This is a genomic window from Marivita sp., from assembly GCF_048006345.1.
Classification (GTDB): Bacteria; Pseudomonadota; Alphaproteobacteria; order Rhodobacterales; family Rhodobacteraceae; genus Marivita.
This window is the reverse complement of the sequence record NZ_CP180351.1, coordinates 1,357,312-1,469,856: the sequence shown is the minus strand read 5'-3', so window position 1 is coordinate 1,469,856 and position 112,545 is coordinate 1,357,312. Positions and strand designations below refer to the sequence as shown.

The 112,545-nt window shown below is 60.6% G+C and carries 106 protein-coding genes, 2 tRNA genes and 3 pseudogenes (2 of these 111 cut by a window edge); 65 read left to right on the top strand and 46 right to left on the bottom strand.

Going from position 1 to position 112,545, the window contains the following annotated elements:
* The 7 genes in view from sufC to ACMVPR_RS07235 are tightly spaced (at most 14 nt apart) and all read left to right on the top strand, a layout consistent with a single transcriptional unit that may run on beyond the window.
* Positions 1 to 70, top strand: partial view of a Fe-S cluster assembly ATPase SufC gene (gene sufC, locus ACMVPR_RS07265; protein ID WP_300589062.1) — the end only. Its footprint begins 686 nt before the window's first position; 70 of the gene's 756 nt are visible here — the last part of the coding sequence; the start codon falls outside the window, past its left edge; its stop codon occupies positions 68 to 70.
* Complete coding sequence (locus ACMVPR_RS07260; RefSeq protein ID WP_416882295.1) at positions 70 to 1,347, top strand: SufB/SufD family protein; 1,278 nt, start codon at positions 70 to 72, stop codon at positions 1,345 to 1,347. The genes sufC and ACMVPR_RS07260 overlap by 1 nt, the downstream gene beginning before the upstream one ends.
* A 6-nt stretch (positions 1,348 to 1,353) precedes the next feature.
* Positions 1,354 to 1,842 carry a YIP1 family protein gene (locus ACMVPR_RS07255; protein ID WP_300589058.1) on the top strand — a complete coding sequence of 163 codons (489 nt, stop codon included), beginning with the start codon at positions 1,354 to 1,356 and terminating at the stop codon, positions 1,840 to 1,842.
* Positions 1,839 to 2,429, top strand: coding sequence for a YIP1 family protein (locus ACMVPR_RS07250; protein ID WP_416882294.1), 591 nt, complete (start codon positions 1,839 to 1,841; stop codon positions 2,427 to 2,429). Before ACMVPR_RS07255 ends, ACMVPR_RS07250 begins: the two co-directional genes overlap by 4 nt.
* Entirely contained in the window at positions 2,422 to 3,642 is a 1,221-nt protein-coding gene (locus ACMVPR_RS07245) for a cysteine desulfurase (RefSeq protein WP_416882293.1), read from the top strand. Before ACMVPR_RS07250 ends, ACMVPR_RS07245 begins: the two co-directional genes overlap by 8 nt.
* Positions 3,643 to 3,656: 14 nt before the next feature.
* On the top strand, positions 3,657 to 4,085 hold the full coding sequence (locus tag ACMVPR_RS07240; RefSeq protein WP_300589053.1) for a GlcG/HbpS family heme-binding protein: 429 nt from the start codon (positions 3,657 to 3,659) through the stop codon (positions 4,083 to 4,085).
* 11 nt (positions 4,086 to 4,096) lie between these two features.
* The gene (locus ACMVPR_RS07235) at positions 4,097 to 4,879 is read left to right on the top strand and encodes a gamma-glutamyl-gamma-aminobutyrate hydrolase family protein (protein ID WP_416882292.1); all 783 of its coding nucleotides are present in this window, start codon (positions 4,097 to 4,099) and stop codon (positions 4,877 to 4,879) included.
* Positions 4,880 to 4,906: 27 nt separating this feature from the next.
* On the opposite strand, the gene kynU is transcribed toward ACMVPR_RS07235, so the two are convergent.
* The 3 genes from kynU to ACMVPR_RS07220 are packed head-to-tail and all read right to left on the bottom strand — an operon-like array spanning position 4,907 to position 7,705.
* Complete coding sequence (gene kynU, locus ACMVPR_RS07230) at positions 4,907 to 6,100, bottom strand: kynureninase (protein ID WP_416882291.1); 1,194 nt, start codon at positions 6,098 to 6,100, stop codon at positions 4,907 to 4,909.
* Between the two features lie 19 nt (positions 6,101 to 6,119).
* Positions 6,120 to 6,953: a tryptophan 2,3-dioxygenase gene (gene kynA / locus ACMVPR_RS07225; RefSeq protein ID WP_416882290.1), complete on the bottom strand. Its 834-nt coding sequence runs from the start codon at positions 6,951 to 6,953 to the stop codon at positions 6,120 to 6,122.
* Positions 6,950 to 7,705, bottom strand: a complete 756-nt coding sequence (locus tag ACMVPR_RS07220; RefSeq protein ID WP_416882289.1) for an SDR family NAD(P)-dependent oxidoreductase — start codon at positions 7,703 to 7,705, stop codon at positions 6,950 to 6,952. Before ACMVPR_RS07220 ends, kynA begins: the two co-directional genes overlap by 4 nt.
* A 127-nt stretch (positions 7,706 to 7,832) precedes the next feature.
* Here ACMVPR_RS07220 and ACMVPR_RS07215 point away from each other — a divergent pair, with 127 nt between their 5' ends.
* From ACMVPR_RS07215 to ACMVPR_RS07200, 4 genes are all read left to right on the top strand, one after another.
* Positions 7,833 to 8,780 carry an MBL fold metallo-hydrolase gene (locus ACMVPR_RS07215; protein WP_416882288.1) on the top strand — a complete coding sequence of 316 codons (948 nt, stop codon included), beginning with the start codon at positions 7,833 to 7,835 and terminating at the stop codon, positions 8,778 to 8,780.
* A gap of 175 nt (positions 8,781 to 8,955) precedes the next feature.
* On the top strand, positions 8,956 to 10,464 hold the full coding sequence (gene betC, locus ACMVPR_RS07210; protein WP_416884630.1) for a choline-sulfatase: 1,509 nt from the start codon (positions 8,956 to 8,958) through the stop codon (positions 10,462 to 10,464).
* Positions 10,465 to 10,522: 58 nt separating this feature from the next.
* Positions 10,523 to 11,263 carry a thermonuclease family protein gene (locus tag ACMVPR_RS07205; RefSeq protein ID WP_416882287.1) on the top strand — a complete coding sequence of 247 codons (741 nt, stop codon included), beginning with the start codon at positions 10,523 to 10,525 and terminating at the stop codon, positions 11,261 to 11,263.
* 81 nt (positions 11,264 to 11,344) lie between these two features.
* Positions 11,345 to 11,581: a YdcH family protein gene (locus tag ACMVPR_RS07200; RefSeq protein ID WP_292266880.1), complete on the top strand. Its 237-nt coding sequence runs from the start codon at positions 11,345 to 11,347 to the stop codon at positions 11,579 to 11,581.
* Here the strand turns inward: ACMVPR_RS07200 and ACMVPR_RS07195 are convergent, their stop codons facing one another.
* Complete coding sequence (locus ACMVPR_RS07195) at positions 11,582 to 12,100, bottom strand: glutathione peroxidase (protein ID WP_416882286.1); 519 nt, start codon at positions 12,098 to 12,100, stop codon at positions 11,582 to 11,584.
* 51 nt (positions 12,101 to 12,151) lie between these two features.
* Entirely contained in the window at positions 12,152 to 12,772 is a 621-nt protein-coding gene (locus ACMVPR_RS07190) for a class I SAM-dependent DNA methyltransferase (RefSeq protein ID WP_416882285.1), read from the bottom strand.
* 119 nt (positions 12,773 to 12,891) lie between these two features.
* Between ACMVPR_RS07190 and ACMVPR_RS07185 the strand changes: the two genes are divergently transcribed.
* Positions 12,892 to 13,161: a DksA/TraR family C4-type zinc finger protein gene (locus ACMVPR_RS07185; protein WP_292266876.1), complete on the top strand. Its 270-nt coding sequence runs from the start codon at positions 12,892 to 12,894 to the stop codon at positions 13,159 to 13,161.
* Positions 13,162 to 13,375: 214 nt separating this feature from the next.
* Here the strand turns inward: ACMVPR_RS07185 and ACMVPR_RS07180 are convergent, their stop codons facing one another.
* Genes ACMVPR_RS07180 through ACMVPR_RS07160 form a run of 5 tightly spaced genes read right to left on the bottom strand, consistent with a single transcriptional unit; the run spans position 13,376 to position 19,602 of the window.
* Positions 13,376 to 15,196, bottom strand: coding sequence for a M3 family oligoendopeptidase (locus tag ACMVPR_RS07180; RefSeq protein WP_416882284.1), 1,821 nt, complete (start codon positions 15,194 to 15,196; stop codon positions 13,376 to 13,378).
* A 54-nt stretch (positions 15,197 to 15,250) separates the two neighbouring features.
* A complete protein-coding gene (locus tag ACMVPR_RS07175) occupies positions 15,251 to 16,111 on the bottom strand; it encodes an amidohydrolase family protein (RefSeq protein WP_416882283.1) in 861 nt (286 codons plus the stop codon).
* Positions 16,104 to 17,696 (bottom strand): ATP-dependent DNA ligase, encoded by a 1,593-nt coding sequence (locus tag ACMVPR_RS07170; protein ID WP_416882282.1) that lies wholly within the window; start codon positions 17,694 to 17,696, stop codon positions 16,104 to 16,106. Before ACMVPR_RS07170 ends, ACMVPR_RS07175 begins: the two co-directional genes overlap by 8 nt.
* The gene (locus ACMVPR_RS07165) at positions 17,693 to 18,577 is read right to left on the bottom strand and encodes an alpha/beta hydrolase (protein WP_416882281.1); all 885 of its coding nucleotides are present in this window, start codon (positions 18,575 to 18,577) and stop codon (positions 17,693 to 17,695) included. The genes ACMVPR_RS07170 and ACMVPR_RS07165 overlap by 4 nt, the downstream gene beginning before the upstream one ends.
* Positions 18,574 to 19,602: a ligase-associated DNA damage response exonuclease gene (locus ACMVPR_RS07160; protein ID WP_416884629.1), complete on the bottom strand. Its 1,029-nt coding sequence runs from the start codon at positions 19,600 to 19,602 to the stop codon at positions 18,574 to 18,576. Before ACMVPR_RS07160 ends, ACMVPR_RS07165 begins: the two co-directional genes overlap by 4 nt.
* 92 nt (positions 19,603 to 19,694) lie before the next feature.
* Between ACMVPR_RS07160 and ACMVPR_RS07155 the strand changes: the two genes are divergently transcribed.
* Positions 19,695 to 20,465: an HpcH/HpaI aldolase family protein gene (locus ACMVPR_RS07155; protein ID WP_416882280.1), complete on the top strand. Its 771-nt coding sequence runs from the start codon at positions 19,695 to 19,697 to the stop codon at positions 20,463 to 20,465.
* On the opposite strand, the gene ACMVPR_RS07150 is transcribed toward ACMVPR_RS07155, so the two are convergent.
* Together ACMVPR_RS07150 and ACMVPR_RS07145 are read right to left on the bottom strand one after the other, a co-directional pair.
* Positions 20,462 to 21,400, bottom strand: coding sequence for an alpha/beta fold hydrolase (locus tag ACMVPR_RS07150; RefSeq protein ID WP_416882279.1), 939 nt, complete (start codon positions 21,398 to 21,400; stop codon positions 20,462 to 20,464). The two genes, ACMVPR_RS07155 and ACMVPR_RS07150, sit on opposite strands and share 4 nt — an antisense overlap.
* Positions 21,400 to 21,690 (bottom strand): SCP2 sterol-binding domain-containing protein, encoded by a 291-nt coding sequence (locus ACMVPR_RS07145; RefSeq protein WP_292266856.1) that lies wholly within the window; start codon positions 21,688 to 21,690, stop codon positions 21,400 to 21,402. Before ACMVPR_RS07145 ends, ACMVPR_RS07150 begins: the two co-directional genes overlap by 1 nt.
* 91 nt (positions 21,691 to 21,781) lie before the next feature.
* Here ACMVPR_RS07145 and ACMVPR_RS07140 point away from each other — a divergent pair, with 91 nt between their 5' ends.
* The 5 genes from ACMVPR_RS07140 (at position 21,782) to ACMVPR_RS07120 (ending at position 26,912) form a co-directional block, all read left to right on the top strand.
* On the top strand, positions 21,782 to 22,336 hold the full coding sequence (locus ACMVPR_RS07140) for a hypothetical protein (RefSeq protein WP_416882278.1): 555 nt from the start codon (positions 21,782 to 21,784) through the stop codon (positions 22,334 to 22,336).
* Between the two features lie 40 nt (positions 22,337 to 22,376).
* Positions 22,377 to 25,346, top strand: a complete 2,970-nt coding sequence (locus tag ACMVPR_RS07135) for a helicase-related protein (RefSeq protein WP_416882277.1) — start codon at positions 22,377 to 22,379, stop codon at positions 25,344 to 25,346.
* A 1-nt stretch (position 25,347) separates the two neighbouring features.
* Complete coding sequence (locus ACMVPR_RS07130) at positions 25,348 to 25,731, top strand: RNA-binding S4 domain-containing protein (RefSeq protein WP_300589011.1); 384 nt, start codon at positions 25,348 to 25,350, stop codon at positions 25,729 to 25,731.
* A 49-nt stretch (positions 25,732 to 25,780) separates the two neighbouring features.
* On the top strand, positions 25,781 to 26,119 hold the full coding sequence (gene fdxA, locus ACMVPR_RS07125; RefSeq protein ID WP_292266849.1) for a ferredoxin FdxA: 339 nt from the start codon (positions 25,781 to 25,783) through the stop codon (positions 26,117 to 26,119).
* Positions 26,120 to 26,393: 274 nt separating this feature from the next.
* Positions 26,394 to 26,912: a CarD family transcriptional regulator gene (locus ACMVPR_RS07120; RefSeq protein WP_292266848.1), complete on the top strand. Its 519-nt coding sequence runs from the start codon at positions 26,394 to 26,396 to the stop codon at positions 26,910 to 26,912.
* A 49-nt stretch (positions 26,913 to 26,961) separates the two neighbouring features.
* Here the strand turns inward: ACMVPR_RS07120 and ACMVPR_RS07115 are convergent, their stop codons facing one another.
* The gene (locus tag ACMVPR_RS07115; RefSeq protein ID WP_416882276.1) at positions 26,962 to 28,842 is read right to left on the bottom strand and encodes a monovalent cation:proton antiporter-2 (CPA2) family protein; all 1,881 of its coding nucleotides are present in this window, start codon (positions 28,840 to 28,842) and stop codon (positions 26,962 to 26,964) included.
* A 134-nt stretch (positions 28,843 to 28,976) separates the two neighbouring features.
* Positions 28,977 to 31,514: a hypothetical protein gene (locus ACMVPR_RS07110; RefSeq protein WP_416882275.1), complete on the bottom strand. Its 2,538-nt coding sequence runs from the start codon at positions 31,512 to 31,514 to the stop codon at positions 28,977 to 28,979.
* Between the two features lie 157 nt (positions 31,515 to 31,671).
* Here ACMVPR_RS07110 and ACMVPR_RS07105 point away from each other — a divergent pair, with 157 nt between their 5' ends.
* From ACMVPR_RS07105 to ACMVPR_RS07055, 11 genes and pseudogenes are all read left to right on the top strand, one after another.
* Positions 31,672 to 32,370: an SIMPL domain-containing protein gene (locus ACMVPR_RS07105; RefSeq protein WP_416882274.1), complete on the top strand. Its 699-nt coding sequence runs from the start codon at positions 31,672 to 31,674 to the stop codon at positions 32,368 to 32,370.
* A gap of 77 nt (positions 32,371 to 32,447) precedes the next feature.
* Positions 32,448 to 33,452 carry a hypothetical protein gene (locus ACMVPR_RS07100; protein ID WP_416882273.1) on the top strand — a complete coding sequence of 335 codons (1,005 nt, stop codon included), beginning with the start codon at positions 32,448 to 32,450 and terminating at the stop codon, positions 33,450 to 33,452.
* 156 nt (positions 33,453 to 33,608) lie between these two features.
* Positions 33,609 to 35,483 (top strand): DUF4214 domain-containing protein, encoded by a 1,875-nt coding sequence (locus ACMVPR_RS07095; protein WP_416882272.1) that lies wholly within the window; start codon positions 33,609 to 33,611, stop codon positions 35,481 to 35,483.
* A gap of 83 nt (positions 35,484 to 35,566) precedes the next feature.
* Positions 35,567 to 36,232, top strand: a complete 666-nt coding sequence (locus tag ACMVPR_RS07090; RefSeq protein ID WP_416882271.1) for a Crp/Fnr family transcriptional regulator — start codon at positions 35,567 to 35,569, stop codon at positions 36,230 to 36,232.
* Between the two features lie 120 nt (positions 36,233 to 36,352).
* Entirely contained in the window at positions 36,353 to 37,237 is an 885-nt protein-coding gene (locus ACMVPR_RS07085) for an MBL fold metallo-hydrolase (protein ID WP_416882270.1), read from the top strand.
* Between the two features lie 75 nt (positions 37,238 to 37,312).
* Positions 37,313 to 38,992 carry a TIGR01244 family sulfur transferase gene (locus ACMVPR_RS07080; protein ID WP_416882269.1) on the top strand — a complete coding sequence of 560 codons (1,680 nt, stop codon included), beginning with the start codon at positions 37,313 to 37,315 and terminating at the stop codon, positions 38,990 to 38,992.
* 87 nt (positions 38,993 to 39,079) lie between these two features.
* The gene (locus ACMVPR_RS07075) at positions 39,080 to 40,819 is read left to right on the top strand and encodes a SulP family inorganic anion transporter (protein WP_416882268.1); all 1,740 of its coding nucleotides are present in this window, start codon (positions 39,080 to 39,082) and stop codon (positions 40,817 to 40,819) included.
* A 29-nt stretch (positions 40,820 to 40,848) separates the two neighbouring features.
* A complete protein-coding gene (locus tag ACMVPR_RS07070) occupies positions 40,849 to 41,817 on the top strand; it encodes an SLAC1 anion channel family protein (protein ID WP_416882267.1) in 969 nt (322 codons plus the stop codon).
* Positions 41,818 to 42,140: 323 nt separating this feature from the next.
* Positions 42,141 to 42,851 (top strand): annotated as a pseudogene (locus tag ACMVPR_RS07065) (calcium-binding protein); the annotation flags it as partial.
* A 17-nt stretch (positions 42,852 to 42,868) separates the two neighbouring features.
* A pseudogene (locus tag ACMVPR_RS07060) lies at positions 42,869 to 42,928 on the top strand (hypothetical protein); the annotation flags it as partial.
* A gap of 108 nt (positions 42,929 to 43,036) precedes the next feature.
* Complete coding sequence (locus ACMVPR_RS07055) at positions 43,037 to 46,465, top strand: Hint domain-containing protein (protein WP_416882266.1); 3,429 nt, start codon at positions 43,037 to 43,039, stop codon at positions 46,463 to 46,465.
* An 89-nt stretch (positions 46,466 to 46,554) separates the two neighbouring features.
* On the opposite strand, the gene ACMVPR_RS07050 is transcribed toward ACMVPR_RS07055, so the two are convergent.
* Positions 46,555 to 47,577, bottom strand: a complete 1,023-nt coding sequence (locus tag ACMVPR_RS07050) for a zinc ABC transporter substrate-binding protein (protein WP_416882265.1) — start codon at positions 47,575 to 47,577, stop codon at positions 46,555 to 46,557.
* A 56-nt stretch (positions 47,578 to 47,633) separates the two neighbouring features.
* Here ACMVPR_RS07050 and ACMVPR_RS07045 point away from each other — a divergent pair, with 56 nt between their 5' ends.
* Genes ACMVPR_RS07045 through ACMVPR_RS07035 form a run of 3 tightly spaced genes read left to right on the top strand, consistent with a single transcriptional unit; the run spans position 47,634 to position 49,710 of the window.
* Positions 47,634 to 48,149 (top strand): transcriptional repressor, encoded by a 516-nt coding sequence (locus ACMVPR_RS07045; protein ID WP_416882264.1) that lies wholly within the window; start codon positions 47,634 to 47,636, stop codon positions 48,147 to 48,149.
* Positions 48,146 to 48,922 (top strand): ATP-binding cassette domain-containing protein, encoded by a 777-nt coding sequence (locus ACMVPR_RS07040; protein WP_416882263.1) that lies wholly within the window; start codon positions 48,146 to 48,148, stop codon positions 48,920 to 48,922. Before ACMVPR_RS07045 ends, ACMVPR_RS07040 begins: the two co-directional genes overlap by 4 nt.
* Positions 48,922 to 49,710, top strand: coding sequence for an iron chelate uptake ABC transporter family permease subunit (locus ACMVPR_RS07035; RefSeq protein WP_416882262.1), 789 nt, complete (start codon positions 48,922 to 48,924; stop codon positions 49,708 to 49,710). The genes ACMVPR_RS07040 and ACMVPR_RS07035 overlap by 1 nt, the downstream gene beginning before the upstream one ends.
* 71 nt (positions 49,711 to 49,781) lie before the next feature.
* Here ACMVPR_RS07035 and ACMVPR_RS07030 read toward each other — a convergent pair.
* A tRNA-Ser gene (locus ACMVPR_RS07030) sits at positions 49,782 to 49,871 on the bottom strand.
* Positions 49,872 to 50,019: 148 nt separating this feature from the next.
* Here ACMVPR_RS07030 and ACMVPR_RS07025 point away from each other — a divergent pair.
* The 8 genes from ACMVPR_RS07025 to ACMVPR_RS06990 all read left to right on the top strand — a co-directional run bounded on the left by ACMVPR_RS07025 (position 50,020) and on the right by ACMVPR_RS06990 (position 57,306).
* Positions 50,020 to 50,841, top strand: a complete 822-nt coding sequence (locus ACMVPR_RS07025) for a DUF2059 domain-containing protein (RefSeq protein WP_416882261.1) — start codon at positions 50,020 to 50,022, stop codon at positions 50,839 to 50,841.
* A gap of 191 nt (positions 50,842 to 51,032) precedes the next feature.
* Entirely contained in the window at positions 51,033 to 51,683 is a 651-nt protein-coding gene (locus ACMVPR_RS07020; protein ID WP_416882260.1) for a 50S ribosomal protein L21, read from the top strand.
* Between the two features lie 13 nt (positions 51,684 to 51,696).
* Positions 51,697 to 51,966, top strand: a complete 270-nt coding sequence (rpmA, locus tag ACMVPR_RS07015; protein WP_416882259.1) for a 50S ribosomal protein L27 — start codon at positions 51,697 to 51,699, stop codon at positions 51,964 to 51,966.
* A 109-nt stretch (positions 51,967 to 52,075) separates the two neighbouring features.
* Positions 52,076 to 52,621: a GNAT family N-acetyltransferase gene (locus tag ACMVPR_RS07010; protein ID WP_300588971.1), complete on the top strand. Its 546-nt coding sequence runs from the start codon at positions 52,076 to 52,078 to the stop codon at positions 52,619 to 52,621.
* 53 nt (positions 52,622 to 52,674) lie between these two features.
* Positions 52,675 to 53,709, top strand: a complete 1,035-nt coding sequence (gene obgE / locus ACMVPR_RS07005; protein WP_300588969.1) for a GTPase ObgE — start codon at positions 52,675 to 52,677, stop codon at positions 53,707 to 53,709.
* Positions 53,697 to 54,803: a glutamate 5-kinase gene (proB, locus tag ACMVPR_RS07000; protein ID WP_416882258.1), complete on the top strand. Its 1,107-nt coding sequence runs from the start codon at positions 53,697 to 53,699 to the stop codon at positions 54,801 to 54,803. Before obgE ends, proB begins: the two co-directional genes overlap by 13 nt.
* Positions 54,804 to 54,856: 53 nt before the next feature.
* Positions 54,857 to 56,122: a glutamate-5-semialdehyde dehydrogenase gene (locus ACMVPR_RS06995; protein ID WP_416882257.1), complete on the top strand. Its 1,266-nt coding sequence runs from the start codon at positions 54,857 to 54,859 to the stop codon at positions 56,120 to 56,122.
* An 80-nt stretch (positions 56,123 to 56,202) separates the two neighbouring features.
* Positions 56,203 to 57,306, top strand: coding sequence for an ABC transporter ATP-binding protein (locus ACMVPR_RS06990; protein ID WP_300588963.1), 1,104 nt, complete (start codon positions 56,203 to 56,205; stop codon positions 57,304 to 57,306).
* Here ACMVPR_RS06990 and ACMVPR_RS06985 read toward each other — a convergent pair.
* From ACMVPR_RS06985 to ACMVPR_RS06970, 4 genes are all read right to left on the bottom strand, one after another.
* A complete protein-coding gene (locus ACMVPR_RS06985) occupies positions 57,303 to 58,367 on the bottom strand; it encodes a flagellar motor switch protein FliG (protein ID WP_416882256.1) in 1,065 nt (354 codons plus the stop codon). The two genes, ACMVPR_RS06990 and ACMVPR_RS06985, sit on opposite strands and share 4 nt — an antisense overlap.
* A 54-nt stretch (positions 58,368 to 58,421) precedes the next feature.
* The gene (locus ACMVPR_RS06980) at positions 58,422 to 58,952 is read right to left on the bottom strand and encodes a tetratricopeptide repeat protein (protein ID WP_416882255.1); all 531 of its coding nucleotides are present in this window, start codon (positions 58,950 to 58,952) and stop codon (positions 58,422 to 58,424) included.
* A 97-nt stretch (positions 58,953 to 59,049) separates the two neighbouring features.
* Positions 59,050 to 59,208 (bottom strand): chitin-binding domain-containing protein, encoded by a 159-nt coding sequence (locus ACMVPR_RS06975; RefSeq protein ID WP_292267704.1) that lies wholly within the window; start codon positions 59,206 to 59,208, stop codon positions 59,050 to 59,052.
* Between the two features lie 68 nt (positions 59,209 to 59,276).
* Entirely contained in the window at positions 59,277 to 59,705 is a 429-nt protein-coding gene (locus ACMVPR_RS06970) for a DUF6314 family protein (RefSeq protein ID WP_416882254.1), read from the bottom strand.
* Positions 59,706 to 59,833: 128 nt separating this feature from the next.
* Here ACMVPR_RS06970 and purB point away from each other — a divergent pair, with 128 nt between their 5' ends.
* Positions 59,834 to 61,138, top strand: a complete 1,305-nt coding sequence (purB, locus tag ACMVPR_RS06965) for an adenylosuccinate lyase (RefSeq protein WP_416882253.1) — start codon at positions 59,834 to 59,836, stop codon at positions 61,136 to 61,138.
* Positions 61,139 to 61,174: 36 nt separating this feature from the next.
* Here the strand turns inward: purB and ACMVPR_RS06960 are convergent, their stop codons facing one another.
* The 4 genes from ACMVPR_RS06960 to ACMVPR_RS06945 form a co-directional block, all read right to left on the bottom strand.
* Entirely contained in the window at positions 61,175 to 62,305 is a 1,131-nt protein-coding gene (locus tag ACMVPR_RS06960; RefSeq protein ID WP_416882252.1) for a saccharopine dehydrogenase family protein, read from the bottom strand.
* Positions 62,302 to 63,354, bottom strand: a complete 1,053-nt coding sequence (locus ACMVPR_RS06955) for a saccharopine dehydrogenase (RefSeq protein ID WP_416882251.1) — start codon at positions 63,352 to 63,354, stop codon at positions 62,302 to 62,304. Before ACMVPR_RS06955 ends, ACMVPR_RS06960 begins: the two co-directional genes overlap by 4 nt.
* Positions 63,355 to 63,504: 150 nt before the next feature.
* A complete protein-coding gene (locus tag ACMVPR_RS06950; RefSeq protein WP_416882250.1) occupies positions 63,505 to 64,164 on the bottom strand; it encodes a histidine phosphatase family protein in 660 nt (219 codons plus the stop codon).
* A 77-nt stretch (positions 64,165 to 64,241) separates the two neighbouring features.
* Positions 64,242 to 64,556: a DUF1476 domain-containing protein gene (locus ACMVPR_RS06945; RefSeq protein WP_292267698.1), complete on the bottom strand. Its 315-nt coding sequence runs from the start codon at positions 64,554 to 64,556 to the stop codon at positions 64,242 to 64,244.
* 197 nt (positions 64,557 to 64,753) lie between these two features.
* Here ACMVPR_RS06945 and purC point away from each other — a divergent pair, with 197 nt between their 5' ends.
* From purC to ACMVPR_RS06920, 5 genes are all read left to right on the top strand, one after another.
* Positions 64,754 to 65,515, top strand: coding sequence for a phosphoribosylaminoimidazolesuccinocarboxamide synthase (purC, locus tag ACMVPR_RS06940; protein WP_292267697.1), 762 nt, complete (start codon positions 64,754 to 64,756; stop codon positions 65,513 to 65,515).
* 88 nt (positions 65,516 to 65,603) lie between these two features.
* Entirely contained in the window at positions 65,604 to 65,834 is a 231-nt protein-coding gene (gene purS / locus ACMVPR_RS06935; protein ID WP_416882249.1) for a phosphoribosylformylglycinamidine synthase subunit PurS, read from the top strand.
* A complete protein-coding gene (gene purQ, locus ACMVPR_RS06930) occupies positions 65,834 to 66,502 on the top strand; it encodes a phosphoribosylformylglycinamidine synthase subunit PurQ (protein ID WP_300588943.1) in 669 nt (222 codons plus the stop codon). Before purS ends, purQ begins: the two co-directional genes overlap by 1 nt.
* A gap of 97 nt (positions 66,503 to 66,599) precedes the next feature.
* Positions 66,600 to 68,333 carry a sensor histidine kinase gene (locus tag ACMVPR_RS06925; protein ID WP_416882248.1) on the top strand — a complete coding sequence of 578 codons (1,734 nt, stop codon included), beginning with the start codon at positions 66,600 to 66,602 and terminating at the stop codon, positions 68,331 to 68,333.
* 4 nt (positions 68,334 to 68,337) lie between these two features.
* On the top strand, positions 68,338 to 69,672 hold the full coding sequence (locus ACMVPR_RS06920; RefSeq protein WP_416882247.1) for a sigma-54-dependent transcriptional regulator: 1,335 nt from the start codon (positions 68,338 to 68,340) through the stop codon (positions 69,670 to 69,672).
* 54 nt (positions 69,673 to 69,726) lie between these two features.
* Here the strand turns inward: ACMVPR_RS06920 and ACMVPR_RS06915 are convergent, their stop codons facing one another.
* Both ACMVPR_RS06915 and rocF read right to left on the bottom strand, forming a co-directional pair.
* Entirely contained in the window at positions 69,727 to 70,776 is a 1,050-nt protein-coding gene (locus ACMVPR_RS06915) for an ornithine cyclodeaminase (protein WP_416882246.1), read from the bottom strand.
* Between the two features lie 4 nt (positions 70,777 to 70,780).
* The gene (gene rocF, locus ACMVPR_RS06910; protein ID WP_416882245.1) at positions 70,781 to 71,704 is read right to left on the bottom strand and encodes an arginase; all 924 of its coding nucleotides are present in this window, start codon (positions 71,702 to 71,704) and stop codon (positions 70,781 to 70,783) included.
* Between the two features lie 117 nt (positions 71,705 to 71,821).
* On the opposite strand from rocF, the gene ACMVPR_RS06905 reads away from it, so the two are divergent.
* A complete protein-coding gene (locus tag ACMVPR_RS06905; protein ID WP_416882244.1) occupies positions 71,822 to 72,250 on the top strand; it encodes an Lrp/AsnC family transcriptional regulator in 429 nt (142 codons plus the stop codon).
* Here the strand turns inward: ACMVPR_RS06905 and ACMVPR_RS06900 are convergent.
* Both ACMVPR_RS06900 and ACMVPR_RS06895 read right to left on the bottom strand, forming a co-directional pair.
* Positions 72,247 to 72,714, bottom strand: coding sequence for a disulfide bond formation protein B (locus ACMVPR_RS06900; RefSeq protein WP_300588932.1), 468 nt, complete (start codon positions 72,712 to 72,714; stop codon positions 72,247 to 72,249). The two genes, ACMVPR_RS06905 and ACMVPR_RS06900, sit on opposite strands and share 4 nt — an antisense overlap.
* Complete coding sequence (locus ACMVPR_RS06895) at positions 72,711 to 73,289, bottom strand: YqaA family protein (protein WP_300588930.1); 579 nt, start codon at positions 73,287 to 73,289, stop codon at positions 72,711 to 72,713. The genes ACMVPR_RS06900 and ACMVPR_RS06895 overlap by 4 nt, the downstream gene beginning before the upstream one ends.
* A 122-nt stretch (positions 73,290 to 73,411) precedes the next feature.
* On the opposite strand from ACMVPR_RS06895, the gene ACMVPR_RS06890 reads away from it, so the two are divergent.
* Positions 73,412 to 73,497, top strand: a tRNA-Leu gene (locus ACMVPR_RS06890).
* A 29-nt stretch (positions 73,498 to 73,526) separates the two neighbouring features.
* Here the strand turns inward: ACMVPR_RS06890 and ACMVPR_RS06885 are convergent.
* The 5 genes from ACMVPR_RS06885 to ACMVPR_RS06865 form a co-directional block, all read right to left on the bottom strand.
* Positions 73,527 to 74,249, bottom strand: a complete 723-nt coding sequence (locus ACMVPR_RS06885) for a class I SAM-dependent methyltransferase (protein WP_416882243.1) — start codon at positions 74,247 to 74,249, stop codon at positions 73,527 to 73,529.
* Positions 74,250 to 74,346: 97 nt separating this feature from the next.
* The gene (locus tag ACMVPR_RS06880; protein ID WP_416882242.1) at positions 74,347 to 74,667 is read right to left on the bottom strand and encodes a c-type cytochrome; all 321 of its coding nucleotides are present in this window, start codon (positions 74,665 to 74,667) and stop codon (positions 74,347 to 74,349) included.
* Positions 74,668 to 74,753: 86 nt separating this feature from the next.
* Positions 74,754 to 76,013, bottom strand: coding sequence for a DUF2201 family putative metallopeptidase (locus ACMVPR_RS06875; protein ID WP_416882241.1), 1,260 nt, complete (start codon positions 76,011 to 76,013; stop codon positions 74,754 to 74,756).
* Positions 75,979 to 77,085 carry an AAA family ATPase gene (locus ACMVPR_RS06870; protein ID WP_416882240.1) on the bottom strand — a complete coding sequence of 369 codons (1,107 nt, stop codon included), beginning with the start codon at positions 77,083 to 77,085 and terminating at the stop codon, positions 75,979 to 75,981. The genes ACMVPR_RS06875 and ACMVPR_RS06870 overlap by 35 nt, the downstream gene beginning before the upstream one ends.
* Entirely contained in the window at positions 77,082 to 77,786 is a 705-nt protein-coding gene (locus ACMVPR_RS06865; protein WP_416882239.1) for a hypothetical protein, read from the bottom strand. The genes ACMVPR_RS06870 and ACMVPR_RS06865 overlap by 4 nt, the downstream gene beginning before the upstream one ends.
* Positions 77,787 to 77,885: 99 nt before the next feature.
* Between ACMVPR_RS06865 and ACMVPR_RS06860 the strand changes: the two genes are divergently transcribed.
* The 4 genes from ACMVPR_RS06860 to ACMVPR_RS06845 are packed head-to-tail and all read left to right on the top strand — an operon-like array spanning position 77,886 to position 82,512.
* Positions 77,886 to 78,542 carry an ABC transporter ATP-binding protein gene (locus ACMVPR_RS06860; protein ID WP_416882238.1) on the top strand — a complete coding sequence of 219 codons (657 nt, stop codon included), beginning with the start codon at positions 77,886 to 77,888 and terminating at the stop codon, positions 78,540 to 78,542.
* Positions 78,539 to 80,935, top strand: a complete 2,397-nt coding sequence (locus ACMVPR_RS06855) for an ABC transporter permease (RefSeq protein WP_416882237.1) — start codon at positions 78,539 to 78,541, stop codon at positions 80,933 to 80,935. The genes ACMVPR_RS06860 and ACMVPR_RS06855 overlap by 4 nt, the downstream gene beginning before the upstream one ends.
* A complete protein-coding gene (locus tag ACMVPR_RS06850; RefSeq protein WP_416882236.1) occupies positions 80,925 to 81,965 on the top strand; it encodes a lipocalin-like domain-containing protein in 1,041 nt (346 codons plus the stop codon). The genes ACMVPR_RS06855 and ACMVPR_RS06850 overlap by 11 nt, the downstream gene beginning before the upstream one ends.
* Positions 81,958 to 82,512, top strand: a complete 555-nt coding sequence (locus tag ACMVPR_RS06845; protein WP_416882235.1) for a pyridoxamine 5'-phosphate oxidase family protein — start codon at positions 81,958 to 81,960, stop codon at positions 82,510 to 82,512. Before ACMVPR_RS06850 ends, ACMVPR_RS06845 begins: the two co-directional genes overlap by 8 nt.
* Positions 82,513 to 82,719: 207 nt before the next feature.
* Here the strand turns inward: ACMVPR_RS06845 and ACMVPR_RS06840 are convergent, their stop codons facing one another.
* The 3 genes from ACMVPR_RS06840 to ACMVPR_RS06830 all read right to left on the bottom strand — a co-directional run bounded on the left by ACMVPR_RS06840 (position 82,720) and on the right by ACMVPR_RS06830 (position 86,597).
* Positions 82,720 to 83,325: a nucleotidyltransferase family protein gene (locus ACMVPR_RS06840; RefSeq protein ID WP_416882234.1), complete on the bottom strand. Its 606-nt coding sequence runs from the start codon at positions 83,323 to 83,325 to the stop codon at positions 82,720 to 82,722.
* A 9-nt stretch (positions 83,326 to 83,334) separates the two neighbouring features.
* Entirely contained in the window at positions 83,335 to 85,740 is a 2,406-nt protein-coding gene (locus ACMVPR_RS06835; protein WP_416882233.1) for a GcvT family protein, read from the bottom strand.
* 104 nt (positions 85,741 to 85,844) lie between these two features.
* Positions 85,845 to 86,597, bottom strand: a complete 753-nt coding sequence (locus ACMVPR_RS06830; RefSeq protein WP_416882232.1) for an HpcH/HpaI aldolase family protein — start codon at positions 86,595 to 86,597, stop codon at positions 85,845 to 85,847.
* 182 nt (positions 86,598 to 86,779) lie between these two features.
* Between ACMVPR_RS06830 and ACMVPR_RS06825 the strand changes: the two genes are divergently transcribed.
* Positions 86,780 to 89,194, top strand: coding sequence for a GcvT family protein (locus ACMVPR_RS06825; RefSeq protein ID WP_416882231.1), 2,415 nt, complete (start codon positions 86,780 to 86,782; stop codon positions 89,192 to 89,194).
* A 157-nt stretch (positions 89,195 to 89,351) separates the two neighbouring features.
* Here ACMVPR_RS06825 and ACMVPR_RS06820 read toward each other — a convergent pair whose 3' ends face one another.
* The 4 genes from ACMVPR_RS06820 to ACMVPR_RS06805 form a co-directional block, all read right to left on the bottom strand.
* On the bottom strand, positions 89,352 to 90,668 hold the full coding sequence (locus tag ACMVPR_RS06820) for an HlyC/CorC family transporter (protein ID WP_292269239.1): 1,317 nt from the start codon (positions 90,666 to 90,668) through the stop codon (positions 89,352 to 89,354).
* A gap of 68 nt (positions 90,669 to 90,736) precedes the next feature.
* Positions 90,737 to 91,663 (bottom strand): site-specific tyrosine recombinase XerD, encoded by a 927-nt coding sequence (locus ACMVPR_RS06815; protein WP_416882230.1) that lies wholly within the window; start codon positions 91,661 to 91,663, stop codon positions 90,737 to 90,739.
* Entirely contained in the window at positions 91,660 to 93,219 is a 1,560-nt protein-coding gene (locus tag ACMVPR_RS06810) for a hypothetical protein (RefSeq protein ID WP_416882229.1), read from the bottom strand. Before ACMVPR_RS06810 ends, ACMVPR_RS06815 begins: the two co-directional genes overlap by 4 nt.
* Entirely contained in the window at positions 93,209 to 93,358 is a 150-nt protein-coding gene (locus ACMVPR_RS06805; protein ID WP_292269244.1) for a hypothetical protein, read from the bottom strand. Before ACMVPR_RS06805 ends, ACMVPR_RS06810 begins: the two co-directional genes overlap by 11 nt.
* A 132-nt stretch (positions 93,359 to 93,490) precedes the next feature.
* Here ACMVPR_RS06805 and ACMVPR_RS06800 point away from each other — a divergent pair, with 132 nt between their 5' ends.
* Both ACMVPR_RS06800 and aroB read left to right on the top strand, forming a co-directional pair.
* The gene (locus tag ACMVPR_RS06800; protein WP_416882228.1) at positions 93,491 to 94,039 is read left to right on the top strand and encodes a shikimate kinase; all 549 of its coding nucleotides are present in this window, start codon (positions 93,491 to 93,493) and stop codon (positions 94,037 to 94,039) included.
* A pseudogene (gene aroB / locus ACMVPR_RS06795) lies at positions 94,036 to 95,147 on the top strand (3-dehydroquinate synthase). Before ACMVPR_RS06800 ends, aroB begins: the two are co-directional and overlap by 4 nt.
* Before the next feature lie 27 nt (positions 95,148 to 95,174).
* On the opposite strand, the gene ssb reads toward aroB, so the two are convergent.
* Positions 95,175 to 95,696 (bottom strand): single-stranded DNA-binding protein, encoded by a 522-nt coding sequence (ssb, locus tag ACMVPR_RS06790; protein ID WP_416882227.1) that lies wholly within the window; start codon positions 95,694 to 95,696, stop codon positions 95,175 to 95,177.
* A gap of 213 nt (positions 95,697 to 95,909) precedes the next feature.
* Here ssb and ACMVPR_RS06785 point away from each other — a divergent pair, with 213 nt between their 5' ends.
* Both ACMVPR_RS06785 and ACMVPR_RS06780 read left to right on the top strand, forming a co-directional pair.
* Positions 95,910 to 96,527, top strand: coding sequence for a lytic transglycosylase domain-containing protein (locus tag ACMVPR_RS06785; RefSeq protein ID WP_416882226.1), 618 nt, complete (start codon positions 95,910 to 95,912; stop codon positions 96,525 to 96,527).
* A 226-nt stretch (positions 96,528 to 96,753) separates the two neighbouring features.
* Positions 96,754 to 96,942: a hypothetical protein gene (locus tag ACMVPR_RS06780; RefSeq protein ID WP_300588891.1), complete on the top strand. Its 189-nt coding sequence runs from the start codon at positions 96,754 to 96,756 to the stop codon at positions 96,940 to 96,942.
* A gap of 103 nt (positions 96,943 to 97,045) precedes the next feature.
* On the opposite strand, the gene ACMVPR_RS06775 is transcribed toward ACMVPR_RS06780, so the two are convergent.
* The 5 genes from ACMVPR_RS06775 to miaA form a co-directional block, all read right to left on the bottom strand.
* Positions 97,046 to 99,130 carry an ABC transporter ATP-binding protein gene (locus ACMVPR_RS06775; protein WP_300588889.1) on the bottom strand — a complete coding sequence of 695 codons (2,085 nt, stop codon included), beginning with the start codon at positions 99,128 to 99,130 and terminating at the stop codon, positions 97,046 to 97,048.
* Between the two features lie 98 nt (positions 99,131 to 99,228).
* Positions 99,229 to 100,422: an ABC transporter permease gene (locus tag ACMVPR_RS06770; RefSeq protein WP_416882225.1), complete on the bottom strand. Its 1,194-nt coding sequence runs from the start codon at positions 100,420 to 100,422 to the stop codon at positions 99,229 to 99,231.
* Positions 100,423 to 100,439: 17 nt separating this feature from the next.
* Entirely contained in the window at positions 100,440 to 101,495 is a 1,056-nt protein-coding gene (locus ACMVPR_RS06765; RefSeq protein ID WP_416882224.1) for an ABC transporter permease, read from the bottom strand.
* A gap of 105 nt (positions 101,496 to 101,600) precedes the next feature.
* The gene (locus ACMVPR_RS06760; protein ID WP_416882223.1) at positions 101,601 to 103,268 is read right to left on the bottom strand and encodes an ABC transporter substrate-binding protein; all 1,668 of its coding nucleotides are present in this window, start codon (positions 103,266 to 103,268) and stop codon (positions 101,601 to 101,603) included.
* Between the two features lie 206 nt (positions 103,269 to 103,474).
* Positions 103,475 to 104,344, bottom strand: a complete 870-nt coding sequence (gene miaA, locus ACMVPR_RS06755) for a tRNA (adenosine(37)-N6)-dimethylallyltransferase MiaA (protein ID WP_416884628.1) — start codon at positions 104,342 to 104,344, stop codon at positions 103,475 to 103,477.
* Positions 104,345 to 104,507: 163 nt separating this feature from the next.
* Here miaA and pyrH point away from each other — a divergent pair, with 163 nt between their 5' ends.
* The 8 genes from pyrH to bamA all read left to right on the top strand — a co-directional run.
* A complete protein-coding gene (gene pyrH / locus ACMVPR_RS06750; protein WP_300588881.1) occupies positions 104,508 to 105,275 on the top strand; it encodes a UMP kinase in 768 nt (255 codons plus the stop codon).
* A 115-nt stretch (positions 105,276 to 105,390) separates the two neighbouring features.
* Complete coding sequence (gene frr / locus ACMVPR_RS06745) at positions 105,391 to 105,954, top strand: ribosome recycling factor (protein WP_300588879.1); 564 nt, start codon at positions 105,391 to 105,393, stop codon at positions 105,952 to 105,954.
* A gap of 26 nt (positions 105,955 to 105,980) precedes the next feature.
* A complete protein-coding gene (locus ACMVPR_RS06740; RefSeq protein ID WP_300588877.1) occupies positions 105,981 to 106,706 on the top strand; it encodes an isoprenyl transferase in 726 nt (241 codons plus the stop codon).
* Positions 106,703 to 107,491 (top strand): phosphatidate cytidylyltransferase, encoded by a 789-nt coding sequence (locus ACMVPR_RS06735; protein ID WP_300588875.1) that lies wholly within the window; start codon positions 106,703 to 106,705, stop codon positions 107,489 to 107,491. Before ACMVPR_RS06740 ends, ACMVPR_RS06735 begins: the two co-directional genes overlap by 4 nt.
* The gene (gene dxr, locus ACMVPR_RS06730; RefSeq protein WP_416882222.1) at positions 107,488 to 108,660 is read left to right on the top strand and encodes a 1-deoxy-D-xylulose-5-phosphate reductoisomerase; all 1,173 of its coding nucleotides are present in this window, start codon (positions 107,488 to 107,490) and stop codon (positions 108,658 to 108,660) included. Before ACMVPR_RS06735 ends, dxr begins: the two co-directional genes overlap by 4 nt.
* Positions 108,661 to 108,663: 3 nt before the next feature.
* Positions 108,664 to 110,007 carry an RIP metalloprotease RseP gene (gene rseP, locus ACMVPR_RS06725; protein ID WP_416882221.1) on the top strand — a complete coding sequence of 448 codons (1,344 nt, stop codon included), beginning with the start codon at positions 108,664 to 108,666 and terminating at the stop codon, positions 110,005 to 110,007.
* 120 nt (positions 110,008 to 110,127) lie between these two features.
* Positions 110,128 to 110,286: a hypothetical protein gene (locus ACMVPR_RS06720; protein WP_292270357.1), complete on the top strand. Its 159-nt coding sequence runs from the start codon at positions 110,128 to 110,130 to the stop codon at positions 110,284 to 110,286.
* Positions 110,287 to 110,370: 84 nt separating this feature from the next.
* A protein-coding gene (bamA, locus tag ACMVPR_RS06715; protein WP_416882220.1) for an outer membrane protein assembly factor BamA crosses the window boundary here: on the top strand, positions 110,371 to 112,545 show its 5' portion. 165 nt of this gene lie beyond the right edge of the window; only the first 2,175 of its 2,340 coding nucleotides appear in the window; the start codon lies at positions 110,371 to 110,373; its stop codon lies beyond the right edge, outside the window.

Below are 112,545 nucleotides of genomic sequence, written 5' to 3'. Positions count from 1 at the left end.
CGGTGGTCCCGAGCTTGCGCTTGAAGTGGAAAACAACGGCTACGCGGATCTTCTGGCGGAGGCGGTGTAATGGCGTTGCCGCAGATAAAACAGGATGCCACCGACGCGAGGCTTGCGGCGCTCGACATGCCGCAGGGCGGTTGGGCACAGGCGGCGCGCGAGGATGCTTTGGCGCGTGTGCAGGCGATGGGTCTGCCAAGCGGGCGCGATGAGTACTGGAAATATACCCGCCCGGATACGCTGGTGCAGCCGGAAGCGCCGAGCGCGGCCTTGCTGGAAGGCGATGAAGAGCCGATTTTTGGAGCGGTTGACCGTCTCAAGATTGTGTTTGTTGACGGTGTGTTCAGCGCTGAGGATTCCGATGAACTGGCAATGGACCATGTGACCATCGACCGGCTTGCGGATGCGCCCGACATACATTGGGCGAAAGACCTCTACGGCGTGCTGGAAACGCGGGGCCAGACCCCTGTTCAGCGGCCTTTGGCAGCGCTTAACTCGGCCTTTGCGACCGACGGCGTTCTGATCCATGTCACAGGTAAGGCGCCCAAGCCTATCAGCCTGATTTACCGTCATGAATCAGAGACTTCTGATGCGATCCTCCACCATGTTGTGAAGATCGATGCGGGTGCCGAACTGACGCTGTTGGAAAACGGTCCGGCGGCGGCCCGGTTCAACAAATGCATGGAGGTCGAGATCGCGGATGGCGGGACGTTCCAGCATGTCCGGGCGCAGGGTCGCGACCACGAGCGTCGTGCGGCGACAGCGATCTTTACCCGGCTGGGTGAGGAATTGGTGTTCAAGTCGTTTACCCTGACGGCCAACGGTGTGTTGACGCGCAACGAATGTGTCATCGAACTGACTGGCGACAATGCGACCGCACACGTGGCGGGTGCCTGTGTGGGCGACGGTGATTTCCACCATGACGACACGGTGTTCATCACCCATGACGCGCTGAACTGCGAAAGCCGTCAGGTGTTCAAGAAAGTGCTGCGCAACGGCGCGACGGGCGTGTTCCAGGGCAAGATCCTTGTGAAGGAAGGCGCGCAGAAGACGGATGGTTACCAGATCAGCCAATCGTTGCTTCTGGACGAGGACAGCCAATTCCTCGCCAAGCCGGAGCTTGAGATCTACGCAGACGACGTGGCCTGTTCGCATGGCTCGACTTCTGGCGCGATTGACGAGGAAGGCCTGTTCTACCTGCGCTCGCGCGGGATTGAAGAGGGGCCGGCGACGGACCTTCTGACCATCGCGTTTCTTGCGGAAGCGGTGATGGAGATCGAGGACGAAGGCCTGCAGGACGAGATCAACGGTCGCGTCGAGGCGTGGCTTGCACGGCGTCGCGGCTAAGCAGCGATGCCGTTCACGCAGGATATCGCGGCCACGTATCGGGGGCCGGGCAAGGTTGTGCGCCGACTGGTGAATGCCGGACAGCGCGAGGACCGTGCCTTGGCGATCCTCATGGGGGCGTGCGCGATCCTGTTCATTGCGCGCTGGCCTGCTCTGGCCCGTCAGGCGCATCTGGAGGGGCTGGAGCTGAACATGCTGCTGGGCGGCACGTTGATGGCGACTGTGTTTCTGGCGCCGTTGCTGTTTTATGCGCTGGCCTTTGTCGCCCATCTGATCGCGCGGGCGATCGGTGGCCAGGGTCCGTCCTTCAACGCAAGGATCGCCCTTTTCTGGAGCCTTCTGGCCTCGTCCCCGCTGATCCTGCTGAATGGGCTTGTGGCGGGCTATATCGGCGCGGGGATACAGTTGACCATCGTCGGACTGATCTGGTTCTGCATCTTCATGTGGTTCTGGATCGCTGGCATGTTGGCCGTCTATCGCGGGGGGGCGGCGTGACATTCGAAGGATTTTTCCGGCTGGCGTTGAACACGGTGGTGGCGCCGCGCGATGTGGCACGGCTGTTGTTGGCGATGAATTTGCCGTCGCAAGCGCTGTGGCTGGCCTTTGCGCTGGTCATCGTGCTGAACACGTTGATGTTCTCGGCGTCGCTGATGCTGGTGCCTGCAAATGATCTTTTTGGTGCGGTTCTGGTGAACCCGACCGTCTTCGGCGCAATGCTGGCGGTGTCGGTGGGAGCGCTGATCGTCGCGGTGACGCTCTGCGGCAGACCGATGGGTGGCCGCGCGGGCGTTCCGCAGATTGCCATCCTTGTGATCTGGCTGCAGGCTTTACGGGTCGTGATGCAGGCAGTGGTGGCCGTGGTTGGCCCGTTCAGCCTGTTTCTCTCGGGGGTCCTGATCAGCGCCGCCTCGGTGCTGGGGATTTGGATCTTCGTGAATTTCATTGATGTGGCACACGAGATGGGAAGCCTTTTGAGGGCTGGTCTGGTCTTGTTGTTGGCCGTTGTCGGCATGATGCTGGGGCTGAGTTTGATCTTCAGCCTTCTTGGCGTCCAGACCGGAGGGATACCTGGATATGTATGACGTCACCGAAATCCGCCGCGATTTCCCGATCCTGTCGCGCGAGGTGAATGGCAAGCCGCTGGTCTATCTCGACAACGGGGCGAGCGCACAGAAGCCTCAGGTGGTGATCGACGCGATCACCCGCGCCTATGCCGAGGAATATGCCAACGTCCATCGCGGGCTGCACTACCTGTCGAACCTCGCGACGGAGAAATACGAAAGCACGCGGGGCGTGATCGCGCGGTTCCTCGGTGTGAAGGACGAAGACGAGATCGTCATGAACACCGGGACCACCATGGGGATCAACACCGTGGCCTATGGCTGGGGTATGCCGAACCTCAAGGCCGGGGACGAGATCATCCTGTCGGTGATGGAGCATCACGCCAACATTGTCCCTTGGCACTTTCTGCGCGAACGGCAGGGTGTGGTGATCAAGTGGGTCGATGTGGACAGCACCGGCTATCTGGACCCTGAGGCGGTGATCGCCGCGATGGGGCCGAAGACCAAGCTGGTCGCGGTCACCCATCTGTCGAACGTCTTGGGCACCGTAGTGGATGTGAAGACCATCTGCCACGCGGCGCGCGAACGCGGAATCGCCACGCTGATCGACGGGTCGCAGGCGGCGGTGCATATGCCTGTGAATGTCGAAGAGATCGGCTGCGATTTTTACGCCATCACAGGCCACAAGCTTTACGGCCCGTCCGGGTCGGGTGCGATCTACATGCGCAAGGAGCGCATGGCCGAGATGCAGCCTTTCCTTGGCGGCGGCGACATGATCCGCGAGGTCCACAAGGACGAGGTGCTCTGGAACGATGCGCCCATGATGTTCGAGGCAGGCACGCCGGGCATCGTGCAGCAGATTGGTCTTGGGGTTGCGCTTGATTACATGATGGGGATCGGGATGGAGAACATCGCCGCCCACGAGAAAAAGCTGCGGGATTACGCGCGGACGCGTCTGGATGGCCTGAATTGGCTGCAAGTGCAGGGCACAACGCCTGACAAGGCGGCAATCTTCAGTTTCACGCTGGATGGCGCTGCACATGCGCATGACATCTCGACCATCCTTGATAAAAAGGGCGTCGCGGTGCGGGCGGGTCAGCATTGCACTGGGCCGCTGATGGATCATCTCGGGCTGACCGCCACCTGTCGCGCGTCGTTCGGGATGTACAATACGGAAGAAGAAGTGGACAAACTGGTGGATGCGCTTGAACTGGCGCATGATCTATTTGCCTGAAGTGGGGGGACAGAATGGCTAACCTATCTTTGCGCCGCGCGCGCACGATCATCCGCAAGACGCTTGAAGCTGGGCGCGCGGCGGACATGAAACCGCTCTCGGTCATCGTGCTGGACGCAGGCGGCAACGTGCAGGCGTTCGAGCGTGAGGATGGGGCAAGCCCCGGGCGCTTCCAGATCGCGCATGCCAAGGCCTATGGTTCGGTGATGCTGGGCATGGCAGGCAGCGCGCAGAAGAAGCGGGCAGAAGAACAGGCCTATTTCATCACCGCAGCAGGCGCGGCGCTTGGCGGACAGATGGTACCAGTGCCGGGTGGCGTGCTGGTCCGCGATGCCAAGGGCAACGTGTTGGCCGCCGTCGGCGTGACCGGGGATACCTCGGACAATGATGCGGCTGCCGCCAAGGCTGGGATCGAATCCGTGGGTCTGACCGCGGAAATATAAGGATACACATCATGGCGCGGCCCGTCGTCGGCATCATCGGCAACCAGTACCTGATCAACGATCAGTACCCTGCACATGCGGGTGGCTCGATGAACTCGGAAGCGGTGGCCAAGGTGGCTGAATGCATGCCGCTGCTGGTGCCTGCAGACCCGCGCTTTCTGTCGGTCGAGGAGCTGCTGGAGGTGTGCGACGGGTTTCTGCTGACCGGCGGGCGACCCAATGTGCATCCCGAAGAGTATGGCGAGGCCGCAACCGAAGCGCATGGCGCGTTCGACCGGGCACGAGACGCCATCACTTTGCCATTGGTGCGCGCCTGTGTAGAGCGCGGTCAGCCGTTTCTGGGCATCTGTCGGGGATTTCAAGAGGTGAACGTTGCTATGGGCGGTACTCTTCACCCTGAGATCCGTGATCTGCCGGGGCGGATGAACCACCGGATGCCACCTGACGGGACGCTGGAAGAGAAATTCGCCCTGCGCCATGTAGTGACGTTGCAAGAAGGCGGTGTGTTTCATCGCCTGTTCGGCTCCAACGAAGTGATGACCAACACGCTGCACGGGCAGGGGATCAAGACCCCCGGCGCGCGGATTGTGATCGAAGGCCACGCGCCCGATGGCACGCCCGAGGCGACCTATGTGAAGGACGCACCAGGTTTTACACTTTCGGTGCAATGGCACCCGGAATGGGACGCGGCGAACGATCCGGTGTCGCGGCCGTTGTTTCAGGCTTTCGGCGATGCGGTGCGGGCCTGGGCCTGCGGCGAGAGTGTCGGCGGACGCCGCGTAGGCGCGGTGTAAGTCTCCGCCGACGCAGACCCGCGCGCCTCAGGTCACCGCTTTGCGCTGCTTGAATTCGGGTGTGTCCCAGAGCCGGTCGCGCATGATCCGTGCAAGAATTTCAACCGCCTGATCCACATCCTCAAGGCTCAGATAAAGCGGTGTGAAGCCAAAGCGCATGATGTCGGGCGCGCGGAAATCGCCGATCACCTTGTGTGCGATCAGAGCCTGCATCGCGGCATAGCCTTCGTCGAATTTGAAGCTGACCTGAGACCCGCGTACTGCCGCGTCCCGTGGGCTTGCGAGGGTCAGATCGGGGCAGGTGGACTCAACCCCCGCAATGAACCGTTCCGACAGTTCGATGGACCGCGCGCGCAGGTCTTGCAGGTCAACATCGTCCCACACGTCGAGCGCCGCGTCCAAGGCCGCCATCTGTACGATGGGCGGTGTGCCAACCCGCATCCGGGAAATGCCTGCACCTGCCTTGTAGCCAAGGTCGAACGCGAAGGGGCTGTCATGCCCCAGCCACCCGGACAATGCTGGCAGGGCCATATCGGCGTGGCGGGGCGAGACATAGATGAAGGCGGGCGCACCGGGGCCGCCATTGAGGTACTTGTAGGTGCAACCGACCGCGAAATCGGCGTTGACCCCGGCCAGATCGACCGGGATCGCGCCAGCGGAATGGGCGAGATCCCAGACAGTTACAACGCCTTCTTCATGTGCCTTGGCCGTGAGTGCCGCCATATCGTGTTTGCGCCCGGTGCGGTAATCCACCTCGGTGATCATCGACACGGCAATCTCGTCTGTGATCGCGGCTTCGACCTCTTCGGGCGCGACAAGGCGCAGTTCGTAGTCCGGGCCAAGCAGCGAGATCAGCCCTTCGGCCATGTAAAGGTCGGACGGGAAGTTGCCGGTGTCCGACAGGATCACGCGTCGGTTGGGGTTCAACTTTAACGCCGCTGCAAGCGCCTGAAACACCTTGATCGACAGCGTGTCGCCCACCACCACATGCCCCGGCTCGGCCCCGATCAGCCTCCCGATCCGGTCGCCCAGTCGCGCGGGCATGTCCATCCAGCCGCAGGCGTTCCATCCGGTGATGAGGTGATCGCCCCATTCGTCGGTCACGGTCTGCGCAACGCGAGCCGCCGCCGATTTCGGCAATGGCCCCAAAGAGTTGCCGTCGAGATAGATCATACCGTCGGGCAAATGAAACGCAGCGCGGGTGGCGGTGAAATCGGTCATGTCGTCCCTTTCCGGGGTCTTAGAGTTTGGTCCGCAGGTGCCAGAGATCAGGGAAAAGCTCAACCTCGAGCATGCGCTTGAGATAGGACACGCCACCCGTCCCCCCCGTGCCGCGTTTGAGGCCGATCACCCGCTCCACGGTGGTGACATGGTTGAAGCGCCAACGGCGGAAATAGTCTTCAAGATCGACCAGCTTTTCCGCCAATTCATAGAGATCCCAGTACCGACTTGGATCGCGATAGACCTCGGCCCAGGCGGCTTGCACCCCCTCGTTCGGCTGATGTGGCTTTGTCCGATCTCGGGTCAGGGCATCTTCCGGCACAGCCACCACCTGCGCCAGTCGCGCGAGCGCGCAGTCATAGAGCGAGGGCTTCTCCATCTCGGCAGTCAGGCGCGCGGTCAGGTCTGGCCGGTGGGCGTGGGGTTTGAGCATGGAGGTGTTACGGTTGCCCAGAAGAAATTCGATCTCGCGATACTGTGCGGACTGAAAGCCCGAGCTTTGGCCAAGGCTTTCGCGGAAGGTGGTGTAGTCGCTGGGCGTCATGGTGCGCAGCACATCCCATGCGGAATTGAGCTGTTCGAAAATGCGCGACACACGGGCGAGCATCTTGAAGGCTGGACGAATCTCGGCCCCCGACAGGGTGGTGCGCGCCGCATGCAACTCATGCAGCGCCAGCCGCATCCAAAGCTCCGACGTCTGGTGCTGGACGATGAACAGCAATTCGTCATGTGCGCTGCTCAGCGGGTGCTGTGCGGTCAGAACAGCGTCAAGACCAAGGTAATCAGTATAGGACATGCGCCCGTCAAACGACATCTGCGCGCCGTCTTTCGCCGGATCGTAGGGGTCGCTCAAAACTCACCTCCTGAGATCTGGATGGCTTGACCGTTGACGCTGCCCGAGTTGGGCGCGCAGAGCCAGAGCGCGGCCTCGGCCACTTCCTCGGGCGCAATCAGGCGGCCATGGGGGTTTGCACCCACCATCACGGCTCTTGCCTCGTCCTCGCTCATGCCGGTACGCGCCATGATCCGGTCGATGTTCTGCGGGACGATATCCGTGTCCACATAGGCCGGGCAGATCGCGTTGAACGTGTAGGGTTTGCCCAGATAGTCGGCGGCCAGCCCCCGGATCAGGCCGATCATGGCGTGTTTCGACGCGGTATAGCAGGGCGCGCCCTTGAGCCCCCGCAGCCCGGCGATGGAGCTGATGGCGATGACGCGGCCCCAGTCGGTCTGGTGCATCGACTTGAGGCTTTCGCGGATCGTGAGGAACGTCCCGTCAAGATTGGTCGCCATCATGTTGCGCCAGAACGCCATGTCCATCTTGTGCAACGCGCGGCCTTCGGCGATGCCGGCATTGGCGACGCAGACCTGCACAGGCCCTCGTGCGGAAACGGCGCCTGCGATCCCATCAACCACCGAGGCCTCGTCCTGCACATCCATCACCAATGCGTGCAGCCCGTGGGCGTTCGCCGCCGCTTGCAGCACATCGGCGCGGCGTCCTGTGATCGTCACCTCTGCGCCTGCGTCCTTCAATGCGATGGCGATGGCCAAGCCGATTCCTGTCCCGCCGCCTGTGATCAGGGCATGTTTGCCAGTGAGTGTCATGTCGCCTCCCAAAACCGTTTGGCCCGACCGTATATGTCCTGCTGCCAGTGGCAAGATGGCCCACCTGCGGGGGGTTGCTTTTCTCATTCACGTTCATGAATGTGTGCGCGACCACAGGAGGAGCGTCATGCGTATCATTTCCACCCTCGCCATCGGCTGCCTGGCCCAGATGGCCGCTGCCAGCGAAGACATTGCCGACAAGTACCCGCAGTCAGAGCTTTACGACAAACCGGTCGAAGTGATCCCGCATGTCTTCTCGGCCATCGGAGCCACCGCGCCGCCGACCTATGAAAACTCGGGCCACAACAATAACCTGAGCTTTGTGCTCACAGGCGACGGTGTGGTGGTGATCAATGGCGGCGCGTCGGCCCGTCTGGCAAAAGCCCTGCATGACGAGATCAAGGCGATCACCGATCAGCCGGTGAAGCTGGTGATCAACGAGAACGGGCAGGGTCATGCCGTGCTGGGCAATTCCTATTGGGCGGGCCTTGGCGTTGATATCCTGGCCCATGAAGATGCGATCGCAGAGGTCGAGAAGAACGGCGATTTCATCCTGCAAGGCATGCAGCGCTACAATCGGGACAAGGCCGAGGGCACGACGGTTGCCGTCCCGAACCTCAGCTTTTCCGACAGATACGTGGTCGAGATGGGGGATGTGACGCTGGAAGTTCTGCATCTTGGCCCGGCGCATGATCCCGGCGACACGCAGGTGTGGATTCCGCAATGGGGCATCGTGATCGCGGGCGACATCGCTTTCCATGAACGCATGCCGCCGATCTTTCCGGAAACCGACACCGATGCATGGGTCGAAACTTTTGACGGGCCGTTCACGGCGCTGGGGGCGACCTACGTGATCCCAGGCCACGGCCACCCAACCAACATGGCGCAGGTGACGCGCTATACCTCTGACTACATCAAGGACCTGCGCGCCAAGATCGGCGCCCATATCGACGAAGGCGGCGATCTGGCCAGTGCCTATTACGTGGACCAGTCGAACTGGGCACATCTGGATACGTTCGAGGAACTGGCGACCAAAAACGCAGGGCGCGTCTTTGAAGAGATGGAATGGGAATAAGCGCTTCGGTCTGATCTTCTTCTTTTTACAAATATGCCGGGGAGTTTGAGGGGCTGGCCCCTCAAACGTTTCCGTCAACGGAAACGGAAGATGCGCTGACGCATCTTCGCCCGGCCCGGATTGACGCCATCGCCTCATCACACCAGTGTCGCGCAACAAACAGCGCAAAGGGGCGATCATGCAGCCGAACATCCTGATTCTGATGGTGGACCAGTTGAACGGGACGCTGTTCCCCGATGGTCCTGCCGATTGGCTGCATGCGCCCAACCTCAAGAAACTGGCGGCTCGCTCCACCCGGTTTCAGAACGCCTATACCGCAAGCCCGCTTTGCGCGCCGGGGCGTGCGGCCTTCATGTCGGGGCAATTGCCCTCGGCCACCGGCGTCTATGACAACGCGGCCGAATTCCCATCCTCGATTCCGACCTATGCGCATCACCTGCGGCGGGCGGGATACTACACCGCGCTCAGCGGCAAGATGCACTTTGTCGGGCCTGACCAGTTGCACGGGTTCGAGGCGCGCTTGACCACCGACATATACCCCGCCGATTTCGGCTGGACGCCGGATTACCGCAAACCCGGTGAGCGGATCGACTGGTGGTATCACAACATGGGCTCGGTCACGGGCGCGGGGGTGGCCGAGATCACCAATCAGCTCGAATATGATGACGAGGTTGCCTACCAGGCCAAGCTCGCGCTTTATGATCTGTCGCGCGGCAAGGACGACCGCCCGTGGTGCCTGACCGTCAGCTTCACCCATCCACATGACCCCTATGTCGCGCGGCGGAAATACTGGAATCTCTACGAAGATTGCGAGCACCTGCTGCCCGAGGTGCCCGCGATGGCATATGAGGACCATGACCCGCATGCCAAGCGCATTTTCGACGCCAATGACTGGCGCAATTTCGACATCACCGAGGACGACATCCGCCGGTCTCGTCGGGCCTATTTCGCCAATATCTCCTATCTGGACGACAAGATCGGCGAGATCCTCCAGGTGCTCGAAGACACGCGGCAGGAGGCGATCATCCTCTTTGTGTCGGATCACGGCGATATGCTGGGCGAACGGGGTCTGTGGTTCAAGATGTGTTTCTATGACGGGGCCTCGCGGGTGCCGCTAATGATCGCTGCCCCGGAGATGGCGGCGGGCCTGGTGACGGATCCGGTCTCGACGATCGACGTCTGCCCGACGCTCTGTGCTCTGGCGGGGGTGAGCATGGAAGAGGTCATGCCATGGACGACCGGGGAATCGCTGGTACCTCTGGGGCAGGGCGGTGAACGCACAAGCCCGGTGGCGATGGAATACGCGGCCGAGGCGTCTTATGCGCCGCTGGTGTCGCTGCGATACGGCAAGTGGAAGTACAATCGCTGCTCGCTTGATCCCGATCAGTTGTTCGATCTGGAGGCTGATCCGCATGAATTGACCAATCTGGCCGATCATCCCGACCATCAGGGCACGGTGCAGAGCTTACGGGCGAAGTCTGAGGCGCGATGGGACCTGGCGCGGTTCGATGCGGAGGTGCGGGCGTCACAGGCCAAACGCTGGGTGGTCTACGAGGCTTTGCGGCAGGGCGGATACTACCCGTGGGACTACCAACCCCTGCGCGATGCATCCGAGCGGTTCATGCGCAATCATATGGATCTGAACGTGCTTGAGGAAAACCAACGCTTCCCGCGCGGCGAATGATTAACCTTTCTTAACGGATTCCATTGTTTGGCCATTTTTGGCTGCACATATTTACGGAATGTTAAGATACGTTTTGCTTACTGCCGCCCTTCTTCTCGCCACGCCTGCCTCCGCTGGGCCGAATGGGACCATTCGCGTGGTCGATGGCGACACGTTCAAGATTGACGGCACCACCGTGCGCCTGCATGCCATCGACGCGCCGGAAACCGATCAGATGTGCGGCGATGCCAACAGCCCAGCCTGGGCTTGTGGCGACTGGGTCCGGTCTGAAACCCGCGCTCTTTATGAAGGGCGCAGCGCCCGGTGTACCGCGCTCGATACCGACCAATACGGTCGGACCGTCGCCAAATGCAGCGTCGACGGGCAGGATGTCGGCGAACGCTTGGTGCGTGAAGGGTTGGCCTTTGCCTATCGCCAATACGGCATGGACTACGATCTCGCGGAAAAGGGCGCTGCCGTGAACGGGCGCGGTCTGCATGCCACGGGGGTGATGTCGCCCGCCGCGTTTCGGTCGGCGCAACGGGCGCAGGCGCGACCTGTCACGGCGCGAACCGAGACCGGTGCAAAGACTGTGACGGTGAACCGAGGCACCCCGGCAAAAAGCAGCTGGCTGCCCAACGTCCTCAATCCCAAGTGCAAGATCAAAGGCAATATCAGTGTGAGCAAAGGCGAACGTATCTATCACGTGCCCGGACAGAAATATTACTCCGAGACCCGCATCTCACCGACCAAGGGCGAACGCTGGTTCTGCTCCGAGGACGAAGCCCGCGCCGCCGGGTGGAGAAAAGCGCGGAATTGATCGCGGTTTGATCCGGGTCAAAGTGAAAGATGCACCTCTCTGACATGTTGACGGTGAAAACATCAGGAGAGGAGTGGACCCATGTCACATACCCCACACGAATTGGCCGAGGAATTCCCGGAGCATGTCGATAAAATGAGCGCGCTCAAGCAGTCCGACGCCCATTTCGCCAAGCTGTTCGACAGCTATCACGACATCAATCGCAGCGTGCACAGGGCCGAAACTAACGTGGAACCGATGGATCAGTTCGCCGAAACCGAAATGCGAAAGCAGCGCGCAGCGCTCAAGGATCAGATCTGGGGGTACCTTCAGGCATGATCAGTCCAGAAGAGCGGTGATCGCATCGGTCACCGTTCTGGACATCGGCCGCGCGTTCGATCCGAATGTCGCGGCCACGCTGCCATCTGGGGCGATCAGAACTTTGTTGAAGTTCCAGCTTGGCGCAAATCCCGTTTCGGTTTCGAGCCATTTGTAGAACGGATGCGCACTGTCGCCCCGGACCGAGGTGATGGTGGTCATCGGAAAATCGAGGCCGAAATTCACCTCGCAGAAATCCTTTACCTCTTCGTCGCTGGCCAGTTCCTGCCGGAAATCATTGGACGGGATTGCCAGCACGACAAGCCCGCGGTCCCGGTAGGTGTCATAAAGCTCCTGAAGCCCGTCATATTGCGGAGTGTACCCGCAGCGTGACGCTGTGTTGACCACAAGCACCGGCTGACCGCGCCATGCCGCAAGGTCGATCTCGCCGCCATCAATGGACGGAAAGGTAAAGCTGGACATGGCAGCCTGCGCCAGCGTCGCGCAGGTGATGAGGATGGCTGATAGAAGCGGGCGCATATGATCTCTCCTTACCAAGGGAGTTAGGCGATTGTCGGCCAAAGGAAAGTCTCAGATCCTGCGGAACACCATGACAAGCCCACGATCCTTTGCGTGATCATGGTCTGCGTTTTCGTAGATCGGGATATCGTGAAAATCGACCATGGTGATCAACTTGTGTGCCACCATCAGCGCCAGCCTTGATCCGAAACCCGACCCGTCAAACACGGGCGGGATCACCCCGCAGACAAAGAGCGCACCTTGCTTGGCAACGCGCAAGAGTTCGGGAAACACCTCTGGACCGACATGCCCGTGGGTAAATGTGCCGCTTGAGACAAACCCGCCATAGCTTTCATCTTCCATCGGAAGGGTCTGCGTGAGATCCGCACAGATACGGTTGCGATACAGCCCTTTTGCAGCGGCCTGATCCAGCATGGCTTGCGAAATGTCGATGCCGTCCACCGCGCAATCCCGGAGATGTTCCGCCAGAAGCCCGGTTCCCGCGCCGATGTCGAGCACCGGCTCTGTGCCAGCATAGAGGTCCTTGAAGATTCGGGCGATCTCCCGTGGGGCGATGTAGCCGTGGCGTTCGCCAAAGCTGCTGTCATAGCTGCTGGCCCAATCGTCATAAAGCGCCTTGGCGTCTGAGGCCCCCTTGATACTGTAGGCGCGTTCCAGGTTGTGATCCGGCATCAAGGCCTCCTTCGGCATAATCTGGGGTAGGATGGCGGGAGTGCAGCTGGTCGACAAGTGTCTTGCGCGACGGCTCCCGCACTTCCATATTTTCCGGACGATAGCTTTTGGAGCAGGACATGGCAGGCGGTTGGGCACGGGATGGTGCGGTTCAGGAACAGATCGACGCGTCGATCAATGATGAACTGGCACGATTGAAGTCGCGCAAGGCTCCGGTTGGGGAAAGCCTGACCCATTGCGCGGAATGCGAAGAGCCGATCCCAGAAAAGCGCCGCATCGCCATTCCGGGCGTCAAGCTGTGTATCGACTGCCAGCAGGAACGCGACGGCGCCTATCAGGCACGCGGCGGCATCAACCGGCGGGGATCGAAGGACAGCCAGTTGAAGTGAAATGTGCGGACTGACGCCCGCGCAGGGTGTCTCGCCTTCGGCTCGGAATTGACGCGTTTATCGACCTTCGGCATTCACCAGACGTTAAGGTTAACACCCTGCGTTTGGCCTGCATATTCATCAAAAAGAAGAAGCAGGGGACGGTGCGCATCCCCTGCTTCTTCTTTTTCCAAATACGCACACGAAACGGTGCCGACAGCGTGTCACCGGAGGGTCATCCCTCCATCGCCTCCAATTCGTCGATGAAGCCCGAAATCATGCTCAGACCCTTGTCCCAAAACTTCGGGTCGCTCGCATCCAGTCCGAACGGGGCCAGCAATTCCTTGTGGTGCTTCGAGCCCCCCGCCTTGAGCATGTTGAAATACTTGTCCTGGAATCCGTCGGGGTTTTCCTCATAGACGGCGTAAAGCGCGTTCACGAGGCCATCACCAAAGGCATAGGCGTAGACATAGAAGGGCGAATGCACGAAGTGGGGGATATAGGCCCAGAAGGTCTCGTACCCGTCCATGAACTCGAATGCCGGCCCGAGGGATTCGGCCTGCACCGACATCCAGAGCGCGTTGATGTCGTCCGGCGTCAGTTCGCCGCCCCGGCGCGCCTCGTGCAGTTTGCATTCGAAATCGTAGAAGGCGATCTGGCGCACAACTGTGTTGATCATGTCCTCGACCTTGCCCGCCAGCAGCACTTTCTTTTCTGCATCGTCCTTGGCGTTGTCGAGCATGCGGCGGAAGGTGAGCATTTCGCCGAAGACCGAGGCGGTTTCGGCAAGGGTCAGCGGCGTCGACGCGAGCATCTCGCCCTGTTCGGCGGCCAGCACCTGATGCACGCCGTGGCCAAGCTCGTGGGCCAAGGTCATCACGTCGCGCGGTTTGCCAAGGTAGTTGAGCATCACGTAGGGGTGCACATCCGTCACCGTGGGGTGCGCAAAGGCACCGGGGGCTTTGCCGGGCTTCACAGCGGCGTCGATCCAGCCCTTGGTGAAGAACGGCTTGGCGATCTCGCCCATACGGGTGTCGAACTCCGAGTACGCGTTCATCACCGTTTGTTCCGCCTCGTCCCAGTTCACGATGCGCGTCGCTTCCATCGGCAAGGGCGCGTTGCGGTCCCAGACCTGCATCACGTCGAGGCCCAGCCATTTGCGCTTGAGCTCGTAATAGCGGTGGCTGAGCTTGGGGTAGGCGGCGACCACGGCGTTGCGCAGGGCTTCGACCACTTCGGGTTCGACATCGTTGGAAAGGTGCCGCCCGGTTTGCGCGGTCGGCATGCCGCGCCAGCGGTCCATGACCTCTTTTTCCTTGGCCTGCGTGTTGTGGACGCGGGCGAAGATCTTGATGTTTTCGGCAAAGACCTCGGCCAGTTCGCGCGCGGCGGCTTCGCGTGTGCTGCGGTCCTGCTCGGTGAGCAGGTTCAGCGTGCCTTCGATGTTCAGCGGCTCGCCGTCGACTTCAAACTCGAGGCCCGCGATGGTCTCGTCGAAGAGGCGCTCCCACGCGTCGCCGACTACGCCCATGTCATGCAGGAACTTCTCCATCTCGTCGGACAGTTGGTACGGCTTCATCGCGCGGATGCGGCGGATCGCAGGTTTGTAGCGGGCGAGGTCTGCATTGGCGTCGAACAGCGCGTCTACTGTGGCATCGTCGATCCGGTTCAGCTCCAGCGTGAAGAACACCAGCGGTGTTGTGTAGTTGGTGATCTTTTCCTGATGGTCTGACAGGAATTTCGCGCGCTTTGCGTCGGTGGTGAGCTGGTAGTAGCGCAGACCCGCGTAAGACATGATCCTGCCCGCGATGTTCTCGATCTTCTCGTGGCGGTGGATCGCGGTAAGGAATTCGTCTGCCGTCAGATCGGCCAGCTTGCCTTCGTAATCGGTGGCAAAGCTGCGGCAGGCCTCTTCAAGCCAGTCGAGATCGCGTTTCAACTCAGCGGCGTCATCCGAGGGGTATAGGTCTGTCAGGTCCCACTCCGGCAGGTCCCCCAGATTTTTGCTGCCGCTCTGGGCGTTGGCGTCATAGGTCGGTGTAGGGGTGCGCAGCATGGGTCGTCTCCTGTTCTTCGTTGCCTTGGAACCTGTGCCGTGCAGGCGAAAGGTTCAAGGGGCAAAGCCGTAGAGCGTGGCTGGATTGTCGGTAAAGAGCTTCTGTCGGGTGGTCTGATCGGGGATCGCGTCGAGCAGCGTGTTGAGTTGCTGGCCTGCATCGGGCATCGGCACACCGTTCAGCATGAGATGCGGCCAGTCGCTGCCCCAGAGAATGCGGTCTGGGTTTGCCTGCGCCAGTCTTTCGATCAGCGTCTGCGGCTCTGGCGTGTGGCGGTAGGTGGCGCTCAACTTGGTCCAGGCATGACCCTCGGCCAATAGGTGTTCCAGCGCTGTCTGCCCTTCAGTGATCCCCAATGCAGGGTCAGGCCAGGCGCAATGGTCGAAGACGATCTGCACGGGCAGCGAGTGCACTTGCGGGGCCAGTTCTGAGAGGTGCAGATGGGAGTGGGCCAGCATTTCCACATGAAATCCGTAATCCGCGAGCATGGGCGCAAGGCGTTTCATCCCGTCCCAGCTGAGCAATCCGCCATGCACATAGTTGAGCCGCACGGCCTTGCAGTTCTGGTCGGCCAGCGCGCGAATATCAGCCTCGGTCGCGTCGTCCGAGATCAGGCAGACGGCGCGGAACCCGTCTCCCATGCGGCGGGTCGCCTCGAGCGTGATGCTGTTGTCGCTGCCATAGAGAATGGAATGCACGATGACGCCGCGGGTGCAGCCCAACAGCCCGAGATGCGTGCGGTAGCGGTCGAGCCATGTGTCGAGCGTGCCGGGCGGTGGGTTTTCCACGCGACCGTCCCAGAGTGCGAAATCATCCCCGATGAGATGCACGTGGGCGTCGCAGGCGCCTTCGGGCAGCAGTGCGCTGGGCGGGGTGATGGTAAGCGGTGGTGCGGCGGCGGTTGGCTTATCCATAGGTCTCCAGCAATTCTTTCAGATCGTCGAGTGTGTTGGCCTCTTGCAGCGGCTTGTCGTGCCGCCAGCGGGACATGCGCGGGAAACGCAGGGCGATACCGGATTTGTGGCGCGGCGAGGCGTGGATTCCCTCAAACGCGATCTCGAACACATGGTGCGGGGTGACCTGGCGCACGGGGCCGAAGCGCTGCTGGGTGTTCTTGCGGACCCATGCGGTGATTTGGCGGAACTCCTCGTCCGTCAGGCCGGAATAGGCCTTGGTGAAGGGCACCAGATCATTGCCGTCCCAGACTGCGAAGGTGAAATCGGTGAACAGGTTGGCGCGGCGGCCGTGGCCCTGCTGCGCATAGATCATCACCGCATCCACGGTCAGAGGGTCAAGCTTCCATTTCCACCAATCGCCTTTCTTGCGGCCAGACTGGTAGGGGCTGTCCTTGCGTTTGAGCATCAGCCCTTCGGCGCGGTGATCGCGGGCGGTGGCGCGGGTTTGAGTGAGGGCATCCCACGTGTCGAAGGGCAAAGGCGGCGCGGCTTGGATGGGGGCTTCGTCGGGAAGATCGTTCAGCACCGTATCCATCCGCGCACGACGCTCTTGCAAGGGCAGGTCGCGCAGGTCTTGGCCCTCGTGTTCGAGCAGGTCATAGGCCAGAAGGATCACCGGCGCGTCCTCGAGCAGCTTTTTCGGCACCGACTTGCGGCCAATCCGGGCTTGCAACGTGTTGAAGGGAAAGGGCTGGGTGCCATCCCACGCGACGATCTCGCCATCCAGAACTATACCACTTGGTAAAAAATCGGTCAGACGGGCGAATTCCGGGAAGCGGTCGGTCATCAACTCTTCACCGCGTGACCAGACGTGGTGTGCGCCGTTTCGCAGGATGATCTGTCCTCGGATCCCGTCCCATTTCCATTCCGCCTGCCAGTCCTCCGGCGCACCGAGCGCCTCAGGGCCGTCTTCGAGTTGGTAAGCTAGGTAAAACGGGTAGGGTCGGCTGTCGTCCGCTTCCACATCCTCGGCCTCGATCAGGGCGTGATAGGTGGTGGTTTCTGGAGTCCATGCGCCCATGAGGCGATGGGCAAGGCTGGACTCGTCCTGTCCGGTGGCTTGCGCCAAGGCGCGGGTCATCAGTTTCTGGCTGACGCCGATCCGAAACCCGCCGGTGATCAGCTTGTTGAAGAGGAACCGTTCGGTCGGGTCGAGCTGATCCCACGCATCCAGGATACGGGCTTTGCGCTGGTCGATGTCGATCGTGGCAAGCGACTTTAACTCGGTGATCCAGTGTGTCAGGGACAGATCGCTGTCCCGGTTGGGTGGGGGCAGCGTGAGCGCGATGGTTTCCGCCAGATCGCCAACGATGGGATAGCTTTCCTCGAGCAGCCAGAGGGGGATGCCGCCGACTTCGGCAGCCCATTCGCGCAGCTGGGTGGTGGTCACGGCACGTTTGGGGCGACGGCCCGAAAACAGCGCGATGGTCCAGAGCCTGTCAAACTCGTCGGCGGTCTGGAAAAAGGACGCTAATGCCTTCGTCTTGAGGCTGGTTTTGGTGGTTTGGTCGATGGTGGTAAAGAGTTCCGCGAAGGCCTTCATCCGGCGGCGTCCCTTAGGAATGCCCCCAACCGCCGAAGGGCCATGTCTGCTGATGTCGACCGACCGGCATGGAGGTGCCAGACATGCGCCAGATCGGGCCAGAGGTCGAGGGTCACGTTCTCCATCTTCTGTTCCAGCCGCTGTGCGTCCTGCACAAGAGCTTCGCCGGTTGCGGCCTGAATCATCGTGGGCGGAAGGCCTGTCAGATCGCCAAGCAAGGGCGATACTTCCGGGTCTGTGGGGGCTGCGCCTGCCAAATAGCTGGTCAGGATGCGACGCGCCCATGCCGGCGGGATCAGAATTTCATCTGACGCAGCTTCGAAGCGATGGGCGATATCCCCGGACAAATCGGCGACCGGGGCAATGAGACCCAACGCTCTTGGCTGGATGGGGGATGTATCTCGGGCATGTTGCGCGACCTGAAGGGCAAGGCACCCCCCGGCACTGTCACCACATATTGCAACCGGAGGCGTTCCCGCTGCAACCAATCGGTCATAGGCCGCTACCGCGTCATCCCGAGCGGCCGGAAACGGATGTTTGGGCGCAAGGCGGTAGGGGATCGAGATGGCGCGCATCCCGGCGAACCGCGCCAGATGGGCCACAAGTGCAGCATGTGTGTGGGGGCTGCCAATGGTGAACCCGCCACCGTGAAGATACATCAGCAGAGGTGCATTCGGTCCGACCTCGGGTGGCGTGAACCAGAGCGCGCCGTCGCTGTCTGACATGGGCTTGATGTCTTTTGGTATTGAACCGCTGAGTGGGGCTGTCAGGGCGAACATGCCACGCAGGATGGATTGTGGAGCGACGAGTTGCAGGGCGCGCCGTTCCACGGTTCCGGCCTGCCATCGGAAAAAACGGTCGCTCCAACTGAGGTCGGTCATACGGTCGCTCCGGTACTGGCTTCGATGTCGTCTTCTTCGGTGCCGAACTCTGTCTTGAGAACCTGCGCGTTATACTCTTGTGTGTTCAGCCATCGCGCAAAGATGTCGGTGTAACCATGCGTGGCATAAATATTTTCAGCGCCTGTGTTTCTGATCGCAGACATCAGCCCGTCCCAGTCCGCATGGTCGGAAATCACGAAGCCCCGGTCGGCTGCACGGCGGCGGCGGACCCCTCGCAACCGCATCCAACCGGACGCAAAAGCCGTCGAAGATGGGCCAAAGCGCCGCGCCCAATGCGAGCCAAGTGCCGAGGGCGGAGCAATCACCAGTGCTCCGGGATAGTCTTTTGCGTTCAGCGCCGGGGTGACGTGAATGGTATTGGGCAAGCTGTAACCTTGGTGACGCAGGACCTCGTTGGTGTTCTCAACCGCGCCATGGGTGAGAATGGGGCCGATTTCGGGATCGACCATCGCCAACAGGCGCTGCGCCTTTCCGAGGGAATATGCCCCCAGGATCGACGCTTTGCCGTCGGCTGCGTTTTGCGCCCACCATGCGTTGAGATCATTGGCGACCGTCTTTTGGTCGTCCCATTTGAACACGGGCAGGCCAAAGGTGCATTCCGTGATGAAGCTGTGGCAGGTCACCGGTTCAAACGGTTCTGAAATGCCATCAGGGACCACCTTGTAGTCCCCCGAGACCACCCAGACCTGGCCCGCCACCTCGACCCTGATCTGCGCCGATCCGGGAAGGTGGCCCGCGGGATGAAACGACACTGACGCATCGCCGATTTTCCGGATTTCGCCGAACTTGACGGTTTCTACAAAGATATTCCCCAACCGGTGACGCATCACCGGGGCGCAGGCATCGGTGCAGAGATAGCGGCGGTGACCCGGGCGGGCGTGGTCGGCATGTCCGTGCGTGATCAGCGCGCGGTCCACGGGCCGCCAAGGATCGATGTAGAAATCTCCGGCGGGGCAGTAGATGCCACGGTCAGTGAAGGTGAGAACGTTTTGTGCCATGCGCATAAGTATAGGAGGCAAGTTGCACGGCGCCAGAGGGTTGCCAAAGCGCGCGGCGGGCGTAGGGTGTGCACAACCAGACCATCAGGAGACCGTCCATGCAAATCGCCGGATTTCGTCAGCGCCTTTTGTTGCGTGTGCCTTTGGCAGGTACGTTTCTGAAAACACCGGCGTTTCAGCTGATTGAAATCCTTGCGCAATCCGAGCTGGATTTCGTCTGTCTCGATGCCGAACACGCGCCTTTCGACAGAAACGCCATTGATGCGTGCTGTGCGATGGGACGTGCGCTTGATTTTCCGGTGCTGGTGCGGGTCGGCGATGGGTCGCCGCGCGAAATCCTGCAAGCGCTGGATTGCGGTGCGGTTGGGATCGTGGTCCCGCATGTGGACAGCGCGGCAAAAGCGGCTGCGGTGGCGCAAGCGGCTCGGTTCGGGCGCGGGGGGCGCGGCTTTGCAGGATCAACGCGTTGGGCAGGGTATGCAACGCAGTCGATGCCCGACCTGCTGGCACGGTCGCATTCGGAAACAGTTGTGATGGCACAGATTGAAGAACCTGAGGGGGTCGAGGCGGCAGAGGCCATCGCGGCAACCGACGGGATCGACGCGCTGTTTCTGGGTCCGGCGGATTTGTCGGTTGGCTATGGGCATGACCATCAGGCCTCTGACGATCTTTTCTCAGCGATGGAGCGTGTGGGCAAAGCCACCGAAGCGGCGGGCAAGGCCTATGTGTCTTGGGTCGCCAACGCGCAAAAGGCGCAGGAATGGTCGGCCTATGGGATGAGTTGTTTCTTCATCTCGTCCGAGCATTCATGGATGCGTGCCGGGGCCACCGCCGAAGCAAGGGGCGTCCATGAGATCGGCAAAGCCTAGGATTTGAAACTGGAGAAAAGCGATACGGCGGCACCCGTCACCTGACGGCGTGTTTTGGCGTTTTCCATCAGCACTTCGTGTTCGGCCCCATCTACAAGCAGCAGTCTCCCGCCTTTCCATTCGGTCATGCGGTCACGGATCGCCGTTGTGTCGACAATGCGTTCATTCGAACCGACGAAGCACAATGCGGGAAGCGCGGGCGAGGGCAGGACTGCCAGATCCGCACATTCCTGAAGGGCTGTCAGGAGCCATGAAAATGATGGACCGCCCAAACCGAATTGCGGCTCTGCTTCGACGTGGCGGCGCATGTAGTCGAACATTTCGGGGTCAGATGTGAGGAGGTTGTTCTCGAACGGCTCTGACGCCGGGTAGCTCTTGATCGATGTGCCGGGTGCAAGGCGATGTCCTTGGCCCAAGGCCATGGCAATCCGGGGCAGGGTCCATGCGATGGGGCGCAGATACCCGGCCATTTGAATGCCCCACATGGGGCCTGTGAACATGACCGACGCCATGTCGCTGCCGCTCGTCAGGGCGCGCAGTCCAATGCAGCCGCCCATGGAATGCGCAACCATGTGCCAGGGTCTTGGCACATCGGCGCGCCGCGCAAAGGCGCACACGGCTGCCCAGTCTTTCTGGAAGTCCAGAAAACGCCCGACATGGCCAACCATCGGATTTGCCCCAAGACGGTCCGACATGCCCTGACCGCGCCAGTCGACCGACACCACATCAAAGCCCGCGCGGACAAAATCCTTGGCGTTGCGGCCGTATTTTTCAATGTACTCGGTGCGGCCCGGCAGAATGAACACCGTGCCCTTGCTGTCCCGCGCAGCGGCATGCCCGACGCGAATGCGCACCCCATCCGAGGTGCGCAACCAGAACGCTTGGGTGTCCGGGCCTTCGGCCAGATCGTCGCGATAGGGCGCGGGATCTGCCATCAGGCGAGGGTGGCGGCCAGCTTCATCGCCATGCCCATGTCTCCGTCGATGGTCAGACGACCGGACATGAAGGCGGATGTTGGGTTCAGCGAACCGTCGAAGATTTCACGATAGGTGTCCGCGTCGGCGTTGAAGGTCACGTCGGCATCAGCCGTGCCTTCGCGGGCACCGTCGCTGTCGACAACCATGCTGCCTTCGCCTTCAATGTTGAATTGCGCGGTACCATCAATACCTGTGCCGCCCAATTTCTCATTCAGAGCGGTCACTGCCTGTGCCACAACATCACTCATACTTTGATCTCCTTCGTGATCGCGTTTTGGTGTGCGAGGCTGGCATTTGCCAAACCCCACGCTAAACTCAAGATGGGTTATGAGGTTCATCATGCGCAAACACAAATCTGCCGTTGCGGCATTTCTTCTAGCATCGGCACTGACGCTGGGTCCTGTCTCGGCGCAAGAGGGCAGTGCAGCCGATCTGCTGGACCAGCTGGCACAGGCCGAAGACGAAAATGCAGCCAGCCGGTTGGAGCGGCAGGTTCGACAGGAATGGTCGAAGTCGGGATCGGCAACGATGGACCTGCTGCTCAAGCGGGGGCAGGATGCGTTGGATGTCGACAACATTGATGCGGCGCTGGAACATCTTACGGCGTTGACCGACCACGCGCCGGAGTTTGCGGAAGGCTGGCACACTCTGGCTTTGGCCTATTACCGCGCAGAGATGTTTGGCCCGGCAGCGGATGCGCTTGAACGGACGTTGGCGCTGAACCCGGTGCATTTCGGAGCGTTGCGCGGGCTTGGTGCGATATTCGAACAGGTGGACAAACCCCACCTTGCGTATGACGCCTATTCGCGGGTACTCAGCCTGCGGCCGCATGATTCCGACGTGATCGAGGCGTTGGAGCGGCTGGAGCTTCGGGTGAACGGGCAAACGCTCTGACCCCCTGATACTCCCGAGCAGGACGGCAAAGGACGTCATCATGGCCGGACATGCGCGGGTTGCGGCCATTCTTGGCCCGACCAACACAGGCAAAACCCATTACGCGATTGATCGGATGCTGGGCTATCGCACCGGCATGATCGGCTTGCCACTGCGCCTTTTGGCGCGCGAGGTTTATGACAAGATCGTCGCGGCCCGTGGGCCATCGGTGGTGGCGCTAGTCACGGGCGAGGAGCGTATCGTTCCGCCGCGTGCGCAGTATTGGGTCTGCACCGTGGAGGCGATGCCTGAGGGCATGGGCTGCGATTTCGTCGGGATCGACGAGATCCAGCTGTGTGCCGATCCCGAGCGTGGGCATGTGTTCACCGACCGGCTGTTGCGGATGCGCGGGCTGCAGGAAACGCTGTTCATGGGGTCCGACACAATGCGCGGGCCGATTTCGAACCTTGTGCAAGGGGTTGAATTCGTACGCCGCGAGCGGATGAGCCAACTGTCCTACACCGGCTCGAAAAAGATCAGCCGCTTGCAGCCGCGCACGGCCATCGTCGGGTTCTCGGTCGAGAACGTCTATGCGATCGCGGAATTGCTGCGCCGTCAGAAGGGCGGGGCCGCTGTTGTTATGGGCGCGCTGTCGCCACGGACCCGCAATGCGCAGGTGGACCTTTATCAGAACGGTGAGGTGGATTTTCTGGTGGCGACCGATGCCATCGGGATGGGACTTAACCTCGACATCAACCATGTGGCCTTTTCGTCCCTGACCAAGTTTGACGGTCGGCGGATGCGACCCTTGATGCCCAACGAACTTGCCCAGATCGCGGGACGCGCAGGGCGCGGCATGTCGCATGGCACGTTCGGTGTCACAGGGGAGGCTGGTCCTCTTGCCGATGAGGTGGCCGAGGCGATCTGCAATCACCGCTTCACGCCGCTCAAGAAACTGAACTGGCGCAATGCCGATCTGCGGTTCGGCACTGTCGATGCCTTGATTGCCTCGCTTGAGGAAAGTCCGAAGGACGAACTCTTGGTCAAGGCGCGCGAAGCCGATGATCTTCAGGCGCTCAAGGCGCTAAGCACGATTGCCGAGGTTCAGGCGCGGGCGTCGGATCCGAAATCGGTGCAGCTTTTGTGGGATGTGTGCAGGATTCCCGACTTCCGTGGGATCAGTCATGCGGAACATGCGGGGCTTTTGGAAGTTATCTACGGACATTTGCACCAACGCGGAGCCATTCCCGATGATTTTCTTGCGCGGCAGGTCAACCGGATCGACCGGACAGATGGCGACATTGACACGTTGTCGAAACGATTGGCGTATATCCGCACATGGACCTATGTCGCGCAGCGGAAAGCGTGGGTGCATGACGAAAGCCATTGGCGCGAGCAGACGCGCGCTGTAGAAGACCGACTGTCGGATGCGCTGCACGAGCGCCTGACCCAAAGATTTGTTGACCGGCGCACATCCGTGCTTTTGCGGCGGTTGAAACAGAAGGAGGCCCTTTTGGCCGAAGTGAATGACAAAGGTGAAGTCACCGTCGAAGGCGAATTCGTCGGCAGGCTTGAAGGGTTCCGGTTCCGCCAGGACAAGGATGCAACCGGGCAAGAGGCCAAGACGCTGAAAACCGCGTCGATGCAGGCGCTTGCCCCGCATTTCCATCTGCGGGCGGATCGGTTCTACAATGCACCCGATACCGAGATGGATTTCACCGAGCAGGGCGGCCTCATGTGGGGCGAACAGGCGGTGGGCAAGCTTGCCGCGGGCGATGATCCTCTGAAACCGCGCGTCGTGGCTTTTGTCGATGAAGAGGCGGGTGCAGATGTCGCGCAGAAGGTCCAGCGCCGCTTGCAGCACTTCATCGATCGCAAGATCGCAGCGCTCTTTGAGCCGCTGATCACGCTGCAGAAAGATGAAACGCTGAACGGATTGGCCCGGGGTTTTGCGTTCCGCATGGTCGAGTCGATGGGCATTCTGCCCCGCGCCGACGTGGCGGATGACGTGAAAGCGCTGGATCAGGACGCGCGCGGGATGCTGCGCAAGCATGGCATTCGCTTTGGTCAGTTCACCGTGTTCATGCCGCTCTTGCTCAAGCCAGCGCCGACGCGGTTGCGGCTGGTGCTGTGGAGCCTTGCGAAGAACCTGGACGAATTCCCCGAAGCGCCGCCGCCGGGACTGGTGACGGTGCCGAATATGCCCGGCACACCGGCCGAGCATCATATGGTGGCGGGCTACCGCGCTGCGGGCGATCGGGCGATCCGGATCGACATGCTGGAACGTTTGGCCGATCTTCTGCGCGCGCAGGACAGCCGGGGCGGGTTTGAAGCAAATCCCGACATGTTGTCGATCACCGGTCTGACGCTGGAACAGTTCGCCGATCTGATGGGTGGGCTCGGCTACAAGGCCGAAAAGGGTGAACGCGAAAAGGTGCGGACCGTCGATGCGGTTGTCCCCGGCGCAAACGCTGCAGCTGCGGCTGAACAAGACGCTGCGATTGATGGCGCAGTGCCGGTCGAGGACACACCAGTGATGGATGCGGCGCAGGAGGGTGCGCCCGGTGCCGGCGCTGCATCCGCTGACGTGCCAGAGGCTGCCGATGTGTCCTATGCCGCTGCTGCGATGCCCGAAGACGGGATTGCGCCGGTGGCAGATACGCCCAGCGATCCTGTTGCCGAGACACCTGTTCCGACCAATTCGGAAACCGAGATCGATCCGGGTACAGCACCCGATGCCGCTTTGGCCGGGCCAGAAACCGAGGTGTTCTATACCTTCACATGGCGGGGCAACCGTCCGGATCGCCAACCGCGTCGGGATGCGGGTGCTGGCAAGAGCCGCCGCGACGCTGGCGCGACCAAGCCGCAGGGCGACCGTCCGCGTGGCAAGGGCAAGCCCAAGGGCAAAGGTCAGCCGCCGCGCGATGCCGGGGCCAAGACCTTCCAGGCGCGTCCGCCCAAGAAAGAAAAACCGATCGACCCGGACAATCCCTTTGCTGCGGCCCTGATGGGGCTGCGCAACAAAGACTAACTTGTCCGAGCCGGCCCAGAAGCTTCGGATCGACAAATGGCTTTGGCATGCGCGTTTCTTCAAGACGCGCAGCCTTGCCGCCAAGGTCGTGTCCGGGGGCAAGCTGCGCGTGAACGGTCAGCCGATTTCCAAACCGGCCTACATGGTGTCAGCCTCGGATGTCCTGACATTTCCGCAGGCGGACAATGTTCGAGTGATCAAGGTCCTGGCAATGGGCGAACGCCGTGGACCTGCGCCCGAGGCACAGCAGCTTTACGAAGACCTCGCACCGCCGAAGCCGCGTGAAGAGATCACCGAACAGGTGCCGCGGTTCGAAGGCAAGGGACGACCAACCAAGAAAGATCGTCGCGCCTTGCAACAAACCCGGACAGACCTTCTTGAATGATTTTTCCGAGTGGCTTAGCTAGCTTTCGAACGACCGATGGAAGACGTGCATGACCTATATTGTCAACGATGCCTGCATTGCCTGCAAATACACCGACTGCGTGGAAGTCTGTCCCGTGGACTGTTTCTACGAAGGTGAGAACATGCTGGTGATTCACCCGGACGAGTGCATCGATTGCGGCGTGTGTGAACCGGAATGCCCGGCGGACGCCATACGTCCCGATACGGAACCGGACATGGACAAATGGGTCGAGTTCAATCGCAAATACGCAGAGCTTTGGCCGGTCATCATCACCAAGAAAGATCCGCTGCCTGACGCGGAAGAGCGTGATGGCGAAAGCGGCAAGCTCGAGAAGTACTTTTCAGAAGCGCCTGGCGAAGGCGGGTGATGATTCGCCAATCGGGCGAGCAGACCTTTAATAGAGCCTCATAACCGTATGTAATGCATTGCATTTACGGCATCTGACGTCCCACTACCGCGGGCCGCTTTTTTGTGTTATAGTCTTCACACAAATGACATCTGTGGGACACACGCCAGTTCTGGCGTATGGCAAATAAGCTGACATAAGCTTGTCGAAAACTCTGAATGAAACGACCGGAAGTGCTGCTTCCGTTCGGTTTTTTTGTCTGTGTTACACGGGCGCACGCCAAGGAAGGTTCTGAATGACCAAATCGAAAAAATCCGAATTCCGTCCGAATGATTACGTTGTCTACCCGGCACATGGCGTAGGCCAGATCGTGTCCATCGAAGAGCAGGAGATCGCTGGCATCACGCTCGAATTGTTCGTGATCTCGTTCGAGAAAGACAAGATGACCCTGCGCGTGCCCACGCACAAGGCTTCGGAAATCGGAATGCGGTCGCTGAGTTCGCCCGACGTGGTGAGCCAGGCGATGAAGACTCTGAAAGGCAAAGCCAAGGTCAAACGGGCTATGTGGTCGCGCCGGGCACAGGAATATGAACAGAAGATCAATTCTGGTGATCTGATCGCGATTGCCGAGGTGGTTCGTGACCTGCACCGTGCCGACGACCAGCGGGAACAGAGCTATTCCGAGCGTCAGCTTTACGAAGCCGCACTCGAGCGTCTGACCCGCGAAGTTGCAGCAACCTCGGGTGGGGACGAGCTGGCCGCTGCCAAGCAGGTTGGTGATGTTCTGACGTCACGCGCGCCAGCTGCCGCCTGATTTTTCGGGCAACCGGTTTCGAAAGCGGTCCCTCGCGGGGCCGCTTTTTTTATGCGGCATTGTCGTTGGCGTTCTCGAGAGCGCTGAGCAAGGACGCCTCCAGCTCTTTTTCCAATTCCTTTGCGCGGGCAATATAGGCTTTGTTCTCGGACGATGGGATATTGGGATCCCACAACTCGGCCAGCTCCCGCACCGTGTAGCGGTCGTGATGGTAGAACAGCTTTTCAGCTTCGGACGCTTCGTATTCGGACAGGCCGATATTCTCGAGAACGTATCGTCCGGCGCGCAATGAGCTGTCGAACAACTCTCGCACGATGTCATTCGCGCCTGCTTGGTAAAGCCGGTAGGTATGCGTCCGGTCGCGGGACCGCGCCACGATGTGAATGTCCGGGCGCAGGCGTCGTGCGTAGGTGACAAGCTGTTCTGCTGCCTTCGGGTCGTCCAGTGCCACCATCAGAACCCGCGCCTTGTCGATCCCGGCCGCGTGCAAGAGATCGGGGCGCAGAGGGTCACCGAAAAAGCCCTGATACCCGAACTGCCGCATCAGCTGAATGGTCTGGAGGTTGTTGTCGATCACGACCGTCTTGGCCCCGACCGACTGCACCAGACGGTTCACGATCTGACCAAACCGTCCAATGCCCGCGATGATCACGGTTCCTTGCTGGTCGATCTCGTCATGTTCGACGGATCCATCCGTGTCTTTTATCCGCTTCGAAAGGTGCTCATAAAGAATGAAGGCCAAGGGTGTGATCAGCATCGACAGCGCGACGATGAGCAACAAGCGATCAGCGATGTACCCGGGCAGGATGGATTGCTGCAGGGAAAAGGAGATCAGGACGAAGCCGAATTCTCCGGCCTGTGCCAAGCCAAGGGTGAACAGCCACTGATCGCGTCCCCGCAATTTGAAGGCGCGGCCCAGTCCGTACAGGATGATCCCCTTCAGCAACATGATCCCAAGGGCGAGCCCCAGAATGCTGATGGGTTCTGAAAAGAAGAGGCCGAAGTCGATGCCGGCACCGACGGTGATGAAGAACAGGCCAAGCAAGAGCCCCTTGAAGGGTTCGATGTCGGATTCGAGTTCATGGCGGAACTCGCTGTTGGCCAGGACCACACCTGCGAGGAAGGTGCCGAGTGCCGGTGAAAGGCCGACGGCCGTCATCAGGAAGGCGATGCCGATGACAATCAGCAGCGCCAATGCAGTATACATCTCGCGCAAGTGGGCTGCGTGGATGAAGCGGAACAGGGGGCGGGCGCCATAGACACCGCCGATGATGATCAGTGCGACGGCACCGAGCGTGACAAGCGTGACCCCCCAGCCGGGCAGGCCTTCGATCAGGGACATGGTGTGGCCATGTGCTTCGTCGGCTGTCGTCAGCGTCCCACGCGAGATCGACCCATCCGGGTTCAGCGATGGACCGACAGGCACCGCCAGCAACGGCAGGATGATCAGCATTGGGATCACCGCAATGTCCTGTGTCAGAAGCACGGAAAAGGTCGAACGTCCGCCACTGGTCTGCATCAGGCCTTTCTCGCTCAGGGTCTGCAGAACGATGGCTGTGGAGGACAGGGAAAATATCATTCCGATGGCCAGGGCCGTCTGCCAGACAAAGCCAAGATAAAGCGCAGCCGTCATAACCGCGAGCATGGTGACGATCACCTGCAAGCCGCCCAGCCCAATCAGCCGGTGTCGCATGTCCCAAAGGGCGCGGGGCTCCAGTTCCAGACCGATCAGGAACAGCATCATCACTACACCGAATTCAGCAAAATGCTGCAGGTCGGTTGTGTCCGCCACAAGGCCAAGCCCCGGTCCGATGGCGACCCCTGCCAGCAGGTATCCAAGCACTGATCCCAGCCCCAGACGCGCGGCAATCGGTACGGCGATCACTGCGGCAAGCAGGAAGACCGATGCGAGGAAAAGAAACTCACCCATTCTGATTTCGCCTTTCAAGCTGCCGCAAGCATGCCGTTTTTTGCATTGAATTGGCAACTGAAGGTCGAAGAAACTGCCAGTTTTTGCAGCAACTTTCGATACTGCGCCCAAATTGTCGGCGCGCGCCCGAAGGCTTACCCGTCCGGCATATCCAGGACAACGTTCCGTCCATTCTTGGAGTAGCGCAATTCGCTGTCACCGATGGCGGCGACGCGGCCACCGTCAAGTGTGTCGCCAACCTTGACCTTTTGGTAGCGCCCGTTCGACAGGCGTACGAGCGCACGACGGTTCGAGGGTTTGCCATAAACGCCGATGAGGTTGATCCGCCGCAGATTGATGGCGTTTGTCACCGTGGCCTGACGCGCCACATTGGCTGTTGACGGAATGCTGGGCTGCACCGTGCGTGGTGCAACGGCTGCCACCTGTGTCACTTCGGCCGCCTCGGGTGTAGCGGTCTGCTGGGTGGCGCGTGACCGTTCCACGATTTGTGAAAAATTGCGGGGGCGCGTGACGGGTGCAATTGACTGGGCCACCGCGAATTGTGTGGCCTCGGGTTGGGAGAGTTCTTCTTCAGCCTTGAGCGTTTCGGGGCGCGCATTGGGACGCAGCGCGGCCAGTTCGGCCAGAGTGCGTCCGCCCAGCTGCGCCCGTTCGTTGCCTTCGATCAGGCCGCTGGGGCGCAAACGTGGACGGAAGCGTTCCAATTCGGGTGCGACTGACAGGTTCTCCGTGTCGGCGCTTGGGGCCGGGTTTGCCACGGTTGTCACGGGGCGTGTGGGGGGCACCACGGGCGGCAGACCCGCAAAGATGCGAACCCCGTCCGGGTTCACGGCCCCTTCGGGTGTGGCGACGACCAATCCGCGATCATCGAGCGTGAACAGAGTTCCGGGCGCTGCAGGGTTTGGCTGCGACAGGTAGGTCTTGTCATTCCGCAACAGTTCAGAACCGGGCAGGGCGACCGCATCGAATTGCTGCACCCGACGGTCGATCGACGCGACGTAGAGGTCGTCGAGGGTGGTCAGCGTCGGTGTCGACGGCGCTTCGGGTGAACGCTGCCAAATCCCGGTCGCGGCATAACGGGCGTCGGCTTCCTCAGGTGTGAGGGCAGCCGGGGGCGGCAATACGTCGGACAGGCCATCGGCCGCTTCTGGCGGCATGTCAATCGTATCAAGGGCTGCGATCTGAACGACCGGTTCATCTTCCTGTGGCGCGGTGATCGACCCATCAAGCGGCAAAAGTTCGACATCCGGGAGCCGGGCAATCGAAGGCGTGTCAGAGTCGCGGTCGAAGAAACGCGAAATCCCCTCGTCAAGGAAGACGCTTGCCCACGCTGCAACCGCCAAAAGAAAGATCAGAAGCGCACTGGTCAGCATGAGGCCAAGGAACCTTGGCTTTCCGCCAATCTGCGGCTCTGCGCGTGCGCCGAATACGGTCATGCGGGCGCGCTCGTCCTGAACCGGGGCGTCGACGGACGGGGCGGTCGTACGTGCCGCACGCATCGCGGCAATCCGCGCCACCGCTTCGCGCGCCGGTTCCGGATCGTGCCGTGGTGCCGTTACAGGGGGTATAGGTGCAGACGCCCCCGCAGTCAGAGCGGGCTCGGGCTTACCCACTGCAGCGCCGCTTTCTGCAGGTTTTGTCTTGCGGCGGCTGAAAAAACCGAACCCGCTGCGTTCGACCGGTTCTTCAGCAGTTTCGACCTGCAGTATGGGGGCTGTCACATCGCTGTCGCGTGTGGATTTACGTGCGCCGCCCAGTTTAAACCGAGGTGCCGCCGCGACATCCTCGACCGGAGCCTCGACCCGAGGCGCAGGCGGCGTAACTGCAGGTGCAGGCGCTGTGCGGGACGCGCGGATAGAGGCGAAGGAAGGCGTCGCTGATGCGGTTTCTGGCAGAACCGGCGGTGCTACAACCGGAGGCTCCGGCGGCACGGCAACAGGTTCTTCGGGGATGTCGCCGTCGGCAATGCCGGGGGCCAGCGCTTCGTCGGCATCCTCGGACGCGGTTTCGATAAACGGCTGTTGCTCAGGTTCGAATTCAGGTTCGGGACGGTCGTCTTCCGGTATTGCTTCAGCCGCGACGTCAGGTGTTGGTTCCGGTGCCGGAGGCTCGATGACAGCCGGGGGTGGCACCTCTGCCGGAGCGGCGACCACCACCATCTGAGCCGGGTCTTTGTGCGGTGCCTCTCCGGTCCAGCTTGCTGCAGGGCCGAAGAACACTTCTCCCGCGAATTCGCCAGATGGTGCCATGGCAACAAAGCACACCGGATCGAAATGATGGCTTTTGGCAAACGCCTCTGCTTCATCCAGCGTTTCATTCGCCACGGCTGCAATATGCACTTTGTCGGCATCATGCGACCAGTCGAAACTGAGTTCGTCGACGGCGTAGGGCGTCGCGCCGTCGAGCACTGCAAGGATGTCCTGTTGCAGCGTTTCGCCCGTCTGACCGGTGTCTTCGATGGTCAGATATTTGATCTGCTCGTTCGGGATGACGAGCTTGACCTGCCCACCATTCGGCGACAAGGCATCTGCTTCAGAGCGAAGTTCCGCCAAGGCGCTGCGCAGATCGGCTGCGTCCAGAGCGACATCACCGACCAGCGCCCACCCATTGGGGACGCGGCGCAACAGCGAGATGCCTTCGAATGAAAGTGTCAGGGCAAAGTCTGGCTTCATACGTTTATTTTAGCAGTCCTTTGGGTGGGATGGGAGTCACTTAAGCGCCTGTTAAAGCTGATAAGGCGATCTTTCGCGCGGGGAAAATTCTCTGCTTGTCGGCGCTCCGGGAAGGAAGGATGCTTGTCGTGTCACTTGCTGGAAAATAGAGGTCATCATGTCCAAAGTCACAGGTTTCTTTGCCGCGGTTGTCGTGTTGATCGGAATCTCGCCGGTCTGTGCTGACACATCCGGTCGGATCACTGTCACCGGAGAGGGCAGCGCGTTTGCCATCCCGGATATGGCGGTGATCACGATGGGGGCTTCTGCCGAGGCAGATACAGCCAAATCCGCGATGGATCAGACGTCCGAGGTGACGGCGGCGATTCTTGATCGGTTGACCGAAGCCGGTGTTGCCGAGCGCGACATCCAGACATCTGACTTGTCGCTGTCCCCGCTTTGGTCGAACCGCCAATCGTCGGACAACAGGCCGTCGATCGAAGGCTATCAGGCGTCGAACCGGGTGACTGTCCGTGTGCGTGATCTGGATGCCTTGGGAACAATCCTGGATGCGGTTCTTTCGGATGGTGCCAACCAGCTTGGCGGATTGCAGTTCATGGTCGCCGATCCCGAACCGCTGTTGAACGAGGCGCGGGTCAAGGCAGTCGCGGATGCGCGCGCCCGGGCGGAGTTGTTTGCAACTGCGGCAGGGGTCGCACTTGGTCCCTTGATCAGTCTCAATGAAGGTGGTTCGCAAACGCCAAGGCCCGAAATGATGGGGATGGCGCGGATGGCGGATGAAAGCGTTCCTTTTGCGCAGGGGGAAACCGAACTCCGAGCGAGTGTGACACTTGTCTACCAGATCGAGATGGAGTGATCTGCGGGCTATGCGTGCCGTTGGCGCGTGCCTATAGTGATTTTAAAAAGTAAGAGCAGTACCTTCGAAGGATCGTCATGGCCCGCCGTCCGGCACACCCCGAAACTGTCAATATCGTCATCGTCGGTCAAATGGGCCGTCTTGCCTATGAAGCGCTGCTGTTCGCCTTATCGCTCCGGCGGAACACAAAAGACTCGCGCTTCAAACTCTTTGTCGCGGAGCCGCGCCCAGGTCCCAAATGGACGACCGACCCCGGCATCCGACCCGAACCATTGCGTGAGATGCTGCAGTCGCAGGGCGCAAAGATCCTGCCCTTCGACAGCAAGCATTTCGGTAGTGACTATCCCTATGGCAACAAGATCGAAGCCTTGTTCGCCTTGCCGAAAGGCGAGCCCTTCCTGTTCTTTGACACGGACACGCTTGTCACGGGAGATTTGGGGGATGTTCCGTTCGACTTTTCCAAACCCTCTGCATCGCTGCGGGTCGAAGGGACTTGGCCGCAACTCGAACTGTATGGTCCAGGGTATTCCGAGATCTGGAAGTCGCTCTACGATCGGTTCGGACTGGATTTCGAAAGCTCTCTCGACCTGACTCAGCCGGATGAATACTGGCGACGCTACCTCTATTTCAACGCCGGGTATTTCTACTATTCCTGTCCGCATGTCTTTGGGCAGCGGTTTCTGGATATGGCGCTGTCGATCTGGAAAGATACGCCACCAGAACTTGCCTGCCAGCAACTGACACCGTGGCTGGACCAGATCGCGCTGCCGCTGGTGATACACAGTCTGGGCGGCGGACGCGACGCGCTGCCCTCGGGATATCTCGACGGAGAGGTGACGGTCCATTACCGGAACATGCCGCTGCTTTATGCCCGCGAGAGCGACGCCGTTGTCGATCTTCTGGAAGAAATATCGGCTCCGAACCAGGTCAAACGGCTGCTCAAGGATTATGAACCGTTCAAGCGGATGATCTACCAGAACCGGGGTCAAAAGGTGCGTGCTTTGTTCGATCGAGACCACTTGCCAAGCCGGGAACAGCCGATCCGCCAGAAAATCAAGAAAAATGGGTTCTGGATGGTGTGATTTGGTACCGCGCCCTACAAAAAACGCTTTCCTGAAACGTATTTACATACGTCAGTCAAACCGTAACGTGAGACTTGAATATAATCGCTTTGCCTAAGGGACACTTCCGGTCGTCCTGGGTCAGCGTAACGCGTGATGCATTTTGCGGAGATAAAGATGCCATTTCTTTCATCTTTCATTATTGACCCGACAACAGACCCGATCATCGACGTCTTGGTCGACGGTTATGTCTGGGATTTGTCAGAAACGACCACGATAACGTGGGCTTTGGCAGACGGCTTGAACCCGAACCACGTCTGGGATGACCGCAGCGGCGCCATTCAGACCTTTTCGGCCGCATTGGCCACGTTCGAACAGTTCATCGATGTTGAGTTCGTCTACCTCGGGGATTTCACCAGCCCGATCACTGCGGGGCAGGCCGGAGCGGACATCGTATATACTCTAGACAATAGCTTCGTAAACGACGGCACGCTGGCCTATGCCTATTACCCGGGTCCCGAGCCGTTTACGAATTTCGAGCAATATGCGACCGAAGGCGGCGACGTTTTCATGAACTTCTCGAACGAGTTTATCGCTTCATCGAGTTTTCAGCCCGGATCCGATGGGTTCTACACGGTGATCCACGAAATCGGTCATGCGATGGGACTGAAGCATCCCTTCGATTCAAGTCCCGGTCGCCCGACCTTGGACGAATTGGACCAGAACGTCGTGCGCGACCTCGATTGGTTCTCGATCTTGTCATACTCGGATCAGTATGCTGCCGAACTTGAGCGTTGGGATCCGGCCACGCCGATGGTGCTCGACGTTCTGGGCCTTCAGTTCATGTACGGCGTCAATACCTCGACCTTTGCCGGTGACACGACCCACGCTCTAACCAGCGAGGATTATTACTACACGATTTGGGACGCGAGCGGGGTCGACCGTGTGGATGCGTCGGGACAGTCCGAGGGTTGGACGATTTTCCTTCCCGACTTTGCCGCGACCCCATTGCTCGAGACCTTGTCGGGCTTCGCGATGCCATCGAGCCAGTTTGACGGCACCTTGGTCGATAGTGCTCCGACTGAAATGATCTGGCTGATGGGCGATATCGAAAACGCGACAGGTTCGGCGTTTGACGATTGGATCAATGGTACTCCGCTGGACAACGACCTGCGTGGCGGCGGCGGCAATGACGAGTTGGAAGGCTTTGCGGGCAACGACGTGATCGACGGTAACGACGGTCTCGATCTGGCATATTATCCTGGTAGCCAGACATCCTACACGCTGACACTTGGTGCTGATGCAATCACGGTTCAGGACCGTCGCGCAGATGGGGTTGGTACCGACACGCTGCGCAACATCGAGATCGTGGAGTTCTACAGCGAAGACGACAGACAGACCTTGGACCTGCAGCAGTTTGGCGGTCCGGCCAGTCTGTCCGGAGCGGATCTGGAAAGCTTCATTGAGCTTTACATTGCCTATTTCAACCGCGCACCCGATGCGCTGGGGCTGAATTTCTGGGGAACGGCTTTTGCCAATGGTACGACCCTTCAGGAAATGGCGTCGCTGTTCATCGACCAGCCGGAAACCCGTGCGACATATGCGGAAGATTTGTCGAACGAAGATTTCGCAACCGCTGTCTACGAAAATGTTCTTGGCCGTGTGCCGGACCAGGATGGGTTCGAGTTCTGGGTAGGCGTGCTGGATTCCGGTGCAGTCAGCCGAGACCAGTTCATTCTGTCCGTGCTCGAAGGTGCCAAAGCCGATGCACCGGTCGGCGCGTCGCAGGACTTTATCGACCAACAGCAAGCGGATCGCGCCTTCCTCGCCGACAAGACGGATATCGGAGCTCTATACGCCGTGCATCGTGGTATGTCGGACGTGGACAACGCCATCGCCGTCATGTCGCAGTTCGATGGGTCAGAGAGCAGCTTGTCGGAAGCGGTGTCTACGATCGAGCAGCTTTACTCCGCAGCTCTTGACCCGGACACGGGTGCATTCCTGATGCCGGTGGTTGGGGTACTGGACAATCCCTTCGACGCGATTGCATGATGGCGGTCCGGGCTACGGTTGCCCGAGGGGCGGGTTTTGACGTTTTGGTCGCGTAGCCTGCCGCCTGTCCCAAGGAGCAATGCATGGCGGATGCGGTCTGGATCGAACGGTTCCACGGTCTGAGCAGTTTGCCTGCGCCGGTGAAGGCGCAACTGGTCGCTGAGAGCGCGGTGATAAAAGTGCCAGCGGGAAAGACTGTGTTCGGACCGGGAGCTGTGCCGGACAATCTTTTGTTTTTGCTGGATGGCCGCGTGCGGGTGCAGCAGACTTCGGAAAGCGGGCGGGACATTGTGCTGTACCGTGTTGAGGCCGGGGAAAGCTGCGTTCTGACCACGGCGTGTCTGCTGGCGCATGAACCCTATTCAGCTGAAGGCGTGACCGAGACCGACGTGACCGCGGTGGCGATCCCGCGCGGTGCGTTTGACCGGCTCATGGCGTCGTCACAGGAGTTTCGGGATTTCGTGCTGACTGCCTATGCGCGGCGGATCACCGACTTGTTCCGAGTGATCGACGATGTGGCCTTCGGGCGGATCGACGTGCGGCTCGCAGGGCGCTTGCTTGCGCTGGCTACGGACGGGGACGACCTTGCGACCACCCATCAGCAATTGGCCACGGAGCTTGGCACTGCACGCGAGGTGATTTCGCGGGTTCTCCATGACTTCCAGAAACGCGGGTTCGTGGCGCAGTCGCGGGGCAAGATCACATTGCTGGATCGCGACCAGATCGCAAAGCTGGCGGAAAGCGCCTGACCCGATTTGAATGGCGAACCTGCGAATTTTCCCATCACGTCAGGTTAGGTGACAATATCACTGAAGGTCACAGTCCCAAGGCGTACCACAGGGTCAAACCTGATTCTGGAGGACCGCAAAGTGACTCAATATCCTGTGAATATGTCCGTGACACCCGAGGTGTCTGCGCATTTCGACGAAGCCACCAATACGATCAGCTATATCGTGAAGGACCCGACCTCTGACGCCTGTGCGATTGTCGACAGCGTCATGGATATCGACTACGCCGCTGGCCGGATCACCTATGATCATGCCGATGCTCTGATTGCAGAGATTGAGGAGCGCGGTCTCAAGCTGGAATGGATCATCGAGACTCATGTCCACGCAGACCACCTCTCTGCGGCGCCGTATATTCAAGCCAAGCTGGGCGGAAAGATCGGTGTCGGATCGAAGATCATGGTCGTTCAGGACACCTTCGGCAAAATCTTCAACGAGGGCACCGAGTTCCAGCGCGATGGCAGCCAGTTCGACAAACTTTTCGAAGATGGCGACACCTACAAGATCGGCAACATGGACGCCTTTGCCATCTACACACCGGGCCACACCCCGGCCTGCATGGTGCATGTAATGGGCAACGCCGCCTTTGTCGGCGATACGCTCTTCATGCCGGATGGCGGCTCTGCCCGTGCTGATTTCCCGGGCGGGGACGCAGGCACGCTTTACGACAGCATCCAGAAGGTGCTGACGCTGCCCGACGACATGCGGCTCTTCATGTGCCACGACTACGGCCCCAATGGCCGCGACATTCAGTGGGAAACCTCGGTGGGCGAGGAAAAGGCGCACAACATCCATGTGGGTGGCGGCAAGACGAAAGAGGATTTCGTCAAGTTCCGCACCGAACGGGATGCAACGCTGGACATGCCCAAGCTGATCATCCCGTCGCTGCAGGTGAACATGCGCGCGGGTGCGGTTCCGAAAGACAAGGATGGCCGCCCGATGCTCAAAGTGCCGGTCAACGCGCTTTGATCCGACACGTCAACTGCGCGGCGGCTTGGTGCCGTCGTGCAGTTTCTCAAACTTCAGCCGAGTGAGTCCATCACCATGCAATTGAACAAGATCACTGATGCGCTCACCGTGAGCCCGCAGATCACCGCAGACGATATTCCAGCCCTCAAAGACACCGGGTTCCGCGCCATCATCTGCAATCGGCCGGATGGCGAAGGGTCGGACCAGCCGACCTATGAGGAAATCGAGGCAGCTGCGAAAGCCGCAGGGCTTGAGATGCGCTATCTGCCGGTGCAATCGGGCTTGGTGCGAGATGAAGACGCCGTTGCCTTCGGCGCGGCGCTGCGCGACATGCCGGGGCCTGTGCTCGCCTATTGCCGCACGGGCACCCGCTCGGCCACGCTGTGGTCGCTAAGCCAGGCCAAAAAACTGCCGATGGCGGACATCCTCGGTGCGACCAAGGCGGCAGGCTATGACATGAACGGTGTCGCGCGCCGGATTGCCAATGGCGGCAAGACACCGACAGATACCGGCGACGCCAAGTTTGATGTGGTTATCGTCGGCGGCGGGGCCGGGGGCGTATCGGTTGCGGCCAGTCTCAAGGCCCGCAAGCCGGGGCTGTCAGTGGCGATCATCGACCCGGCGGACATCCACTATTACCAGCCCGGCTGGACGATGGTCGGCGGCGGTATTTTTGACGCGCAGGATACAGCCAAGACGATGGGGTCGCTGATCCCGCAAGGTGTGCATTGGATCAAATCGGCTGTCGCCGCGTTTGAGCCGGAAAACGATGCGGTGATCCTCGATGGGTGCCGGGTTGTGAAATATGACCGGTTGGTCGTGTGTCCGGGCCTCAAGCTTGACTGGGGCAAAGTCGAAGGTCTGGAGGAAACTCTTGGGCGCAATGGCGTTACATCGAATTATCGTTACGATCTGGCGCCTTATACGTGGGAGCTGGTGAAGAACCTGAAGAAAGGTCGCGCGTTGTTCACCCAGCCGCCGATGCCGATCAAATGCGCGGGCGCACCTCAGAAAGCGATGTACCTGTCTGGCGATGCCTGGTTCCGCAATGGCGCTCTCAAGAACATCGACATCCAGTTCATGAACGCGGGTGGCGTGTTGTTCGGGGTCAAGGACTACGTCCCGGCGCTGATGGACTACGTCAAGAAATACGATGCCTCGCTCAATTTCTTTCACAACCTGATCGCGGTGGATGGCCCGGCGAAAAAGGCCACCTTTGCGGTTAATGCACCGGACACAGACCCGACCACGGTGGAGGTTGAGTTCGACATGATGCATGTCTGCCCGCCGCAGACCGCGCCTGATTTCATCCGCGTGTCGCCTTTGGCCGATGCGGCTGGATGGGTTGATGTCGATCAAGCCACTTTGCGCCACACGCGCTATGATAACATCTGGTCGCTGGGGGATGTGATGAATGCGCCCAATGCGAAAACGGCAGCGGCGGCGCGCAAGCAGGCGCCCACTGTGGCCGACAATATCGTGGCAGATATCCGGGGACGGTCTGCCGTGGCGCAATATGACGGATACGGGTCGTGCCCGCTCACCGTAGAGCGCGGCAAGATCGTATTGGCCGAATTCGGGTATGGAGGCGCGCTCAAGCCGAGCTTCCCAAGCTATCTGATCGACGGAACCAAACCGTCGCGGGCGGCGTGGTTCCTCAAGGAAAAGCTGCTGCCGCCGATCTATTGGAAGGCGATGCTCAAGGGCAAGGAATGGATGGCCAAGCCCGAGAAGATCAAGGTCGCTGCCGAGTAAACCGTATACTGCGGCCTGTTCGCGCCGCACAACATTTCTGTCGGGCAGGGCCAAATGGTTCTGTCCGCACCCAATTCGAGAAGACCCATGCTCAACCATCTCCGCGGCTACCTCCCGATCCTCGACTGGGGACGGACCTATGATCGGAACGCGTTTTCCAATGACATGATCGCTGCGGTGATCGTGACGATCATGCTGATCCCGCAATCCCTGGCATATGCGCTTCTCGCGGGTTTGCCGCCTGAGGCCGGGATTTACGCCTCCATTGCGCCGATCATCCTCTACGCGATCTTCGGCACCAGCCGCGCCTTGGCCGTAGGTCCGGTGGCCGTTGTGTCCTTGCTGACAGCCTCAGCCGTGGGGCAGGTGGCCGAGGTGGGAACGGCGGGATATGCGGTTGCTGCCTTGACGCTGGCTTTTCTGTCTGGCGCGTTCCTCGTGCTTTTGGGGGTGTTGCGGCTTGGCTTTCTGGCGAACTTCCTCAGCCATCCGGTGATCGCGGGGTTCATCACCGCGTCGGGCATCCTGATCGCGTTCAGCCAGTTGAAGCACCTCTTGGGCGTGTCTGCACATGGACACACCTTGCCCGAACTGCTGCTGTCGATCTTCGAGCATTTGGATCAGACCAACCTCATCACCGTGATCATCGGCGTTTCTGCGACGGCGTTCCTGTTCTGGGTGCGCAAAGGGTTGAAGCCGATGTTGCGGCGTCTTGGTGCCTCGCCGAAACTGGCGGATGTGCTGACAAAAGCCGGGCCGGTGGCAGCTGTTGCTCTGACCACAATCTCAGTCTGGCTGTTCGGGTTGAGCGACAAGGGTGTGAAGATCGTGGGTGACGTGCCGCAGGGGCTGCCGCCGTTCACCTTTCCGGGGTTGTCTCCGGACCTGATCGGTCAATTGCTGATGCCCGCCATCCTGATTTCGATCATCGGTTTTGTGGAGTCAGTCTCCGTGGCGCAGACACTCGCTGCGAAAAAACGGCAGCGGATCGACCCGGATCAGGAATTGATCGGGCTGGGGGCCGCCAATATCGGGGCGGCGTTCACGGGCGGCTATCCCGTCACCGGCGGATTTGCGCGGTCGGTGGTCAACTACGACGCCGGTGCGGAAACACCCGCTGCGGGCGCTTACACAGCAGTCGGTCTGGCCATCGCGGCAGTCGCGCTGACGCCGCTTGTCTATTACCTCCCCAATGCGACACTGGCCGCGACCATCGTTGTGGCCGTTCTGAGCCTTGTCGATTTCTCGATTCTCAGAAAAACATGGGACTATTCCAAAGCCGATTTCACGGCTGTTGCGGCGACGATCCTGCTGACATTGACCATGGGTGTTGAAGTGGGTGTGGCATCAGGTGTCGGTATCTCGATCCTGTTGCACCTCTACAAAACATCGCGGCCGCACGTTGCCGAGATCGGGTTGGTGCCCGGCACCCAGCATTTCCGCAACATCCACCGTCACAATGTGGAAACCAACCCGACTGTTCTGAGCCTGCGTGTGGATGAGAGCCTCTATTTCGTGAACGCGCGCTTTCTTGAAGACCTTGTGCAGGCGCGGGTATCCGAAGGCTGTGCGATCAAGAACGTGATCCTGATGTTCTCGGCGGTGAACGAGGTGGATTTCTCGGCGCTTGAAAGCCTTGAGGCGATCAACCAGCGTTTGACCGAATTGGGCATCGGCCTGCACCTGTCCGAAGTCAAAGGCCCGGTGATGGACCGCCTGAAAGCTACGCATTTCCTGCACGAACTGAACGGACGGGTGTTCCTGTCGCAATATGATGCGTGGCGCGCGATTGTGCCACCTGCCGATACGGACAAAGCGGCAGAGTAGTCAGACCACCACCGTCAGGAGACAGAGTGATGACCCAGACATCGACAGAGACCCAGATGCCGCACAACCGGCTTGAGCATTTCCCGGTGGCGTTCTTCAGCGCGGTGATGGGGTTGATGGGAACATCTCTGGCGGTCGAGGCGGCGGGGTTCGCTACGGTTGGGCATGGAATTGCAGCCTTTGCGGTTGCGGTCTTTGCGACACAGGCTGTTTTCTACATCATCAAGGCTGTCCGCTATCCCGCAGCCGTCGCGGCGGAGTGGAACCACCCGATCAAGCTTGCCTTCTTTCCGGCGATCAGCATTTCGCTGCTTCTGGGGGCGATAGCCCTGCGCGGCACAATGCCTGACTTGGCGGTGATCATCTGGGGGATCGGCGCTGTGGGGCAGGCGGTTCTGACACTGGCCATCGTGACAAGCTGGATCAGCCATCGCGGCTTTGGTGTGGGTCAGATGTCGCCTGCGTGGTTCATCCCGGCGGTCGGCAATGTGATTGCGCCGATTGCGGGTGTGCCCTTGGGGTTTGTGGAGGCGAGCTGGTACTTCTTCGCGATCGGCCTGCTGTTCTGGATCGTGCTGTTGACACTCGTATTCAACCGTCTGGTATTCCACGAACCTTTGCCGGGAAAACTCCGCCCGACTTTGACCATCCTGATCGCGCCGCCTGCGGTGGCCTTTCTTGCGTGGTTGCAACTGAATGGCGGGGTGCTCGATCCGTTGGCGCGGGTCCTCTACAATCTGGCGCTTTTCTTCACAGCCCTCGTGCTGCTTCAGGCGCGGGGGCTCTTGCGGCTTCCGTTTGCGCTGTCCTTCTGGGCTCTGTCCTTCCCCATCGCGGCCATGACGATTGCGTCGTTCAGGTACGGGGCTTTGTCCGGTGCTTCTGTGTTCACCGCGATTGGCTGGACTTTGCTGCTCTTGCTCACCGTCATCATCGCCGGGCTGGTGTGGCGAACCGGCTTGGCGGTGCGTCGCGACGAGATTTGCCAGCCGGAGTAACGCTCTGCGGCAAGCGACGTCAGGCACACTGCTGAGTACGACATCAACCGCAGGTCACGCGCCAGAGCTCTGTGCGCGTACTTGTGCCTGCAGGCAGAATCCCGCCCCCGGAAGCGTTTTTAACTATGGTGGAGTGACCGGCGCTTGTGTCGAAAGAGGTCGATCCGCCACTTTGGATAGTGGAGGTCGTCATACGCACATTTGACCGCACTGCATCCGGCTTACAGACAGGAGGGGAGCAGAAAATAAAAATTCAGATTTCCTTAAGACTGGGCGCTTAGGAACCGTTTGGTTCGGTAAGCCCGGCACCGGAGTCACGATACATGGCATCCACATTCGACGTCCTGTTCTTAGGAACATTGCCCCTGATCGATACGGTTCAGGGTAACGAGATTGCTGAGAATGCGGCCGGTTTGCTGGGCAGCTACGGTACAGTAGCCAACCCGCTGAGCGAGAATGTGCAGACGCTGTCGGCCAATTTTCTGGGCTTCGATGACAACGCGACCTACGACACGGACAACCGTGATTTTCTTGGGCTGATTGCTGAATACAACTCGTTTCGGATCAACGGCGGAACGGCACAAAACTTTGATGCCCTGTCCGTATACGATGCGACCATCACCTATTTCGATGGAACAACCGCAACCATTTCGGCTGTCGTCTTTCAGGACGTTAACGGAAATACCTATCTTGCGCCCGAACTGGCGCTGAATGCCGATCAGGCCGCGCTCACGGCCAAGCCGATCACCTCCCTCAGTCTGAATTCCGTTCTTAACGACAATGGCGACTTGCAAGCCGACCGGATCGCGGGTGATTTCAAGACCGTGGTCGACGGTACGGCTGGCAACGACACGATCACGCTGACATCCGGCTTTGTCGATGGCGACGGGGATTCCATCACCACCGGCGATGACTTCGTTCTTGCCGGGGATGGCAACGATTTCATCAATCCCGACGAAGGGAATGACGTCGTTTACGGTGGCCTTGGAAACGATACGATCGACGGAGGAAACCAGAACGACACTCTCTATGGTGGCGATGGCGCAACTCGATCATCGGTGGAGGCGGGAATGACAGCATTCTCGGGGGCGACGGCGATGATCACCTTCAATCCGGCGGCGGCTCCGATACCGTGTTTGGCGATGCTGGAAATGACGTCATCGCGGTTTCGGATGATCACGACACCAATACGATTGATGGTGGATCAGGCTATGACCAATTGGTCTTCGCCACACCAACCAGCACGTCCGGCGTCACCGTTACCTGGACCGGGGAGGGCGCGGGCACCTACGATTTCAACACGACGACATCCACCGGCACCTTCACCTCAATCGAACAATCGTCGGGCACACTTTATGCCGACACCTACGATGCGTCGGCCACCTCCATTGGTGTCGCCGTTTTTTCGCTTGACGGCGATGATACGCTCATCGGCGGTTCTGGTGCAGACTGGCTTTACACGGACGCTGGCAACGACTCTGTCCATGCTGGTGCCGGGGCTGACACGATTGATGGCGGCGCAGGTGCTGACTACCTCAAGGGCCAAGCCGGGAATGACAGCATTGTAGGCGGGACCGGGGCGGATACGCTCACTGGTGACGCCGGTGCCGACACGGTGGATGGCGGTGCGGACAACGACAGCATCGCAGGGGGCAGCGGGTCGGACAGCCTGCTCGGTGGCGACGGCGACGACAATATCCGCGGCGAAAATATGTGGCTGAACCTGGCGGATTACCCGTCAACGGCAGGAACGGCCACCACGCTGACGGTGACGAACACGGCCGAAGGCCCGATCGAGCTTTGGTATCTCAATTCGAGCAGCGTTCTGGAATTCCGGCAGAGCATCAATGCCGGTCAGACCGTCACACAGGCCGCAACAACGGGTGAAAACTTCGTCCTTCGATCACCGGATGGATTTTATCTGGAACTCATCGAAGGGGGCAATCAAACCGTCGTTTACGGTGCAGACGGGTTGAACGACACAATTGATGGCGGTGCGGGCAACGACACCATCTTTGGCGAATTTGGTGATGACAGTATCGCCGGTGGTGCCGGTGCTGATACCATCGATGGCGGCTATGGCGACGACACAATCCTTGGCGGCACAGGCAATGACAGCCTGACTGGCGCAGACGGGTCGGATCTTTTCATCGTTCAGGATGCGTTTGGACAAGACACCATCATCGGCGGCGAAGGGGCGGTCGATCTTGATACCATTGACCTGACCAGCGTCACAACGCCGGTCACGATCAATTATACCGGCAACGAGGCCGGCACGATCACCGACGGCACCAACACGATCACATTCAGCCAGATCGAACACCTGATCCTCACCGAAGGTGCGGATTTCGTCGAGCCAGTTGCCGATGGCGTCGGCGCGTGGATCGAAGGCCGGGGCGGCGATGACACGATCCTTGGCGGTCAGGGCAACGACACGATCGATGGCGGTGACGGCAACGATTACCTCGAAGATCTGACGGGCAATGACACCATCCTCGGTGGCGCAGGAGAGGACTACCTCAAGGTCGGCAGAGGTAACAATCTGGCCGTTGGCGGTGACGGGGCTGACACGATCTTTGCGATTGAGGGCGGCGCTGACACGCTGGACGGCGGGGCGGACGCGGACTTCTTCGACATCCGCACTCTTGGTAATGTGGTCATCACCGGTGGTGAAACGACAACCGCAGGCGGCCGTGATGTTGACCGGGTCGACATCGGGCCCGACACGGCCGCGCTTACGGTCAACATCACGGGGGCCGAAGCCGGAACCATCAGCGATGGCACCAGCACGATCACGTTCACGGGACTCGAAGAGCTGGATCTTGGCGGCGGCAATGACACGGTCAATGGCGGGTTCGATACGATTGGCCTCATCATTGACGGGGATGACGGGAATGACGTTTTCAACCTGTCGAATACGTCAGGCGCGAACGTTCTGGACGGGCAGGGCGGAAACGACAGCATCTTCTCGGGTAGCGGTAACGATACGATCTTTGGGGGGTCGGGCAGCGACCGGATTGAAGGCGGCGGAGGCAATGACAGCCTGTCTGGCGGTGGCGACAATGACACCATCCTCGGCGGTAATGGAAATGACACGTTGGACGGTGTTCAAGGCGATGACAGTCTTGATGGTGGGTCCGGCGATGACCTGATTTTCGGCGGTGATGGCAACGACACCCTCGTGGCTGGCAACAACACGGGTGCTGGCGATACGCTGGTCGGTGGCAACGGCGACGACATTCTGATCGACAGCTTCTGGAACGCCACTCTCGAGGGAAACAGCGGGTCCGACATCATCCAGGTCGGATATGGCACGGCGACCGTCATCGGCGGCGAGGATGTGTCGGGCACGGATTATGACCGGCTGTCCTTCCAACTCTCCAATGATGCGGCAACTGTCACGTTCACCGGCGATGAAGCCGGGGTTTATACGGACTCGGACGGCGACAGCGGAACGTTCGCCCAGATCGAAGGCGTCAACGGGTCGGATCAGGCCGACAGCATGGACGCTACGCTGGATTCAAGTGGCGTTTTTCTTGCGGGTTTTGGCGGCGATGACACGTTGCTCGGCGGGTCGGGTGACGACAACCTTACCGGTGGAGAAGGCAATGACAGCCTTGTCGGTGGCGATGGCGGCGATGTTATCCTTGGCGACGAGGGGTCGGACACGCTGCTGGGCGGCGCAGGTGACGATTTCCTCGAAGGCGGCCTAGGAAACGACAGCCTGACCGGTGGCGACGGGAACGACTGGTTCCGTTACCCTTCGGGTGATGGCCTCGACACGATCAGCGATTTCAACACGGGCAATACCGGTGCGCTTCTGGACGGGGACACCACCAACAACGACTTCATCGACCTCTCCAGCTATTACGACAGCATCTTCGAGGTTTGGGCAGACCAGGCCGACGATGGCATTCTGAACCAGTCGAACGCCACCGACACCAAGGGCAACACAACCGATTATTCGGACAATACGCAGTTCGGGGCCGGGCAGGGGATCGTGTTCACCGGTGCCACAGCGAACAGCGGCTTTTTCGCCACCGACAACACCGGCGTTGTGTGTTTTGCCAGAGGCACGATGATCCTTACGGAAAAGGGGGACGTGCCGATCGAACGTCTGTCACCCGGTGATATGGTGATCACCCGTGACAACGGCCCGCAGCCATTGGTCTGGGTGGCGTCCCGTAAACTTGGCATGGCCGACCTCACACGTGCGCCCAAACTGCGCCCGATCCGTCTTGCGCCGGACCTGATCGGTGCACATGCGCCCTTGATCGTGTCGCCCCAGCATGCGGTTCTGTTCCGAACCGAAGATGGTGACGAACAGCTGGTTCGCGCCACACACCTCGCGCGGATGCGCGGTGGCAAGGCGCGGGTCATGCAGGGCTGTCGGGCTGTCAGCTATTTCCACCTCGCGTTCGAGGCGCATCAGATCATCTTTGCCAACGGTGCCGCCACCGAGAGCTTTTATCCCGGTCCTCAGGCCGTCAGTGCGCTGGCCGCCGATGCACGGCAGGAAATCTCCGCGCTTTTTCCCGATCTTGTGCCTGCGCGTGCCAAAGACACCTACGGTGCGCAAGCCCGGCAAATCTCCCGGTTCTGTGACTTGCCCGACCATTTGGGGGCACTTGCGCAGGCGCGGTGGTAATCCACGGCATTCGCGCGACTGTCCGCTTCATCCAAAATGCACGTCTGTGCGGACAGTCCCGTGACGGGTTTCCCTTTCGGGAGGCGCGCTCAAAGGCAATCGGCCAAGGCAACCGCCAGATTGCGCAGAACCGCACCATACAGATCGGAACCCGGTTCAAGATCGGACCCCAGCGGATCGAGAACTCCTGTTCGCGCCTCAGAGCCATCCATCACGGCCGCCACGATCTTCGGATCGAATTGAGGTTCAGACAGCACACAGGTCACATCCTGTTCCTTCACTCTCGCCTGGATCGCGGCAATGCGGGCCGGGCTGGGATCCGTCGCATCCGAGATCGAGATCGCACCAGAGGCTGGCAATCCGAAAGACGTTTCGAAGTATTGGTAGGCATCGTGGAACACGATGAAGTTCCGCCCGCGTACCGGATCGAGGATGGCGTTGATCTCTGTTGTCAGGGTGTCCAACTCTTCCCGTGCCGCAGCGGCGTTGGCGTTATACGTTCCGGCATTGTCAGGATCGGCAGCGGACAATTGTGCCGCGATTGCATTCAACCAGACCGCCCCATTGTCGGGGGACAGCCAGGCATGGGGGTCGTGAGCACCATGCCCGTGGTCGTGCCCATGATCGTCGTGGGCTTTCTCGTCATGGTCATGGTCGTGCTCATGAGCGTCCTCATGCCCGTGATCGTCGCCGTGCCCGTGATCCTCGTCATGGTCATGCGCGTCGTCGTCGGCATGGGTGTGCGCTTCGAACAATACGCCTTCGCGGAAGGGCAGTTCGGTTGTTCCATCGACCTCCATCAAGGCAGTGACCGAGGCATTCGCTGCCAGCGTCTGGATCGCGTCATTCATCCATGGTGTCAGGTCCGGTCCGATCCAGAAGACGAGATCCGACGCCTGAAGCGCCGAAGCTTCGGACGGGCGCAGGGAGTATTCATGCGGCGTCGCCCCAGGAGGCACGATCAGCGCAGGTTCCCCAACACCCTGCATCACCCGCGACACAAGGGAATGCACCGGCGCGATGTCGGCCGCAACCTTGGGCACGTCTGCCCAAGCTGCGCCGCCGAGCAGGGCCGATGACGCCGTCAGAGACAACAAGAGGTTTCTGGACATGTGCCACTCCATGTGATTTTATAACGTTACGGATCGGATACTGGAAATGTAATAACATGACAAGTGGCGAAAGGACGGCAAAGACGCCGAGCGATCCCGTGGGATTCGAAACCCACGATCATGCAGGGTGTATCTCATCTGCCCTTTCCGCTGCGGAGACCTATTGTGCCACCGAGGGGTTGCGATTTACGCCCGTGCGCAGGCAGGCACTCGAGATCCTGCTGCAAGAGCACCGTGCCGTCGGCGCCTATGAAATGCTCGACCGGCTTCGCGATGCCGGGTTCGGGTCGCAGCCGCCTGTTGCCTACCGGGCTTTGGAATTTCTGGTCGCCAACGGATTTGCTCACAAGATCGAACGCCTGAACGCCTTCATCGCCTGCGCCCATCCCGGTGCGGTGCACTCGCCAGCTTTCATGATTTGCCGGATGTGCCAATCCGTGGCGGAAGCGCAATCCGCCCCGTCGCGTGGCGCGTTGGGCGATGCAGCCCGCGCTGCTGGTTTCCAGATCGAACGTACTGTGGTCGAAGCCGAGGGCATCTGCCCAAGCTGCGCGGAAAAGGTTGAAGCATGAGCCTGGTCTCACTGGACCGTATCAGCGTTGGCTACAGGGCCAACACCGTGTTGCGCAACGTGTCCCTGTCAATCGAACCCGGCGAGATCGTGACGATTGTCGGCCCGAACGGGTCGGGTAAGACCACGTTGTTGCGGGCGCTGATCGGCGCGGTGCGTCCGGATTCCGGCCAAATCCGGCATAAGCCCGGCCTGCGCATCGGGTATGTTCCGCAAAAACTGCATATTGATCCGACGCTCCCGATCACGGTTGAACGGTTCCTTCGGTTGCCGGGCGGCCATGGCAAGGCGGACTGTGCCCTTGCTTTGGAAGAGGCAGGAGTTCCGGACCTGTCGGAGCGCCAGATGTCGGGATTGTCCGGTGGTCAATTCCAGCGTGTCCTTCTCGCTCGTGCCCTGATCGACAAGCCGGATCTGCTGCTTCTCGACGAAGCGACCCAGGGCCTTGATCAGCCCGGCTCGGCAGCCTTCTATCTCCAGATCGAACGGGTTCGGCACCGCACCGGCTGTGCCATCCTGATGATCAGCCACGAATTGCACGTGGTGATGAGCGCATCAGACCGCGTCGTGTGCCTCAACGGGCATGTCTGTTGCGAAGGCACACCCGAGATCGTGTCTGCAGCACCGGAATACCGCGCCTTGTTTGGCACCGGGACCGGTGGTGCCTTGGCCCTGTACCGCCACGAGCACGATCACGCGCATGACGAGGCTTGCGAGCACGACCATGATCACGCACATCACGACCACAAGAAAAAGACCGAGGCCGCTGAATAATGCTCGATGATTTCATGACCCGCGCCGTTCTCGCCGGAACGGGTGTGGCATTTGCGGCGGCTCCCTTGGGCAGTTTCGTTGTCTGGCGGCGGATGGCCTATTTCGGTGATGCCACGGCGCATGCCGCGATTCTGGGCGTGGCCTTGTCGCTTGCGTTGCAGATGTCGATCTTCGCGGGTGCGATGGCAGTGGCCCTTGCCATGGCGCTGGCCGTGACGATGTTGTCCGGGCGCGGCTATGCGATGGACACGCTGCTTGGCGTTCTGGCCCATTCCGCGCTGGCCTTTGGCCTTGTCGCGGTCTCCTTCCTGTCCGGCATCCGGATCGACTTGATGGCCTATCTTTTTGGCGACATCCTTGCGGTGTCACGCGCCGATCTTGCGGTCATCTGGGGCGGCGCGGCCATGGTGGTGGGGCTGATGGCATGGCGCTGGTCGGCTTTGCTCACTGCGACGCTCAGCGAGGAGCTGGCCTACGCCAGTGGAATAGACCCCCGGCGTGAGCAGTTGTTCCTGACGCTGGCCCTCGCGATCACGGTCGCTGTGGCGATCAAGGTCGTTGGGGTGCTGTTGATTGCCGCGATGCTGATCATCCCCGCGGCAGCCGCGCGCCCCGTGTCCCGCACACCCGAACAGATGGCTGTCGCGGCGGCGGTCATAGGCGCTGTATCGGCCGTTGTGGGGCTGCAATCAGCCTACGTGTTCGACACTCCGGCAGGTCCGTCCATCGTCTGTGTCGCTGCCTTGACGTTTCTGGCAACAAGCCTGCTAAGAAACCTTCGCGCCTGAGCGCGTATGCGTAACTCATCAGAGCGGTTCACACCCGATTTTGGCCAAATACATCAAAATTTAAGGATGATTGGCGGAGAGACAGGGATTCGAACCCTGGGTGGACTTGCGCCCACAACGGTTTTCGAGACCGCCCCGTTCGACCACTCCGGCACCTCTCCGCGGGGATCTGGAGCGCCGTTTAGCTTTTGCGCCTGACGGGCGCAACCTCTATTTCGCATGAACTGTACATGTCTGTGATCGTTTGCGTGGGTTGGAAAACTTCGTCACGCAGCATAGGTATGAAAGCAACAGGTAAGGAGGGCTGAAATGATCGGGACGATGTTGCGGACTGCGGCGACCGGGGTGGCGCTGATTGCATGGTCCGTGCCCGCATGGGCCACTCCTACGAACGACTTGCTGAATGCGCTCGGTGTGCCGCAGATCGTCGATATCATGCGGGAAGAAGGGGTCGAATACGGCGAAACCCTTGCGACGGACATGGTCCCCAGTGGGGTCACGGCAGGTTGGATCGCGACGGTCGACCGAATCTATGACGAAGACCGCATGCTGGCCACCGTGCAGGAGGTGTTTGCCAAAGAGTTCGGCGACGCGGATACTGCGCCGCTGCTGGACTTCTTCGGGTCTCAAACCGGCCAACAGATTGTCAGTCTCGAGCTCAGCGCGCGCAACGCCATGCGCGAGGATGAAATTGAGGATGCGGCCCGTGCTGCGTTTCTTGATCTTGAAGGCACCGATTCCGCACCGCTTGCCGCGATCACGGACTTCGTCGAAACCAACGACCTGATTGAGGCCAATCTCGTCGGAGCGCTGAACGCAAATTACATGTTCTATCTCGGTCTTGTGGACGGTGGCGCGCTCAACATGAGCGAGGCGGATATCCTTACCGAAGTGTGGTCAGCCGAAGAGGAAACCCGCGCCGATACGCGTGAATGGGTCTTCGCCTTTTTGCTGATGGCCTATCGCCCGCTCGAAGATGGTGTTGTCGAGGACTATACCGAGCTGTCCCGGACCGAAGCTGGTCGTGCGCTGAACCGGGCCTTGTTTGCCGGTTTCAACAAGATGTATGACGACATTTCCTACGCCCTTGGCATGGCCGTGGCGCGGCAGATGCAGGTGCAGGAACTCTAGGCGCGAAACGCGTTGACAAATGCGGCACGGGATTCCATAAGCCGCCCACATGAAAGTCGGGGCTTCGGTCCCGCCTTTTGTTTTTGATGATAACGATGTCCCTGACGGGGCACGCAGTTCGAGGCGGGTCCAGAGATCCACAAACACCGCCAAGCGGGGCCACAGGACGCGGGTGACAAAGGAAGAACACGATGTTCGCGGTGATGAAAACCGGCGGCAAGCAGTACAAAGTCCAGTCGGGCGATATTCTGCGTGTCGAAAAACTGGCTGCCGATGCAGGCGAGAAAATCCAGTTCAATGAAATTCTGATGCTCGGTGGCGACACGGTTGTTGTCGGTGCGCCTCTTGTGAGTGGTGCCGCCGTTCAGGCCGAGGTTGTCGATCAGGTGAAGGCCGACAAAGTCATCAACTTCGTCAAGCGCCGCCGTAAGCACAGCTCCAAGCGGACCCGTGGCCACCGTCAGAAACTGACGCTGGTGCGCGTTCTCGACATTCTCGCCTCTGGCGCGGACAAGTCGGGTGTGAAAGCTGCTGTGGGCGCAGGCTCTGTCGCAGGCGTGGCTGTTGCCGCTGCCGCGCCGAAGAAAGCCGCTGCTCCGAAAGCCGAAAAGGCTGCTGACGCGCCCAAGGCAGCCGCCGCTGGCGTGGACGACCTCAAGCTGCTCTCGGGCGTTGGCCCCGCACTTGAGAAAAAGCTGCACGAAGCAGGGGTTACAACCTTTGCCCAGATCGCAGCATGGACAGATGCAGACGTCGAAGAATTCGGCGAAAAGCTTTCGTTCAAAGGCCGGATCGAGCGTGAAGGCTGGATCGAACAGGCCAAAGAACTGGCATCGAAGTAAGGAGACCTGACCCATGGCACATAAAAAAGCAGGCGGTTCATCCCGCAACGGTCGCGACTTTGCCGGACGCCGTCTTGGCGTCAAACTCTACGGTGGCCAGTCCGCGATCCCCGGAAACATCATCGTGCGTCAGCGCGGCACTAAATTCTGGCCGGGCAATGGCGTTGGTATGGGCAAGGATCACACGATCTTCGCAACTGTCGACGGCAACGTGACGTTCCACAAAGGCCTCAAGGGCCGCACCTTTATTTCGGTCCTGCCAACGGCGGAGGCCGCTGAGTAAGCCGACCTAAAGGGTTTTGGAAAAAACTGGGGGGATCGGCAAAGTTGCCGGTCCCTCTTTCCGTTTTCGGACGGGGGCCTGCCCAATATCTGCGATGAGGAGAGAGCAGATGAACGTGGAGACCATCCTGAATGTAAACCAGCCTGTCGTTCAGACAGATCGGTTCTGCTTGCGTCCGCTTCAACCGTCCGATGTCGGGTTGATCGAACATTATGCCAGCGACAAACGCGTGGCGTGCATGACGACTTCGATCCCGCATCCGCTGCCACCGGGCGCGGCTGAGGCGTTTGTCGACCGGAGCTTGTCGGCGAAGCGCGATGAAGATGTCTGGGCGATTGACGGCATCGCGTTTGGCGGGGCGGAAGTCATGGGTCTGATCTCGCTCCAGCGGATGGATCGAAACCAGTCCGAAGTCGGATATTGGGTGGCGCCACCATTCTGGAATACCGGTCTCGCATCGGAAGCGGTCGAGGCCCTTGTGACGGCAAACCCACTTGGCAACGAAACGATGTTTGCCAGCGTGTTTCAGGACAACCCGGCTTCGGCCCGCGTTCTGACGCATTGCGGCTTTGAATATATCGGCGACGCGGAATCCTTCTCTGTCGCCAGAAACACAACGGTCAAAACCTGGACCTATCTCAAACGTATGGGCTGACGCGCGGTCGCAAACCGGATAGACCGCGCAAAGGCTCGAACAAAGGCTAACACATGAAGTTCCTCGACCTCTGCAAAGTCTATGTCCGCTCAGGCGCGGGCGGGAATGGTTGCATCAGTTTCCGTCGCGAAAAATTCATCGAATTCGGTGGTCCCGATGGCGGCGATGGCGGCTGCGGTGGCGATGTCTGGGCCGAGGCGGTCGACGGGCTGAACACGCTGATCGATTTCCGGTACCAGCAGCATTTCTTTGCCGACAATGGCCGCCCCGGCGCCGGGCGGCAGCGCACGGGGGCTGACGGTGCGGACATCGTTCTCAAGGTGCCGGTCGGGACCGAAATCCTTGACGAAGATGAAGACACCGTCATTGCCGACATGACCGAACTTGGCCAGCGTGTTCTTCTGGCCAAGGGGGGCAATGGTGGCTGGGGCAACCTGCACTTCAAGACATCGACCAACCAGGCTCCGCGCCGCGCCAATCCAGGGCAGGAAGGCGTGGAACGCACGCTCTGGCTGCGGCTCAAACTGATCGCGGATGTGGGTCTTTTGGGCCTGCCGAATGCCGGCAAATCCACTTTCCTTGCCGCGACATCGAACGCACGGCCGAAAGTGGCGGATTATCCGTTTACGACGCTGCATCCCAATCTTGGCGTGGTGGGGGTCGATGATGCCGAATTCGTCGTGGCCGACATTCCCGGACTGATCGAGGGCGCCCATGAGGGAAGGGGGCTCGGTGACCTGTTTCTTGGTCATGTGGAACGCTGCGCCGCGCTTCTGCACCTTGTCGATGGCACCTCCGGCACGCTGCTCGAGGATTATCAGACCATCATCGACGAAATCGAAGCCTATGGCGAAGGTTTGGCCGACAAACCCCGGATCACGGCTTTGAACAAGATCGACGCGTTGGACGATGAAGAACGCGCATTCCTCAAGGAAGAGCTGGAACGCAAAGCCGGTCACGAGGTGATGCTGATGTCCGGCGTGTCCAAGGAAGGCCTGACCGAGGTGCTGCGCGCCCTGCGCAAATATGTCAAGACAACCCGCACCCGCGAACACCTGAGCGAGGAGGCCGAATCGTGGCAGCCCTAGGCGATGCGCGCCGACTGGTCGTCAAAATCGGATCGGCGCTTTTGGTCGATAAAGCCAACGGCACCTTGCGCCGTGACTGGCTGATCTCGCTTGCGGAAGATGTGGCGCGGATCAAGGCACGCGGCACGGACGTGATTCTGGTCTCTTCAGGCTCCATTGCCTTGGGGCGCGGGGTGCTTGGATTGCCGCTGACCGTGCTGCCGCTGGAACAATCGCAGGCCGCCGCCGCTGTGGGTCAGATCCGTCTGGCCCGCGCCTATGAAGAGGTGCTCGCCCCGCACGGGCTGACCACCGCGCAGGTGCTTGTTACCCTTGAGGACAGTGCAGACCGCCGCCGGTACCTCAACAGCCGCGCCACACTTGAGACGCTGATCGGCTTTGGCGTCATCCCGATCGTCAACGAAAATGACACAGTGGCGACCGACGAAATCCGCTATGGCGACAATGACCGCCTTGCGGCACAGGTTGCCGCGACGGTTGGTGCGGACCAGCTTGTGTTGCTTTCGGATGTGGACGGCTTCTACAGCGCAAATCCTCATCTCGACCCAACTGCAGAGTTCTTCCCGGTGATCGACGCCATCACGCCCGAGATCGAAGCGATGGCGGGCGATGCCGGATCTGGCCTGTCGAAGGGCGGCATGAAAACCAAGCTGATGGCGGCAAAGACCGCCACCGCATCGGGCTGTGCCATGGCGATCACCGAAGGGTCGCGCCTGCATCCGCTCAAAGGGCTGGAAGAGGGCGCGCGCGCCACATGGTTCACACCGCAGCTCGACCCGCATGCAGCGCGTAAACGTTGGATTCTGGCGATGAAACCCCAAGGTGCCCTGACCATCGACGACGGGGCCGCGCGGGCGCTACAGCGCGGCACATCGCTTCTTCCTCCCGGCATCGTGACCGTAACGGGCAAGTTCGGACGCGGTGATCCGGTGACGATAAAAGATGTGCAGGGCCGCGAACTGGGCATGGGTCTGAGCCGCTACACGGCATCCGAGGCACAGGCGATCAAGGGGCACAACTCTGCCGAGATCGAGGAAATTCTGGGCTATCCAGGCCGCGCCGTGGTAATACATCGCGACGATATGGCGATCTGATCAGCGTCCTCTCTTTTCAAATACGCATCTGCGACTTCCGAAAGGCTGTACCGATGAAAGATTTTACAGACATCCCCGCGGTCATGCACGACATCGGTGTTCGCGCCAAGGCAGCCGCTCGGGAACTGGCCTTTGCGTCGGCGGAACGCAAGCACGCAGCGCTGATCGGCGCGGCCGAAGCTGTCTGGAAGAACCGCGCTGCCATTGTTGAAGCCAACGCCAAGGACCTGGAATTTGGCCGCGAAAAGGGCCTCAGCGATGCGATGATGGACCGGCTCCTGCTGAACGAGGACCGCATTCGCGGCATCGTCGATGGGCTGCGCGCCGTGGCGGAACAGACGGATCCCGTAGGTGCCGTGATTACAGAATGGGACAGACCCTCTGGTCTGCATATCAAGCGCGTGCGAACCCCTCTGGGTGTGATCGGCGTGATCTACGAATCCCGGCCCAACGTGACAGCAGATGCCGGCGCGCTGTGCCTCAAGGCGGGCAACGCAGTGATCTTGCGCGGTGGGTCTGAAAGCTTCCACTCGTCAGGCGCGATTCACGCCTGCCTCGTCGACGGCGTGGTCAAGGCGGGCCTGCCCGAAGACGCGATTCAGCTTGTTCCCACACGCGACCGCGCGGCGGTGAGCGAGATGCTGACCATGACCGATTATATCGACGTGATCGTGCCCCGTGGCGGCAAAGGCCTTGTCGGCCTTGTGCAGCGCGAGGCCCGCGTCCCGGTCTTTGCCCATCTTGAAGGCATCGTGCATATTTACGTCGACAAGGACGCGGACCCCGTCAAATCGCTGAACGTGATCCTGAACGCCAAGACCCGGCGCACGGGCATCTGTGGCGCGGCTGAGTGTCTGCTGATTCACAAGGATGTCGTCGACACAATCGGGCAGGGCGTCATCAAGGCGCTCCTGAACGCAGGTGTCGAGGTGCGCGCTGACGAAACGCTGCAGGCGATCGAAGGCACGGTCGCCGCCACGGACGACGACTGGGGCTGCGAATATCTCGACAGCATCATCGCGGCCAAGGTGGTGGAGGATCTGGATGCCGCCATCGCCCATATCAACACCTTCAGTTCAAACCACACCGATTGCATTTTGACTGAAGATGACGCCGCCGCAGCCAAGTTCTTTGAGCGGATCGACAGTGCCATCCTCATGCGCAACGCCTCGACCCAGTTCGCAGATGGGGGCGAGTTCGGCATGGGCGCCGAGATCGGCATCGCCACGGGCAAGATGCACGCGCGCGGTCCGGTCGGGGCAGAGCAATTGACCAGCTTCAAATACATCGTTGTCGGCGACGGCACGACGCGGGCCTGAGGGGTTGCCGTCGCTTGATCTGGCTGCTACCTGACATGAGCTAATCCGATACTTTTACTCGGAAAACTCGTGAGGCAGCAGTGACCGGCACCCATCCCCGGCTCGAAATCCGCAATATCGTGCGCGACTACGACGGCAAGCGCGTGGTTGATGACGTGTCCCTGGCGATCCAGCCCGGCCACGTGACCTGCCTGTTGGGTCCATCCGGTTGCGGGAAATCCACGACGCTGCGCATCATCGCGGGTGTGGATATGCAGACCAGCGGGACGATCCATGTGGATGGCAATCTGATCTGCGACACGGTCTACCGGGTGCCGCCTGAACGGCGATCTATCGGTCTGATTTTTCAGGACTTTGCGCTTTTCCCGCATTTGACCGTGGGTGACAATGTGGGCTTTGGCCTGACCGGCTCGCGCAAGGACAAGCTGCCCCGTGTGGGCGAACTTCTCGAACGGGTCGGGCTGTCGCACTACATCAATGAATATCCGCATCAATTGTCTGGTGGTGAACAGCAGCGCGTGGCACTCGCACGTGCCATCGCGCCGCGCCCGTCGATCATGCTGATGGACGAGCCGTTCTCGGGTCTCGACAACCGCCTGCGCGATGGCATCCGCGATGAAACTCTTGCGCTGCTCAAGGATGAAGGCACATCGGTTCTGCTGGTGACGCATGAACCCGAAGAGGCGATGCGCATGGCAGACGAGATCGCGTTGATGCGCGACGGCAAGATCGTGCAGCGCGGCGCACCCTACAACATCTACAACGCGCCTGCGGACAAGGCGGCGGTGGCGTTCTTTTCGGACATCAACCTGCTCACCGGTACGGTGCGCGGGGCGTTGACCGACACACCCTTCGGGCAGTTTCTTGCACCGGGCGTGCCGGATGGCGGGCAGGTCGAGATTGTGTTCCGACCGCAGCATGTCGGCATCGACTTCGACCGCCACGGGCGCGGCCCCAATCCAACGCCGCTCGCGGGCGCCCCCGCGCGTGGGGTGGTCGAACGTGCCCGTTTCATGGGGTCCGAAAGCCTTGTCGAGTTTCGCATGGACCATGACCAAAGCCTGATCCGCGCCACAGTGCCGAACGTCTTTCTGCCCAAGCCGGGGACCGTGATGTGGCTGACCGTCAGACGCGATCGGTGTTTTGTGTTCCGCAAGGACAGCGGGTCGGTGATCAAGACCTAATCGTCATTCTCGGAGGGCATGGTCAACGCGATCTCACCGCTGTCGGCAAGCGCCCGGATTGCGCGGACGACGGTGCTCATGGCCGCCTCCGCGTCTTTTGGTTTGACCTCCCCCATATCTTCACTCATCTCACGAAGAGAATCCGACATGCGGTTGGAAATATTCGATAAAATGAAATCAATGCTGCGCTTGTCGATCTCGGCCACAGCGCCTGAAATCACCTTGGCCAATGTCTCCTGATCGACGTCTCGGGTGATTTTGGGCACGTCGATTGCACTCATCCGATCAGGGATATGAGCGAATGTGAAAATGGATTTGCGCACCTCTTCCGCAAATCCCTTGTCGTCTTCGTCGAGCGCTGTCAGCAGGTTATCACGTGTCGTGGCGCGCGAGAAGTTCAGGATCGCACCAACCCGTTCCGATGGTTGCGCGCGGAAGGCCTTCGGTGGCTCTGAATCGAGTTGGGCGGCAAGGCTCAATCCGATCCGTTCCACCGCGTCGGGCGTGACGGCATCGGTCATGGACATCGCGTAGGTGATGCGCCGCGCCACATCCCCGGGCAAGGCACCCAGCAATTCGGCAGCTTTGGACACATCCAGTTTCGCCACCATCACGGCCGCGATTTGCGTGGATTCCGACGTGACGAAGAGCTTCAGCCGCGACACGGGCAAATCGGCAAGGCGCTTCCAGGGATCGCCGATCTGGCGCACCCCGGCCTCTTTGCGCAGGCGTGCCGCGGTTTGTGCGCTGATCTTGCCATCCAATGCGGAAAGCGCACCGGCCATGTCACCCGGAAAAGACAGGCCGATGGACTCAAGTTCTTCAGAGAATTCTGCAATCACAGAGTGCATCGTCGCGCGGTCTATGTAACGCATCTCCCCAAGGAGATGGGTCAGCTGGATCTGTAAATCCTCGGGCAGCGCGGTCAGCGGAACCTGAGCCCCTTCCTTGAGCAGGAATTGCACGACGATGGCTGCCTTTGCCCGCTGGGACAGCCGGACCGTGGACGGACCGGCAGTTGCACCTGCGGCTGGGCGGGCCAGTGTGGTCAGTTGCGTCATTCACCTTACTCCATCCTGATCCCTGAGGATTAGGTGGCCAAGGTTAAGAAAGCGTCAGTAGCTGTAGCCGGATCCGGATTGAATCGCCAAACGCAGCGAAATTTCCGGCCAAGTCGAGCGCCCGCCACGCTGACGGATCTCGCTCAGTTCGACCCGTGCCAATTCGATATTGCCGCTTTCGACATGCCACTGGCCCATATAAGACCGCGCCAAGAGATTGTTGGGGTTGGCCGCCAACGCGCGTTCATACCAGCCAAGCGCGTCGTCCATCCGCCCTGCCTTGCGCGCGGTGAAGCCGCGATAGGTCATCACGGCATCGCTGGTCTGATCCTGTACAGCATCCAGAACCCGCTCGGCATCGAGGATTCGTCCTGCATACGCCAGTTCCCGCACCGCATTCATGCGATCGGTGTCATTAAGGCTGCTGTCCGTCGGTTCCACACAAGACTTGGACTCAGTGTCCCACACCATTCCGTTTGTGCAGGTGGTGGTGGTCTCGGTCGGCGTCGGGGGGGTATCACTTTCGTTGCCAACGGCAAAGGCCAGCGTCGGGGCAAAAGCGGCTGCAATCATCAGTTTGCGCATCGGGGTTTCCTTAAACGAACATGCTTGAAAAAGAGGTAGGCCCAACGAAAAAGACGGCCAATCTGGCCGTCCTCAAGAAAGCGTGAGCGGGATGGTATTAGCCGCTTACAACTTTGCAAGTATTTGTGTCGGCATCATAAACCGTGCCAGCTGCGCAAGTCATGGACGCCTGCTCATGGCCGCCGCAAGCCGCAAATGTTGCAGTTGCCGTGGCGATGGTCAGCGCCGCTGTCGTCAGAAGTGTCTTGATGGTCATCAGTCATTCTCCTGTTGTGAACACGCCAAAGCTAGCACGGGTTGTCGATTTGGCAAAACGATACCTTGTCAGCGTTGCAACGGTCTGTAGTCACTGATCATTTTATAGGCTTTTTTCGGCCCGCTCACGTCCCACGTGCTTTGCCACGTTGGCCACACATCAAACGCGTAACTGACATTGTAGGTGTCTGGATCGCACCAATGGGTGGCATTGGGAGCGTCTGCGCTGAAGCCATGGAAAAAACGCCCATCGTCGAAATCAATTTCAAAATGCGTGCCGACCTCGCGCCAGCGATACCGGCGTTCCGCATGGAAAGGCGGATGGTTGGGCAGGTGCAGTGACCCCACCTCGCAATAGGCCAGCCCGGCATCGTCGCGCGTAAAGGTCGCTGTCCCTTCAAACGTCCCGGTGCTGCCCGCCCGGTGGTCGATGATCCGCCGCACGAGGCTCCAGGTGCCTTCAAAATCCAGCAGGGTGGGCGCCGTCAGCGCTGTCACGTCACTCTCCGTGCCGGGTCTGTCAGGGCAAAGCGTCTCATTCCGGTTGGCCTCTCTTGTCGCGCACCGGTCCGCAGTCTAGGAGTGCGGCGAAATTCCGCAAGCCAACCGATGAAAGGATCGCGTGCATGATCCCCCGTTATTCCCGCCCCGAAATGGTGTCCATCTGGGAACCCGCGACCAAGTTCCGCATCTGGTACGAGATCGAGGCTCATGCCTGCGACGCGATGGCCGATCTGGGCGTGATCCCGCGCGAAAACGCGGAAGCGGTCTGGAAGGCCAAGGATGTCGAATTTGATGTCGCCCGCATCGACGAGATCGAGGCGGTCACCAAACATGACGTGATCGCCTTCCTCACCCATCTGGCCGAGCATGTGGGCAGCGAAGAGGCGCGGTTCGTGCATCAGGGCATGACTTCGTCAGACGTGCTCGACACCTGTTTCAACGTGCAACTGGTGCGAGCGTCGGACATCCTGATCAAGGATATCGAAGGGCTGCTGGCTGCCTTGAAACGTCGCGCCTACGAGCACAAGGACACGGTGCGCATCGGCCGCTCCCACGGCATCCATGCGGAACCCACGACGATGGGCCTGACCTTTGCCCGCTTCTATGCCGAGATGGACCGCAACCTCAGCCGCATGCGCGATGCGCGGGCTGAGATTGCCACTGGCGCAATCTCGGGCGCTGTCGGCACCTTTGCCAATATCGACCCGGCGGTCGAAGAACATGTCTGCGACAAGCTGGGCCTTGTGCCGGAACCGATCAGCACACAGGTCATCCCGCGCGATCGTCACGCGGCCTTCTTTGCGACATTGGGTGTGATCGCCAGCAGCATCGAAAACATCGCCATTGAAATCCGTCACATGCAGCGCACGGAAGTGCTGGAAGGGGCGGAGTTCTTCTCGATGGGGCAAAAGGGCTCGTCGGCCATGCCGCACAAGAAGAACCCGGTTCTGACCGAGAACCTGACGGGTCTCGCCCGAATGGTGCGTGCTGCCGTGATCCCTGCGATGGAGAACGTGGCGCTTTGGCACGAGCGCGACATTTCGCATTCCTCCGTTGAGCGGATGATCGGACCAGATGCGACGATCACGCTCGATTTCGCGCTGGCCCGCCTGACAGGTGTGATCGACAAGATGCTGATCTTTCCGGACAACATGCTTGAAAACATGAACAAGTTTCCCGGTCTGGTGATGTCGCAGCGGGTTCTTCTGGCGCTCACCCAAGCCGGGGTGAGCCGCGAGGATGCCTACACCTTCGTGCAGCGCAACGCCTTGAAAGTCTGGGAACATCGGACCGACTTCAAAACTGAGCTTCTGAACGATCCCGATGTGGTCGCGGCGCTCAGCCCCGAGCAGATCGAAGAGAAGTTCGACCTCGGCTATCACACAAAGCACGTGGACACGATTTTCGCCCGAGTGTTCGGAGAATAGGGTCTCGGAGCCGGGCCGAAGCCCGGCTTTCCGACTTTACTTCAAATGGTCCACTACCATCAGATGCTGCGCGAGTGTCTGGACCTCCTCCAACCACCGAGCCAGCAGTTTCGGATCATGCGGGGCAGGGCTGACGCCCGGTGGGATCTCGCGGTTGAGCACCGCTTCGATGGCCAGCGACACCGGCACCGAGACGAGCCGCGCCATCGCCGTGCCGCGCGCATCGCCCCATGCGTCCATCACATAGGTCTTGTGCCAAACGGCGCGCCCGTCTTTCTCGGCCAGCAGATCAACGCACAGCACCACGCGATCCGCTTCATCAGGCCCGTAGGCGTTCTGTTCCAACAGTTCTGCCGCCAACTCAGCGAGCCGGTCGTCACTGGCCGTGTCCACCTCGGCAAAGATGTCGGCCCAGGCATCTGCCCAACCGTTCAGGCGCAGGGTGCCTCGCACGAATTCCTTGACCGGCCATCGCGGATCGAAGCGGTAATCTTCCATGAAGGGCAGGCTGTCCCGGTTCGGATAGACCTCGAACGCCTCAGGCTGCGCAAGGGGGGCGTCATAGCGTGTGATCGCATCCCAAGGGCGTTTGACCTCCAGCTCCGTGTAGTGACGGATCGACTTTGAGGGCGACCGCAGCGCTTTCAAAACCCCGACCGGGGCCCAGCTGAACTTGTAGCGGAAGGCATTGGCGACCTTTGGAACGCCACCGCAGTAGGATTTGAAAGAGATCACATTTTCAACATCATACGCGGCGCTCTTACGGTAATCCGCGACCAGGTGATGGGCCATCAGATGGTCGATGCCCGGATCAAGACCGACCTCGTTCACCAGCGCAACACCCGCCATTTTCGCAGCCGTATCCAGCGCGCGCATCTCTGGCGCGATGTAGGAGGACGACACGAAATGTGCGCCGTGATCGATAGCCATCTGTGCCAGCTGCACATGCCAGTCACCGGGCAGCATCGACACCACGACGTCTCCGGGTTTGACCACCTCAGCCAAAGCCGCTGGATCAAAGACGCGAATGTCGTCAATGAGATCACCCACCGCCTTGCGCGCCTTCTCGACCGTGCGGTTCCACACGGTCACTGAATGCCCGTCCTGGATCAGCCGCCGCAGGCCGGGAACCGAAGACAGACCTGTGCCACACCAATGAACTGTCATGCTGTCACCTTCTGGATATGCGTGTCGAAATAGGTTTTCGCGCGACCCCAAACACCCTTGTTGATGTCGCCAAGCGTCTTGAGATGCGGAAGGAGCTGAGCCGAAAAATCCTCGGAGGATTCCCGCGGCATGAGCGAAGGCAGGTTGTCGATCGCCATCACATCGAGCGGCGGCGCATTGCAGACCCGCGTGACCGGCGTGTCCCAGCTTGTGACGTGATCATAGACCTTGATCGGTGAAAAATCGCTGTCCGGATCGCAGGCAATATCCCCGATCACCCTCAGCTGACGTGGCCTGTCACATGTGTCTGCCGGAACAAAGACCGGAGTGCCGGGGCGCGCGAGAATGCAGTTGAAAAACAGCGTATGATCAAGAACTTCCGGAAAGGGACCACCATGTGCAGTTTCCGCCATATCCCACTTGGTCACGGTCAGGCCAACGTCTTCACAGAGGTCACTGGCCCCGGTACCAACGCGCCCCAATGCGCCGATCACCAATGCGGTTGGCTGGGCACCGTTCAGCGCCGATTGCACATCGTTCCGCATGTCCATTGACGACGCCCATGTGTTGACAGGCGGGCAGGGGGAACCGGCTTGTTGCGCGGCAAAAGCAAGAAGCGACACTGCAGCCCCCGCATAGCCCGCCCAGTAGCCAAAGGCTGCAACCCGCCGTCCATCTTCGTTTTCCAGATACTCAAGATCGTAAAGCGCACCGCCACCCGCCTTGAACCGCGCCAGCAAGCGCTGCCCTGCGGGCTGGCCTTTATAGGCGTGACCAAACATGATGTGGCGGTGGCGCAGCGACAAACCATTATCCGGTAATTCTTTTAACCCGAAAATAATCGCATCTTTGGGTGCATCCACCCAACTGCCTTCGGGCGCAATTTCGGCCCCTACTGCGGCGTATTCGGCTGTTGGAACAACCCGCGTGGCGCTCTCTTCGACTGTGACGTCGATGCCCGCCGCCAAGAGGGCGGCCACACCCGCCGGCAGCACCCCGACGCGTTCCTCGTTTTCGCGACTTTCCGCGCGCACCCAGAGATGGGTCATATATCGCACCTCATTCCAACTCGCCGCACCCTAGCCAGCGCAATGCAAAGACAAAAGCCCTCTGGCAGGCTTCTCTGGTTCAAAAATATCCACGCGCGAGGCAACCCAGTGACCACAGCGCGTCAGCGCGCACATCTCTGGCAGCGTCGTTCAGATATGCGTCTGGGCAAAAAGGCGATCCGGCGTGTCCAGATGGGGCAGTGCATTGAACTGCGTCAGCGCCAGTTGCCCCTCCAGCGGCAGCCATGAACTGACCGAGGTGTTCTGGATCGACAGGCACACATTGCAAAAGGCCGGCATGTCGAGCCCGAGTGTCAAACGCATCGCCATTCCGATCAGCCCACCTGACGTCACCACGAGCGACCGCCCGGGCAAGGCGCTGATCTCGGCTAGCGCATCTTGAACCCGGTTCTCGAAATCGGCAAAACTCTCTGGCGCGCCTTCCAGTTTGCCATCGTGCCAATGGCTGAAAAGGCAGGGCAGGTGGCGCAGAAACCCTTCGCGGTTCGATGGCCAAGGAATGTCATGTTGATCGGCCAAAAGCTGGGAGAGCGTGAAATATTCCAACTCGTTCAACCGTTCGTCACGGGTGATCGGGCCGGGGCTTTCCGCGGCGATCGCATCGGCGGTTTCCACGTGACGGCGCAGGGTTCCGGTCCAGACATGGGCAAACACATCGCCTTTCTGGCGGAAATGTTCCCCGAGCCAGCCTGATTGCTGGTGGCCCAGAGGACTCAGGCGGTCATAGTCGCCTTCTTCCCGGGCGCCGGTATTGGCTTGTCCATGACGGACCAGAACGATGTGCGACATGCGGCCTCGAAAATAGGATGCACCAAAAGAAAAACGCGCCCGACGGGGCGGGCGCGTTCACAGGCCCTGCGGCCAGATCAGACTTCGTTCATGATCTGTGTTTTGGCAACGATCATCAATTCGGCCATCTTGGCGCGAATCTCGTCATCCGAGGCCTTGCCGCCGAGATCGCCCGACACTTTACGCACAACGTCCTCGTGACCGGCTTCTTCAAAATCGGCTTTCACGACTTCCTTGGCATAGTTCGCCGCGTCATCGCCGGACTTGCCCAGAAGCTCCGCCGCCCAGAGGCCCAGCAGCTTGTTACGGCGGGCTTCGGCCTTGAACTGCATTTCTGCATCATGGGCGTATTTGTTCTCAAAAGCGTTTTCGCGATCATCGAAGGTCGACATTTGGGTGCTCTCCCGGGGATGTGTTTCCTGTTGGGTTACGTATGGCCCGACGCGCCCGTCGGTTCAAGTGCGTGCGTTGCTTGCGGCACGACCCGGCATGCACTAAGAGGCACTCGACCGCATCCGCTTTCCCATGGGAACGCGGCTGAGCCGATTCCGAACTCGTGCCATCCGGCGCATTGACAGAAAGATCCCACATGGCCCGTCGCAAGAAGATTTACGAAGGCAAAGCCAAGATCCTGTACGAAGGCCCGGAACCGGGCACACTCGTCCAGTATTTCAAGGATGATGCGACCGCCTTCAACGCTGAAAAGCGGGACGTGATTGACGGCAAAGGTGTGCTCAACAACCGCCTTAGCGAGTTCTTCATGGTGGGCCTGAATTCCATCGGAGTACCCACGCACTTCCTCAAGCGGCTCAACATGCGCGAACAGTTGGTGCGCCAGTGCGAAATCATCCCGCTTGAAGTGATCGTGCGAAATTTTGCCGCTGGTACGATGGCCAAGCGCCTTGGCATCGAAGAGGGCACGCCGCTGCCCCGTCCGATCGTCGAGTACTGCTACAAGGACGACAAGCTAGGTGATCCGCTTGTCACCGAGGAACATATCGCGGCCTTTGGCTGGGCCAGCCAGCAGGACATGGACGACATCCTGAGCCTCGCGCTGCGGGTCAACGACTTCATGTCGGGCCTGATGTACGGCGTCGGCATAAAACTGGTGGATTTCAAGATCGAGATCGGCCGCGTTTATGACGGTGATTTCCAACGCCTGATCGTCGCGGACGAGATAAGCCCCGACAGCTGCCGTCTTTGGGACATTGAAACCGGGCGCAAGCTCGACAAGGACGTGTTCCGCCGTGACCTGGGCAATCTGGCCGATGCCTATACCGAAGTGGCCCGGCGTCTGGGTGTGATGCCGCAGAACGCGACGCCGATGGAAAAGCCGAAGCTGATCAACTGACGCGGTGCCCGTTTGTGGGCGTCGCAAAGGCATATTTGGAAAAAGAAGAAGGGGGACAGTCGCGCCCCCGGACAAGGCGGAGACGATCATGAAAGCACGGGTGCATGTGATGCTGAAGGACGGGGTGCTGGACCCGCAGGGCGAAGCTGTGCGGCACGCGCTTGGCGGACTCGGGTTTGCCGGTGTTGAAAAGGTCCGTCAGGGCAAGGTCATCGAACTCGATCTGGCGGATGGCACCACCGAAGACACCGTGCGCGAGATGTGTGAAAAGCTGCTCGCGAACACGGTGATCGAAAGCTACCAGATCGAGATGAGCTGATGCGCGCGGCGGTCATTGTTTTCCCCGGATCGAACTGCGACCGGGATCTGGCCGTGGCCTTCCGCGAGGCGGGATGCCAGGTCGAGATGGTTTGGCACAAGGACACCACGCTGCCCTCGGGCATCGACATCGTCGGTATTCCGGGCGGGTTCTCCTTTGGAGATTACCTGCGCTGCGGCGCGATTGCCGCGAATTCCCCGATCTGTGCAGAGGTCAAGGCCCATGCAGCGCGCGGCGGGTTTGTCTTGGGCATCTGCAACGGATTTCAGGTTCTGACCGAAACGGGGTTGCTGCCGGGTGCGTTGCTGCGCAATGCGGGGCTCAAGTTCATCTGCCGCACCGTGCCGCTGATCGTTGGTACCGAAGACAGTGTTTACACATCGGGCTACAAGGCTGGCCAGCAGATTGACATTCCGATTGCGCATCATGATGGCAATTACATCGCGTCCGACGAAGTGGTTGCACAGCTCACCGCTGAAGATCGGATTGCCTTCCGCTATGGCGACAACCCGAACGGCTCCACCGCCGATATCGCGGGCATCCTGTCGAGCAACCGTCGTGTCCTTGGCATGATGCCGCATCCCGAACGTGCGGCAGACGAAAAGCACGGTGGCACGGATGGCAAGGCGATGTTCGCCAGCATCGCAAGCGCGCTTGCGGCGGCTTAACGCCTGTTGACGCACCCGTGACGCAGCGCCGCTTGAGGGGTGGTGTGGATTTGCCTATTCTATGGCAATGGCAACAGGCGTTTCCGTGATGCGAGACATGACCCGGACAGGTTCCCTGTCATGGCGGGTGCGCGTTGCGCTGATACTGTTGTCGGCTGTTGCCGTGGCCACCGTTTTCGTGACCAACCGCTTTCTCACCGACCGGTTCACCGAAAGCACCCGCAACCGGGCCGAACTGCGCCTCGCGCTGTACTCCGGCAACCTTGTTTCGGAACTGCGCCGCAATGCAATTGTGCCACAGCTTCTGGCCCGTGACCCGGCGCTCATCGGGGCGCTCAATTCGGGTGATTTCTCGCAAAGCTCTCAGCGCCTGATCTCGTTCGTGGACGAAATCGGCGCGGCCTCGCTGATGTTGCTTGACCGGGATGGGCGCACCGTTGCCGCCACGAGCCGCGAGCGGTTGGGCGAGCAGCACCGCAGCCAGGCCTATTTTGTCGAAGCCCTGCGCTCGAATGCCACTGTCTTCACCTCGCAGCGACAGGAAGTGGGCAGCTACAATTTCAGCTATTCGCGACGGATCGAAAGCCAGGGGCAATCCATCGGTGTGATCGTTGTCGAAGTGGATCTGGCCAAGTTCGAACGCGCCTGGGCAGGAATTTCGGACGCAGTTCTGGTCACCAACAGCGAGGGCGAGATCATTCTCGCGACCGAGCCGCGCTGGCGCGGGCAAACCGTCGAAACCGCCCTGGAACGCCAGCCCGCCGACAGCGCCATTGAACGTGCGATCCGGGCCACGGCGGATTGGACGGCTTTGCCAGCGGACGCGTATTTCCAAGGCGAGGCGGTGATGCGCGTTGAAGGCCGTATCCCCTTTCGGGGCTGGAACATGGCATCCTTCACCACCTATTCGAGCGTCCGCGAGAGGGTCAACGCGGTTCTGGCACTCGAAATCATGGGATTCGCGATTCTGCTGGCGCTTACCTTCTATGCCCTCAGCCGCAAGACCGCGCTGCGCATGGCGCTTTTCCAGCGCGAGTTGGCAGAGCTTCGCGCATTGAACCAGAGGCTGCAGCGGGAAATCGCCGAACGCGAAAGGGTGCAAGAAACGCTTGCGGTGGCCGAACAGACGCTGGCGCAAAGCTCCAAACTCGCCGCATTGGGCGAGATGTCGGCGGCGGTCAGCCATGAATTGAACCAGCCTTTGGCGGCGATGAAGACCTATCTGGCCGGAGCCAAGCTTTTGATGCGGCGCAATCGGATCGAAGAGGCGCAGGCGGCGTTCAGCCGGATCGATGATTTGATCGAACGGATGGGGGGCATCACGCGCCAGCTCAAAAGCTATGCGCGCAAGGGCCAAGAGGCATTTTCCCCTGTGAATATGGGCGATGCGCTCGCCTCGAGCCTGTCGATGATGGAGCCTCAGTTGAAGTCACGGAAGGTCAAGATCACCAAGATCCTGCCCGAGGACAAAGTGCTGGTGATGGGCGACCGAATGCGGATCGAGCAGGTGATGATCAACCTTCTGCGCAACGCGCTGGACGCCACCAAAACCGTGTCCGACCCACAGCTTGAGATCATCCTTGCCAGCGGTGAGACAGCAACGCTCACCATCCGCGACAACGGGCACGGGATCGAAGACCTCGATGCGCTGTTTGAACCCTTCTACACCACCAAGCAGCCAGGCGACGGCGTGGGGCTGGGGCTTGCCATTTCCTCGGGGATCGTCAACGACCTAGGAGGACGGCTGCTGGCCCGCAACGCCGAAGAAGGCGGGGCGGTTTTCGAAATGCAGTTACCGATCTTGAACGACCAAACGCAGGCGGCGGAGTGAACCCATGGGCAAAGCCATGAAGATTGCCATTGTCGATGACGAAAAGGACATGCGCCAGTCGATCAGCCAATGGCTGGCACTGTCGGGCTATGACACCGAAACCTTTGCCAGCGCCGAAGAGGCGCTTGGTACTCTGGGAGCGGATTATCCGGGCATCGTGATCTCGGACATCAAGATGCCGGGCATGGATGGCATTCAGCTCCTCCGCAAATTGATGGGATCGGACAGCGCGCTGCCGGTCATCATGATCACCGGTCACGGCGATGTGCCGATGGCGGTCGAAGCGATGCGCATCGGGGCATTCGACTTTCTGGAAAAGCCGTTCAACCCGGACCGCATGTCGGACCTTGCCAAGAAGGCCACCAACGCGCGCCGCCTGACGCTCGACAACCGGGCGCTTCGTCGCGAGTTGGGCGACGGCACGCAGATGATGCGCAAGCTGATCGGCACCAGCCCCGCGATGGAGCGACTGCGCGAGGACATTCTCGATCTCGGGCAGGCCGATGGTCATGTGCTGATCGACGGCGAAACCGGCACGGGCAAGACGCTTGTTGCCCATGCGCTGCACGCCGTAGGCAGCCGGGCGGGCAAGAAATTCGTTCTGATTTCCTGTGCAGCGATGGACGAGGACACGCTGATCCGGCGTCTGTTCGGCCCGATGATGCCAGACGACACCCGTTTGCCGGCTGTCGAAGAAGCCCGTGGTGGGACGCTGGTGCTGGAAGATATCGAGGCGCTGTCTGATACCGCTCAGGCGCGACTGCTGACGATGATCAACGATCAGGGCACGCCGCCGGAAACCCGCATCGTCGCCATCTGCAACCTGCAGGACGAGGGGCGCACTTGCGAAGACGCGTTGCGCCCGGACCTCTATTACCGCCTCGCCGCGCTCAAGATCACCGCGCCACCGCTGCGCAACCGGGGTGAGGATATTCTCACGCTCTTTACTGCCTTGGCAGACCAGTTCGCGGATGAATATGGCTGCGATGCCCCTCAAGTCAGCGCGCAGGAAGCCGCGCAACTCTTGCAAGCGCCGTGGCCCGGCAATGTGCGCCAGTTGATCAACCTCGCGGAACGCGCTGTGCTGCAATCGCGTCGCGGCACGGGCACGATCGCATCGTTGCTGATGTCAGACCATGACGAGATGCAGCCTGTGATGACCACCGAAGGCAAGCCGCTCAAGGAATATGTCGAAGCGTTCGAGCGGATGCTGATCGACAACACGATGCGCCGCCATCGCGGGTCGATTGCGTCGGTGATGGACGAGCTGTGCCTGCCGCGCCGCACGCTGAACGAAAAGATGGCCAAGTACGGCTTGCAGCGCTCCGATTACCTCTAGGCGGGCAAGCCCTTTCCAAAGGGCTTGGGACGGATTTTCGAAAATCCGTCCCGGTCACCCAGCGGCGCGCATCAGCATGCCGTAAAGGTCGCGCGGGTTGTCCGGATCGGCAAGCAGGTCGAGCGGCAGGTTCAACCCAGTCTCGCGCGTCAAATCATGCACCACACGCAGGGCCGAGAAATCCTCGATCGCAAACCCCACGCTGTCGAACAGCGTGATCTCCCGCGCATCGCGACGGCCCGGCACGGCCCCGGTGATGACCTGCCAAAGTTCCGTCACCGGATGATCCGGATCCAACTGCTGGATCTCTCCTTCGATCCGAGTTTGCGGCGGGTATTCCACAAAGATCGACGACCGGTGCAGGATCGCGCTGGCCAGTTCCGTCTTGCCCGGACAGTCGCCACCGATGGCGTTGATGTGCACGCCGCTGCCGACCATGTTGTCGGTCAGGATCGTCGCGTATTGCTTGTCGGCGGTGCAGGTTGTCAGGATCTGCGCCCCTTCGATGGCCGCTTCTGCGCTGTGGCAGGACACCACGGTCAATCCCGTGCCTGCGAGGTTCGCCGCACATTTCACCGTTGCGGCCGGATCCTTGTCGTAGAGCCGCACCGTGTCGATCCCGCAGATGGCCTGCATCGCGATGCTCTGAAATTCCGCCTGCGCGCCATTGCCGATCATCGCCATCGTCTTGGCGTCCTTGGGCGCAAGGTGCTTCGCCGCCACTGCCGACATCGCCGCCGTGCGCAGCGCCGTAAGCAGGGTCATCTCGGACAGCAGAACCGGATAGCCCGTATCCATATCCGCGAGCAGCCCGAAAGCCGTGACGGTCTGCAGCCCTTCGGACGTGTTCTTGGGATGCCCGTTCACGTACTTGAACGCATAGAGCGCATCGTCTGCCGTCGGCATGAGTTCAATCACACCCACAGGGCTGTGCGCCGCGACACGGGGCGTCTTGTCGAACAATTCCCAGCGGCGGAAGTCCTCCTCGATGGCGTCTGCGATGCGGCGGAGCATGTTGGACAGGCCAACGCGATGCACCAGCTGCATCATGTGATCGACCGAGACGAACGGCACCAAAGCCTTGGCGGACGGTTGCATGGCCATGACCTCAGATCATCCGCGGTGTCGGACGGTCGAAGATGCGACGCCCCAACGCGGACGCGGCAAGGTCGACCATCAACTGCGCCGTGCGTCCCCGCTCGTCGAGCATCGGGTTCAGTTCTACCAGATCAAGCGAGGTCATCAGCCCGCTGTCGCAGAGCATTTCCATCACCAAATGCGCCTCGCGCACCGTAGCGCCACCGGGCACGGTCGTGCCCACGGCAGGGGCGTAAGCCGGGTCGATGAAATCCACATCCAGCGATACATGCAGCGCGCCGCTCGCCTTGGCCACATCTGCGAGGAACGGCTTCAGCAACGCCGCCACACCGGATTCGTCGATGGCGCGCATGTCGTAGCCGCGCACGCCGGTGCCTGCCATCAGCTCACGCTCGGGCAGATCGACGGAGCGCAGCCCGATGATGCAGGTGTTTCTGGGGGGAACAATAGCGGGCAGGGCGGGGAAGCCATCAAAGCCGCTTTGGCCCGTTGCATAGGCTAGTGGTGTGCCATGCAGGTTGCCGGAGGTCGTCGTTTCCAACGTGTTGAAATCGCTATGCGCATCCAGCCAGAGCACGAATTGCGGACGCCCCTCTTGCGCGGCATGCGCCGCAACACCCGGCACTGTACCGAGCGACAGAGCGTGGTCGCCGCCCATGAAAATCGGCAAACCCTGCTGCATGGCATCCTGCGCCGTGCGCATCAGCGCCGTGGTCCAACCGATGGTTTCCGACAGGTTTACGAGACCGTCACGTTCGGGAATGTCATTGGCATCCGGCGCGACATTGCCAAGATCGGTCACGCTGTGTCCCAAGGCGGTCATGGCGCGGGCGATCCCTGCGGTGCGGTAGGCATCGGGGCCCATCAGACAGCCTTTGCGGGCCTTGCCGCAATCCAAGGGTGCGCCGACCAATACGATGTTCTGTGACTGCATCAATCCTGTCCTCATGTTGCTTGAGTGGGATATAGGGCGCAGTTCGGGTGATCTAAAACTGGTCAAAGTGATCAATCCGAGATACTATTTATCATAATGTTGGACGGAAGGATCAAAATGGACAGCACGGACAAGAGGCTCATCTCGATGCTCCGCCACAATGGCCGCGCATCTGTGTCTGACCTTGCGACAACACTCAACCTGTCCCGCGCCACCGTTCGGTCTCGGCTGGACCGCTTGCAAGCATCGGGTGATGTAGTTGGCTTCACCGTGGTGTTGAAAGAGGACGTATCCCGCGACCCGGTGCGCGCCCTGATGATGATCGGGATCGAAGGGCGTGGGACCGACCGGGTGATCCGTCAGCTGACCAGTCTGCCGCAGGTGCGGGCGCTCCATTCCACCAATGGGCGGTGGGACGTGATTGCCGAACTGGGGACCGAAACTCTGGAGGCGCTGGACGACGTGCTGTCCCGCATCCGCAAATTCGACGGGGTGTCCCAGTCGGAAACGTCTCTTTTGCTGTCGACCCGGAAAAGCGGCGCTTAGGCGGGCCTGCGCGCCGCCGCGATCCACAGACCCATCAGCACAAGCGAAATGACCATGTTCCAGCTGGCCATCGACAGTCCGAACATTTCCCACGGCACCTCGTCACAACGCACCAGCGGCGCGTTCATGATCTGATCGAAAAGCTCGTCCGTGGACAGGCCGCCGATGGGCCCGGATGTGCACGTGGTCGGACCCTCCCACCAGCCGCGCTCGACCCCTGTGTGATAGGCGCCGACCGCAGCAGTGGCGAACGCGGCCAAAGCGCCAAGCCATGCTACTGCGGCATTGCCGAACCGCAACGCGACCGCACCAAGAGCAATGGCGACCACATGCGGATAACGCTGCCAGATGCAGAGCTTGCAGGGTGGCAAACCGCCAATGTACTGAAACGCAAAGGCACCCAGCATCAGCGCCAGAGACCCTCCGGCAGCCAAAAGCATCAGCATCCGACGGTTCACCGTCATAGGAACTTCACCACGTAAAACCCTCCGAGCAAGAGCACGACGAAGAGCGTGAACATCAGCCCCAGTCGCTTTTCGATGAAGTGCCGAACCGGCTCTCCAAACGCCCGCAACAAACCCGCTACGACAAAAAACCGCAAGGCCCGCGCGATCACGGATGTGACAACGAAAGTGGTCAGCGGCATCGCCGTCCAGCCGGACATGATGGTGATGACCTTGTAGGGGAACGGGGTCACACCTGCGATCAGCACCGCCCAGAAGCCAACCCCGTTGAAGCGGTCGTTGAACGCCGCCATCGCATCGGCCTTGCCCAAGGCGCTGAGGATCGGCTCTCCGAGTGTTTCGAAGAAGAAATACCCAATTGCATAGCCCAGCATGCCACCCAGCACCGACGACACGGTGGCCACCAACGCGATCAGCCACGCCCGCGACGGCCGCGCAAGGATCATCGGAATCATCAAAACGTCAGGCGGAATCGGAAAAACTGAGCTTTCGACAAAGGCCACAACCGCAAGCACCCAAAGGGCGCGGGGATGGTCGGCCAAGGACATGGTCCACTGGTACAGGCGCTGCAGCATGATGGCTCCGAATGCGGGTTGTCTGGCTAAGACCACGCACGGCTGGACGGGTCAAGTCCACAGCTTTGACATGCATTTTTGCGCTGGACGAGGAGAATGAGCTTGGGTAGGGATTGCGCGAGGCCCAAGTGGCGGAATGGTAGACGCAGGGGATTCAAAATCCCCCGCTGGCAACAGCGTGCGAGTTCGAGTCTCGCCTTGGGCACCACCTCATAAGACCTTTTCAACCGTGTCGCGTCACGTCACGAGAAGAACCTTGTGGCCGGGCAAATCCAGCAGGCTGGGGTGATCGGCATCAACTCTTTCCGCCAGACCAAGCTGAAGGATTTGGCGCATGGACATGCGAACAGGCCCCATGTTCGTGTCGTCCTGCAACAGAAATGCGCCTTTTGGCATCAACGGCTTCAACGCCAGAAATTCGCGCAGATGCGTGTCTTTCGACCCGTCCAGATGCAGAAGGTCAATGGTCTCGGACGGGTTTTCGTCCGCGTATTTCGGCAGTTCGACCAGCGAGTTCCCGGTGATAAAACGGCAACGCCCGGGGAAGGCATGTCTCAACCAGGCAAAGGCCGCAGGCACATAGATGTCGACACGCGCCCAGGTCGGGGACAGCTGCTTGCAGATATCCACCCCGGTCACGCGCAGAGTCGGGTTCGCTGACAGAGCAAGGTAAAGGCTGTGACCGCCGTTCACGCCAACTTCGAACAGATGCGCCGATTGGCGGGCGAGCCAAAACAGGTTCCTCCGCTTGCCATCGAACCGTTCGAGAAGACCCTTGTGCTGATAGTCCGGATCTCGATGCGCATAGAAAAGGTTGCCATTGAGTTCAACGTGCTGCCCCCAAAGTGACAGCGTGTTGGCCAGATGCGTATTGAGGTCGTCCAGACCTGCGGTCCAGGCGCCACAGGCCAGCATGTCATCATAACTCTCGTAAGTCGGCAATTTAAGGTTTTCAATCAAGGGTCACTCGCTGGTCTGACGCATATGCCGCGTCGTTTCCATCTCGGTTACATGAAGCGCGCCGTCAAAGCGGCGTCTTGGTGATTGCTGTATCCGCTCAATCCTCGAGCGAGGTGATATAGGCGACCATGTCGTCGATATTGCCGCCGATCATGTACTGGGTGTAGCGCGGCATAGCGGCATGAATCGGTTGCTCAATCCGTGCTCGGATCTGCTCGGCCGACCGATAGACCGCGATGGCAGCAAAGCTGGGAGGCTCCAGTTTGAAGGGGCCGCCGCGGTCGATCACGTGACAGGCCACGCAATATTCCTCGGCGATCTGCTGTCCCATTGTGACATTGCCGTCCTGCGCAGTGGCGGCGCCAGACAGGACCGTCAGAAACAGGGCGAGGCCGTAGCGAAAGCTGCGCATGGTCATGGTCTCCTCCGTCGCTTTGGGTCGCTCTGGGATCACGCTACGCCTATATGGTCTGTCCGGCAAAGGTTTTGGCAGCCGCTCCCGCGCTATCGTGTCATGAGGATCAATGCTCCGTAAGCCGGAGGCCGGGGCACCGGCGAGGGGACGGCCCAGATCACCTCATGTCGCGGGGCCGGAGGCAATGGCGCATCAAGGTCGGTCAGGACGATCAACAGCGACGAATCGAACCTGCGGCACATGTCGAACACGGGCGCGAAATCTGTCCCTCCGCCGCGTCGGATCTGAAGTTGCTGCAACGCATCGGCGCTTTCGAGCCGTGTCTGGCTGTGCAGCGTTGTGTCGAACCCCCAAAGGTGCAACTCAGCTTCGCTGCGCCGCCGGATGCCAAGGACTTCGGCCGCGAAGAGGTCCAATTGCGTGTCGGTCACCGAACTTGACGTGTCGAGGGCGATCACGATCCGTGGGCGGCGCTGGTCGCGGGCCAATCCGGCCTGAAATGCAGGGGATGGGGCGCCTGCCGCACGAGCCAAAGCTTCTTGCGCAACCCAGCGTGCGGCAGGGCGTTTATAGGACAGGCGCGGGACGTCACTGACGGCCTTGAGCAACAGACGCCGCAAATGCCGTTCCCAAGGGACAGCGGAGTTCGGCAGGTCCCCGAACCGGATCAAAGCAGGACCGATGCCGACACCTGCCGAGCGTCCCAACTCCAAAGCCTGTTCGGCCCGTGTGGCCCACACATCGCTTTCGGTTTCAAACGATCCTTTGCTGGACAGATCCGGTGCGAACCGACGTTTGAGCATGTAATCTTCGACCGCCGGGTTCACCTGAGACGGGTCGCCGTCCAACGGTGCCGCAAGTGCGTGGTACAGACGGTCGGTGTCCCACTCGGTCAGGATGTTTGGCGCGACCGTATCGAGGCCCGGCAGCAGGTCAATCAGCTCTTTTGCGCGGACGGCGGGACGGGGCAGCGCATGTCCCCCCGCCAGCAGCGCCTCGTTGACCATGGCATCTGCCGCCAGCGTGTAAAGCTTGTGCTTGAACCTGCGCCCCAGTCGTGCCGCCATGTCCGCCTGACGCGCGGAATGGCGGAGTGCGACATGCAGCACATGATGCGCCGCAAGACCGATCTGTTCGGGTGGCGATAGTTGCGTGAAGGACGGCCCGTAATATATTGTCTCTCCATCGGTTTCCGTCGTTCCATCATGGTCTCGATGCGTGCACCAAAGCGCCAGCGCGGCTATTGCCGGGTCCACGTCACCCATCTGGGCCAAAGCCATTCGCGCGCGTCGGCTGTGTTGCCCTGACACCGGACTACAGCGCCCCGACCTCGGCCCGCGCCTTGGCATAATCGGCGTAAGCCTCCGATCCCCGGAACGCCTCGTGCAGACCCTGCGCCAGCGCTTTGCGGATCAAGAGCTCGAATCCAAAGCTCGATAATTCGCCCAAGGGCAGCGCCTGCACTTGTTCGGATTTCAGCGTGCGCATATCCGCCATCACGTCAATCACATCGCGGATCGTGTCGGCATCGGTCTGGGCAACCAACCCATAGATCAGCCCGACCAGCCCGTTCAGAGATTCGGGATATAGGTCCATCCGCTGTCCACGCGGGGTGGCGAGCATGTCCTGCACCGTCACCATCGCATCCAGTTCATCCGCCACGCGGGCAAACTCGGCAGCCGGGGCCACGCCGATGGTTCCCGCCACCATCGTGCCCCGAATACGGCGGTCGGTCACCGCCTGCATGATCTGGCTCACCCGTTCCCACGACCGGGGCGTGCAGGCGATCATCTCACCACGCCGCAAGCTGTCCTCGGTGGTGTCCAGCAGATCAGGTCGCGACCGCAGGAAGGCCGTGACCGCCAGGTGCAGAGAGTGATCTACCGCATATCTCTCAAGCCAGTCCTTGGCGTTGGCGGTCACATGAAGATGTACCAATCGGTCCGACAGGGCCGTGCCCATCTCGTAGGCTACAGCGCCGTCTTCGACCGTGTTGCCCGCAGCGACGATGAATACGCTGTCGGGCAGGGTATGTCGCCCGACGCGCCGTTCTTGCAGCAACCCGTAAACCGTGGGCTGCAGATAGGGCGAGGCTGCGGTCAACTCGTCCAGAAACAGCACAGCAGGCACGTCTGGCTGATCTGGCAAATCCTCGGGCCGATACCACAGCGTTTTGCGGGTTTCGTGATCGTAATAGGGCAGGCCGCGCAGATCCTGCGGTTCAATCGTTGTCAGCCGGATATCGTAAAGCTGCGCACCGATCTGGGTTGCAAGCGTCTGGACAAGCTGCGTTTTGCCCACACCGGGCTTGCCATGCAGCATCCACAATGCGGTCAGTGCACCGCTGCGCTGCGCCTCCCAAGCTGCTTGCAACACTTCCAATGCATCGCCTGCGGAAACGGTCTGCGCGTTCACGCTCATGCCGGGGCCTCCTGCGGTGCGGGTCCGTCCAGCAAGGCCGCCAACCGGGCATGACCCGAGACGCCCCGCGCATCAAAGCTTACGAATCGCAAAAACACGTCTTCGCGCAGGTTCGCCCTGTGCAGCATCCGTTCGGTGAACTCGGAATCAAAAAGCTCAGCCGAAATCAAATCCCGTTCCTCCGGCGCCAAAGGCAGGATGCGCGGCTTGCCCTCGCGGGTCTGCACCGACACGAGTGTCAGGGGGGTGATATGCGCCAGTTCTGACTGCTCGACCACCAGCATCAATTCGCCGCTGGTCTGCCCCCGCAGCGCGGCCAGCTTGGTCAGCACCCGCCGCGCGCGGAAATTCAATGTATCCAGCGCTCGTGCAGCCTCGTCCTCGTCCATCAGCGTCTTGCGCTTTTCGGCCGAGACCCGCAGCACCTTCATCTCGAAAAAGCCGATCACGATGATCATCGCCACCGGAGCCTGCGAAATCGGTAAGGCCAGATCGCGCCAGATGAACATGGCGACCACGAAGGGCGACAAGGCAATGAAATAGCGCAGCGGCTCGTTCTCGATAATCACCCGCGCAGACAGCGCCGCGCCACCGCCCTTGGGCAGGAACGCGATGCGATGAAGCACCTTGCGTGGGACCGATCCGGTCTCAAGCGCTTTGGGATTCCAGACCGTTTCTGGTGATAGGATAAACGCACTCATGGCACCCGAGGTAGCACCGCAATCACACGCGGCAAAGTGCGGCGGTGCTTTTTATACGTCCGGGCTTTTCCTTTCCGTACCGCGTGATAGCTCAGGCACATGGTGTTGACTGTCAAAGACGTGACCAAATCCTTTCCCGCAGCGGATGGGGACGCGCCCGTGCTGCGCGGTGTGTCGTTGTCGCTTGAGCGTGGGGAAACACTTGCCCTGACCGGAGAGTCCGGCTCGGGCAAAAGCACGCTTCTGCATCTCATCGGGGGGCTGGACCGCGTCGACAGCGGGTCTATCACCGTCGGCGGTCGCGAGATCACCACGATGAACGACACTGACAGGGCCGCACTTCGGCGGTCCGACGTGGGTGTGATCTTTCAGCAGTTCAATCTCATCCCGTCGCTGACGGTCGAAGCGAATATCGCGTTTCAGGCGCGCCTGGCAGGTGCCTTTGATGCCGACCAAGCGGCGCGGCTGTCCAAGGCGCTTGGCCTGACCGAACATCTGAACAAATACCCCGAGGCCCTGTCTGGCGGTCAACAACAGCGCGTCGCCATCGCCCGTACCTTGACGGCCCGGCCCAAGCTTGTGCTTGCGGATGAACCGACCGGCAATCTCGACGAAGCCACCTCATCCGAAGTGCTGGGGCAAATGCTGCGCCTTGTACGCGAAACCGGCGCGGCTTTGTTGATCGTCACCCATTCCCAAAGCGTGGCGCGCCGGATGAGCCGCCATGTGAACCTCAGCCAGGGACACGTGGTGTGATCCCAACCGCGCTGACAGCCCTTTTGTCCCATTGGCGCTGCAACCGGTTGCAATTCTTTGCAATGATTGCAGGGCTGGCTTTGGCAACCGCGCTGTGGTCTGGTGTGCAAGCCATCAATGCCGAGGCGCGCGCGAGCTATGACGCGGCAGCGGCCACTTTGGGTGAAGGGCAGTTCGACCAGCTTTTGCTCCGAACTGGCGAGAGGATTGACCAATCCACCTATATCGCGCTGCGCCGTGCCGGGTGGCAGGTATCGCCCGTGATTGAGGGCCGGTTGCGCGTTGAGGCGGGCAGCGTGCGTCTGGTCGGCCTCGATCCACTGACCGCACCGGGCACCATCGCGCCCGTGGGGATGCAGGATGACTCCAACCTCGACGATTTCCTGACGCGGGGCGTTCTGTTCGCAGCACCGGATGTGGCAAAGGCGCTTGAAGGGACGGTGTCACAGCGGGTCATCGCCGACCCAAGCATCGCGCCGGGTGTCGCGCTGTCGGATATCGGTGTGGCGCAGACCCTCCTGTCAGCAGAGGGCACGCTCAGCCGCCTCATCATCGCACAGTCACAACCGATTGGTCTGCCTTCTTTGGCAGAGGTTGCGCCCAGCCTTGTCCGCCAGCCAGCGCAGGATACGGGCGCAAACCGGCTGACAGACAGCTTTCACCTGAACCTGACCGCCTTCGGTTTGCTCAGTTTTGCCGTTGGCATCTTCATCGTACACGGCACCATCAGCCTCGCCTTTGAACAGCGCCGCAGCATGGTCCGCACGCTCCGCGCTTTAGGAGTGCCGCTCAATGTACTGATTGGGTTGATAATTTCGGAGTTGGTGGTGTTCGCGCTGCTGGCTGGCGCCATTGGGGTGGCTCTGGGATACGTGATCGCAGCCGTTCTTTTGCCAAACGTGGCCGCGACCCTTCAGGGGCTTTATGGCGCGTCGGTTGCGGGCACGTTGCAATTGCGGTCCGAATGGTGGCTTTCGGGTATGGCAATCGCGGTTGTCGGCACCGGTTTAGCTGCCGCAGGCGCACTTTGGAAGATTGCGAAGATGCCGATACTGGCCAGTGCGCGGCCACGGGCCTGGGCTGTCGCCTCGGGGGAAACCGCTTGGCGGCTTGGCGCGTTGGCGGCGCTGCTCTTTGTCGTGGGCGGCGCTATCGCGATCTGGGGGCGGGGCCTGACCCTTGCTTTCGCGCTCTTGGCCTGCCTGTTGATCGGTGCCGCTCTGATCCTGCCGCTCTTGCTGCGTGGGGCGGTCTGGTTCGCAAACCAGCGCGCGCGCTCTGCGATGTGGCAATGGTTCTGGGCCGACACGCGCCAACAGGTGCCGGGGTTGAGCCTCGCCTTGATGGCGCTCTTGCTGGCAACGGCGGCGAATGTGGGCGTGTCCACGATGGTGTCGAGCTTTCGTGTGACCTTTGTCGATTTCCTTGATCAACGGCTGGCACCCGAACTGTTCATCCGTGTGGAAGACGAGGCGCAGAGTCTGGAAGTCGAAGCGATCTTGCTGTCTGAGGCCCGCGAGGTTCTGCCGCTCCTGTCGACCGAGACCGAGATCGCTGGCGTGCCCACCGACCTGTTCGGTGTCCGCGTGGGTCCGACCTACAGAGAAAACTGGCTGTTTCTTGAGGACACGCCCAATGTCTGGGATCGGGTTGAGGACGGTCGCGCAGTTGTGGTCAGTGAGCAACTGGCCCGTCGTGCGGATGTTTGGACCGGGGACCGCTTGGTCATCTCGTCAAACCTGATTTTGCCGATTGCCGCCATCGTGGCCGATTACGGCAACCCGCTGGGACAGGCGCTGATTTCGGAAACTGTGTTCCGCGACCTGTATCCGGATCTTGTGGCGACCTCTTTCGGGGTGCGCACAGACGATCCGACCGCGCTGCGTGACAGGTTGACGGCAGAATACGGTTTGCCCGAAACCGCCATCACCGATCAGTCGCGGATCAAGGCGTTCTCTTTGGGCGTGTTCGAACGCACCTTCACGGTCACGGGCGCTTTGAACATTCTCACACTCGCGGTCGCCGCATTCGCCATCCTGATGAGCCTACTCACCCTTGCGTCGATCCGGGTGCCGCAGCTTGCCCCTGTTTGGGCTTTGGGGCTGACCCGGCGCAAACTGGGGCAACTTGAACTGATCCGCGCCGTGGTGCTTGCGATGGTCACAACCCTTCTGGCAATTCCGCTCGGGTTGATGCTGGCTTGGGTGCTGCTCTCCTATGTCAATGTCGAGGCATTTGGCTGGAAACTCCCGATTTATCTCTTCCCCGGCCATTATGCGCTGCTGACCCTGTTCGCACTGCTCGCGGCGGCGCTGGCCGCGCTCTGGCCGGCCATCCGGTTGGCGCGCACGCCGCCATCGGCTCTGCTCAAGGTGTTCGCCAATGATCGCTAGGGCGCTTCTCTTGATTCTGTGGCTGCCGCTTCAGGTAGCCGCGCAGGGATTTGCAGGGCTGGGCACCGATGCCGATGGCTTTGCCGTTCCGACACCCAACCCGGTGTTCGATTTCCCGCAGGATCATGGCGCGCATCCCGACTACCGGATCGAATGGTGGTATCTGACCGCCAACCTCACCGGGCCCGACGGCACCGCCTATGGCATCCAGTGGACGTTGTTCCGGTCTGCCTTGGCACCCGAAACACGCGAGGGCTGGTCCGATCCGCAGGTCTGGTTCGCCCATGCTGCCGTTACCACGCCCGACAGGCATCTTGTGGCCGAACGCATCGCACGCGGCGGGATCGGGCAGGCGGGTGTCACGGTGGAGCCTTTTGCAGCATGGATCGACGATTGGCAGATGGCAGGACCGTCCTTCGACGACCTGCGCTTGACCGCGCGTGGTCAAGCCTTTGCCTATGACCTTAGCTTGCAAGCCAATGGGCCACTGGTCTTTCACGGCGAGGGTGGGTTTTCGGTCAAGTCAGCGCAAGGGCAGGCCAGCTATTATTACTCTCAACCGTTTTACGAGGTGACGGGCACACTGACCCTGCCAACAGGCGACGTGCCTGTCACTGGGTCGGCATGGCTCGACCGGGAATGGTCGTCGCAACCCTTGGCGGACAGCCAATCGGGCTGGGACTGGTTCTCGCTCTCCTTCGAAAGCGGAGACAAGTTGATGGGCTTCCTGCTGCGCGAGGACGATGGCACGTCGTTCTCCTCGGCCACATGGATCGCGCCGGATGGCATGACAACGGCCTATCCTGACGGGGCCTTCGCGGCGCAGCCTGTGACCTGGCACGACGTTGCCGGGCGAGAGGTGCCAACGGAATGGGCGGTGCAACTACCTGACAAGGGCATCGACGTCACCGTCACCGCTCTGAACCCCGATGCCTGGATGGCGGTGTCCATTCCCTATTGGGAAGGGCCGGTCACCGTCCAAGGCTCTCATACGGGGCGCGGCTATCTGGAGATGACAGGCTATGAGTGACCCGCAAGACCTTGCCGCCTTTCTCGACCTCGGCTGGCAACGCCTGACGCGCGGCGTGGTGGACCGGCATGCTGCTGCGCGCCACCCGGTCTTTGCCACCGTATCGCCTGAAGGTGCGCCCGAAGCTCGCACGGTTGTTCTGCGGGGGGCCAGCCGACGCGATGGCACCGTCGAAGTCCACACCGACGGTGGGTCGGACAAGGTCACGTCGCTGTGTGCCAACCCTCGCGCTCAACTGATGGTCTGGGATGAAAAAGCCAAACTGCAACTGAGGTTATCCACACGCGTGTCCATTCATCAAGGCGAGGATGTCGGTGATCGCTGGCAAAACGTGCCAGATGGTTCGCGCATCGCTTACGGCGCATCCCCGAAGCCCGGCACTCCGATCCCAAATGCCCATGCATACACCAAGCTCGCCAGTCGCGACTGGTTCACGGTGCTGATCTGCCAAATCGAATCGATTGAACTCATGCAGTTGATCGATCCGCACAGACGCGCTGTTTTTAGCGCGGACGACAACTGGACTGGAGAATGGCGCGTTCCCTGACGTCAGCGATCCGGTGGTCATCGAAGTGCTTGGTCACAAAACGGTCATTTTTGACTTGCTTTGAAGTGTTTCTTGAGTAGTGTCTTGCTCACCGACTAAAGTATCGGCGAATTTATAGCCGATTGCGCCCGAAAGTGGCAGCGATTGGACAGAATGGGACGGTTGGGGAGAGCCGTCCCATTTTTTTGTCCGCAAACTTATCCACAATCACCGGTCAGGGTTGTTTGCCCGCCAAACCGTCCACGCGTCGGGCGTATCCAGATCGGTCAGCGCGTTTTCGCCGGGTAGAGCGACACGGATCAAACGGTGGCGGTTGGCCTGCAGGATCGCCCGCGCACCCGCGTCTCCGGTCAGGTTCTGGAACTCCGGCATCAGGTCTGTGGGAAAAACGACCGGGTGACCCGGCGTGCCATCGGCGCCAGTCGCCTGAACCAGAAACGCGCCGCTGGCATCGCTGAACGCCTGTATAACATGGCGCAGATCGTCTTCCGTGAGGTCGGGCATGTCGGCTGGCAAGATCATCACACCTTCAGCCGTGTCCGGCACCAAGGCTCCGGCGCGCCGTAAAGAGGCGGACATGCCATCTGTTGCATCGGGCACCGGGATTTGCCGAACCGACAAACCCTCCAAGACGCCCGCGCGCGGATGGGTGAGCGAGGGCAGGGTGACGATCACATCCCCGCTCACCGTCAAAGCCCGTTCTGCAACGCCGCGCAAAAGGGGGTTTCCGTCCACAGGTTCCAGCAATTTGTCACGGTCGCCCATCCGGCGGCTGGCCCCGGCTGCGGGAATCACAAGTGTTATCTGGGTCATGCCCTCAGTCTAGCCGCGCATTTGCGCCCCGTCAGCGTCGTAGAGGGGAGTGGTGATGAGCGTCGCGTCACACATCTCGCCCAATATCTCGATCTGCGCTTTTTGACCGTCCTGTGCATAGCTGCGGGGGATCAGGGCCAGTGCGATGGATTTGCCCGCATGGTGCGAATAGCCGCCCGACGTGCAGAAGCCCTGCACAGCCCCATCGATCCAGATCGGCTCATAGGCGTTCACATCGGCATCGTTTACGGCCACCTCAAATGCGCACAGCACCCGGTCCGGCGGATTGGCGCGTTCGGCCTCAGCGGCGACCCGTCCGATGAAATCGGCATTCTTTGACCACGCGATAAAGCGGTCCAGTCCGGTCTCTCCGGGTGTGTAATCCGGCGAAAACTCAGACAGCCAAGACCCAAAGAACTTGTCCAGCCGCAGCGACATCATCGCGCGCATGCCGAAGGGGCGCATGCCAAACTCCTGACCGGCCGTCCACAGCGTGTGCCATAACTGCCGCTGCGCCACTGGTTCGCAGTAGATCTCGTACCCCAGACCAGCCGTATAGCTGACCCGCTGCACAAGGCAGGGCGTCATGCCGACGGTCATCGGACGTACATCCATGAACTTGAGGTCCGTCGCATCGCGTGTGACAGCCTCCAGCACCTTGCGGGCATTCGGCCCCGCGATCTGGAACCCGGTGAGCTGATCCGACACGTTGCGGACGGTGACGCCCTCGGTAGCGTTCTGTTCAAACCAGCGCATGTGATAGGCCTGCGCGCCGTAGCTGGCAGTGAGTTGGAAATGGGTGTCCGACAGGCACGAGATGGTGAAATCTCCGATCAGCCGGCCTTTGTGCGACAGCATAGGCGTGAGCGACAACCGCCCCGGTTTCGGCACCCGACCTGCCATAACGCGGTCGAGCCACTCGCGCGCGTTCGGCCCCGTCACTTCGTACTTGCCGAAGTTCTGAACCTCATTGATTCCAACAGCTTCACGGACGGCCTTCACCTCGCGCGCAGTGGCCTCCCATGCGTTCGAGCGGCGGAAAGACGGGGTTTCATACCGCGCTTCATCCCCTTCTGCGAAATAGTTGACCACCTCCAGCCCGAACTGCGCGCCCCAGACCGCGCCCATGTCGTCGAAGATGTCATACATCATCGTCGTGCGGTTGGGCCGCGCGGCGGGCAGCTCTTCGTTCGGGTAGCTGACGGAAAAGCGTTTCTGGTAGTTTTCGATCACCTTGGGCAGGGTGTAGCCGGGGCTGATCCAATCCCCAAACCGCGCAACATCCATCGCCGACACATCGCGCTCACATTCCCCTTCGATCATCCACTGCGCCAGCATCAGGCCGACCCCGCCACCCTGGCTGAAGCCCGCCATGACACCGCAGGCCGACCAGTAATTGCGCAGTCCTGGCACCGGGCCAACCAGCGGGTTGCCGTCCGGCGCAAAGGTGAACGGCCCATGGATCACCGATTTGACGCCCGCGCGTTCCAGCACCGGGAAGCGCTTGTAGGCAAAGGCGATGCTGTCCTCGATCTTGTCGAAATCGTCGGGCAACAACTCATGCCCAAAGGTCCACGGCGTGCCATTCACCGCCCAGGGCCGGCAGGGCTGTTCGTAGAACCCGATGCAGAGCCCGCGCCCCTCCTGACGCAGATAGGACTCGCCCGCCGGGTCCATCACATGCGGATGCTCGCTGTCCCGTTCGTAAATCTCCGCGATCTCGTCGGTGACGATGTACTGGTGTTCCATCGGATGCAGCGGCAGGTAAACGCCCGCCATCGCGCCCACTTCGCGCGCCCAAAGACCACCCGCATTGACCACGTGTTCGGCATGGATGGTGCCCTTGTCGGTCACGACGTTCCATGTCCCGTCCGGGCGCTGCGTGGTTTCCTGCACCATCACATGGGTTTCGATGGTGGCCCCACCCATCCGCGCGGCCTTGGCATAGGCATGGGTTGTACCCGACGGATCAAGGTGCCCATCGAGCGGATCGTACAAGGCGCCAAGGATACCCTCCAGATTGGTGATCGGCGCGATCTTCGCGATCTCCTCCGGCCCGACGATCTGTGTATCCAATCCCATGTAGCGGTGCTTGGCCCGTTCGGCGAGCAGCATGTCGAACCGGTCGCGGTTGTCGGCCAGCGTGATGCCGCCCACATGGTGCAGCCCGCAGGACATGCCGGTGATCTCTTCGAGTTCCTTGTACAGCCGGATCGTATAGCCCTGCAGCGCGGCCATATTGGTGTCGCCATTCAGCGTGTGAAACCCGCCCGCCGCGTGCCAGGTGCTCCCCGAGGTCAGCTCGGACCGTTCTACCAGCATCACGTCCGACCAGCCGAGCTTGGTCAGGTGATAGAGAACGGACACTCCGACGACGCCGCCGCCAATGACACAGACACGAGTGGTGGTTTTCATTTCGAGCCCCTCTGAACGTTTGTCGCAAATCTGTTGTGCAGTACTGCGCCAAGCCTGTCCGTTACCGACACCTCATGTCGCAAGCGGCCCGGCATCCTCGATTGTCAGTCCAACAGTTTGCAAAGGTCCGTGGCATTTGCCCGAAGTGCCAGAACATCGAACCCGCCGATCCCGCGATACCCCTTGGCGAAAAGCTCTTTTGCATGTTCAGACGAGGTTATGTTGCTGATCAGCGGGACATTGTTCTTACGCGCCGCCTCTTCGATTTTGCCGATTGCTTCCAGCAATTTGGGATGGGTGAACTGTCCCATGACGCCTAGGTCGACGGTCAGGTCGAACAGCGCTGTTACCGCACAATCGACGCCCTCGACTGCAAGAATGTTATCGATGTTTTCGATAGCCTCGGCGGTTTCGATCAGCAGACAACAGACCAACTTGTCTTCGGTATCCGCTGCGAAGGTCGGCATTGAAGATCCCCAGCGGGACTGGGCGATGAAAGGACCAAAGCCGCGTGTGCCGTTGGGCGGATAGCGCAGGGATGCCACCGCGCGGCGTGCATCATCAACGGTACGGACCAACGGGAACACGATGCCTTCGGCCCCAAGGTCCAGCATCCGCTTGACTTGCGTGGTGTCATTCTCGGCCACCCTGACCAGCGGGGCGCATTTTGTTCCAGCAGTGGCGGCGATCATGGCATGTACGCTGGCGTGGTCCAGCGCGCCATGTTCCATATCGATGATGACCGCATCTGCTCCTGCTGCGGCGACAGCCTGACTGACCACAGCGGAAGGTATCGTGCAGACGTAGAACAGCATCCTGTCCTCCGTATCGCGCAGCCGTGCCTTGAGGTTCGCCATGTCCGACTCCTGTCTGAAATTCACCTCCATGGTTGCCGATCTTCCTATCCATTGCTACTGGCATCGCACCGCCGTCCCGAGCTGGTCTAGATGACCATACTGCGACGGGATATGTCGGGTTTGGACGAGTGGCGCGAGCTGATAGGCCGCAGGCTGCCCTAAAACGACATCCAAGGTGACCCATGAAAACCCACGCTCAAGCCGTTGTCATCGGAGGCGGCGTCATCGGCTGTTCGATTTTATACCATTTGGTAAAATTGGGCTGGACCGATGTCGTGCTCTTGGAACGCGATGAGCTGACCAGTGGCAGCACATGGCATGCCGCGGCCAACATTCACGGGCTGCATGACAGCACGAACATCAGCCGGATCCAGCACTATACGATGAGCCTCTACAACCAGCTTGAGGCCGAGACCGGCCAAAGCTGCGGCGTGTTCCAGCCCGGATCGCTTTACCTTGCCCAGACCGAAGCTCGCGAACACCAACTGCGCCTGCAAGCAGCCAAGGCCAAGCTCTACGGCATGAACTTCCACGAGGTCAGCCGCGCCCAGGCCGAGGCGCTGCACCCGCTGGTGAACTTCGACGGCATCCGCTGCATCATGTATGAACCCGACGGCGGCAATGTGGACCCGTCGGGCGTGACCGCCGCCTATGCCGCAGGCGCGCGCCAGCAGGGGGCCGAGATCCACCGGTTCACTCCTGTCACAGCGACCGAGCAGCAAACCGACGGCACATGGATCGTCCGGACGCCCAAAGGCGACATCCGTACGGATTGGGTGATCAACGCGGCTGGTCTCTGGGGCCGTGAGGTGGCTGCGCTTGCAGGGATCAAACTGCCGCTTTTGCCCACCGAACATCAGTACTTCGTGACCGAGGCCATCGCAGAGATCGAAGCAATGGACCGCCGTCTGCCCTCGGTCGCAGACCGGGACGGCGAATACTACCTGCGGCAGGAGGGCAAGGGCCTGCTGGTCGGAGCCTATGAAAAAGACGTGCGCTTCTGGGCCGAGGATGGCACGCCGCAGGGCTTCGGGCATGAACTCTTTGCCGATGACCTGGAACGGATCGAACCCAACATGATGCGCGCGATCGACCGCGTGCCCGCCGTGGGCACAGCCGGGATCAAGCGGGTGATCAACGGCCCGATGATCTGGTCGCCGGACAGCAATGTGCTGCTGGGTCCGGTGCCCGAAAAACCGGGCTATTTCTGCTGCAACGGCATCATTCCGGGGTTTTCGCAATCCGGCGGTATGGGCCTGATGGTGGCGCAATGGATCATCGAAGGCGAGATGCAGTACGATATGTTCGCCTGGGACATCGCGCGCTTTGGCGATTGGGCGGATGCCAAATTCACCAAGGCGCGGGTGGGCGACCAGTACGCGCATCGGTTCAAAATCCACTTCCCCGGTGAGGAACGCGCGGCTGGTCGTCCCGTGCGGACGCGCCCGGTCTACGAGATGCAAAAAGACATGGGCGCGGTGTTCGGCCTGAACTACGGTTGGGAACACCCGCTGTACTATTCCAAAAACGTGGCGGACAGCGCAGGCTTCACCCGCCAACCGTGGTGGGATGTGGTGGGGCAGGAGGCCCGCACGCTTCGGGACAAAGCCGGGATCATCGACATTTCGAACTTCGCCAAGTACCGCGTGACAGGGCCGGGGGCCGAGGCTTGGCTCAATGCCGTCTTCGCCAACCGGATGCCGCAAGAGGTCGGGCGGTCCTGCCTAACGCCGCTGATCGGCAAACGCGGCGGCATCGCGGGGGATGCGACGGTCACAAAGCTGGCCGAAGACGAATTCTGGATCATCAGCTCCGGCATGGCCGAGCGTTACCAGAAACGCTTCTACGACGCGGTGCCGCTGCCTGACGGCACTCTCTTCGAAAGCCTGACCAATGAGTGGTGTGGCTTCAACGTGGCGGGGCCAAAATCCCGCGATCTGATCCAACATCTGACGAACACGTCGCTCGACACGGCAGACTGGCCGTTCATGCGTTCTGGCTGGATCGAGATTGCAGGCGTGACGGTGATGGCCCTGCGCGTGTCCTTTACCGGCGATCTGGGCTGGGAGCTGCATTGCCGCGCCGAGGATCAGCAGACGCTCTACACAGCCCTTCTTGAAACCGGTGTCGAGTTCGGCGCAGCCCCGGTGGGCAGCCGTGCCTTGATGAGCCTGCGTATGGAAAAGGGCTACGGATCATGGGGCCGGGAATACAGCCCCGAATACTGGCCGCAGGAATGCGGGCTGGACCGCCTGTGCCGCAGCGACACACCCTATCTGAACAGCGCCGCGGCATTGGCCAACATGACAAAACCCGCGCGCGAAACCATGGTGCTTTTGGCGCTGAATGCCGAGGATACGGAAGCGTCCAACGCCGATGCCACTGGCGGCGAGCCGATCTTCAAGGATGGTGTCGGCATCGGGCGGGTCAGTTCAGGGGCCTACGGGTACCATGTCGGCCAGTCGCTGGCGCTTGCATTCGTCAAACACGGCAGACCCGGTGAAGAGGTCGAGGTGATGGTTCTGGGCCGCCCACATCGGGCTGTGATCCTTGACCGACCACCTTTCGACCCCGAGGGAACAAGGCTGCGCGCCTGATCTTCTCTGGTTTCTAAATACTTTGGGGGAGGCCGCCGAAGGCGGGCGGGGGCGTCGTCCATAGGGCTTGAACCAATGGCGCATCAATGGACGACCCCCCAATGCGTTTCCGTCAACGGAAACGCCAAACGCGCCTGCGCGTTTGCAGCACCTTGGGTCACTCTGCCGCCAATGGCCTGATCTTGAGCGCCGTGATGCGGTTGTTCTCGCGTGCCACCACTTCAAAGCGGAAACCATGGAAGCTGAAGACCTGCCCGATGGTCGGGATCATTTGTGCCTCGTGGATCACAAGGCCTGCAACGGTGTTGGCCTCTTCGTCGGGCAGCGTCCAATCCAGCGCCCGGTTGAGGTCGCGGATCGTCGTCGAGCCGTCGATCCAGTAATTGCCATCGTCGCTGCGCTTGACGGCATGCGCGCCATCCGGGTCGAACTCGTCGGTGATCTCGCCCACGATTTCTTCGAGAATATCCTCAAGCGTGATCAGCCCCTGCAAGGCCCCGTACTCATCCACCACCAGCGCAAAATGCGTACGCCGGCGCAGAAACTGGCGCATCTGGTCGTCAAGCGATGTACTGTCGGGGATGAAGTATGGCTTCATCGCCACGTCGGCGAATTTGAAACTGCTCATCGCCTCGGCGGGTTTGTCGCTTTCCTGCATGAAGCGGTACATGGCGCGGAACAGGTCCTTGGCATGCACCACCCCGATGATGTTCTCCGGGTCGCCCCGGAACACAGGCAGTCGGGTGTGGTTCGACTCCAGACATTGGCGCAGGATGTCCTGCGGATCATTGTCGGCGTCGATCATCTCGATGCCCGACCGGTGAAGCATGATTTCTTCCACGGTGCGTTCGCTGAGGTCCAGCGCACCCAGAATACGGTCGCGGTCTTCCTTTTCGACCACACCCTCGGAATGGCCCAGTTGCAGGGCTCCGGCGATTTCCTCGCGCACGGCAAGGATGTGGCTGTCAGGGTCGGTCTTGACACCGAAGATGCTCAACACGCCCCGCACCAGAACCCGGACCGCGCTGACGATGGGGGAAAAGACCGTGATGACCAGCTGAATCACCGGCGACACACGGCTCGCGGCGGTTTCGGGATTGGTGATGGCGTAGGTCTTGGGCAGCACCTCGGCAAAGACCAACACCAGCACCGTCATCACCAGCGTTGCCAGCGCCACACCGGATTCGCCGAAAAGCCGCGTGAACAGCGCCGTCGCCAGCGATGTGGCTAGGATGTTGACAAGGTTGTTGCCCAGAAGGACCGACCCGATCAGGCGTTCATTGTCCTCGGTGATCCGGAGCGCGCGATCCGCACCTTTGGACCCCTTGTCGGACATTGTCCGCAATTTGCCCCGTGACGCGGCGGTCAGCGCGGTTTCCGAGCCACTGAAAAAGGCCGACAGGACCAGAAGACCAAGAATGGCGGCAGCGGTGATCCAGAAGGCGGCATCTGCCGCGGGAAGTGCGGGTTCCATGAGATCCAACGTTATGAAAACTTGACAGGGTTATGGGGTCAGCGGCGCGCGCGTTCAAGGGCTGTGGGTCAGTCGCGGGCCATGGGGTGGTGATCCAGCACCAGCTCTTTCAGACGTTCTTCCAGAACATGGGTGTAAATCTCGGTGGTGGAGACATCTGCATGCCCCAGAAAGGTCTGGATCGCCCGCAGGTCGGCCCCGTTGGCCAGAAGATGTGTCGCAAAGGCATGGCGGAGCGTGTGGGGCGTGACTTTGGCGGGTGAGACGCCCCCTTCGACGGCGAGATCCTTGATCAGCACATAAAAGGCGTGGCGCGTCAGGTGGCCGGACTGGCCACGCGACGGGAAAAGGAAGGTCGAGGCAGCTTTGCCATTCGCCCGTGCGTCCTCTTCCATCGTCTCGCGCGTTTTCAACCAGTCGCGCAGCGCCGCGCGGGCAGGGGGCGACAGCGGCACCATCCGTTCCTTTCCGCCTTTGCCACGGATCAGCAGCATCCTCGGGTCGCCCTTGGCAGACGACAGGGGCAGGGTGACCAGTTCGCTGACCCGCATCCCTGTCGCGTAGAGAAGTTGCATCAGGCAGGTGTTGCGTTCGCGTTCGGACGGGCTGCGGCCATGTGCGGCGGCGGCCTCGAGCAGGCGGTCGACCTCTTCTGTGGACAGCGTTTTGGGCAGGCGTTTGTCGCGCCCCGGTCCACTGATTTGCACAGCAGGGTTGTCGGCGCGAAACCCCTCTTCAAAACAAAAACGGTAGAGTTGCTTGATCGCCGATAGCCGTCGGGCGCGGGTAGATTTCGCCAGCCCCTGCGCGTCGCAATGCACCAGGTAGTCTTCCACATCCACCTTCTGCGCGGCGGTCAGCGACGATCCTCGGCCAGACAGCCAGTCGGTGAAATCCGCCAGATCCCGCGCATAGGCCAATTGGGTGTTCGTCGCAGCACCCCGTTCTGCGGCCTGCGCATCGAGAAAGGCTGCAATCCAGTGGCGGTCGCTCATCGCCGCGCGCCTTCCATGTCGAGGATGGCAAGTTGCAGGGCCGCGCGGCGGGCGGTGTCTTCAAGCCCGAAGGCCCGCAAGGCACGCAAAGCTTCGGTCAGCTCCGTGTCATTGCCACTGGCACCGGCATCAAAGTTTCGGATGGCGCTCAGTAGCGCTTCGCCGAGGCGGTTTTGCCCGGGCAATCCGGCGAGTTCACCAGGCGCTTGTGCCGTGTCCGACCATGCCTCGGCCAGTGCCGCCGCGTGGGGCACGTCTGCGGGGAGGCGTGTCGGCTTCTGGCCCCGCGCGAGGGACGCAAGGAACGCGAGGTTCGGGTCCGGGCTGGCGACAAGGTCTTGCGCGACCAACTCGTAGCCATCCGACAGCAGCCCGGCCGTCGCGGCGATCGTTTCAGCCCGCTCCGACAGGGACAGTCCCTGAAGCCGCAATGCAAAGAGGTTGGAGAACGGCACCAGAAGACCAGCAGCCCTCATTTGCGGCCAAACCTGTTCAAGCGCCGAGGACACAGCGTCGGGCGTGCCGCGGGTCAGCGCGGTTTCGAACCGTTGCAGCGCATCGACACGGTCCCAGATGCCTCCCGACGCAGCAGGCTTTTGCGCCGTATAGACGCCCAAGAGCTGGTTTCCATCAATCGCGCCCGCGCGGGCCAATCGTTCCGCTGCCTGCAATTGGGCGCGCCAGCCGGAATCGCCGGACAGTTCCACCACGGCAAAGGACAAGGGCAGGGGCGTGGTCGGCAGCGCTTCTCCGATTGCTTCGAACAGTCTGAATTGCAGAGGCGTCGGGCGCACGGGCGGCGGCATGGGCTCTGCGTCTTCGGCGTATTCGGGATCGAGGAACCGCAGTAGCAATTCGGTGTCGAGATCGGACAATTGGCCCAATGCGACGCCCGTTTGATAAATGGTGATCGCATGCGAATAGTCGCCGCTGCGGGTGGCGCACCAGATCCGGGTCGGCAGATCGGTGCTGAGATTGGGCGCGTCCGATAAAACGGCACACAGCGCTTCGTCCGTTCCCGTCAGGAGCGCCAGATCGAAGGCAAGGTCAAAAAGCTGCGGCGTGAGAACACCCACCCGCTCCATCAGCGCTTCGGCCGGGGGCACCAACCCGTGCCGGTAGAGCAGGTTCACCCGTGCGTTCAGAAACGCATCGCCCGTCGCACTGGATGGTGGTTCGGCTTCCGCCAGCATGAGAATGTGCAACAGCCCGGTCAGCGCGGGTACGCTTGGACGGCGAATCTGCAAAAGGTCCAGTGCCGCGATCAGGTCGGCTTCGGAGCTGCCTAGCCAAAGACTTGGCGGCAAACCCGTGACCGACCCCGGCAGAAGGCCGACCCCGCCGACGCCCGGTGCATCAAGCGACTGAACCTCGACTTCGGGAACGGTGGCGCTTTGGGCAACCGGGTTCGCTTCGGGGGCCACAACGACTGGAGCTGCATTCTGTGGCACGGCAAGCCAGTCGATGGCAGACAAAGGCTGTTCTTGCGGCTGTTGCTGCGCGAAGGCGGGCCATGCTGTGCAGGCCAGGATCAGGAGACTTGGCTTAATCTGCATCCAGCGTCACAGGTTGTCTGACTTCCGTCTGCGGCGGTGAAAAATCCGCGCCGAAATACGGCCCCACATAGGCATAAGCCACCAGCGCGACTGCGCCGATGATGATCAGATAGATCAGCCACTTTATGATACGTCCCATGACGACCCTTGCCCTGCCTCGATTATTTTTTCCAAGTTATAACTGGCCTTTTGCACAAGATCACGTCATTCAACGGCGGATGTCAAAAAATTGGCGGCACTTGGCCGAGTTACAAGGGGTCTGTCCGGGGCAATGCAGGCAAGACTGAAGAAAACTGTGGTTCTTGTCGGCATGATGGGCGCTGGTAAAACGGCCGTTGGCAAAGCTCTTGCCACCATGTTGCACGCCCCGTTTCTTGATTCGGATGCCGAAATCGAGAAAGCCGCGAACATGACCATCCCCGAGATTTTCGCCCGCGACGGAGAGCCGTTCTTTCGGGTGAAGGAAAGACAGGTCATCTCGCGACTGATTGAGCGGGAAAAGGGTGTTCTGTCGACCGGCGGTGGCGCTTACATGGCTGAGGAAAACCGCGAGATCATCTCGAAAAAGGGTGTCGCGGTCTGGCTCAATGCCGATCTGGACGTCTTGTGGCAGCGCGTGCGCCACAAGGACACAAGGCCGCTGTTGCGGGGGTCTGACCCGTTCGGCACGCTCAAGCGGATCTATGAGGAACGCGTTCCTGTCTATGCCTTGGCGGACCTGCGTGTGAAGTCCGAACAAGGCTTGTCGATTGACGATATGGCGTTGCGGGTGATCGACGCTCTGAAAACGCGCCCTGACGTGCTGGAGGTTCTGGAGTGATTGAAACGGTCCATGTCCCGCTTGAGGGTCGTGCCTATGATGTACGGATCGGGGCGGATCTTTGGCCCGCGCGGGCGTCGAGATTACACCGCTGCTCAAAAGGCCCCGTGTTGCGATTGTAACCGATGCGCATGTCGCGGACTTGCACCTCAAAGCACTCGAAACGGCGCTGGCCGCCGAAGGGATCGCCTCGGTCAGCCTGACCTTGCCCGCAGGCGAAAGCACCAAGGGCTGGCCACAGTTCGAGCGCACGGTGGAATGGCTGCTGGAACAGAAGGTCGAACGCCGGGACGTTGTTGTGGCCCTGGGCGGCGGCGTGATCGGGGATCTGGTCGGGTTCGCTGCGGCCGTGCTGCGCCGGGGGGTCCGGTTCGTGCAAATTCCGACCTCACTTCTGGCGCAGGTCGACAGTTCCGTGGGTGGCAAGACCGGGATCAACGCACCTCAGGGCAAGAACCTGATCGGAGCGTTTCACCAGCCCGCGCTGGTTCTGGCGGATATATCCGTGCTCAACACGCTGCCCAAGCGCGATTTCCTTGCAGGCTATGGCGAGGTGGTCAAATACGGCCTTCTTGGCGACGCCGCGTTCTTTGACTGGCAGGATCAGAACGCCGCCCGCATCGCGGCCCGTGATCCCGAAGCGCTGGCCTACGCCGTCAAGCGGTCGGTCGAAATGAAGGCCGAGATCGTGGTGCGCGACGAGACCGAACAGGGCGACCGCGCGCTTTTGAACCTTGGGCACACGTTCTGCCACGCGTTCGAAGCCGCCACCGGCTATTCCGACAGGTTGCTGCACGGGGAGGGCGTGGCAATCGGCTGTGCCCTCGCATTCGAGCTGTCCTCCCGCCTTGGCCTGTGTTCGCAGGAAGAGCCGAGCCGTGTGCGCGAAATGCTCAGCACGATGGGGATGAAGGTCACGCTTGCGGATATCGACGGGAACTTGCCCGATGCGCAGGCGCTGCTTGATCTCATGGGGCAGGACAAAAAGGTGATCGACGGCCAGCTGCGCTTTATCCTCGCGCGCGGGATCGGTCAGGCGTTTGTCACCTCGGAGGTGCCGGCTGACACGGTGCTGCACCTGTTGCAGGACGCGCTGTCCGAACGATGAAAAAAGCGCCCCTCGGGGCGCTTTTGGTCAGAACGGGATTTCGTCGTCGATGTCGCGGGCCGGTGCGCGGGCAGGGCCACCGCCACCACCGCTTGAGCCGCCGCCATAATCGCCCCCATAGCCACCGCCGTAGTCGCCGCCATAATCGCCGCCGCCGCTGCTGCTGCCGCCACCATAGCCGCCACCACCGCCGCCATCGCGGCCGTCGAGCAGGGTGAGTTCACCGCGATAGGGGCGCAACACGACTTCCGTGGTGTAGCGGTCCTGACCGGACTGGTCCTGCCATTTGCGCGTTTCCAGTTGCCCCTCGATATACACCTTGGAGCCTTTCTTGAGATACTGCTCCGCAATGCGGGCCAGCGGTTCGGAGAAGATGGCGACGCTGTGCCATTCGGTCCGTTCCTTGCGTTCCCCGGTGTTGCGGTCCTTCCAGGTCTCTGACGTGGCAATCCGCAGGTTGCAGACCTTGCCGCCGTTTTGGAACGTGCGCACTTCCGGATCGCGGCCGAGATTGCCGACGATGATGACCTTGTTGACTGAACCGGCCATGTTTCCCCCATCTTGAATTCGAATCTGTGGCGCTGCGCACCATTTGTGTGACCCTACACCAGCGCTTTGCCAGATTGCCATCCGCTATTGGCGAAAGCCGCCGAAGTCATTCCATCACCTTGTGGTTAACAAATGATGAGCAACCAAGGCTGGTGTGAAACGCAAATCCAGACTATACACCTGCATAATCTCCACGTGGGGCGTGAGCATTTTATGCGAACAACAAGACAGAGATTTGTTGCGGCGATCTGTGTGGCCGCAATGATGAGTGCGGGCGCGGCAAGCGCAGAAGTGTTGTCCACCAAAAGCCGTGTGGCGCTCTTTTCCAGCAAAACCAAGGTTTTGGACTCGCGCGCGGCGCAGCAGTACAAAAGCTCGGTGCGGTTGCAACCGCCCAAGGTTGTGACGCCCTCGAAATGGGGGGATGCCGGCGAAGACGGTCCGGTTCCACAGTATCGCGGACGGTACTCCGGCGTCTATGCCGGTATGGCGCGTGATGCCGCCAGACGGCACGGCATTCCCGAGGACCTTTTTCTGCGCCTGGTGCAGCAGGAAAGCAATTTCAACCCCAATGCCCGCTCCCACAAAGGGGCGATCGGTCTCGCACAGCTGATGCCCGGCACCGCGCAATACCTGCGTGTTGACCCGAACGATCCGGCAGAGAACCTGGACGGGGGTGCGCGGTATCTCAAGGAACAGTACCGCAAGTTCGGCCAATGGCCCTTGGCTCTTGCGGCCTATAACGCGGGACCCGGTGCGGTCGAAAAGCACAATGGCATTCCGCCATTCCGCGAGACCCGCAACTATGTGAAAAAGATCTGGGGCCGGTAAGTCCAATCAATTCAGATATTTGCTGCTGGTTGTTTCCGATGCTCGCGATTTAGGCCTGCGCGACCTCCCATTTGCCCGGAACTTTGGCGACCTGTGCCAAAACTGTTCTATTCCGGTCAAACTGCTGCCCCATTCCACCGCCAGAACAGCGTCAGAACATGTGGAACTGTACCCAAGACTGAAGCCGCTGCATTGGCGGTCAAGGCATGGGAATATGGAGAGTGGTATGATTAAGTTCATCAATAGCTTTCGGGCCGACGAGTCGGGCGCTGTCACCGTGGATTGGGTCGTTCTGACCGCTGCGGTCGTGGGTATGGCGATGCTGACCTATGCAGGACTGGCCGATAATACACAGGCTGTGACCGACGCGACCGGTGCCGCCGTGTTGACGGCCCAGGACTTCCTGACGAACTAAGTCTTATGAAAAGGCGTGGCAGCCCTCTGGGGCTGTCCTGCTGCGTTTCGCGATACTCCGATCCAGTCCTGTGGGGCGCGCCAAAAGCGGCTTCATCGTCTGGCTATTCAGCCGCGATCTGGATGACTGGTTCCATTGCCGCCAATTGCGCATCGCTCAGATGGCATTTCACCTGGTGCCCCTCTCCCAATTGACGCATCGGCGGCACCTCTTTCTCGCACAGACCTCCCGGCACCTGCGACTTCCAGCGGCAGCGCGTCTGAAACGGACAGCCCGGCGGCGGGTTCATGGCCGAAGGAATGTCTCCCTCCAACACGATATGCTTCTTTGTCACCCGTGTGTCCGCGATGGGAACGGCTGACAACAGCGCCTCTGTATAGGGGTGGTAAGGCGGCGCGAAGACCTGATCGGTCGTGCCCAACTCCACCACATGGCCAAGATACATAACCATAACGCGATCAGACAGGTAGCGCACGATGCTCAAGTCATGGCTGATGAAAAGCAGCGTGGTCTTCTGTTCGCGCTGAATCTCCATGAGCAGGTCCGTGACCGCCGCCTGAACCGACACATCCAGCGCCGACACCGGCTCGTCCGCCACCACGATCCGCGCGTTTCCGGCAAACGCGCGGGCGATGCCGACACGTTGTTTCTGTCCTCCCGACAACTGGCGTGGCATCCGGTCTGCAAAGGCGCGCGGCAGCTTCACGAGGTCCAGAAGTTGCAACATCCGCTCACGCCGCTCGGCGTCGCTGTTGCCGATCCCGAACACCTCAAGCGCGCGGATGATCTGCCGTCCCACGGTCATCGATGGGTTCAGCGTGTCGAAGGGGTTCTGAAAGACCATCTGCACATCGGCGATGGTCTGGGTGTCGCGTTTTTCAATCGGGGTGGATTCAATGTTGCGGTTGTCGAGCAGGATCTGCCCGTCCGTCGCGGTCTCGAGCCCCATCAACACCTTGGCGAAAGTGGATTTGCCGCAACCGGATTCCCCCACGATGGCCAATGTCTCGGATTCCCGCGCCTCGAAACTCAGGGTCTCGTTGGCCTTGACCACCTTGGTGTCGCCGCGTTTTCCGAAAAGCGCGTTTGCCGCCACCTCGTAATATTTCTTGAGGTTGTCCATCTTGAGAACAACCCGCCCCGGTTCCGATTTCTGCGTCGTATTGCCCGCCACCATCGGGGCCTGCCAGTCGATCTCCTGAAACCGCAGACAGCGCGTCGCGTGGCGCTCATTGCCCGGAACATCGAACATCCTGATGTCGCCCGCATCGCAGCGGCCAGCCTCGAAATAATCACAACGCGGTCCGAAATTGCAGCCCTTGGGACGCTCATGCGGCAGGGGAAAATTGCCGGGTATCGCGCGCAGGGGTCGCGCGTTCTTGTCGGCACCGGGCAGGGGGATCGACCGGAACAGGGCCTGCGTGTAGGGGTGCTGCATCTCGTCGAACACGTCCTTGATCGACCCGCGCTCCACTGCTTCGCCGGAATACATCACACAGAGCCGGTCGCAGGTCTCCAGCACCAGACCAAGGTTGTGGCTGATGAACAGCATCGAGGTGCCGTATTTCTTGCCCAGTTCCTTGACCAGTTCGACCACCGCCGCCTCGACCGTCACGTCAAGCGCGGTTGTCGGCTCATCGAGGATGAGCAGCGACGGCTCGGCCATCAGCGCCATGGCAATCACGATACGCTGCTGCTGGCCGCCGGAAAGCTGGTGCGGATAGGCGTCCAGAATGCGCGCCGGGTCCGGCAGTTTCACATCCGTGACCACCTGAAGCGCACGCTCATACGCTTCTTTCTCGGACGATCCGCGATGGATCATCGGCACTTCCATCAGCTGCCTGCCGATCTTCATCGCCGGGTTCAGCGACGCCATCGGCTCCTGGTAGATCATCGCAATCTCGGAGCCGCGGATCTTGCGCAATTCTTCCTGGCTCATCGCATTCAGATCACGGCCCTTGAACTTGATCGACCCGCCGACGATGCGCCCGTTCTTGCCCAGATCCTGCATGACACCCAGCGCAACGGTGGACTTCCCGCAACCCGACTCGCCCACAAGGCCGACCGCTTCGCCCGGCATCACCCGGACCGAGAAATCCATCACCGCCGGAATTTCCCGCAGCCGGGTGAAGAACGAAATCGACAGGCTGTCGATCTCGAGAATGGGTCCGTCGTAGCTGTCTTTCATCTTGTCTCTCCCGGTTGGGATGGCAGGGCAGGTTCCCTGCTTCTCTGGTTCACAAATACTTCGGGGGTTTGGGGGCAGCGCCCCCAATCCTAACATCATCAATCGCGCAACAATTCCTCGCGCAGCCCATCGGCCAACAAGTTCAACCCAAGCACCATGCTCAAAAGCGCAAAGGCGGGGACCATCGCAGGATGCAGGTAAATCTGCAGCAACCGTCGCCCGTCATTGATCGTGGTGCCCCAATCCGGGCTTTCCGGCGGCAGGCCCAGTCCGAAGAACCCCAAGGTGCCCAGAAGGATCGTTGTGTAGCCGATCCGCAGGCAGAAATCGACGATCAGCGGCCCGCGCGCATTGGGCAGGATCTCCCACAGCATGATGTACCATGGCCGCTCCCCCCGGGTCTGTGCGGCAGCCACGTAATCGCGGGTTTTGATGTCCATGGTCAGTCCGCGCACGATACGGAACACCGTGGGCGAGTTGACGAAAACCACCGACACGAACACCACGAGGATACCGCCCTGCAGATTGAAAAGGTCCACCGCGTCTGGCAGCACCGTGAGCGCCGTACCCGGTTGAGAGATCAGCGAGAGGTAAAGCCACCCCATCACCCCGAGCACCCCGATCAAGAGCGGCGTGCGGACCTTTGGTTGCGTGCGGTACCTGGAATTGAGCAGGACCCCGACAAAGATGATCGGAAATACGAACAGAACCATCGCCATGTAATTCGGGATGCCGGTATCCACGATCTCCGGTGTAACGAGCAGATAGAACAGCAGGATCACCGGAAAGGCGAGGATCAGGTTCGCCAGAAAGCTGAGAAACGTATCAAGCCGTCCGCCGTAATATCCCGCAGGCAGGCCCAGCGTGATCCCGACCATGAAGGCAAAGAGTGTCGCCAAAGGCGCGATCTGCACCACAACCCACGCACCTTTGACCATGCGGCTGAACACGTCGCGGGCAAGGTTGTCGCCGCCGAAAAGGTAATAGGGATATTGCCCGTCCTCGGCGCCCATGATCGGGGTGCCGGGAGGCTTGTTCTTCATGCTCGACACCTGCGCCAGTGGGTCATGCGTGATGATCAGGTCGAAGGCACCGAAGATGCCTGTGAAAACCCAGAACATCACCAGCGCAAAGCCGATCATCCCGATGGTGCTGTCAAACAGTTTGCCGTAAAGCCCAAGCCTGCGCTTGTAGACGATGGACAGGGTGAAAAGTGCGATCAGCGCAACCCAGACAGGCATGAACTGTATGCCGACCCGGGTGATGATCTCTAACCAGCTGAGCGGTTCCATACTGCTTTTCCTTCCGCTCAGGACACGCTGATGCGTGGGTTAAGGTAAACGTAGCCGATATCCGAGATGAGCTGCGTGATAAGCACCACGAAGACCGACACCACCGACACACCCAGCAAAAGCTCGATGTCGTTGTTTCCAGCGGCCTGCACCAGCGTCCAGCCGAAGCCCTTGTAGTTGAACAGGGTCTCGACGATCACCACGCCGTTCAGAAGCCATGGAAATTGCAGCATGATCACCGTAAAGGGTGCGATCAGCGCGTTCCGCAGTGCGTGTTTCATGACAATGTTCGGGAAGCTGACACCCTTCAGACGGGCGGTGCGGATGTATTGCGCCGTCATCACTTCGGCCATGGAGGCGCGGGTCATGCGGGCGATGTATCCCATCCCGTAAAGCGCGATGGTCATTACCGGCAGGGTGAAGTTCTCGAAGGTTGCATCCTCCATCGCGCTGGTGGCCGAGCCGTTGAACCAGCGCAGACCAAAGGCAGTAGAGGCAAAGACGGCGATGAACACGACGCCCGACACGTATTCCGGCGTGGCGGTTGTGATGATCGACACGGTGGACAGCGACCTGTCTGTACGGCTGCCTTCGCGCATGCCGGCCAGCACGCCGATGATCAAAGCGCCGGGCACCATGACCATCATCACCCAAAACATCAGCTTGCCGGTCAGGCCCAGCCGCGTGGCAATGATCGACCCGACACCGTCCTGAAAAACGGTCGAATAGCCCCAGTCTCCTTGCAAAACGCCGCAAAAGCTGCGGGCGTCGTCCGGCAGAACACCGTTTTCAAGCACACCGTTGCAGCGCGACCGCACCGTGCCGTCCCGGCCTTCGATCACCCAACCGGGGGCGACGCCAAGCCATTGCGCGTATTTGAGGGGCAGGGGCTGGCCGTAGCCGCGATCCTGAAGAAAGCTTGCGACCTGTTCGTCCGTCATCCGGACGTTGCCCTGGTTCTTGGCCAGTTTTTCCAGGTTCGGGGCAAGATTGGTGAGCCAGAAAACAATGAACGTCAAACAAAGGGCTGTCAGAAGCATCGTTCCGATGCGTCGGAGCAGAAAAAAAGCCATGTCGGGTGGGTCTCCCTCATCATGTCCACGCAAGAGCGCGCAGAGCGTGGGGTCTCATGGGCCACCGCCCCCCTGACGAACAGGAGGGCGGGGCCAGAGCATGGATCAGGCCGCGAACCCGAACTTGTAGAGATGGAACTCGTGCGACGGGTGCTTCTCTGCGTTCACAACATTGCCGTTGTGGTGGTTGTAGAGCGACCGCCAGAACGGCTGGATCATCACGCCATCATCACGCAGGGTTTGCTGCACCTTGGCCATCACCTCGCGCCGCTTGTCGGCGTCAGCGATGGACAGAGCGTCGGCCATCAGCGCGTCGAACTCCGGGTTGGCGTAGCCGCTCTCGTTCCAGGCCTCGCCCGAGCGATAGGCCAGCGACAGAACCTGCACGTCGAGCGGACGGTGGTTCCAGGTGGTCGCGCTGAACGGGAACTTGGTCCAGTCGTTCCAGAAGGTCGAACCGGGCAGAACCGTGTGCTTGATGTTCACACCTGCATCCGCGATCTGCGCTCGCACCGAAGCACCGGTGTTGCGCTCCCAGTCGTCGTCCAGCGTGATCAGCTCGTGCTCGTAATCGGCGAAATCTGTGCCGTCGAGCATGGCCTTGCCTGCCGCCGGATCGAACGGTGCCGGACCGATATCGGCATAAGCCGGGTGTATCGGGCAGACATGGTGGTTTTCGGCCACCTGGCCGCGACCATTGTAGCCCAGCTCAAGACAGACCGCGTTGTCGACCATCATCGCCAGCGCGACGCGCACATTGCGGTCCGCATAGGGCACACGACCATCAACTTCGGTCTGCTGGTTGAAGCGGTGAACCAGCGTGGCCGCTGTCACGGTTTCGGTCTTCACCCAACCGATGGCGTCGAGGATGTCGATGAAGTCACCAACCAATTCATAAAGCAGATCGACTTCACCCAATTCCGCCGCCGCCAGCCAAGAAGCCGGATCAGTGCCGTAGTCGATGAATTCGATGCGGTCGAGGTAAGGTCCACCCAGAACCTCGGTGCCCCACCACGTGTGATCGGTGGCGCGTTCGATGACCGCTTTCACACCCACTTCGATGGAGACCGGGCGGAACGGACCGGTGCCGATGCCGTTGGCATAAACGTCGCCGCCGTCATAGCTCTCATGCACGATGGCAGAGGGGTAGTCGGACATGTTGGCGATGATCGCGATATCCGGAGCCGTGAGATTCAAACGAACTGTCAGATCATCAACCACTTCGATGGCACCGTCGCGGGCCTGACCGGTGTTGGAGTCGATGAGCCCGCCCATGCGCGCCGACATGGAGTTGCCTTCCATGGCCGAATCGCACCAACCGGTGATGTTCCGCGCCACATCTGCCGCTGTGAATGGATCGCCGTTGTTCCAAGTCACGCCCGGGCGCACATTCAGCGTGTAGGTCTTGGCGTCCTCGCTGACCTCCCAGCTTTCAAGCAGCATGCCGCGGAAGGAACCGTCGTTCTGGTATTCGATGAGGTATTCAAGGAAACCGCGCGACTGGTTGCCGATCTCGGACCAGTCATAGGCGCGGGGGTCTTTCATCGCTTTGACCAGCGTCTGGATGCGCAGGGTGCCGCCCTGCTGGATATTGGCTGTCTGTGCCTGAACGGGCTGTGCAAGTCCGATCATGCCATAGGCGGCCGCAGCCGTGACGCCCATGCTGGTCGCGCGCGTCAGGAATTCGCGACGGTCCATCAAGCCCGCCTTGTATTCCTCGGCATAAAGCTTGGCCGCCGGATGTAATGTCTTCGTCTGAGTGGTGTGCGTCATCTGTTTCTCCCTGTGACATACTTCTTATTGGGCGCTTTGGAATTCGACGGGTGTATCCCGTACTTTGAATGGGGCGCTTTTTGATGCATTGCGCCTGATCCCAAAGGTTCCGTCAATCGTCAGACTAGACCTTTTAGTGTCTGATTGCGACACCCGGCTTGCCTTCTTGCGACATTTGATCTGCAGGCGACCCCAGTGACGAAAATTCAGGACTGGAGTTCCGCTGCGTCAACCTGCTGCCAGAACTGCATGCGGGCGCGGAACCACGTGCGTTGTCGTTTTGCGAATTGCCGCGTGAGGATCGTGGACCTGTCTCGTGCCTCTTGCAGCGTCATGGTCCCGTCGATCACCGCCATCAATTCGGCAGCACCGATGGCTTTGGCCGAAGGCAGGTCGGGCGACCATGTTGCACGATTGGCATGTGCTTCTTCCATCGCTCCGGTTTCGAGCATCCGGTCGAACCGAGCCTCGATCCGTGGGGTGAGCCAGTCTTTCGCGGCGTTCACCACCAATGGTGTGACAGCGCTGAGCGGCAGGCGCGGCGGAGCGGTCGTCTCCTGCCAATCGGCGAGACCTTTGCCGGTATGGGTCAGCACCTCCCAAGCCCGCTGAACCCGCATCGGGTTGGCAGTGTCGATGCGATTGCGGGTCTTCAGGTCGAGTTCGTCGACCAGCCCAGCATGGCCTTCGGTATCGATCCGCTGCATCGCGGTTTGCCGAATCTCGTCCGGTGTGGCGGGGATTTGCGCCAGACCCTCGGTCAGAGCGGTAAAATACAAGCCCGTCCCACCAACGATGATCGGACGCGCCCCGGCGGTCAGGACATGTTCGAGGTCGCGCAGCCAGTCACCCACGGAATAGGGCACATCCCCCGCAACATGCCCGTACAGCACGTGCTGCGCGCGTGCTTCGTCCGCTTGCGATGGACGTGCCGTCAGAACCCGCCAATTGGCGTAGACTTGGATCGCATCGGCATTGACGACAACACCTCCCTGCGCCTCGGCGATGCGCAAAGCCAACTCTGACTTGCCGCTTGCCGTGGGACCCGCAATCAGTACCGGCTTTTGCGGATCCATCGCTGCGATCCGATCTGAAACGCGTTGCGCCACGCCTGTTGCCTCTCAGAGATATGCCGCGCCTGCGGCCAGTTTGCAGGACAGGACGACTTCGCCTTGCCCCTAGGCCGGTTTTCCGACAGTTTGCAGGCAACCTTAGACTCTCGTTGAAACGGAGCGCAACATGGCGGACACCCAAACCCCTCATCCGAAATACAAACGTGTGATGCTCAAGATCTCGGGCGAGGCGCTGATGGGGGATCAGGGGTTCGGATTGCACCCCCCAACGGTCCAGCGCATCGCGCAAGAGGTCAAATCCGTACACGACCTCGGTGTCGAGATTTGCATGGTGATCGGCGGCGGCAACGTGTTCCGGGGGCTTCAAGGCAGCGCGCAGGGTATGGAACGCACCACGGCGGACTACATGGGCATGCTTGCCACTGTGATGAACGCGCTGGCCATGCAATCCGCGCTAGAAGAGCAGGGCGTCTTCACCCGCGTGATTTCCGCGATCCGCATGGACGAAGTGGCCGAGCCTTATATCCGTCGCCGCGCCGTCCGCCATCTTGAGAAGAAGCGCGTCTGCGTCTTTGCTGGCGGCACCGGGAACCCCTATTTCACCACCGACACCGCAGCTGCATTGCGCGCCAACGAGATGAACTGCGAAGCGATACTGATGGGCAAGAACGGGGTGGATGGGATTTATGACAAAGACCCGCGCGCCCATTCGGACGCCAAGCGGTACGATACGGTCAGCTATGACGAAGTGCTCCAGAAAAACCTCAAGGTGATGGATGCGTCGGCCATTGCGCTGGCACGGGACAACAACCTGCCGATCATCGTCTTTTCACTGGATGAACCGGGCGGATTCCGCGGTATCCTTGCCGGGGATGGCACCTACACCATGGTGCATGGTGGAAGCAGCAAATTCGGTGCAGGCGAGGCGGCCTGACCAATCGGTCACAGACCTTCCGGTGAATAAACCAGAGTGACGTAAGGTGCTATACTTTCGGGCACGCGTCGCATAAAACGCAAAACAAAGCAGAAAAACCGCTCTTGAGGGCCTCATGGCAGATGACTTCATTCTCGACACTGACGATCTGACGCGCCGCATGGATGGTGCGATGGCGAACCTGCGCACGGAATTCGCCTCGCTGCGCACCGGACGGGCCAGCGCATCCATGCTGGAGCCGGTCATGGTGGACGCGTATGGCAGCATGACCCCGATCAACCAGGTGGGGACGGTCAACGTGCCGGAACCCCGGATGGTTACGATCAATGTGTGGGACAAGGGACTGGTCGGGAAGGTCGAAAAAGCGATCCGCGAAAGCGGCCTTGGCATCAACCCGCAGCTCAATGGCACGATCATCATGCTGCCAATTCCCGAATTGAACGAAGAACGCCGCCGCGAACTTGGCAAGGTGGCAGGTCAATATGCCGAGCACGCGCGCGTTTCAGTACGCAACGTCCGGCGCGACGGCATGGATCAGATCAAGAAAGCAAAGTCGGATGGACTGTCCGAGGATGACCAGAAATTCTGGGAAGCGGAAGTTCAGGAACTGACCGATTCCTTTATCAAAAAGATCGACGCTGCTTTGGAGACAAAGCAGGAAGAGATCATGCAGGTCTGAGACCTCTTAGGAAGGACCGTAGCCCGATGGCTCAGCGCACAGCGAAAGATGACGGCCCACGGCATGTGGCGATCATCATGGATGGCAACGGTCGCTGGGCCACCCAGCGTGGCCGTCCGCGCCTGTTCGGGCATCAGGCGGGCGCGCGCCGTGTGCGCGAGATTGTCGAAGCCTGCCCTGATCTTGGCGTGGATTACCTTACCGTTTTCGCCTTCTCGACCGAGAACTGGAAACGCACGCAGTCCGAGGTGGCCGGACTGATGAACCTGTTCCGCCGCTACATCACGCGTGAAGCCAAGTCGCTCAAGGCGAATGACATCTGCGTCCGCTTCATCGGCGATCGGGTGCGGCTCGACAAGAAACTTGTCTCGATGATGGACGAGCTTGAGGCGCTGACGGCGAATTGTCAGACGGTCAACCTGACCATCGCGATCAACTACGGTGGCCGTGACGAAGTGGCGCGCGCGACAAAGCGGCTCGCCCGTGACGTGGCAGAAGGGCGGTTGAGCCCTGACGATGTGGATGAAGAAACGCTGCCAAAGTATTTGGATACCTGCGTTTTGCCCGATCCTGATCTTGTGATCCGCACAAGCGGAGAAGCACGTATCTCGAACTTCCTGCTGTGGCAGTCGGCGTATTCGGAATACGAATTCATCGACACGCTCTGGCCGGATTTCACCGCCGACGAATTCCGTTCGGTTGTTGGCGGGTTCGGCACTCGCGAACGCCGCTTCGGCGCTGTGGTGGCATGACGTCAGGAAAGTGGGACGACCTTGCCCCACGGCTGATCTCGGCCGTGGCGATGGTTGGCATTGGCGCACTTGGCGTCTGGCTGGGCGGTCTGTGGTTTCATGGCCTGATCGCAATTGTCGTCGGGCTGATGGTCTGGGAACTGGTGACAATGCTGGACACCGGGCGCAGCAAATCCCCGATCATTCTGGCCGTCGCCGCAGGTCTGGCGTCGATGATCGCCGTAGAGATCCCCGCGTCGCTTGCACTTCCTTTGCTCATGATGCCGTCGATGCTGGGCCTTGGCCGGATGGAGCGGGGTGGTGTGACCTATGCCGTGTTCACCGCACTGATTTTGCTGGCTGGTTATGGCCTGATGACCTTGCGCGACGACTTTGGCCTGACGTGGATGGTTTGGCTTTTGTTGGTGGTCGTGGTCACGGACATCGCGGGTTACTTTGCAGGGCGGCTGATTGGTGGGCCAAAGCTTTGGCCGCGTGTCAGCCCGAAGAAAACGTGGTCCGGTACGGTGGCCGGCTGGGCCGGATCGTCTGTGGTCGCGGTGCTCTTTGCCGGGGCGACAAGCGCAGGGTTGGGTTTGATCGGTGTCAGCATTGCCGTCAGTATGGCCAGCCAGATCGGGGATATCGCCGAAAGCGCCATCAAGCGTCGGGCAGGGGTCAAGGACAGCTCAAAGCTTATTCCCGGTCACGGCGGTTTGCTGGATCGGTTTGACGGAATGCTGGGCGCGGCGCTGTTCATCGTGATCGCGGGCCAGCTTGTCGGATTTCCACCGGGGACCCAATGAGGCGGATCACGATCTTTGGGGCCACGGGCTCTATCGGACAGAACACTCTGGACCTGATCGGTCGGGACCCTGATGCGTATCAGGTCGTCGCCCTGACGGGGGACCAGAACATTGCGCAGCTTGCGCGTGACGCGATCGCCTTCAACGCCGAACTGGCTGTTACCGCCGATCCCGCGCGGCTCGGTGATCTGCAGGCTGCATTGGACGGAACGGGAATCGAAGCTGCCGCCGGACCTTCCGCTTTGATTGAAGCGGCAAGCCGTCCCGCCGACTGGATCATGTCCTGCATTGTCGGCTCTGCCGGTCTTGCACCGGGCCTGCGGGCTCTTGAACAAGGCACAAGCCTTGCACTGGCCAACAAGGAAAGCATGGTGTGCGCCGGGCCACTCATGTTGGCGACGGCCAAGGCGCATGGTGCCGCGATCCTTCCGGTGGACAGTGAACATTCTGCTGTGTTCCAGGCGCTGATTGGCGAAGACATGAGCGCGGTGGAACGGGTCATTATCACCGCTTCGGGTGGCGCATTCCGCGACTGGCCGATTGAAGATTTGGCCAAGGCCACGCCCGAACAGGCGGCGACCCACCCGAATTGGGCTATGGGGCAACGGATCACCATCGACAGTGCCTCCATGTTTAACAAGGCGCTGGAACTGATTGAAACACGTGAGTTTTTCCAGATTGAACCATCGAAAATTGAAGCGGTGGTGCATCCGGAATTGATGATCCATGCGCTGGTCGGCTTCAAGGATGGCGCGTTAATGGCGCATGTAGGGCCTGCGGATATGCGTCACGCGATTGGCTTTGCGCTGCACTATCCCGACCGCAAGTCGCTTCCGGTCGAAAGGCTCGATCTGGTCAAGCTGGGAAAACTCACGTTCCGACCCGCGGACGAGACCCGCTGGCCCGCGCTGCGCCTTGCCCGCGAGGTCATGGCAACAGGAGGTTTGGCGGGGGCGTGTTTCAACGCTGCCAAGGAACGTGCGCTCGACGGGTTCATCGCAAAACGCATCGGTTTTCAGCAGATTGCCGTTGTCGTGGAAGAGGTATTGTCCCGAGTTTCGGCCCATCCGGGTCACATTGATGCCGCCATCACCCTTGATAACGTCATCGATCTAGACCATCTCGCTCGTGTACGGGCAGATGAAATCATGAACGAATTAGAGGGTTGAGCCTTGGATATTGCAGCTTTGCTGCCGCAGTTTGGTAGTGTGATTTGGACCCTCCTGGCCTTCGTGGTCGCCCTGTCGATCATCGTGGCCATCCACGAATACGGCCATTACATCGTCGGGCGCTGGTCGGGCATTGATGCCGATGTGTTCTCGCTCGGCTTTGGCCCGGTGCTGTTCTCGCGCGTCGACAAACGCGGCACGAAATGGCAATTCGCGCTTCTTCCACTGGGCGGCTACGTCAAGTTCAAAGGCGACAGCAACGCCTCTGGCGGCAAGGACGAAGCGGCGATGTCCGTTCTGTCAGACGCAGAACGCAGGCGGACCATGAATGGTGCTCCGCTTTGGGCGCGCGCGGCCACTGTCGCCGCAGGCCCGGCGTTCAACTTTGCCCTGTCGATCCTCATCTTCACGACCATCCTCATGCTACGGGGCGAAGTCACCGATCCAGTCAAGGTTGGCGAATTGCGTGCGGTTCCGGCGCAGAACGAACTTCAGGTGGGTGACATCCTGTTGGGCATCGAGGGTGTTGATCTTCCGCCATATGGCGAATCCTCCAGCTTCCAGTCGTTCCTCGACGACCTGCCGGTCCAAGAGCATCTGGACTACACCGTGCAACGGGGCGACGAGACCCTGGTGGTACAGGGGCCTTATGTCTATCCGCCCGTGGCGACCCAGATCATACCACGCTCGGCCTCTGATGATGCCGGGTTCCGGGCCGGTGACATCATTGTCTCTATCAACGGGGAACCGATCTACGCGTTCGAGCAACTGCGCGAGGCGGTCGAAGGATCGGACGGCGTGACCCTCTCACTCGAGGTGTGGCGCGACGGCGATATCCGCGTTCTGGAAATGACCCCACGCCGCACGGATGAACCGCAGCGTGATGGAACCTTCGCTACCAATTATCGGATCGGAATCGTCGGCGGCATGTTCTTTGAACCCGCCACCGAAATGACAGGCCCGGTCAGTGCCTTTGTGTCGGGGGTTCAACAGACCGTCCGCATCATCGACGGGTCGCTGTCCGGCCTGTGGTACATGATCACCGGTGCAATCGGCACCTGCAACCTGTCCGGACCGATTGGAATCGCTGAAACCTCAGGGTCGATGGCGTCGCAGGGCACCACCAACTTTATCTGGTTCATTGCAGTGCTCAGCACGGCGGTTGGCCTGCTGAACCTGTTTCCGATTCCCGTGCTGGATGGCGGTCACCTGGTGTTTCACGCCTATGAAGCTGTGACCGGGCGCCCGCCCAGCGACAAAGCGCTGCGCGTTTTGATGGCCATTGGACTGACCCTGTTGCTGTCGCTGATGCTGTTCGCACTCTACAACGATCTGTTCTGCCCATAGGGCCCGAAAAAACCTGTCAGAACAGGGACGATTTCACAAAATCGTCCCATTTTGCGCCCGAATGCTGACACATTTCCCCGGCATTTCTTGCAGTGGAACCAAAAGCATCCGAGGTGCGACATGCAAACGATTCAAGACGGCTACCGGTCGTTCAGCCTGCTGATCTCCATCAACTGGGATCGGATGTTTTACGTGTTTGCAATCGCTGCTTCCCTGTTTCTGGGCGCCTATCTCGGCACGCTCATGATCGAAGCAATGACACACCCCGTCGGCTATTGACCAAAGCGGGTTCTGCGCTTTTGACAAGCTAAGGCAATCTGGGTACTCACGTTCCAAAAGGGATGTCTGAGTAGGTTGCCAACAATGACACAAAAAACAGGCGAGCAGGTCACGCGGCACATTTCGCGTAAATCGTCGGTCCGTCCATTTCTCATAGCGGCGTCCGTTGCACTGGGGGTCGGCATCGCGTCACCCAACATGGCGACGGCGCAGGACTTCCGCTTTACCGCGATTTCGGTCGAGGGAAATCAACGGATCGAGGCGGGCACCATCGCCAGCTTCCTCGGCGTGGCGCGGGGGGAAACCATCTCCGCAGCTGAACTGAATGACGGCTACCAGCGGGTTCTCGCCTCTGGTCTCTTCGAGACCGTGGAGATCGAACCGCGCGGCAACACGCTTGTGGTGCGTGTTGTGGAATACCCAACGGTGAACCGCATCACGTTCGAGGGCAACCGACGTCTGGACGACGAAGCGCTCGCCACGATCGTGCAATCGCAATCGCGCCGCGTCTTCAGCCCTTCGACTGCCGAGGCTGACGCCACCCGCATCACCGAAGCCTATTCGCAGCAGGGTCGGATCGCCGCCCGCGTACAACCCAAGGTCATCCGCCGCTCTGACAACCGCGTCGATTTGGTGTTCGAAGTCTTCGAAGGCGGCGTGTCCGAGATCGAGCGCATCGGGTTTGCCGGCAATCAGGCGTTTAGCGATCGTCGCCTGCGCCGTGTACTGGAGACCAAACAGGCGGGCATCTTCCGCGCTCTGATCCGTTCTGATACCTTCATCGAGGACCGGATCGAGTTTGACCGCCAGGTTTTGCGCGATTTCTACCAGTCCCGCGGCTATGTCGATTTCCGCACAACGGACGTCAACGCCGAACTCAGCGAAGAGAGGGATGGATACTTCATCACCTTCAACGTCGAGGAAGGTCAGCAGTTCAAATTCGGTGAAGTGACCGTGTCGTCCGACTTGGCGGAAGTGGATGCCGATGTCTTCCAGCAGGCCATCCGCCTTCGCTCGGGGCGCACCTATTCGCCGACAGCCGTGGAAACCGAGATCGCGCGTCTTGAACGTCTGGCCATCATCGAAGGTCTGAACTTTGTTCGCGTCGAGCCGCGCGTCACCCGCAATGACCGGGACCTGACGCTTGATGTGGAGTTCCTGCTCACACGTGGCGAACGCATTTTTGTGGAACGCATCGACATCGAAGGCAACACCACCACGCTTGACAGCGTCGTGCGTCGTCAGTTCCGCGTTGTCGAAGGCGACCCGTTCAACCCGCGGCAAATCCGCGAAAGCGCCGAACGTGTCCGTGCGCTTGGCTTCTTCGAAGATGCGCAGGTTGAAGCCCGCGAAGGGTCGACACCGCAGCAGGTCATCATTGATGTGGACGTTGAAGAGCGCCCAACCGGCTCGCTCAGTTTTGGCGGCTCCTATTCGACCAACGGTGGTCTGGGTGCCACGATCTCCTTCAGCGAACGCAACTTCCTCGGACGGGGCCAGCAGCTGTCTCTGGGTGTGACAACCGGCGTCGATTCGTCGAACTACAGCTTCAGCTTTACCGAGCCGTCCTTCCTTGGCAGGGACGTGGCCTACACGTTCAGCGTTGATTATCTGGAGACCGACAACGCATCTGCAGAATATGACACCGCGATCGGGAATTTCGCGACCGGGTTCAGTTTCCCGGTCTCGGAAAACGGTCGACTGAGCGTCCGCTACGGGGCACGCTATTCCGAAATCACCAATCTCAACGAGTTGGTGGGCCAGATCATCACGGCAGAAGCTGCCCGTGGCGAAGTCTGGGACAGCTTTGTCGGCTACCGCTACAGCTATGACACCCGCCGCACCGGCCTCAATCCGAACGCAGGGGTTCTGTTGGAATTCGGCCAGGACTTCGCCGGTCTCGGTGGCGACAGCACTTACATCGAATCCACGCTTCGCGCCGTGGCGCAGACGAAAATCCTCAATGATGAAGTGACGCTCCGCGCGACATTGCAGGCCGGTGCGCTCAGCTATTCTGAAGGGTCGTCCCGCGTAACCGACCGTTTCTCGCTGGGGTCGAACCTGATGCGTGGCTTCGAAGGCGGCGGGATCGGTCCGCGCGAAGTTGGACCGGGAGATGTGAATGACCCGCTGGGCGGCAACTACTTTGCCGTTGCCCGGTTCGAAGCCGAATTCCCTCTGCCTCTGCCCGAGGAATACGGGATTTCAGGTGGGATATTCTATGACGTGGGCAGCCTTTGGGGCCTCGAAGAAACCAAC

Excerpts from the sequence above, each read along its gene's own strand:
- ACMVPR_RS07240 (WP_300589053.1), top strand. The coding sequence starts at position 3,657 with ATGGCTAACCTATCTTTGCGCCGCGCGCGCACGATCATCCGCAAGACG.
- ACMVPR_RS06825 (WP_416882231.1), top strand. The coding sequence starts at position 86,780 with ATGAAAACCCACGCTCAAGCCGTTGTCATCGGAGGCGGCGTCATCGGC.
- ACMVPR_RS06865 (WP_416882239.1), bottom strand. The coding sequence starts at position 77,786 with ATGAGTGCGTTTATCCTATCACCAGAAACGGTCTGGAATCCCAAAGCG.
- ACMVPR_RS07105 (WP_416882274.1), top strand. The coding sequence starts at position 31,672 with ATGTCCAAAGTCACAGGTTTCTTTGCCGCGGTTGTCGTGTTGATCGGA.
- ACMVPR_RS07090 (WP_416882271.1), top strand. The coding sequence starts at position 35,567 with ATGGCGGATGCGGTCTGGATCGAACGGTTCCACGGTCTGAGCAGTTTG.
- ACMVPR_RS06850 (WP_416882236.1), top strand. The coding sequence starts at position 80,925 with ATGATCGCTAGGGCGCTTCTCTTGATTCTGTGGCTGCCGCTTCAGGTA.
- ACMVPR_RS07155 (WP_416882280.1), top strand. The coding sequence starts at position 19,695 with ATGCAAATCGCCGGATTTCGTCAGCGCCTTTTGTTGCGTGTGCCTTTG.
- ACMVPR_RS07120 (WP_292266848.1), top strand. The coding sequence starts at position 26,394 with ATGACCAAATCGAAAAAATCCGAATTCCGTCCGAATGATTACGTTGTC.
- purB (WP_416882253.1), top strand. The coding sequence starts at position 59,834 with ATGATCCCCCGTTATTCCCGCCCCGAAATGGTGTCCATCTGGGAACCC.
- ACMVPR_RS06800 (WP_416882228.1), top strand. The coding sequence starts at position 93,491 with ATGCAGGCAAGACTGAAGAAAACTGTGGTTCTTGTCGGCATGATGGGC.
- ACMVPR_RS07050 (WP_416882265.1), bottom strand. The coding sequence starts at position 47,577 with ATGTCCAGAAACCTCTTGTTGTCTCTGACGGCGTCATCGGCCCTGCTC.
- kynU (WP_416882291.1), bottom strand. The coding sequence starts at position 6,100 with ATGACCGATTTCACCGCCACCCGCGCTGCGTTTCATTTGCCCGACGGT.
- ACMVPR_RS07205 (WP_416882287.1), top strand. The coding sequence starts at position 10,523 with ATGTTAAGATACGTTTTGCTTACTGCCGCCCTTCTTCTCGCCACGCCT.
- purS (WP_416882249.1), top strand. The coding sequence starts at position 65,604 with ATGAAAGCACGGGTGCATGTGATGCTGAAGGACGGGGTGCTGGACCCG.
- ACMVPR_RS06775 (WP_300588889.1), bottom strand. The coding sequence starts at position 99,130 with ATGAAAGACAGCTACGACGGACCCATTCTCGAGATCGACAGCCTGTCG.
- ACMVPR_RS07135 (WP_416882277.1), top strand. The coding sequence starts at position 22,377 with ATGGCCGGACATGCGCGGGTTGCGGCCATTCTTGGCCCGACCAACACA.
- rocF (WP_416882245.1), bottom strand. The coding sequence starts at position 71,704 with ATGCAGTCACAGAACATCGTATTGGTCGGCGCACCCTTGGATTGCGGC.
- ACMVPR_RS06920 (WP_416882247.1), top strand. The coding sequence starts at position 68,338 with ATGGGCAAAGCCATGAAGATTGCCATTGTCGATGACGAAAAGGACATG.
- ACMVPR_RS07245 (WP_416882293.1), top strand. The coding sequence starts at position 2,422 with ATGTATGACGTCACCGAAATCCGCCGCGATTTCCCGATCCTGTCGCGC.
- purQ (WP_300588943.1), top strand. The coding sequence starts at position 65,834 with ATGCGCGCGGCGGTCATTGTTTTCCCCGGATCGAACTGCGACCGGGAT.
- ACMVPR_RS06770 (WP_416882225.1), bottom strand. The coding sequence starts at position 100,422 with ATGGAACCGCTCAGCTGGTTAGAGATCATCACCCGGGTCGGCATACAG.
- ACMVPR_RS07045 (WP_416882264.1), top strand. The coding sequence starts at position 47,634 with ATGACAAGTGGCGAAAGGACGGCAAAGACGCCGAGCGATCCCGTGGGA.
- pyrH (WP_300588881.1), top strand. The coding sequence starts at position 104,508 with ATGGCGGACACCCAAACCCCTCATCCGAAATACAAACGTGTGATGCTC.
- frr (WP_300588879.1), top strand. The coding sequence starts at position 105,391 with ATGGCAGATGACTTCATTCTCGACACTGACGATCTGACGCGCCGCATG.
- ACMVPR_RS06875 (WP_416882241.1), bottom strand. The coding sequence starts at position 76,013 with ATGCCAAGGCGCGGGCCGAGGTCGGGGCGCTGTAGTCCGGTGTCAGGG.
- ACMVPR_RS07110 (WP_416882275.1), bottom strand. The coding sequence starts at position 31,514 with ATGAAGCCAGACTTTGCCCTGACACTTTCATTCGAAGGCATCTCGCTG.
- ACMVPR_RS07160 (WP_416884629.1), bottom strand. The coding sequence starts at position 19,602 with ATGCGCATGGCACAAAACGTTCTCACCTTCACTGACCGTGGCATCTAC.
- ACMVPR_RS06815 (WP_416882230.1), bottom strand. The coding sequence starts at position 91,663 with ATGAGCGACCGCCACTGGATTGCAGCCTTTCTCGATGCGCAGGCCGCA.
- ACMVPR_RS07190 (WP_416882285.1), bottom strand. The coding sequence starts at position 12,772 with ATGCCGGATCACAACCTGGAACGCGCCTACAGTATCAAGGGGGCCTCA.
- ACMVPR_RS06835 (WP_416882233.1), bottom strand. The coding sequence starts at position 85,740 with ATGAAAACCACCACTCGTGTCTGTGTCATTGGCGGCGGCGTCGTCGGA.
- ACMVPR_RS06760 (WP_416882223.1), bottom strand. The coding sequence starts at position 103,268 with ATGACGCACACCACTCAGACGAAGACATTACATCCGGCGGCCAAGCTT.
- ACMVPR_RS07260 (WP_416882295.1), top strand. The coding sequence starts at position 70 with ATGGCGTTGCCGCAGATAAAACAGGATGCCACCGACGCGAGGCTTGCG.
- ACMVPR_RS07095 (WP_416882272.1), top strand. The coding sequence starts at position 33,609 with ATGCCATTTCTTTCATCTTTCATTATTGACCCGACAACAGACCCGATC.
- ACMVPR_RS06765 (WP_416882224.1), bottom strand. The coding sequence starts at position 101,495 with ATGGCTTTTTTTCTGCTCCGACGCATCGGAACGATGCTTCTGACAGCC.
- ACMVPR_RS06840 (WP_416882234.1), bottom strand. The coding sequence starts at position 83,325 with ATGACCCAGATAACACTTGTGATTCCCGCAGCCGGGGCCAGCCGCCGG.
- ACMVPR_RS06960 (WP_416882252.1), bottom strand. The coding sequence starts at position 62,305 with ATGACAGTTCATTGGTGTGGCACAGGTCTGTCTTCGGTTCCCGGCCTG.
- ACMVPR_RS07165 (WP_416882281.1), bottom strand. The coding sequence starts at position 18,577 with ATGACCGACCTCAGTTGGAGCGACCGTTTTTTCCGATGGCAGGCCGGA.
- ACMVPR_RS07070 (WP_416882267.1), top strand. The coding sequence starts at position 40,849 with ATGACCCAGACATCGACAGAGACCCAGATGCCGCACAACCGGCTTGAG.
- ACMVPR_RS07235 (WP_416882292.1), top strand. The coding sequence starts at position 4,097 with ATGGCGCGGCCCGTCGTCGGCATCATCGGCAACCAGTACCTGATCAAC.
- ACMVPR_RS07115 (WP_416882276.1), bottom strand. The coding sequence starts at position 28,842 with ATGGGTGAGTTTCTTTTCCTCGCATCGGTCTTCCTGCTTGCCGCAGTG.
- ACMVPR_RS06925 (WP_416882248.1), top strand. The coding sequence starts at position 66,600 with ATGACCCGGACAGGTTCCCTGTCATGGCGGGTGCGCGTTGCGCTGATA.
- ACMVPR_RS06975 (WP_292267704.1), bottom strand. The coding sequence starts at position 59,208 with ATGACCATCAAGACACTTCTGACGACAGCGGCGCTGACCATCGCCACG.
- ACMVPR_RS06735 (WP_300588875.1), top strand. The coding sequence starts at position 106,703 with ATGACGTCAGGAAAGTGGGACGACCTTGCCCCACGGCTGATCTCGGCC.
- ACMVPR_RS06780 (WP_300588891.1), top strand. The coding sequence starts at position 96,754 with ATGATTAAGTTCATCAATAGCTTTCGGGCCGACGAGTCGGGCGCTGTC.
- ACMVPR_RS07185 (WP_292266876.1), top strand. The coding sequence starts at position 12,892 with ATGGCAGGCGGTTGGGCACGGGATGGTGCGGTTCAGGAACAGATCGAC.
- ACMVPR_RS06870 (WP_416882240.1), bottom strand. The coding sequence starts at position 77,085 with ATGAGCGTGAACGCGCAGACCGTTTCCGCAGGCGATGCATTGGAAGTG.
- ACMVPR_RS06805 (WP_292269244.1), bottom strand. The coding sequence starts at position 93,358 with ATGGGACGTATCATAAAGTGGCTGATCTATCTGATCATCATCGGCGCA.
- ACMVPR_RS06810 (WP_416882229.1), bottom strand. The coding sequence starts at position 93,219 with ATGCAGATTAAGCCAAGTCTCCTGATCCTGGCCTGCACAGCATGGCCC.
- ACMVPR_RS06740 (WP_300588877.1), top strand. The coding sequence starts at position 105,981 with ATGGCTCAGCGCACAGCGAAAGATGACGGCCCACGGCATGTGGCGATC.
- ACMVPR_RS06980 (WP_416882255.1), bottom strand. The coding sequence starts at position 58,952 with ATGCGCAAACTGATGATTGCAGCCGCTTTTGCCCCGACGCTGGCCTTT.
- ACMVPR_RS07010 (WP_300588971.1), top strand. The coding sequence starts at position 52,076 with ATGAACGTGGAGACCATCCTGAATGTAAACCAGCCTGTCGTTCAGACA.
- ACMVPR_RS07100 (WP_416882273.1), top strand. The coding sequence starts at position 32,448 with ATGGCCCGCCGTCCGGCACACCCCGAAACTGTCAATATCGTCATCGTC.
- ACMVPR_RS07080 (WP_416882269.1), top strand. The coding sequence starts at position 37,313 with ATGCAATTGAACAAGATCACTGATGCGCTCACCGTGAGCCCGCAGATC.
- ACMVPR_RS07025 (WP_416882261.1), top strand. The coding sequence starts at position 50,020 with ATGATCGGGACGATGTTGCGGACTGCGGCGACCGGGGTGGCGCTGATT.
- ACMVPR_RS06955 (WP_416882251.1), bottom strand. The coding sequence starts at position 63,354 with ATGACCCATCTCTGGGTGCGCGCGGAAAGTCGCGAAAACGAGGAACGC.
- ACMVPR_RS06995 (WP_416882257.1), top strand. The coding sequence starts at position 54,857 with ATGAAAGATTTTACAGACATCCCCGCGGTCATGCACGACATCGGTGTT.
- ACMVPR_RS06895 (WP_300588930.1), bottom strand. The coding sequence starts at position 73,289 with ATGCTGCAGCGCCTGTACCAGTGGACCATGTCCTTGGCCGACCATCCC.
- dxr (WP_416882222.1), top strand. The coding sequence starts at position 107,488 with ATGAGGCGGATCACGATCTTTGGGGCCACGGGCTCTATCGGACAGAAC.
- ACMVPR_RS06845 (WP_416882235.1), top strand. The coding sequence starts at position 81,958 with ATGAGTGACCCGCAAGACCTTGCCGCCTTTCTCGACCTCGGCTGGCAA.
- ACMVPR_RS07140 (WP_416882278.1), top strand. The coding sequence starts at position 21,782 with ATGCGCAAACACAAATCTGCCGTTGCGGCATTTCTTCTAGCATCGGCA.
- ACMVPR_RS07020 (WP_416882260.1), top strand. The coding sequence starts at position 51,033 with ATGTTCGCGGTGATGAAAACCGGCGGCAAGCAGTACAAAGTCCAGTCG.
- ACMVPR_RS06950 (WP_416882250.1), bottom strand. The coding sequence starts at position 64,164 with ATGTCGCACATCGTTCTGGTCCGTCATGGACAAGCCAATACCGGCGCC.
- ACMVPR_RS06880 (WP_416882242.1), bottom strand. The coding sequence starts at position 74,667 with ATGACCATGCGCAGCTTTCGCTACGGCCTCGCCCTGTTTCTGACGGTC.
- rpmA (WP_416882259.1), top strand. The coding sequence starts at position 51,697 with ATGGCACATAAAAAAGCAGGCGGTTCATCCCGCAACGGTCGCGACTTT.
- ACMVPR_RS07040 (WP_416882263.1), top strand. The coding sequence starts at position 48,146 with ATGAGCCTGGTCTCACTGGACCGTATCAGCGTTGGCTACAGGGCCAAC.
- ACMVPR_RS06720 (WP_292270357.1), top strand. The coding sequence starts at position 110,128 with ATGCAAACGATTCAAGACGGCTACCGGTCGTTCAGCCTGCTGATCTCC.
- ACMVPR_RS06915 (WP_416882246.1), bottom strand. The coding sequence starts at position 70,776 with ATGGCCATGCAACCGTCCGCCAAGGCTTTGGTGCCGTTCGTCTCGGTC.
- ACMVPR_RS06945 (WP_292267698.1), bottom strand. The coding sequence starts at position 64,556 with ATGTCGACCTTCGATGATCGCGAAAACGCTTTTGAGAACAAATACGCC.
- ACMVPR_RS07215 (WP_416882288.1), top strand. The coding sequence starts at position 7,833 with ATGCGTATCATTTCCACCCTCGCCATCGGCTGCCTGGCCCAGATGGCC.
- ACMVPR_RS07220 (WP_416882289.1), bottom strand. The coding sequence starts at position 7,705 with ATGACACTCACTGGCAAACATGCCCTGATCACAGGCGGCGGGACAGGA.
- purC (WP_292267697.1), top strand. The coding sequence starts at position 64,754 with ATGGCCCGTCGCAAGAAGATTTACGAAGGCAAAGCCAAGATCCTGTAC.
- ACMVPR_RS07200 (WP_292266880.1), top strand. The coding sequence starts at position 11,345 with ATGTCACATACCCCACACGAATTGGCCGAGGAATTCCCGGAGCATGTC.
- ACMVPR_RS07170 (WP_416882282.1), bottom strand. The coding sequence starts at position 17,696 with ATGAAGGCCTTCGCGGAACTCTTTACCACCATCGACCAAACCACCAAA.
- ACMVPR_RS07145 (WP_292266856.1), bottom strand. The coding sequence starts at position 21,690 with ATGAGTGATGTTGTGGCACAGGCAGTGACCGCTCTGAATGAGAAATTG.
- ACMVPR_RS07150 (WP_416882279.1), bottom strand. The coding sequence starts at position 21,400 with ATGGCAGATCCCGCGCCCTATCGCGACGATCTGGCCGAAGGCCCGGAC.
- miaA (WP_416884628.1), bottom strand. The coding sequence starts at position 104,344 with ATGGATCCGCAAAAGCCGGTACTGATTGCGGGTCCCACGGCAAGCGGC.
- obgE (WP_300588969.1), top strand. The coding sequence starts at position 52,675 with ATGAAGTTCCTCGACCTCTGCAAAGTCTATGTCCGCTCAGGCGCGGGC.
- ACMVPR_RS07035 (WP_416882262.1), top strand. The coding sequence starts at position 48,922 with ATGCTCGATGATTTCATGACCCGCGCCGTTCTCGCCGGAACGGGTGTG.
- ACMVPR_RS07195 (WP_416882286.1), bottom strand. The coding sequence starts at position 12,100 with ATGCGCCCGCTTCTATCAGCCATCCTCATCACCTGCGCGACGCTGGCG.
- ACMVPR_RS06820 (WP_292269239.1), bottom strand. The coding sequence starts at position 90,668 with ATGGAACCCGCACTTCCCGCGGCAGATGCCGCCTTCTGGATCACCGCT.
- ACMVPR_RS07180 (WP_416882284.1), bottom strand. The coding sequence starts at position 15,196 with ATGCTGCGCACCCCTACACCGACCTATGACGCCAACGCCCAGAGCGGC.
- ACMVPR_RS06900 (WP_300588932.1), bottom strand. The coding sequence starts at position 72,714 with ATGACGGTGAACCGTCGGATGCTGATGCTTTTGGCTGCCGGAGGGTCT.
- ACMVPR_RS07175 (WP_416882283.1), bottom strand. The coding sequence starts at position 16,111 with ATGGATAAGCCAACCGCCGCCGCACCACCGCTTACCATCACCCCGCCC.
- ACMVPR_RS06905 (WP_416882244.1), top strand. The coding sequence starts at position 71,822 with ATGGACAGCACGGACAAGAGGCTCATCTCGATGCTCCGCCACAATGGC.
- ACMVPR_RS06860 (WP_416882238.1), top strand. The coding sequence starts at position 77,886 with ATGGTGTTGACTGTCAAAGACGTGACCAAATCCTTTCCCGCAGCGGAT.
- ACMVPR_RS07255 (WP_300589058.1), top strand. The coding sequence starts at position 1,354 with ATGCCGTTCACGCAGGATATCGCGGCCACGTATCGGGGGCCGGGCAAG.
- ACMVPR_RS07075 (WP_416882268.1), top strand. The coding sequence starts at position 39,080 with ATGCTCAACCATCTCCGCGGCTACCTCCCGATCCTCGACTGGGGACGG.
- ssb (WP_416882227.1), bottom strand. The coding sequence starts at position 95,696 with ATGGCCGGTTCAGTCAACAAGGTCATCATCGTCGGCAATCTCGGCCGC.
- ACMVPR_RS06830 (WP_416882232.1), bottom strand. The coding sequence starts at position 86,597 with ATGGCGAACCTCAAGGCACGGCTGCGCGATACGGAGGACAGGATGCTG.
- fdxA (WP_292266849.1), top strand. The coding sequence starts at position 25,781 with ATGACCTATATTGTCAACGATGCCTGCATTGCCTGCAAATACACCGAC.
- ACMVPR_RS06785 (WP_416882226.1), top strand. The coding sequence starts at position 95,910 with ATGCGAACAACAAGACAGAGATTTGTTGCGGCGATCTGTGTGGCCGCA.
- ACMVPR_RS06985 (WP_416882256.1), bottom strand. The coding sequence starts at position 58,367 with ATGACGCAACTGACCACACTGGCCCGCCCAGCCGCAGGTGCAACTGCC.